The 115,343-nt window shown below is 60.1% G+C and carries 90 protein-coding genes, 1 pseudogene and 2 riboswitches (1 of these 93 running past the window's edge); of the genes and pseudogenes, 40 read left to right on the forward strand and 51 right to left on the reverse strand.

The window, feature by feature from the left end; genetic code table 11:
- The 9 genes and pseudogenes from TRL7639_RS23495 to TRL7639_RS13720 form a co-directional block, all read right to left on the reverse strand.
- A pseudogene (locus TRL7639_RS23495) lies at window positions 1-121 on the reverse strand (sulfopyruvate decarboxylase subunit alpha); the annotation flags it as partial.
- 32 nt (window positions 122-153) lie between these two features.
- A complete protein-coding gene (locus TRL7639_RS13685) occupies window positions 154-564 on the reverse strand; it encodes a universal stress protein (RefSeq protein WP_085796435.1) in 411 nt (136 codons plus the stop codon).
- A 19-nt stretch (window positions 565-583) separates the two neighbouring features.
- The gene (locus tag TRL7639_RS13690; RefSeq protein WP_085796436.1) at window positions 584-1,564 is read right to left on the reverse strand and encodes an alcohol dehydrogenase catalytic domain-containing protein; all 981 of its coding nucleotides are present in this window, start codon (window positions 1,562-1,564) and stop codon (window positions 584-586) included.
- Window positions 1,561-2,322 carry an SDR family NAD(P)-dependent oxidoreductase gene (locus TRL7639_RS13695; RefSeq protein ID WP_085796437.1) on the reverse strand — a complete coding sequence of 254 codons (762 nt, stop codon included), beginning with the start codon at window positions 2,320-2,322 and terminating at the stop codon, window positions 1,561-1,563. Before TRL7639_RS13695 ends, TRL7639_RS13690 begins: the two co-directional genes overlap by 4 nt.
- Window positions 2,315-3,622 (reverse strand): histidinol dehydrogenase, encoded by a 1,308-nt coding sequence (gene hisD, locus TRL7639_RS13700; RefSeq protein ID WP_085796438.1) that lies wholly within the window; start codon window positions 3,620-3,622, stop codon window positions 2,315-2,317. Before hisD ends, TRL7639_RS13695 begins: the two co-directional genes overlap by 8 nt.
- Window positions 3,623-3,634: 12 nt before the next feature.
- On the reverse strand, window positions 3,635-4,963 hold the full coding sequence (locus TRL7639_RS13705; RefSeq protein ID WP_085796439.1) for a TRAP transporter large permease: 1,329 nt from the start codon (window positions 4,961-4,963) through the stop codon (window positions 3,635-3,637).
- Between the two features lie 11 nt (window positions 4,964-4,974).
- A complete protein-coding gene (locus tag TRL7639_RS13710; RefSeq protein WP_085796440.1) occupies window positions 4,975-5,487 on the reverse strand; it encodes a TRAP transporter small permease in 513 nt (170 codons plus the stop codon).
- Between the two features lie 113 nt (window positions 5,488-5,600).
- A complete protein-coding gene (locus TRL7639_RS13715) occupies window positions 5,601-6,746 on the reverse strand; it encodes a TRAP transporter substrate-binding protein (protein WP_085796441.1) in 1,146 nt (381 codons plus the stop codon).
- Between the two features lie 22 nt (window positions 6,747-6,768).
- Entirely contained in the window at window positions 6,769-6,954 is a 186-nt protein-coding gene (locus TRL7639_RS13720; protein WP_085796442.1) for a hypothetical protein, read from the reverse strand.
- 130 nt (window positions 6,955-7,084) lie between these two features.
- Between TRL7639_RS13720 and TRL7639_RS13725 the strand changes: the two genes are divergently transcribed.
- Complete coding sequence (locus tag TRL7639_RS13725) at window positions 7,085-8,110, forward strand: LacI family DNA-binding transcriptional regulator (RefSeq protein WP_085796443.1); 1,026 nt, start codon at window positions 7,085-7,087, stop codon at window positions 8,108-8,110.
- Window positions 8,111-8,193: 83 nt separating this feature from the next.
- Here TRL7639_RS13725 and TRL7639_RS13730 read toward each other — a convergent pair whose 3' ends face one another.
- From TRL7639_RS13730 to TRL7639_RS13745, 4 genes are all read right to left on the reverse strand, one after another.
- Entirely contained in the window at window positions 8,194-10,272 is a 2,079-nt protein-coding gene (locus TRL7639_RS13730; RefSeq protein WP_085796444.1) for a dipeptide ABC transporter ATP-binding protein, read from the reverse strand.
- 12 nt (window positions 10,273-10,284) lie between these two features.
- Complete coding sequence (locus TRL7639_RS13735) at window positions 10,285-11,124, reverse strand: ABC transporter permease (RefSeq protein ID WP_085796445.1); 840 nt, start codon at window positions 11,122-11,124, stop codon at window positions 10,285-10,287.
- Between the two features lie 4 nt (window positions 11,125-11,128).
- A complete protein-coding gene (locus TRL7639_RS13740; RefSeq protein WP_085796446.1) occupies window positions 11,129-12,079 on the reverse strand; it encodes an ABC transporter permease in 951 nt (316 codons plus the stop codon).
- 82 nt (window positions 12,080-12,161) lie between these two features.
- The gene (locus TRL7639_RS13745; RefSeq protein ID WP_085796447.1) at window positions 12,162-13,658 is read right to left on the reverse strand and encodes an ABC transporter substrate-binding protein; all 1,497 of its coding nucleotides are present in this window, start codon (window positions 13,656-13,658) and stop codon (window positions 12,162-12,164) included.
- A gap of 282 nt (window positions 13,659-13,940) precedes the next feature.
- Between TRL7639_RS13745 and TRL7639_RS13750 the strand changes: the two genes are divergently transcribed.
- Window positions 13,941-14,831 (forward strand): LysR family transcriptional regulator, encoded by an 891-nt coding sequence (locus TRL7639_RS13750; RefSeq protein WP_165759817.1) that lies wholly within the window; start codon window positions 13,941-13,943, stop codon window positions 14,829-14,831.
- Window positions 14,832-14,885: 54 nt separating this feature from the next.
- Here the strand turns inward: TRL7639_RS13750 and TRL7639_RS13755 are convergent, their stop codons facing one another.
- Window positions 14,886-15,512: a TetR/AcrR family transcriptional regulator gene (locus tag TRL7639_RS13755; RefSeq protein WP_085796449.1), complete on the reverse strand. Its 627-nt coding sequence runs from the start codon at window positions 15,510-15,512 to the stop codon at window positions 14,886-14,888.
- Window positions 15,513-15,702: 190 nt separating this feature from the next.
- Here TRL7639_RS13755 and TRL7639_RS13760 point away from each other — a divergent pair, with 190 nt between their 5' ends.
- The 3 genes from TRL7639_RS13760 to TRL7639_RS13770 all read left to right on the forward strand — a co-directional run bounded on the left by TRL7639_RS13760 (window position 15,703) and on the right by TRL7639_RS13770 (window position 20,377).
- A complete protein-coding gene (locus tag TRL7639_RS13760) occupies window positions 15,703-16,458 on the forward strand; it encodes an NAD(P)-binding domain-containing protein (RefSeq protein ID WP_085796450.1) in 756 nt (251 codons plus the stop codon).
- Window positions 16,459-16,556: 98 nt separating this feature from the next.
- Window positions 16,557-19,790, forward strand: coding sequence for an acetyl-CoA carboxylase family protein (locus TRL7639_RS13765; RefSeq protein ID WP_085796451.1), 3,234 nt, complete (start codon window positions 16,557-16,559; stop codon window positions 19,788-19,790).
- A 74-nt stretch (window positions 19,791-19,864) separates the two neighbouring features.
- Window positions 19,865-20,377 carry a thioesterase family protein gene (locus TRL7639_RS13770; protein WP_085796452.1) on the forward strand — a complete coding sequence of 171 codons (513 nt, stop codon included), beginning with the start codon at window positions 19,865-19,867 and terminating at the stop codon, window positions 20,375-20,377.
- A 47-nt stretch (window positions 20,378-20,424) separates the two neighbouring features.
- On the opposite strand, the gene TRL7639_RS23500 is transcribed toward TRL7639_RS13770, so the two are convergent.
- On the reverse strand, window positions 20,425-22,212 hold the full coding sequence (locus TRL7639_RS23500; protein ID WP_085796453.1) for a hypothetical protein: 1,788 nt from the start codon (window positions 22,210-22,212) through the stop codon (window positions 20,425-20,427).
- Window positions 22,213-22,634: 422 nt separating this feature from the next.
- Between TRL7639_RS23500 and TRL7639_RS13780 the strand changes: the two genes are divergently transcribed.
- Together TRL7639_RS13780 and TRL7639_RS13785 are read left to right on the forward strand one after the other, a co-directional pair.
- Window positions 22,635-23,642 carry a hypothetical protein gene (locus TRL7639_RS13780; RefSeq protein WP_085796898.1) on the forward strand — a complete coding sequence of 336 codons (1,008 nt, stop codon included), beginning with the start codon at window positions 22,635-22,637 and terminating at the stop codon, window positions 23,640-23,642.
- Complete coding sequence (locus tag TRL7639_RS13785; protein WP_085796454.1) at window positions 23,642-24,877, forward strand: GNAT family N-acetyltransferase; 1,236 nt, start codon at window positions 23,642-23,644, stop codon at window positions 24,875-24,877. The genes TRL7639_RS13780 and TRL7639_RS13785 overlap by 1 nt, the downstream gene beginning before the upstream one ends.
- On the opposite strand, the gene TRL7639_RS13790 is transcribed toward TRL7639_RS13785, so the two are convergent.
- Together TRL7639_RS13790 and TRL7639_RS13795 are read right to left on the reverse strand one after the other, a co-directional pair.
- On the reverse strand, window positions 24,874-25,182 hold the full coding sequence (locus tag TRL7639_RS13790; protein ID WP_085796899.1) for an EthD family reductase: 309 nt from the start codon (window positions 25,180-25,182) through the stop codon (window positions 24,874-24,876). The genes TRL7639_RS13785 and TRL7639_RS13790 overlap by 4 nt on opposite strands.
- Before the next feature lie 76 nt (window positions 25,183-25,258).
- The gene (locus TRL7639_RS13795) at window positions 25,259-26,164 is read right to left on the reverse strand and encodes a LysR family transcriptional regulator (RefSeq protein ID WP_085796455.1); all 906 of its coding nucleotides are present in this window, start codon (window positions 26,162-26,164) and stop codon (window positions 25,259-25,261) included.
- Window positions 26,165-26,447: 283 nt separating this feature from the next.
- Here TRL7639_RS13795 and TRL7639_RS13800 point away from each other — a divergent pair, with 283 nt between their 5' ends.
- The 4 genes from TRL7639_RS13800 to TRL7639_RS13815 all read left to right on the forward strand — a co-directional run bounded on the left by TRL7639_RS13800 (window position 26,448) and on the right by TRL7639_RS13815 (window position 31,099).
- The gene (locus TRL7639_RS13800) at window positions 26,448-27,458 is read left to right on the forward strand and encodes an AraC family transcriptional regulator (RefSeq protein ID WP_165759818.1); all 1,011 of its coding nucleotides are present in this window, start codon (window positions 26,448-26,450) and stop codon (window positions 27,456-27,458) included.
- A gap of 493 nt (window positions 27,459-27,951) precedes the next feature.
- Window positions 27,952-28,710 (forward strand): sugar transferase, encoded by a 759-nt coding sequence (locus TRL7639_RS13805; RefSeq protein ID WP_085796457.1) that lies wholly within the window; start codon window positions 27,952-27,954, stop codon window positions 28,708-28,710.
- A gap of 56 nt (window positions 28,711-28,766) precedes the next feature.
- Window positions 28,767-29,693: a CpsD/CapB family tyrosine-protein kinase gene (locus TRL7639_RS13810; RefSeq protein ID WP_133057659.1), complete on the forward strand. Its 927-nt coding sequence runs from the start codon at window positions 28,767-28,769 to the stop codon at window positions 29,691-29,693.
- Between the two features lie 125 nt (window positions 29,694-29,818).
- Window positions 29,819-31,099: a GumC family protein gene (locus tag TRL7639_RS13815; RefSeq protein WP_085796459.1), complete on the forward strand. Its 1,281-nt coding sequence runs from the start codon at window positions 29,819-29,821 to the stop codon at window positions 31,097-31,099.
- Between the two features lie 3 nt (window positions 31,100-31,102).
- On the opposite strand, the gene TRL7639_RS13820 is transcribed toward TRL7639_RS13815, so the two are convergent.
- Entirely contained in the window at window positions 31,103-32,461 is a 1,359-nt protein-coding gene (locus tag TRL7639_RS13820; RefSeq protein WP_085796460.1) for an oligosaccharide flippase family protein, read from the reverse strand.
- A 148-nt stretch (window positions 32,462-32,609) separates the two neighbouring features.
- On the opposite strand from TRL7639_RS13820, the gene TRL7639_RS13825 reads away from it, so the two are divergent.
- Window positions 32,610-33,818: a glycosyltransferase family 4 protein gene (locus tag TRL7639_RS13825; RefSeq protein WP_085796461.1), complete on the forward strand. Its 1,209-nt coding sequence runs from the start codon at window positions 32,610-32,612 to the stop codon at window positions 33,816-33,818.
- Here the strand turns inward: TRL7639_RS13825 and TRL7639_RS13830 are convergent, their stop codons facing one another.
- The 8 genes from TRL7639_RS13830 to TRL7639_RS13865 form a co-directional block, all read right to left on the reverse strand.
- On the reverse strand, window positions 33,819-34,688 hold the full coding sequence (locus tag TRL7639_RS13830; RefSeq protein ID WP_235820381.1) for a glycosyltransferase family 2 protein: 870 nt from the start codon (window positions 34,686-34,688) through the stop codon (window positions 33,819-33,821).
- Complete coding sequence (locus TRL7639_RS13835; RefSeq protein WP_085796463.1) at window positions 34,661-37,228, reverse strand: hypothetical protein; 2,568 nt, start codon at window positions 37,226-37,228, stop codon at window positions 34,661-34,663. Before TRL7639_RS13835 ends, TRL7639_RS13830 begins: the two co-directional genes overlap by 28 nt.
- Window positions 37,225-38,172, reverse strand: a complete 948-nt coding sequence (locus TRL7639_RS13840) for a hypothetical protein (RefSeq protein WP_085796464.1) — start codon at window positions 38,170-38,172, stop codon at window positions 37,225-37,227. The genes TRL7639_RS13835 and TRL7639_RS13840 overlap by 4 nt, the downstream gene beginning before the upstream one ends.
- Window positions 38,173-38,233: 61 nt before the next feature.
- The gene (locus TRL7639_RS13845; protein ID WP_085796465.1) at window positions 38,234-38,905 is read right to left on the reverse strand and encodes a 4'-phosphopantetheinyl transferase family protein; all 672 of its coding nucleotides are present in this window, start codon (window positions 38,903-38,905) and stop codon (window positions 38,234-38,236) included.
- Entirely contained in the window at window positions 38,902-43,518 is a 4,617-nt protein-coding gene (locus TRL7639_RS13850) for a MupA/Atu3671 family FMN-dependent luciferase-like monooxygenase (RefSeq protein ID WP_085796466.1), read from the reverse strand. The genes TRL7639_RS13845 and TRL7639_RS13850 overlap by 4 nt, the downstream gene beginning before the upstream one ends.
- Window positions 43,515-44,525: a glycosyltransferase family 2 protein gene (locus TRL7639_RS13855; protein ID WP_085796467.1), complete on the reverse strand. Its 1,011-nt coding sequence runs from the start codon at window positions 44,523-44,525 to the stop codon at window positions 43,515-43,517. Before TRL7639_RS13855 ends, TRL7639_RS13850 begins: the two co-directional genes overlap by 4 nt.
- Window positions 44,526-44,530: 5 nt before the next feature.
- Entirely contained in the window at window positions 44,531-50,989 is a 6,459-nt protein-coding gene (locus tag TRL7639_RS13860; RefSeq protein WP_085796468.1) for a type I polyketide synthase, read from the reverse strand.
- Between the two features lie 265 nt (window positions 50,990-51,254).
- Window positions 51,255-52,718 carry a hypothetical protein gene (locus tag TRL7639_RS13865; RefSeq protein WP_085796469.1) on the reverse strand — a complete coding sequence of 488 codons (1,464 nt, stop codon included), beginning with the start codon at window positions 52,716-52,718 and terminating at the stop codon, window positions 51,255-51,257.
- Between the two features lie 199 nt (window positions 52,719-52,917).
- Here TRL7639_RS13865 and TRL7639_RS13870 point away from each other — a divergent pair, with 199 nt between their 5' ends.
- Window positions 52,918-53,673, forward strand: coding sequence for a WecB/TagA/CpsF family glycosyltransferase (locus TRL7639_RS13870; RefSeq protein WP_085796470.1), 756 nt, complete (start codon window positions 52,918-52,920; stop codon window positions 53,671-53,673).
- Here TRL7639_RS13870 and TRL7639_RS13875 read toward each other — a convergent pair.
- Genes TRL7639_RS13875 through TRL7639_RS13885 form a run of 3 tightly spaced genes read right to left on the reverse strand, consistent with a single transcriptional unit; the run spans window position 53,670 to window position 57,841 of the window.
- Window positions 53,670-55,778: an NAD-dependent epimerase/dehydratase family protein gene (locus TRL7639_RS13875; protein WP_085796471.1), complete on the reverse strand. Its 2,109-nt coding sequence runs from the start codon at window positions 55,776-55,778 to the stop codon at window positions 53,670-53,672. The genes TRL7639_RS13870 and TRL7639_RS13875 overlap by 4 nt on opposite strands.
- Before the next feature lie 9 nt (window positions 55,779-55,787).
- Window positions 55,788-56,756, reverse strand: coding sequence for a glycosyltransferase family 2 protein (locus TRL7639_RS13880; protein ID WP_085796472.1), 969 nt, complete (start codon window positions 56,754-56,756; stop codon window positions 55,788-55,790).
- The gene (locus TRL7639_RS13885) at window positions 56,753-57,841 is read right to left on the reverse strand and encodes a glycosyltransferase family 4 protein (protein WP_085796473.1); all 1,089 of its coding nucleotides are present in this window, start codon (window positions 57,839-57,841) and stop codon (window positions 56,753-56,755) included. Before TRL7639_RS13885 ends, TRL7639_RS13880 begins: the two co-directional genes overlap by 4 nt.
- A gap of 213 nt (window positions 57,842-58,054) precedes the next feature.
- On the opposite strand from TRL7639_RS13885, the gene xylB reads away from it, so the two are divergent.
- The 4 genes from xylB to TRL7639_RS13905 are packed head-to-tail and all read left to right on the forward strand — an operon-like array spanning window position 58,055 to window position 63,035.
- Window positions 58,055-59,503, forward strand: a complete 1,449-nt coding sequence (gene xylB, locus TRL7639_RS13890; protein WP_085796474.1) for a xylulokinase — start codon at window positions 58,055-58,057, stop codon at window positions 59,501-59,503.
- Window positions 59,500-60,804 carry a xylose isomerase gene (xylA, locus tag TRL7639_RS13895; protein ID WP_085796475.1) on the forward strand — a complete coding sequence of 435 codons (1,305 nt, stop codon included), beginning with the start codon at window positions 59,500-59,502 and terminating at the stop codon, window positions 60,802-60,804. Before xylB ends, xylA begins: the two co-directional genes overlap by 4 nt.
- Entirely contained in the window at window positions 60,805-61,743 is a 939-nt protein-coding gene (locus TRL7639_RS13900) for an aldose epimerase family protein (RefSeq protein ID WP_085796476.1), read from the forward strand.
- On the forward strand, window positions 61,740-63,035 hold the full coding sequence (locus tag TRL7639_RS13905) for a cytochrome-c peroxidase (protein WP_085796477.1): 1,296 nt from the start codon (window positions 61,740-61,742) through the stop codon (window positions 63,033-63,035). Before TRL7639_RS13900 ends, TRL7639_RS13905 begins: the two co-directional genes overlap by 4 nt.
- Before the next feature lie 2 nt (window positions 63,036-63,037).
- On the opposite strand, the gene TRL7639_RS13910 is transcribed toward TRL7639_RS13905, so the two are convergent.
- The gene (locus TRL7639_RS13910; protein WP_085796478.1) at window positions 63,038-64,585 is read right to left on the reverse strand and encodes a CRTAC1 family protein; all 1,548 of its coding nucleotides are present in this window, start codon (window positions 64,583-64,585) and stop codon (window positions 63,038-63,040) included.
- Window positions 64,575-65,741, reverse strand: a complete 1,167-nt coding sequence (locus TRL7639_RS13915) for an ROK family transcriptional regulator (protein WP_235820382.1) — start codon at window positions 65,739-65,741, stop codon at window positions 64,575-64,577. The genes TRL7639_RS13910 and TRL7639_RS13915 overlap by 11 nt, the downstream gene beginning before the upstream one ends.
- Window positions 65,742-65,984: 243 nt before the next feature.
- Between TRL7639_RS13915 and xylF the strand changes: the two genes are divergently transcribed.
- The 5 genes from xylF to TRL7639_RS13940 all read left to right on the forward strand — a co-directional run bounded on the left by xylF (window position 65,985) and on the right by TRL7639_RS13940 (window position 71,080).
- Window positions 65,985-67,013 carry a D-xylose ABC transporter substrate-binding protein gene (xylF, locus tag TRL7639_RS13920; RefSeq protein ID WP_085796479.1) on the forward strand — a complete coding sequence of 343 codons (1,029 nt, stop codon included), beginning with the start codon at window positions 65,985-65,987 and terminating at the stop codon, window positions 67,011-67,013.
- A gap of 71 nt (window positions 67,014-67,084) precedes the next feature.
- Complete coding sequence (locus TRL7639_RS13925; protein ID WP_085796480.1) at window positions 67,085-68,395, forward strand: sugar ABC transporter permease; 1,311 nt, start codon at window positions 67,085-67,087, stop codon at window positions 68,393-68,395.
- Complete coding sequence (locus TRL7639_RS13930) at window positions 68,395-69,174, forward strand: ATP-binding cassette domain-containing protein (RefSeq protein ID WP_085796481.1); 780 nt, start codon at window positions 68,395-68,397, stop codon at window positions 69,172-69,174. Before TRL7639_RS13925 ends, TRL7639_RS13930 begins: the two co-directional genes overlap by 1 nt.
- Before the next feature lie 10 nt (window positions 69,175-69,184).
- Entirely contained in the window at window positions 69,185-70,099 is a 915-nt protein-coding gene (locus TRL7639_RS13935) for a glucokinase (protein WP_085796482.1), read from the forward strand.
- A 3-nt stretch (window positions 70,100-70,102) separates the two neighbouring features.
- Entirely contained in the window at window positions 70,103-71,080 is a 978-nt protein-coding gene (locus tag TRL7639_RS13940) for a Gfo/Idh/MocA family protein (RefSeq protein WP_207559679.1), read from the forward strand.
- A 169-nt stretch (window positions 71,081-71,249) separates the two neighbouring features.
- Here the strand turns inward: TRL7639_RS13940 and TRL7639_RS13945 are convergent, their stop codons facing one another.
- From TRL7639_RS13945 to TRL7639_RS13960, 4 genes are all read right to left on the reverse strand, one after another.
- A complete protein-coding gene (locus tag TRL7639_RS13945) occupies window positions 71,250-73,040 on the reverse strand; it encodes a gamma-glutamyltransferase family protein (RefSeq protein WP_085796483.1) in 1,791 nt (596 codons plus the stop codon).
- A gap of 74 nt (window positions 73,041-73,114) precedes the next feature.
- Window positions 73,115-77,209 (reverse strand): translocation/assembly module TamB domain-containing protein, encoded by a 4,095-nt coding sequence (locus tag TRL7639_RS13950; protein WP_085796484.1) that lies wholly within the window; start codon window positions 77,207-77,209, stop codon window positions 73,115-73,117.
- Window positions 77,209-79,014 (reverse strand): autotransporter assembly complex protein TamA, encoded by a 1,806-nt coding sequence (locus tag TRL7639_RS13955; RefSeq protein ID WP_085796485.1) that lies wholly within the window; start codon window positions 79,012-79,014, stop codon window positions 77,209-77,211. Before TRL7639_RS13955 ends, TRL7639_RS13950 begins: the two co-directional genes overlap by 1 nt.
- Window positions 79,015-79,184: 170 nt before the next feature.
- Window positions 79,185-80,411 carry a urate hydroxylase PuuD gene (locus tag TRL7639_RS13960; RefSeq protein ID WP_085796486.1) on the reverse strand — a complete coding sequence of 409 codons (1,227 nt, stop codon included), beginning with the start codon at window positions 80,409-80,411 and terminating at the stop codon, window positions 79,185-79,187.
- Between the two features lie 96 nt (window positions 80,412-80,507).
- Between TRL7639_RS13960 and TRL7639_RS13965 the strand changes: the two genes are divergently transcribed.
- Window positions 80,508-81,431, forward strand: a complete 924-nt coding sequence (locus tag TRL7639_RS13965) for a LysR family transcriptional regulator (protein ID WP_085796487.1) — start codon at window positions 80,508-80,510, stop codon at window positions 81,429-81,431.
- 215 nt (window positions 81,432-81,646) lie between these two features.
- Here the strand turns inward: TRL7639_RS13965 and uraH are convergent, their stop codons facing one another.
- Window positions 81,647-82,003 carry a hydroxyisourate hydrolase gene (gene uraH, locus TRL7639_RS13970; protein ID WP_085796488.1) on the reverse strand — a complete coding sequence of 119 codons (357 nt, stop codon included), beginning with the start codon at window positions 82,001-82,003 and terminating at the stop codon, window positions 81,647-81,649.
- Window positions 82,004-82,227: 224 nt separating this feature from the next.
- Between uraH and puuE the strand changes: the two genes are divergently transcribed.
- The 3 genes from puuE (at window position 82,228) to TRL7639_RS13985 (ending at window position 85,675) form a co-directional block, all read left to right on the forward strand.
- On the forward strand, window positions 82,228-83,643 hold the full coding sequence (gene puuE, locus TRL7639_RS13975) for an allantoinase PuuE (RefSeq protein ID WP_085796489.1): 1,416 nt from the start codon (window positions 82,228-82,230) through the stop codon (window positions 83,641-83,643).
- Window positions 83,640-84,131, forward strand: a complete 492-nt coding sequence (locus TRL7639_RS13980; RefSeq protein WP_085796490.1) for an ureidoglycolate lyase — start codon at window positions 83,640-83,642, stop codon at window positions 84,129-84,131. The genes puuE and TRL7639_RS13980 overlap by 4 nt, the downstream gene beginning before the upstream one ends.
- Before the next feature lie 80 nt (window positions 84,132-84,211).
- Window positions 84,212-85,675: a uracil-xanthine permease family protein gene (locus tag TRL7639_RS13985; RefSeq protein ID WP_085796491.1), complete on the forward strand. Its 1,464-nt coding sequence runs from the start codon at window positions 84,212-84,214 to the stop codon at window positions 85,673-85,675.
- Window positions 85,676-85,796: 121 nt separating this feature from the next.
- On the opposite strand, the gene TRL7639_RS13990 is transcribed toward TRL7639_RS13985, so the two are convergent.
- From TRL7639_RS13990 to bhcA, 5 genes are all read right to left on the reverse strand, one after another.
- On the reverse strand, window positions 85,797-86,780 hold the full coding sequence (locus TRL7639_RS13990) for a type I glyceraldehyde-3-phosphate dehydrogenase (protein ID WP_085796492.1): 984 nt from the start codon (window positions 86,778-86,780) through the stop codon (window positions 85,797-85,799).
- 19 nt (window positions 86,781-86,799) lie between these two features.
- Window positions 86,800-87,765, reverse strand: coding sequence for an iminosuccinate reductase BhcD (gene bhcD / locus TRL7639_RS13995; protein WP_085796493.1), 966 nt, complete (start codon window positions 87,763-87,765; stop codon window positions 86,800-86,802).
- 67 nt (window positions 87,766-87,832) lie between these two features.
- Entirely contained in the window at window positions 87,833-88,996 is a 1,164-nt protein-coding gene (gene bhcC, locus TRL7639_RS14000; protein WP_085796494.1) for a 3-hydroxy-D-aspartate aldolase BhcC, read from the reverse strand.
- 11 nt (window positions 88,997-89,007) lie between these two features.
- Complete coding sequence (gene bhcB / locus TRL7639_RS14005) at window positions 89,008-89,973, reverse strand: beta-hydroxyaspartate dehydratase BhcB (RefSeq protein WP_085796495.1); 966 nt, start codon at window positions 89,971-89,973, stop codon at window positions 89,008-89,010.
- On the reverse strand, window positions 89,973-91,160 hold the full coding sequence (bhcA, locus tag TRL7639_RS14010) for an L-aspartate--glyoxylate aminotransferase BhcA (protein ID WP_085796902.1): 1,188 nt from the start codon (window positions 91,158-91,160) through the stop codon (window positions 89,973-89,975). The genes bhcB and bhcA overlap by 1 nt, the downstream gene beginning before the upstream one ends.
- Before the next feature lie 164 nt (window positions 91,161-91,324).
- Here bhcA and bhcR point away from each other — a divergent pair, with 164 nt between their 5' ends.
- On the forward strand, window positions 91,325-92,152 hold the full coding sequence (gene bhcR, locus TRL7639_RS14015) for an HTH-type transcriptional regulator BhcR (protein WP_085796496.1): 828 nt from the start codon (window positions 91,325-91,327) through the stop codon (window positions 92,150-92,152).
- On the opposite strand, the gene TRL7639_RS14020 is transcribed toward bhcR, so the two are convergent.
- A complete protein-coding gene (locus TRL7639_RS14020; RefSeq protein WP_085796497.1) occupies window positions 92,149-92,496 on the reverse strand; it encodes a hypothetical protein in 348 nt (115 codons plus the stop codon). The genes bhcR and TRL7639_RS14020 overlap by 4 nt on opposite strands.
- Window positions 92,497-92,575: 79 nt before the next feature.
- Complete coding sequence (locus TRL7639_RS14025; RefSeq protein ID WP_085796498.1) at window positions 92,576-93,406, reverse strand: bifunctional allantoicase/(S)-ureidoglycine aminohydrolase; 831 nt, start codon at window positions 93,404-93,406, stop codon at window positions 92,576-92,578.
- 214 nt (window positions 93,407-93,620) lie between these two features.
- Here TRL7639_RS14025 and TRL7639_RS14030 point away from each other — a divergent pair, with 214 nt between their 5' ends.
- The 3 genes from TRL7639_RS14030 (at window position 93,621) to TRL7639_RS14040 (ending at window position 95,541) form a co-directional block, all read left to right on the forward strand.
- Window positions 93,621-93,977 (forward strand): hypothetical protein, encoded by a 357-nt coding sequence (locus tag TRL7639_RS14030; protein WP_085796499.1) that lies wholly within the window; start codon window positions 93,621-93,623, stop codon window positions 93,975-93,977.
- Between the two features lie 159 nt (window positions 93,978-94,136).
- Window positions 94,137-94,225, forward strand: a riboswitch (glycine riboswitch).
- Window positions 94,226-94,299, forward strand: a riboswitch (glycine riboswitch).
- Window positions 94,300-94,382: 83 nt separating this feature from the next.
- On the forward strand, window positions 94,383-94,742 hold the full coding sequence (gene gcvH / locus TRL7639_RS14035; protein ID WP_085796500.1) for a glycine cleavage system protein GcvH: 360 nt from the start codon (window positions 94,383-94,385) through the stop codon (window positions 94,740-94,742).
- A 175-nt stretch (window positions 94,743-94,917) separates the two neighbouring features.
- A complete protein-coding gene (locus TRL7639_RS14040) occupies window positions 94,918-95,541 on the forward strand; it encodes an MliC family protein (RefSeq protein ID WP_085796501.1) in 624 nt (207 codons plus the stop codon).
- A 25-nt stretch (window positions 95,542-95,566) separates the two neighbouring features.
- Here the strand turns inward: TRL7639_RS14040 and TRL7639_RS14045 are convergent, their stop codons facing one another.
- Window positions 95,567-96,502 (reverse strand): 2-hydroxyacid dehydrogenase, encoded by a 936-nt coding sequence (locus TRL7639_RS14045; protein ID WP_085796502.1) that lies wholly within the window; start codon window positions 96,500-96,502, stop codon window positions 95,567-95,569.
- 157 nt (window positions 96,503-96,659) lie between these two features.
- Here TRL7639_RS14045 and TRL7639_RS14050 point away from each other — a divergent pair, with 157 nt between their 5' ends.
- Window positions 96,660-97,895: an acyl-CoA dehydrogenase family protein gene (locus TRL7639_RS14050; RefSeq protein ID WP_085796503.1), complete on the forward strand. Its 1,236-nt coding sequence runs from the start codon at window positions 96,660-96,662 to the stop codon at window positions 97,893-97,895.
- Window positions 97,896-97,901: 6 nt separating this feature from the next.
- The gene (locus TRL7639_RS14055; RefSeq protein ID WP_085796504.1) at window positions 97,902-98,693 is read left to right on the forward strand and encodes a thioesterase family protein; all 792 of its coding nucleotides are present in this window, start codon (window positions 97,902-97,904) and stop codon (window positions 98,691-98,693) included.
- Here the strand turns inward: TRL7639_RS14055 and truA are convergent.
- Window positions 98,683-99,453: a tRNA pseudouridine(38-40) synthase TruA gene (truA, locus tag TRL7639_RS14060; protein WP_085796505.1), complete on the reverse strand. Its 771-nt coding sequence runs from the start codon at window positions 99,451-99,453 to the stop codon at window positions 98,683-98,685. The two genes, TRL7639_RS14055 and truA, sit on opposite strands and share 11 nt — an antisense overlap.
- A 94-nt stretch (window positions 99,454-99,547) precedes the next feature.
- Between truA and TRL7639_RS14065 the strand changes: the two genes are divergently transcribed.
- From TRL7639_RS14065 to TRL7639_RS14075, 3 genes are read left to right on the forward strand one after another with little or no spacing between them, the layout of a single operon-like run.
- Window positions 99,548-100,963, forward strand: a complete 1,416-nt coding sequence (locus TRL7639_RS14065) for a YcjX family GTP-binding protein (protein ID WP_085796506.1) — start codon at window positions 99,548-99,550, stop codon at window positions 100,961-100,963.
- Window positions 100,960-101,415 (forward strand): GNAT family N-acetyltransferase, encoded by a 456-nt coding sequence (locus TRL7639_RS14070; protein WP_235820385.1) that lies wholly within the window; start codon window positions 100,960-100,962, stop codon window positions 101,413-101,415. Before TRL7639_RS14065 ends, TRL7639_RS14070 begins: the two co-directional genes overlap by 4 nt.
- Entirely contained in the window at window positions 101,412-102,404 is a 993-nt protein-coding gene (locus TRL7639_RS14075) for a YcjF family protein (protein WP_235820387.1), read from the forward strand. Before TRL7639_RS14070 ends, TRL7639_RS14075 begins: the two co-directional genes overlap by 4 nt.
- Before the next feature lie 36 nt (window positions 102,405-102,440).
- Here TRL7639_RS14075 and TRL7639_RS14080 read toward each other — a convergent pair whose 3' ends face one another.
- Window positions 102,441-102,830 (reverse strand): hypothetical protein, encoded by a 390-nt coding sequence (locus TRL7639_RS14080; protein ID WP_085796508.1) that lies wholly within the window; start codon window positions 102,828-102,830, stop codon window positions 102,441-102,443.
- Window positions 102,831-103,255: 425 nt separating this feature from the next.
- Between TRL7639_RS14080 and ileS the strand changes: the two genes are divergently transcribed.
- Both ileS and TRL7639_RS14095 read left to right on the forward strand, forming a co-directional pair.
- Window positions 103,256-106,177, forward strand: a complete 2,922-nt coding sequence (ileS, locus tag TRL7639_RS14090) for an isoleucine--tRNA ligase (protein ID WP_085796510.1) — start codon at window positions 103,256-103,258, stop codon at window positions 106,175-106,177.
- A 1-nt stretch (window position 106,178) separates the two neighbouring features.
- The gene (locus tag TRL7639_RS14095; RefSeq protein WP_085796511.1) at window positions 106,179-107,141 is read left to right on the forward strand and encodes a P1 family peptidase; all 963 of its coding nucleotides are present in this window, start codon (window positions 106,179-106,181) and stop codon (window positions 107,139-107,141) included.
- A 31-nt stretch (window positions 107,142-107,172) separates the two neighbouring features.
- On the opposite strand, the gene TRL7639_RS14100 is transcribed toward TRL7639_RS14095, so the two are convergent.
- The gene (locus tag TRL7639_RS14100; protein ID WP_085796512.1) at window positions 107,173-108,690 is read right to left on the reverse strand and encodes a di-heme oxidoredictase family protein; all 1,518 of its coding nucleotides are present in this window, start codon (window positions 108,688-108,690) and stop codon (window positions 107,173-107,175) included.
- 163 nt (window positions 108,691-108,853) lie between these two features.
- On the opposite strand from TRL7639_RS14100, the gene TRL7639_RS14105 reads away from it, so the two are divergent.
- Window positions 108,854-109,309: a methylated-DNA--[protein]-cysteine S-methyltransferase gene (locus TRL7639_RS14105; RefSeq protein ID WP_085796513.1), complete on the forward strand. Its 456-nt coding sequence runs from the start codon at window positions 108,854-108,856 to the stop codon at window positions 109,307-109,309.
- A gap of 69 nt (window positions 109,310-109,378) precedes the next feature.
- The gene (locus tag TRL7639_RS14110; RefSeq protein ID WP_085796904.1) at window positions 109,379-109,840 is read left to right on the forward strand and encodes a hypothetical protein; all 462 of its coding nucleotides are present in this window, start codon (window positions 109,379-109,381) and stop codon (window positions 109,838-109,840) included.
- Between the two features lie 3 nt (window positions 109,841-109,843).
- On the opposite strand, the gene TRL7639_RS14115 is transcribed toward TRL7639_RS14110, so the two are convergent.
- The 4 genes from TRL7639_RS14115 to fsa all read right to left on the reverse strand — a co-directional run bounded on the left by TRL7639_RS14115 (window position 109,844) and on the right by fsa (window position 113,249).
- A complete protein-coding gene (locus TRL7639_RS14115) occupies window positions 109,844-110,539 on the reverse strand; it encodes a CDP-alcohol phosphatidyltransferase family protein (protein WP_085796514.1) in 696 nt (231 codons plus the stop codon).
- A gap of 94 nt (window positions 110,540-110,633) precedes the next feature.
- The gene (locus TRL7639_RS14120) at window positions 110,634-111,554 is read right to left on the reverse strand and encodes a tyrosine recombinase XerC (RefSeq protein ID WP_085796515.1); all 921 of its coding nucleotides are present in this window, start codon (window positions 111,552-111,554) and stop codon (window positions 110,634-110,636) included.
- Window positions 111,551-112,258, reverse strand: a complete 708-nt coding sequence (locus tag TRL7639_RS14125; RefSeq protein WP_085796516.1) for a DUF484 family protein — start codon at window positions 112,256-112,258, stop codon at window positions 111,551-111,553. The genes TRL7639_RS14120 and TRL7639_RS14125 overlap by 4 nt, the downstream gene beginning before the upstream one ends.
- A 337-nt stretch (window positions 112,259-112,595) precedes the next feature.
- Window positions 112,596-113,249 carry a fructose-6-phosphate aldolase gene (fsa, locus tag TRL7639_RS14130; RefSeq protein ID WP_085796517.1) on the reverse strand — a complete coding sequence of 218 codons (654 nt, stop codon included), beginning with the start codon at window positions 113,247-113,249 and terminating at the stop codon, window positions 112,596-112,598.
- Window positions 113,250-113,341: 92 nt separating this feature from the next.
- Between fsa and TRL7639_RS14135 the strand changes: the two genes are divergently transcribed.
- A protein-coding gene (locus tag TRL7639_RS14135) for a primosomal protein N' (RefSeq protein ID WP_085796518.1) crosses the window boundary here: on the forward strand, window positions 113,342-115,343 show its 5' portion. Its footprint extends 194 nt past the window's final position; 2,002 of the gene's 2,196 nt are visible here — the first part of the coding sequence; its start codon is at window positions 113,342-113,344; its stop codon lies off the right edge, out of view.

Genomic DNA, 115,343 nt, shown 5'->3' on the forward strand with positions numbered 1-115,343 from the left:
GGATCTCGGGCCGTTTGTCGACCTCCTCGATCACTCCGGCCAGTTGTTTGCAGGGAACGGTCGTCACAAACTCGATCCCGTTGGCTATCAGATCATCCGCGATCCGGGCGTCAATACTCATCGGCGGTTTGCCTTTGCTTTGAAATGGAAACTTCAGGTTCTTCGGTAGACATGGACAGCACAGGGCGCATGGCGCACCACGCGAGCAGCCGTTGAACCCAGCAGATAGTCGCTGAATCCAGGTTTGTGTGATCCGATGACGATACAATCGACATCATGCGCCGCCGCATAATCAATGATCGAGCGATAGGTGTGGCCTTTGACAATCTCGGCCGTGACCCCGTCCAGTCCGTCGGTCTTTTCCTTCAGCACTTGCACGGCTCTTTCAAATCCCTCGCGTACGGCGTCCTTGTCCAAAAATGCGGCGACCGAACCTTGGGGGGCTTCGTGGACATGAAATGCCACGATGTTGCCACCGGGTGTACAAAGCGCCTTGGCCACTTTCAGCGTCTCGGGCGACAGGCCGTGATCAAGGGCCATGGGAACCAGTATCTTGTCATACATGGGCTGTTTCCTTTCGCTGTCAGTTCCAAGGATCGAGAACGATTTTGGGGGCCGCCACGATCCCGCGTCTCAGGTCGCGAAAGGCCTCGGCCCCCTGGGACAGGGGGCGTTCTTCGATCCAGTTCAGATCCCCAAGCTTACCATCGAAAATGGCCTGTGCGGTGTCTCGGAAATCTTGTGCGGTATAGGTGTAGGTCCCAACAAAGGTGATCTCTTGCAAAGTTAGTCGCCGAACATCAATGCCGCCTGTATCCTCCCCCAGACCCACATGGGCGATCACGCCGCCGGGTTCAGCCAAAGCCGAGGCGAGCTCGCGCGTTTTGGCATAGCCCACGGCGTCAATCACCAACGGGGCTGGGTGGCGCGTAGCAGTTTCGGCAGGTTGACCACATCGCTCACGCAAAAAGGCGCGGCGGCTGTCGTTGGGCTCTATGATGGTGATATCCTCGACCCCCATGGCTTGCAAGGCCAACGCGGCGGCCAGCCCGATGGCACCACCACCAATTACGATGGCACGTCGTTCCATCGACGGATGCAGCGCCTCAAGCGCAAGCCGTGCGGCGTGCCAACTCACCGCCAAGGGCTCTGCCAGGGCCGCCTTGTTCAGCGGCACGCTGTCGGGCACGGTCACCAGGTTGCTTTCCGGCATCGAGACATATTGCGCAAAGGCCCCCTCGCGCGGTGGCATCGAAATGATCTGCCGCTCGATGCACAGGTTCTCGCGGCCCGCAAGGCAGGCGGGGCAAGTGCCGCAGGTCACCAATGGGTTGATGGTCACGCGGCGCCCGCTCTGTGGCCCACCTTCGATCACTCCGGCCGCCTCGTGGCCAAGGATCAGCGGGGCGGGGCGACGGGCGTCGTGGCCCAGATAGGCGTGCATGTCCGAGCCGCAGATACCAACCGCCGCCACCCGAACCAGATGCTCGCCCACGTTCGAGATCGGGCCGATTGTGTCGCGATAGGCCAGCGTTTCAACGCCTTCATAGATCAGAGCCTTCATTTCGCTGTGAACCCTCCATCCACCATCAGTGTTTGTCCCGTCACGTAGCCCGACGCGTCCGAGCACAGGAACAGCAGCGGGCCGTCAAGGTCGCTGAGCAGTCCATTGCGCCCTATACAGGTTTGCGCTGCGTTGCGGGCAGCGCGGGCATCGTCGGCAAAAACGGCATGTGTCAGCTCGGTCGGAAAGAATCCGGGCCCGATGGCGTTGGCGGTGATGCCATGCGGCGACCAGGCCTCGGCCATGGCGCGGGTCAGCTGCGAGATGCCCCCCTTGCTGGCCCCATAGGCAATGCCGCCGGGAAAGGCACGGGTGCTTTGAAGCGAGGCGAAATTGACGATCCGACCCCAGCCTTTGGCCTTCATTTCGGGCACAAAGGTCTGGCTCAGGAAGAAGGGCGCGGACAGATTGAGCGTAAGCGTCATGTCCCACCCGTCATCTGTCACGTCATCCGCTGCCTGCCGCGTGTTGACGCCTGCAGCATGAACCAGGATGTCGGGTGCCCCAAAGGGCGCGCGAATGGCGTCGCTGATCGACGGCAATGCGTCCCGATCCGCGACATCGGCCACCACATAGGCCGAGGCGTCGCCGATCTCGCCACAGGTCTCGCGCAGCGCCTCTTCACGGCGTGCCACGACCACGACTTTGGCCCCCGCAGCGGCCAAGGTCATCGCGGCCTGCCGCCCCAGACCCGAGCTGGCGCCGGTGATGCAGGCAACCTTGCCGTTCAGGTCAAAGAGGTGTCTTGGGTCAGCCATTTGCAGTCAGATCAAAGGTTTCGTCCGGGAAATACTTGGCCAAGCGCACATCAGCGGCGCGGGCGTGCCCCTCCATCCCTTCGAGGCGCGAGATGCGCGCGGTGGCCTCGGCCACGGCCTTCGATCCTTCTCGGGTGGCGCGCTGCCAGGTGACGATTTTCATGTATTTGTGCACGCTGAGACCGCCGGTGTAGCTGGCCGCGCGCGAGGTGGGCAGCACGTGGTTGGTGCCGGTTGCCTTGTCGCCATAGGACACAGTCGTTTCTTCTCCAAGGAACAGCGAGCCATAGCAGGTGAGCCGGTCCAACCACCAATCCAGATCTTCGGCCTGTACGGTCAGATGCTCGGGCGCATATTCGTCGGAGCACGCGGCCATCGCCTCTCGGTCGGAACACAGGATCACCTCGGCATAGTCGCGCCAGGCCGCAGTGGCGTTTTCGCGGTTCACATCCGGAAGATCGGCGATCAGGCCGGGGACCAGTTCCATCACCTCTTCGGCCAGCTTGCGGTCATCGGTGACCAACCAGACAGGCGAGTTGTAGCCATGCTCGGCCTGGCTCACCAGATCGGTGGCGACGATGTGCGCGTCTGCCGTTGAATCGGCCAGGATCAGGCTATCGGTCGGGCCCGCGATCATGTCGATGCCGACACGGCCAAACAGGATGCGCTTGGCTTCGGCCACGAATTGATTGCCGGGGCCCACAAGGATGTTGGCCTTGGGCAGGCCAAACAGGCCGAAGGTCATCGCTGCAACGCCCTGCACACCGCCCATGGCCATGATCTTGTCCGCGCCGCAGATGTGGGCGGCGTAAACAATCGCAGGGGCAACACCCACGCCGGGACGAGGAGGGGAGCAAGCGGTGATATGCTTGCAGCCCGCGACCTTGGCCGTCGTTACGGTCATGATCGCACTGGCGATGTGGCTGTAACGGCCGCCGGGTACGTAACAACCGGCAGCATCAACCGGGATCGCTTTTTGACCCGTGATAAAGCCCGGCGCGATCTCGGTCTCAACATCGCTGACGGTGCTTTTCTGCAACTCAGCAAAGCGGCGCACGTTGTCATGGGCAAAGCGGATATCGGCCTTGAGCTTTTCCGGCACCAGGTCACAGGCGGCCTCGATCTCTTCGGGCGTGAGCAGAACGTTGCCTTCGTATTGGTCGAATTTGGCGGCGTATTTCATCGCCACCGCATCACCGCCTGCTTCGATCTCGTCCAGGATTCCCTTGACGATCAGGTGGGTTTCGGCGGCATTCGATTTGGGCGTCAACGTTGCCTGCTTGAGGTATTCGCGTGTCATTGCAGGGAAATCCTATTTGTAGATATCGGGGAGTAGGGTTGTCGAAATCGCGGGTACATATGCGATCAAGAGTACCACGATCAGCATGGTCAGAACAAAGGGCACAGCGCGCGCCGCGATCTTGAGGATCGATTCACCGGTGATGCCCGAGACCACAAAGAGGTTGAGGCCAAGGGGCGGCGTGATGAAACCCACACCCAGGGCGGTGATCATCATGATGCAGAACTGAATCTCGTTCATGCCGATGTTGTCCGCCAGCGGCTTCAGGATTGGTGCCAGGATCACGATGTTGGGCGTTGTTTCCATCACGCAGCCAGCGGCAATCAGGATGCCGATCATCAGCAGGATCAGCATGGCCGGATCGTCGGTCAAACCAGTCACGGCGGTCACGAACCCTTGCGGCACACCCATGATCGCCAGCGCTTCGGCCAGGGGGGCCGAGAAGGCGATGATTGGCAGGATGACGCCGTTGACCTTGGCCGAGCTCACCAGCATGGCCGGAAAGTCCGACAGCTTCAGGGTTTTCAGGATGAACCCCATGATGATGGTCACGACCACGGCGGTGGCACCGGCTTCGGTCGGGGTCAGGCGACCCGAAAAGATGCCGTAGAAGATGATGCCGGGCACGATAAAGGCGTACCAGCCGGATTTCAGCGATTTCAGCAGGTTGGCGGACCATTCGCTCATGCTCATGTTGCCGCCGCTTTCATAGCTGTAGAGGCGGTTCATGATGATGTTGGTCACGAGAATGGACACCAGAATGGCCAGACCGGGGATCAGTGCGGCCAAAAACAGCGTCGAGGCGGAAATACCCAGCACAAGCCCGATGATGATGTAAGCGATCGACGGCGGGATCAGGATGCCGGTACAGGCACCCGCCGCGACCAACGCGCAGGCATAGGGGCGGGGATAGCCGCTTTCGACCAGACGGTTGATGGTCATCCGACCCACGGCAGCAGCACCGGCTGCGTCCGAACCCGAGATGGCCGCGAACATGCCGCAGACCAGAACCGTGGCCGAGCCAAAGCCGCCCTTAGTCCAGCAGGTCAGCGCCTCGGCCACGTCCAGAAACTTGCGACTGAGGCCGGTGCGCACCAACACGTCGCCTGTCAGGATAAAGAGCGGCACGGCGGTCAGGGCAAAGGCGTCGATGCCGGTGAACAGGCTCTCGCCAACGGCACTAAGTGGCAGATCGCCCGACATGATGAGCATCGTGATCGCAGCAGCACCGATGGCGGCCCAGACAGGCACGGCCATGGCGATGAGACCCACGAACATGAGAACGGGCAGATAGAAATCCCAGCCAAGTTCAACGGTTTGATTGAGTTGTTGCCAAAGCATGTCTTATCCCCTCAATCAAACATCTTTTCGCCTTCGAACACGGGGCGGCCGGCTCGAAAGTCGTTGATATCACGCCACAAAGACTGCAGCAGACGCCAGGTCATCAGGGCAAAGCCAAGGGGAACTGCCATCAGGAACCAGACCATCGAGATGCGCAGGCCGTGGCTGACCGAGCCGAACTTGGCCGAGACATGCACCGTCTCATACGACCAGTAGAGCGCCACCAGAGCGACAACGAGCATCACCAGATCACCAAAGATGTAGAATGCCGCCTTCATCCGGGGGCCAAAGTAATGAAGGATCACGTCGATGCGGATGTGAGCGCGATCCTTGACCGCCGCTGCAGCGCCAATCCAGGCGAGGTAGATAAAGGAATAGCGCACGATCTCTTCGCCCCAAATCGAGGAATAGGCAAAAAGTTCGCGACGAATGACTTCGATTGCCATCGTGGCAACCAGCATCACGTAGAACGTCAGAAGCAGCCAGCGCTCTGCGTTTTGGTCGATTGATCGCAGGATACTCATTGTAATTCCTTGGCGTTCGACACGTCTTTAAATCCGCCATCCGGTGGCGTTCACAGGTCATGTCGTCAAAAGGGTAGCGCAGGCACCCATGGCGGATGCCTGCGGGCTTTGGATCAGGCGTCGTGCACGAAGTATTTGCCCTGCGTGCCGGCGGCCTCTTCCATCTTGGCAAAGTTGTCCATCGACCCTGCCAGTTCTTTTTTGAAGTCGTCCCATTCGGACCGCTGATATCCACCGGCCTCTTTCCATTCGCCAAGCTGATCGTCGCTGAGCGAGTGGAATTGAACACCTGCCTTGGTCAGTTCGGACATGGCATAGGCGCGGGCCGAGGGGACCTTGGACAGGTTCTGGTGTCCGGTCATCTCGGCACCCCACATAACGCCCTCTTGCACGTCCGACGGCAGCGCGCTGAACCATTCCAGGTTACAGGAATAGACCTGACTGTCCGGCACGGCCTGGGTAAAGGTCACATGGCTCAGGATGTCCTTGAAGCCAAAGACATAAAGCGCGCCGACCGACGGGTCGAGCGCATCGGCCACGCCCTGTTTGATCGCTGACGGTGTCTCGCCCCAGGCGACAGGCGTCGGGTTGGCGCCGACCATGCGATAATACTGCTGCAACATCTTCGAACCCGGAACGCGGAATTTGACACCGGACATGTCGCCGGGGCTCATCACCTTGTTGCCGCCCTTGCGGACCGCGACGACGCGGGGGTCGATGTTCACGTAAAACAGCGCTTTGAAGCCGTTGGATTCGACCTTGGGTTCCACTTCGGATTTCCAGAAACCGGACGTGACCAGATTGGTGAAACGCTGGTTCGAGCCACACAGATAAGGCATGTTGATCAGGTCAACGGTCGAGGCGAAGGGCGCAAAGTTCGACAGCGAATGCTGCGCCGCCTGGATAGTGCCGCCCTGAACCTTTTGCACAAGTGCGCCGCCCGCACCCAACTGCCCACCGGGGGCCAGTTTGACATAGACCTTGCCGTTGGTGGCGTTCTGGATGTTTTCCTTCAGGTCCAGTTGCATGATCGGATAGCTGCGCGATGCCCCCAGCACATAGGCCGTGGCGACAGTCATGACGTGCTCTGCCGCCTGCTCTCGCTCTTTCTCTTCCTTGGCGGTCTGGGCCACAGCCTCCGAGGACCACAATACGCCTCCGGCGCCAGCAACCATTGCCGCGGTGAAAGAGCCCGTTGAGGCCAGTTTCAGAAAATTTCGGCGCTCAGCAGATTTGAGGCCATCCTTACCATTTGTCATTGTCTTCCTCCCTAAAGATCGGTCAGCCGCCGGTGTTGTTTTTCTGGTCAGCTTCGCGTTTGAGAATGGCCGCCACGAACAGGATCGAGGCAACAAACAGAACCAGCATCTCTCCGACATCTCCAAGAAATCCACCGCTGCCAAAGGCGCCCAGGGCGACATTGGAAAAAAACGCGACAAATACGGCGATTGCAGCCCAAAGGAACATCGTAGAACTCCAGATTCTTATCTCAAATCCATTTGTAAGCGCTTACATTTGCAATGCAAGCGTTTACATTGATCAAGTGGCAAGCGACCGGTTTTGTGTTATGACAGGGGAAAGCAATGGCAGGCATGGCATGGGAAAAAACCGCTCAGCTCCGACACTTAACGACGTCGCCAGAGAGGCGGGAGTTTCAACGGCCACCGTGTCACGTTGCCTGAACTCTCCGGACCGGGTGATCGAAACAACTCGTCAGAGGGTCATGCAGGCCGTCGAATCACTCGGCTATACACCGAATTTTGCGGCTCGGGTCATGGCGGCAAATCGCAGTTACACCATCGGGGCCATCATCCCGACCATGGACAATGCCATCTTTGCCCGGGGGCTGCAGGAATTCCAGGATCAACTGCGCCAGAGAGGATATACGCTTTTGGTATCGAGCTCGGCTTATGACCCTGAAATGGAGCGGGAGCAGATCCGTACGTTGGTCGCGCGCGGGGCGGATGGGCTGTTGCTGATCGGGCACGCGCGCGACGCGAGCATCTATACGTTTCTCGAGCAGCATCAGGTTCCGTCACTTGTGGCTTGGTCATATACGCCAGAGGCGCAACAGCCCTCTGTCGGATTTAGCAATATCGAGGCCATGGGTGAGCTTGCGCAGCTTGTTATCGGGGCCGGTCATCGACGAATTGCCATGATCTCGGGGCAAACATCGGGCAATGACCGAGCACAGGGCCGCGTCGAAGGTGTAAAGCGTGCAATGGCGCAGAGCGGGCTCGACGCTGCAACACTGACGCTGATTGAGACGGATTACGAGATCGAAAAGGGTGCCGACGCCTTTGCACAGTTGATGACTCTTTCACCACGGCCGACAGTTGTGATGTGCGGCAATGATGTTCTGGCCGCAGGTGCCCTGAGCGAGGCACGACGGCTTGGGATCAAAGTACCGGAACAAGTCTCGGTAACAGGCTTCGATGACATAGAACTGGCCGAGATCGTCAGCCCTGGCCTGACCACTGTTCATGTTCCGCACCGGGAAATGGGGCGCGAGGCTGCGCGTGAACTGACGGCAATGGTCGAAGGCAAATCAGCTGGCCAGTCCGTTTGCATAAAGACAAGGTTGATGGCTCGCCATTCATTGGCAGAACCTCCGTGCCAATGAATGCGTCGAACGGACCGGCCTAGAGCGATCCGCTGACGACTGCGCGTGAACTGAAGGCCAGGTACTGTCAGTTTTCAAACGCGTCACGATGAGGAGACGACGCCGTCCAAGATTAGCTGATTGGTATTGGCCTCAGCTGAATGCTGGTGTTTGTCCTCTCCGATTGGCTCGTCGGCAAGCTCTTTCGCAGGGATATGGCAATGAATGATGTGTTCGCGGGTCAGCCCTTGAGCAGGTGGCGTTGCCGTGTCGCAGATCTTTCCGACGTGGCGAGTACAGCGCCGTTGAAATGGACATCCACTGGCGGGTGGTTCCTTTTCCGTCACATCGTCAGCCAATAGAACCGGGTGCGTGTCAGGGTCGGGTTCCAGAACGGCGCCCATGAGGGTCTTTGTGTAAGGGTGATAGGGGGGAGCATAGACGTGTTCGGCCGGGCCGATTTCGCAAATGCGGCCCTGGTACAATACCGCAACCCGATCCGAGACAGCTCGAACCACTGCCAAGTCGTGGCTGACAAAAATGTATGAGCTGCCGTTTGCCTTTTGCAGCCTGGTCAACAAGGCCAAGGCTGCGGCTTGAACCGACACATCCAATGCGCTTGTGACTTCGTCGCACAGGGTGATTTCCGGATTGGCAGCGAATGCCCGTGCGACACCGACACGTTGCTTCTCGCCGCCGGACAGCTGACTGGGGAAACGGTCGAGATAGCGTTCAGGAAGACGGACCGCCTCTAGAAGCTCCTTGGCCTTATCGCGGGAGGCCTGGCCCTTTAGGTCAAAATACAACTGCAAAGGCGCCGCCAGGATTTCGGCGACAGTGCGGCGTGGATTGAGCGAGGCATCCGCGTTCTGAAAGATCATTTGAACCTTACGCAATGTTTCGCGATCCCGGCGGCCAACCGGCGGGGCCAGATCCTGAGTGCCATCAAGAGTAATAGAGCCAGATTCAGTGCCGACCAATCCTGCTACAGCCCGCAATATGGTTGATTTTCCCGAACCGGATTCGCCAACGAGTCCCAGCGTTTCACCCTTTTTCAGATCAACGGACACATGGTCGACTGTTGGTGTCTTTTGGGGTCGTTTGAGCAGCCGGTCCAGCAGGCCAGGACGTCGATACGAGATTGCGACGTTGTTCAATGAAAGGGCTGCCTCGTGTCCGATGTCTGGGGTTCGTTCGTTCGCAGTATGTGTGTTTGTCGTGTCGAGAGCAAAGAGACACCGCGACCGGCCCAAGCCCCGGTCGACAAGATCGGGCATTCCGTTGCGGCAGGCTTCTTGAACCTGGTTGCATCGATTTGCGAATGCGCAGGACGTGAGCTCGGATCCAACCGCCGGGGGCACGCCGGGCATGGATGATGGAATACCGGGTTGGTTCAATCTGGGGATCGAAGCCAACAGGCCACGTGTGTATGGATGTTGCGGTCTTTTCAGCACATCGCGGGTTTGGCCTTCTTCAACAAGCTGGCCGGCGTACATGACGGCAACTCGGTCGGCCACACGCGCAATAACACCCAAGTCATGACTGACGTAGACCATCGCGACCCCAAGATCCTGGGCCAGATGACGCAGGAACTCAAGAATATGCGCTTGAGTAGTGACGTCCAAACCTGTCGTAGGTTCGTCCAACAACAGGGCTTTTGCATTCCCGGCAAGAGCCATGGCAACAGCCGCGCGTTGTTGTTGCCCCCCTGACAGTTCATGTGGATAGCGTGTGGCCATGTCTTCGGGGCTGGGCAGGCGCACTTTGCTCAGAAGCTCGACCACACGTGTTTCGCGTTCGGTACGGCCCAAATTCGTGTGCAACTGCAGGGCCTCGTCGATCTGTTGTCCAATTTTCAGTGTTGGCGTCAAAGCCTGACCTGCGTTCTGCGGGATCAATGCGATTGACGAACCGCGAAGCCGCGCCCGTTCCGGCTCGGGTAAAGCGAACATGTCGTTTCCATCGAACAGGGCATGCCCCGAGAACACAGACAATCCGGATTTCAGATATCCCATCATGGCCAGGGCAACAGTCGATTTTCCCGATCCGGATTCACCTACGATGCCAAGGGTTTCACCCGGCTTCAATTCAAGCGACACGCCGCGCAGAATGGGGGCCTGACGCTGGTCTTTTGCGGTGAACCCGATCGACAGATCGTGGATTTTGATCAGAGGAGTGGTCATGTGCGTTGCCCTTTACACGGCGATTGCGGTGGCGCGGTCGAGGCCAAGAGCCTTGCCAACTGCATCTGCAAGCAGGTTTATTCCGATGATCAGTGTGCTGAGCGCGAAACACGGCCAGAAAACTGCCCAGGGTGCGGTGCTGATCAGGCTGCGCTCTTGCGCGACCATAAGGCCCCAGTCCGGTGTCGGCGGGGTTGCGCCAAAACCCAGAAAGCTGAGCGACGAAAAGGCCAGCAGCATCCAGCTCCATCTCATGGCGCCTTCCACCAACAGAATGTCGCTCAGGTTCGGGAACATCTCGCGCGAAATGATCGGCCAGATTTTTTCACCCCGCGCACGCGCGGCTGTTACGTAGTCACGAGCGGCGATCTGCATGGCTGCGCCCCGAACGACCCGCAGGACGGCAACGCCATAGAAGAAGCCCAACGTTGGGATGATTGTTGCGGGACCGGCCCCGCCCACCGAGATGATGAGCAGCAAAAAGAGCAGCCACGGCATGGACAGGAATGCGTCCACGATGCGCATCGAATATTCGTCCACGCGCCCGCCGACGGCTCCGAAGAAGATCCCGGCAAAGCCGCCCCACAGGGTTGCGATGAGCGCGGCTGCGAAGGTCACGGAAATGGCCAGACGACCGCCATAAATGACACGTGAAAACACATCGCGCCCCAAGGAATCCGTGCCCAACCAATGCGTCAGGTCCGGGGCCAGCAGGATTGCGTCAGCGTTTTGCGTTGTTGGATCAAATGGGGCGATCATGGGGGCAAGCAGGGCCAAAAGCACGTGAAACAGGGTCAATCCCAGGCCAAGGGCTCCCGAAGGTTTTGAGGCGATGTTTTGCAGAAGGTTCATGATGTCAGTGCCCTTTGCGGCGTTGGCGCGGGTCGAGCGCCAGTGCAGCAAGATCCGCGATCAAATTCACGGCCACGTAAATGGCCGAAAAAATCAGTGCGATGGATTGAACCAAAGGTAGGTCGCGATCATGGATCGCTTCGATCATCAGGGTTCCAAGTCCCGGGTAATTGAACACCTTCTCGACCACCACAACACCGGCCAGCAGCCAAGCTATGGTCAAGGCAATGACGTTCAGGGCCGGGATCATTGCGTTGGGGACAGCATGTCGGCGGATGATCTGTCGTTCTGGAACCCCCTTCAGTCGGGCCATCTGCACATAGTCCGACGACATGGCATCAATGACCGAAGCGCGAACCATCCGCATGATGTGTGCGATCAGAACTGCACTTAGAACAAGCACAGGCAGCACGATGTTGGGCAGCATCTGGGCGAAGGACGCACCTGGCGGCACGATCGTTACAGCAGGGAACCATTGCAACGTGATTGCAAAAACATAGATCAGCGCGGTGGCAGTGACGAATTCGGGGATTGTCATGGCCAGCATCGCCGCCCCTGACAATGACAGGTCCAACGGCTTGTCCCGCCTGACCCCCGCAGCAATTCCAAGCAGGATCGCAAATGGAATGGCAAGCAGGGCCGCTATGCCGCCCAAGATCATCGTGTTGCGAAACCGGTCCCAGATCAGCTCGTTGATTGGTTTTCGCTTTTTCAGCGAGTATCCAAAATCGCCTTGCACTGCGGCCGATATCCAATCGCCGTAGCGGACCACTGCAGAGCGATCAAGACCTTGCTGTTCGATGCAGCGTTCAAGCCTGGGCCCTTGCGCAAATCGTTGCAGAAAAGAAGTGCAGACGTTTCCAGGTAGGGCTTCGACCGCCGCAAACATTACCATCGACACAAAGGCAATGGTGAAGGCGGCAAACCCCATACGGCGCAAGAACAATGACGTCATGGCGGGCTCCGTTGAAAATTATGTCGGCGCAACCCTCAAACAGGTTGCGCCGGGAGTTGTGGAACTGGCTGAGAAAGACGGGTTAGCCGCCAGAGCCCGCTTTGGTCACGTTTTCAAGACGCAACGAGAAGTCTTCGACCGGATCAATGCCTTTCAGGTTCGAGCTGAACGCACGGACGGTGTTCAGGTGAACTGGGATGAACGACCCGCCGTTTTCCCACAGGTCCTTTTGCAACTCGCCATAGAGCGCTTTACGCTTGTCGAATTCCAATTCTCCGCGCGCGCCGTCCAGGGCGGCGTCGAATTCTGCTGAATTCCAGGCACTTTCGTTCCAGGATGCGCCCGAGCGATAGGCCTCGTTCAGGATCTGATCAGCCGGGCGTTGGGACCAGCCAGTGGCAAAGAATGGTTCCTTCATCCAAACGTCGCCCCAATAACCGTCCGACGGGGCCATCACCAATTCGATTTCGATGCCCGCATCTTTGGCCTGGTTCTGAAGGACCTCTGCCATCTTCACGGCACCTTCCGAGATGTCAGAAACGAATAGCTCCAGCTTCAGGCCGTCGGCGTAACCGGCTTCGGCAAGCAGAGCCTTGGCGCCTTCGATGTCCCGAGCGCATTCGATGTCAGCACGGTACTGATCTCCGGACCAGACAGGGTGATCACACGTGGTGATAAAGCCGTCCTTGCCGTAAACCAATTTGCCCAAGGCCTCGCGATCCGCGCTCATGCGAACCGCTTTGCGCACACGGGGATCATCAAACGGGGCTTCTTGCGTGTTCATAACCATGCCCACCCAACGGCCGGTGGGAACGGACTGAACCGTGAAGGCCGGGTTGTTGGCAAAGAGAGGAACCTGTTCTGCGGACAGGGCATAGATGAAATCGATCTGACCAGCCTGCAGCGCTGCAACGCGCGCATCTTGGTCCGCAATCGCAATCAGCTCGATGTTTTCAACACCGGCAGGACCGTCATAGTAGTCTTCGAAACGCTTGAGCGACGTGGTGCCAAGCGGGTCATAGTCCACCAGCTCAAAGGGGCCGGTGCCAACACCACTCTCGCACAGGGCGTCCAGATCTCCGCCACAGGTTTCGGCATCCAGCATCTTGATCCGGTAATCCATCACCAGCAGCGGGAAGTCGGCATGGGTCTGTTTAAGAACGACCTTGGCTGTCAGCGGATCAACAATGTCTACCCGATCGATGATTTCCATTACATCCTTGGTGGGGCTGTCGATGGCCGGGGATTGCGTCCGCATCAGAGAAAATGCGACATCCTCGGCCGTGAATGGGTTGCCGTTGTGGAATGTAACGCCATCGCGCAACTTAAAGGTCCATTCCTTGGCATCCGGCGTTGCCTCCCAGCTGAGAGCAAGATCGGCACTGGGGCGCCCGTCATTGCCTTGGCGCACAAGACGCGAATACACGTTTTGGATCGCCTCGTAGAACCGCTGAGGCGAGATTGGATCAATGGATTCCGAGCCCCCATATCCAAGCTCGTGGGGAATGCGCAGCGTGTCCGCAACGGCGGCACTGGAGGCCGCGGCAATTGCGGCGGAAAGCAAAAGTGACTTTTTCATGTGTGTGTCCCTCGGGCATTTGCCCGGTCGCGAGTGAGGAGGCATCATTGCCGTCTTTGCGCGTCTGAGATTTTTGTAAAAGTTGGATGACGTGCTTGTTGGGTCTGAAGTGGGCCGGTCATGGCACGTCTGTGGTTTCCCTTGTTTTCAAGGCGCTAACTGGGGGCTTTGTGAAATTCCGGCTTGCATCGTTACAAAAATTTCACATCTCAGCATGATGTTTTTCTGCCCTGATTGGTGTATTTTTATCCTTAACACCCAAAAAATTAATTGGACGATGTTGTGCGACTTGATTCGACGATCAATCTAAGCTGGCTTTCCGCCTTTGATGCTGCAGCGCGGCATCTGAATTTCACCAAAGCGGCCGAGGAATTGGGGCTGTCGCAGGGGGCAGTGTCGATCCAGATTCAGAAACTGGAACGACATCTGAATGCCAGCCTGTTCGAGCGGCGCGGTCGACACATCGTGCTGACTGACGAGGGCTACGCCTATCACCCACATGTGAGTGATGCGCTCGAAGGGCTGTCTTCGGTGACGACCCGAATGTTCTCGCGTCATGGGCGCAACACAGTATCGATCGCCTGCTTTTCTCCGACGTTTGTGGACCATTGGCTGTGTCCTTTGATCCCCCAGATGACAAAAGACATTCCTGAGGTGGAACTGAATCTGATGGTCGATTATCAGGCCAACTATGCGCGTTCTCAGCGTGACGATCTGGTGATTTCGTACGAAGCCGGGGATGCGGCCACATTTGTCCCACTGGCTGAAGAGACCCTGATTGCCGTCTGTTCTCCGAGTTACCTCGAAATCCATAAGTCGGACTGGGGGCGGGGGATATTGATTGAAATCGCAGGCCCGCGTCCCAATTGGCCTTTGTGGCGAGCCACAACAGGCGTCCAGGCCCAGTTGGATGGGCGTGTCATGCAGGTCAACTCGCTCAGTGCGGCCATTCGATTGGCACGTTGCGGCGGAGGTGTCGCCTTGGCTGCGCGGTCTTTTGTGTCACAAGATCTGAGGTCGGAGGCTTTGGTCGAAACCTGTCCAGGGCGTTATATCAAAGGCAGGACACATGGGTTTGACGTGCGTCAGGTTGAAGGGGCTCGGCCTGTGGTGAAAAAGGTTGCTCGTTGGTTGATTGAACGAGCAGATCAATCGATCCCGGATTTTTTCTAACGGCTTGCGACTAGAGGGGCCTGACCCTAAGCATCAGAGCGCGCATATTTTGCGTCACCCTTGTTCGGTCAGATGCCGCGACATGAAACGTCCAACATCGCTTTCGTTGGGGCGTTGGCCTGTGAAAACCTCGACGTAATCCGGTACGCGGGCCAGGCGTTTCCAGTGACTTTCCTGCACCCGCATCGAAAGGTATCCGATCTGCGTGTATAGAACCGTCATGGTTCGCACTTCGGCTTCAGCTTCTGAATATCCGTGATAGATGAACATCGATTGGATTGCGTCCTGGCGCTGCACATCGGCGCGGTTCAGCCGCTCCTGAAGCCCTGGGTCCGTGCGGGCCCAATTCCGGATTGCAAGATCCAGGCGCGAGTCAAACAATGCGTCATCCAGCCAACAATCACATAAGTTGAACATCGCTTCGCAGATGTTGTCGGCAAAGGCTTCGGTGCGGGCCACCAAGTTGCCTGTGTTCTTGGCCTCCCAGCGTTGGATCAGCGCCTCCAGCAAGGCATCGCGGTCCCGGAAATGCCAATAAAACCCGGTCCGTGACAGCCCCAACAACTTGGCCAGTGGCATTACTTTTACCGCGTCGATACCAGCTTCGCACAAAAGCTGCGCGGCTGCATCCAGCCACACTGTCTCGGATCCGCGCAGACGGGGAGTTTGATCGTCAGTCATCAGGCAGCCTTAGCATCGTGTTTCACAGCTCACAACGCCGTTGACAGCCACGCTGAGGAAATTGGACAGTCGTGTCGGGACGCGCCTCTGGGCCCATCCCGCTCAAAGAAGCTCTGCTGCCAAATGTGTGGCCGATGTGAGAAGCGAGCTTTGACAACTGTGGTCACTGCACTTGAAAAAAGGATAATCAATGCGGATCGGGATTTTAGGAACCGGAACGATTGCGACGGCACTTGTGCGTGGGATCGCTGAGGATGGCCATCAAATCCTGGTTTCGGAACGTTCACAGTCCAATGCGCTTGCCCTTTCGCAAGAGTTTGCAAATGTGTCCATCGCGCCAAACCAGCAGGTATTGGACCACAGCGACGTCGTGATCTTGGGATTGATGCCTGACGTCGCAAGATCATTGTTGCCTGAAGTTCGGTTTCGCGAAGATCAGCCAGTTGTCTCTTTGATGGCCGAAGTCCCCAAGTCAGAGCTGGTGTCTTTGGTTGCGCCCGCACAGGTTGAAGGCATTGCCATTCCGTTTCCGGCCATAGCAAAGGGCGGGTCCCCTGTTCTGTGTTGTCCTGCTGGCCGGTTGATGCACGCATTGTTTGGGGGGCGAAATCACGTGATCTCGGTGCAAACCCCGAGCGATCTCGAGGCTTTTCTGGCAGCGCAGGCCATTTTGTCACCGGCTGTGAAGCAGTTGACTTTGGCGCGCGACTGGCTGACCGCGAAGACGGGCGAGGCAGGCGAGGCCGAAAGGTTTCTGCGTCTGCTGGTTGGCGGCGGGCTTCTGGCCGCTCCACTTGAGCACGAGGGCGCGTTGGATGATCTGCTCGCGGCGCTTGATACGCCGGGTGGGTTCAATGCCGAGCTTCGAGATTTTCTGCTAGAGCGCGGCATGAAGCAGCATATTGATGATGGATTGGAAAAGCTGTTCAGCCGCTTCGGAACTTGAGCCGTACTGGGTTACGACCCTGCGTCAACCATCAACGATTGGGTGGATTTGCCATCGCGCCCGCCCTTTGATGGAAGGCAAAATGAAGGGGAGCCCCGATGTTCAAGAAATTGCTGATCGCCAACCGGGGTGAGATTGCCATCCGCATCGCGCGAACCGCGGCCGAGATGGGGGTGTCTGTTGTCGCTGTCCATACCCCGGATGACGCACGTTGTTTGCACGTCAAACATGGCGATCAGGTGCGAGTACTGCCAGGTGCAGGTGCTGCCGGCTACATGGACGTCGACGCTTTGATCCGGATTGCAGCTGAGACGAATTGCGATGCGGTGCACCCAGGGTATGGCCTGCTAAGCGAAAGGGCGGATTTTGTTCGCGCCTGTCACGAGGCGGGTTTGATCTTTGTAGGGCCGGACGCTGCGACGATGGAAAGGCTGGGCGACAAATTGCAGGCTCGCGAGATGGCACAATCCTTGAACCTGCCAGTGCCGCTGGGGGACGGGCCGTTCGACACCGTCCAGGACGCCCAGGCCTTTCTCGATCAGATCCAGGGGCCGATTATGCTCAAGGCCGTGCAAGGTGGGGGCGGACGTGGAATGCGGCGGGTTGAAACCTCTCAGCAGCTCCGGGCACGCTTCGAGCAGGCGCGCATCGAGGCCGAGTCCGGATCCGGTGTGGCCGAGATCTATGCCGAGGAGTATTTGATCAACCAACGCCACATAGAGGTGCAGGTTTTGGGCGACGGGCAAGCTGTGACTCACTTGTGGGACCGGGATTGCACCCTGCAACGCCGCAATCAGAAAGTGATCGAATTTGCGCCTGCTCCGGGGCTGACGGATGAGCTGCGCGCGCAGATGATCCAAGCGTCGTTGACCCTTGCCCGCGCGTCCAATTTGCGTGGTTTGGCCACGATGGAGTTTATGGTTGATGTTCAGGCGGGCGTGTTTCGGTTCATTGAAACCAACCCCCGAATCCAGGTCGAACACACGATAACCGAAGCCATCACCGGCTATGACCTGGTCGAGCTGCAGCTGCGGCTGGCCGTTGGAGAGACCTTGGAGCAGATTGATCCGGAAATCCTGAACCCTGCCGCGCCGTTGGGCATGGCCGTTGAACTGCGCGTAAACACCGAGAACTTTCAACCAGACGGCACCTCGACACCGGTTAGCGGGGTTCTCGAGCGGTTTCAGATGCCCTGTGGGCGTGGTGTTCGGGTCGAGACGCATGGCTACACAGGTTACGCCGTCAATCCCGGTTTCGATCCAATGCTGGCCAAACTTATTCTGCACCATCGCAAGGACGATTTAGGTGGTTTGCTGCGACGCGCGGACCGAGCGCTGTCAGAGGCGGACATCCGGGGGATTGATACCAACCTTACCCATCTGCGCGGAATCTTGGCGACGCCCGAGGTGCTGGAATGGAATGTGTCGACCCAATTTCTCGACGGGTTTTCTGGGGAAGATAACCGGAAAGGCCGCGTTTTTGAGGCAGAGCAGATTGCGCCGGAGGTGCTGCAGCCAGAGAGCCACATACCGGACGGCTGTATCGGCGTGACTGCTCCGATCCAAGCCATTGTCAGCGATGTGCTGGTCTCTTCGGGGGACATCGTGCAAGCCGGGCAAGAGTTGTTCATCATCGAAGCGATGAAAATGCAGCACGCGGTTACGGCCCCCCAGTCTGGCCAGGTCAAAGTGATATCTGCTGCAAAAGGTGAAACTATCCGTGTTGACGCGGTGCTTTGTGCTTTGCGGCCTGACGGGGACGAGCAAAAGCTGCAGGAAATTGCAGATGACTTTGATCCAAACAACCCTCGCAGTGATTTGACCAGGCTGAACGACCGGTTGGAACTGACGCTGGACGCGGCTCGGCCAAAGGCCGTGGAACGACGGCGCACCCGGGGTCAGGCCACCACCCGCGAGAATGTGGCGCGCCTGTGCGAGGGCGGAGAGTTTCATGAATACGGGCAATTGGTCATCGCGGCACAACGCAAAAAGCTAGGTGTTGACGCGCTGATCAAATCCTCGCCTGCCGATGGGATCGTGACGGGCTTGGGCACGGTAAATGCAGGGCAGTTTGAGGACGCCAAAGGGCAGGTTGCCATACTTGCGTACGATTCGACGGTGATGGCGGGAACCCAGGGTGTGTTCGGTCATCGCAAAACCGACCGACTGCTGGAAAAAGCATCGGAACTGGGTCTGGCCAGTATCTTTTTGACCGAAGGCGGGGGTGGGCGGCCCAATGACGATGATTTTGCAGGTACCATGCATTGCGCCCTGGATGTCAAAACCTTCTCTGCCTTTGCCGGCTTGCGCGGCTGGGGGCCAAAGATCACTGTGAACTCGGGCTTTTGCTTTGCGGGCAACGCCGCGCTTTTTGGGGCAGGGGATATCCGTATCTCTGCGCGCAACAGTTGGATCGGCTTGGGTGGCCCGGCCATGATCGAGGCCGGAGGTTTAGGGCGCTTTGATCCGCGCAAAGTCGGCCCGGCGCCGATGCAGGCCGAAATTGGGCTGGTCGACATTCTGACCGAGGACGATACGCAGGCCGTGGACGCGGCGCGCCAGGTGTTGTCGTATTTTCAGGGCGCGACCAGCGACTGGACTGTCGCGGACGAGCGGTTGCTGCGCCATCTGGTACCCGAGAACCGGAAGCGTATTTATGATCCGCGCAAGGTTGTTCACGCGCTGGCCGACGCAGGTAGTTTTCTGGAACTGGGCGCACAGTTCGGGGTTGGATTGATTACCGGGTTTGTCAGGGTCGAAGGGCGCCCGATGGGTGTCATGCTCAACAATCCGCACCACCTGGGCGGCGCATTGGATGCACCTGCGTCGACCAAGGGCGCGCGGTTCATGCGGCTGTGCAACCGCTTTGGTCTGCCGGTCCTTTCCTTGTGCGATACGCCGGGCTTCATGGTCGGTCCTGACAGCGAGCGCCAAGGTGGCGTGGCCGCAGCCTGCGATTTCATCAGCGCCGGGGCGGACCTCGACGTGCCGCTCTTCTTTGTCGCTCTGCGCAAGGGGTACGGTATTGGGGCCCAGGCCATGGCGGGTGGCAGTTTTGCCAACCCAGTGTTCACCATATCGTGGCCCACCGGAGAGTTCGGCGCCATGGGGCTCGAAGGGGGAGTTCGCCTGGGTTACCGCAAGGAATTGGAAGCCCAACCAGATGCCGCTGCGCGCGAGGTCCTGTTCGACAAGTTGGTGGCACGTGCCTACGCCGAGGGGGGCGCGATCAACGTGGCCTCGTACAATGAAATCGACGCGGTGATCGACCCTGCGGATACGCGGTCTTGGATCTTGTGCGGGCTGAATACGGGTGAGGCAACGCGGGTGTGACGTCAGGACCTGTTTGTTCGCTGTCGGCTTTCAGGTCAAGTTGATCGTTAGATTGCGAACAAAGGGGCAAGTTCATGAACAACTCTGCTGTCAGTGGCCAAGATGGCCCATACCCCGCGCCGATCGTTGTCCGGGGCATGTCTGTCAAACCGGATTGGATCGACTACAACAAACACATGAACGTGGGCTACTACGGCGTGGCGTTCGATCAGGCATTGGAAGAGATGGTCGGCGACTATCTGGGGATCGGCGAAGACTATGTCCAAACCGCCGGAGCAGGTCCCTATATGATCCAATCCCACATTCACTTCCTGCGTGAGCTATTGGAAGACGACAAATTCTATTTCCACTTTCGTCTGATCAATCACGATCATAAGCGGCTGCACTATTTCGCACAGATGTTTGCGGAAAAGGACGATGTCCTGTGCGCCACGCAAGAGGGAATGATCATCAACGTCAGCCAAGAAACGGGACGCTCGGCCGACTATCCGGAGTGGGCTCAAAAGCGGTTGGCGCAGATGCTTGAAGATCACCGAGGCTTGCCACCCGAGCCACAGATCGGCGCCAAACTGGGCATCCGCAAATAGAAAAGGACCGGCATTGGCCGGTCCTTTTCGGTTTTTCAGGGTGTGGGTTACACCATGTCGTCGAGTTCTTCGTCATCCCATTTGTCGTCGGAATGGGTGTCGTCGATATCTTCGGTGCCCTTGTTCATGAGGGCCATGAAGTCGTTTGACTTGGCTCCACCCGAAGTGCCACCGGACGCGTAAACTACGGTGTCGTCATAGGCGTACCCGTCGTCTTCGTATTCATCCTTGTACTTCGGCAAGTCATAATCGGACCCCTTGGTTCCACCCGAACCGGACCCTTTGGTTCCGCCGGAGCCGGAGCCCTTGGTTCCACCCGAGCCGGACCCTTTGGTGCCGCTCGAGCCGGACCCTTTGGTGCCGCCGGAGCCGGACCCTTTGGTGCCGCCGGAGCCGGAGCCCTTGGTGCCGCCGGAGCCGGACCCTTTGGTGCCGCCGGAGCCGGACCCTTTGGTGCCGCCCGAACCGGAGCCCTTGGTTCCACCCGAGCCGGACCCTTTGGTGCCGCCCGAGCCGGAGCCCTTGGTGCCGCCGGAGCCGGAGCCCTTGGTGCCGCCCGAGCCGGACCCTTTGGTGCCGCCCGAACCGGAGCCCTTGGTTCCACCCGAACCGGACCCTTTGGTGCCACCCGAACCGGAACCTTTGGTATCCGAATACTTGTCACTCAGTGTCTTGTCGTACCAATCTTCCAGGCCGTCACCCTCGACGCCGCCATTGTGATAGGCGTCTGACGTGCTCGCACCCGAGTTTACAGCATCTGACGTAGTAAGCAGCTGTGCATCGGCTGAGTTGGTATCGATTGCGACTGCAATGCTGTCCAAATCAATGTCATCCAACGTCAGCGGGCCATTGTTGGACCAGAGTGTGAAGTTGATGTCATAGGTCTCTTCGCCGAACTCCTGCTCGCCGGGATCTTCGTCGGTGTCACCAAATTCAAACGCCGCATCAAAAGCGGTGCTTACAGTGAACCCATTGGCCAGGCCGGTCACGCCATTGGCGCTGGCTTGATGCCCGGTCACGCCGCGTTCCCCATCAGATGGGAAGAAGTTCAGAGCAGAGACTTCGCTGTCATCGCTCATGTTGAAGAAGAAGCCGTCGATGTCGCCTTCGGTGCCATCAAATTCGGTCGCTGACAGGCGGATGAACAATTCACCACTATCGAGCGCTGAGATTTCGACTGTCACCTGAGGGTCTTCGCCGACTTCGAATGTAACCTTGGTTTTATCTGGTTCGACTGGATCTGTACCCTTGGTGCCGGAGCCCTTGGTTCCACCCGAACCGGACCCTTTGGTGCCGCCCGAGCCGGACCCTTTGGTGCCGCCCGAGCCGGAACCCTTGGTGCCGCCGGAGCCGGAGCCCTTGGTTCCACCCGAGCCGGAGCCCTTGGTGCCGCCCGAGCCGGAGCCCTTGGTGCCGCCCGAGCCGGACCCCTTGGTTCCACCCGAGCCGGAGCCCTTGGTGCCGCCCGAGCCGGACCCCTTGGTTCCACCCGAGCCGGAGCCCTTGGTGCCGCCCGAGCCGGAGCCCTTGGTTCCACCCGAGCCAGACCCCTTGGTGCCACCCGAGCCGGACCCCTTGGTGCCACCCGAGCCGGAGCCCTTGGTTCCACCCGAACCGGACCCTTTGGTTCCGCCGGAGCCGGAGCCCTTGGTGCCGCCGGAGCCGGAGCCCTTGGTGCCGCCCGAACCGGACCCCTTGGTGTCACCGTAACCCCATCCGTACTTGTCATAGAGGTAGGCATCATACCAATCGGAGAAGCTGTCGCCCTCGACGCCTCCGTTGTGATACGACTTGCTGCCGCCGTACCCGTACCAATTCCAATAACTGTAACCCATGCGTATCACTCCCCCTATGGACGTGTGCATTTTCCCAGCCACCTGACCCGCAATTGGCCCCCCCATCGCGTCAGGCAGCTTGATTTCACCGAATGCCGCTCAGGGTATGGCCCGGCGTCAAATCCGGCAATTTTGTGTCAACTTTCTGACAAATCTGCCTTTGTATTAATTGGAGTTGGGAAACAATGACTGCGCCGTTCGGTCAATTGATTGCTCAAGGCCGCCAATCGCGGGTCACGCCGGGTCAACGTCACCGGCGAATCGCTACGATGTGCTATGCGGAGTTGACTTATTGCTTCCTCAGAATCGCCAAAGTCCCAAAGTATCCAGTTGGCCATTCGAGCAATCCAGATGCCGTTTCGCGCGTGACTGGAGTAAAAACGTGAGGTGTTATTGTGGCCAAGAACGACAACGACGATCGAATGAAGCGTATTGTGGAGACTGCCGAAGATCACTTTGGCCGCGCGGTTCTAAAGGTGACGGCGCCCGGTGGCGAAGGGCGATCAAGTTTTCGCCTGCACTTTGACGATATGGACGTGATCGCAACTTTTCGTCCGAATTTCCGCCGTACCCATCTGGAAGCTCATGTTCTGGAAGAGTTGCGCACCTATTGCGACGACACACCCGAGGTATTGGGCGTTGTGGGCGAGATCATGTTTCAAAGCGATGTTGGCCGTCGTCGTCTGAACCAGGAGATCATGCGCCACGACAGCGCCGGGCAACTGGATTTGGCCGCACAGGCGGTGTCGTCGATCTTTCGCTACCAAAGTGCCGCGCGTAAATCCGACCTGCACGAGATGATGCCGCATCTGGGCACCAACAAGAACTGGATCGACAATGTGGTGGGGGCGATTGACGCGCTGCAGCCCTATTCGATAGGCATTTCAGACAGCTTCGACGGTGCGGCCGCGCGCGAAGCAGTGGCCCATCCCGGGCGTCAGTTCGTCAAATGGGATTGCCGGTCGGGCAACGCCGCTATCGGCAAGGACGGCAAATTGCGCTGGTTCGATTTTGAATACGCAGGTCTGCGTCACGGCGCTGAAGATTTTGCCTGGCTGATCGGAGACGAGGCGTGGCCGATTGCACCGGATCAGATGGTGGATGTGATGATCGACTGCTTTGATCCGGACTGTGGTCACGACATCGCGGCCTATCTGGAATACCTGTCGATCTATCTGACCTTCCATTGTGTGCAACGGTTCAAGCTGATCGTGAAAGAGGCCAAAAAGCGCGGCTGGCTGTCCAAACAGCGCGTGCGCAAATATGATGACGCGGGGGTGCATCCAGAGTTTGCGGCTCAGATCTGTCAGGTCGGCGCGTATTTCTCGGCTCAGGCCAAAGTGACCGCACCCTTGACCCGCAATTTCGAAGGTGCGCGGGACAGCTTTCTTGAAATCCTCAAGGAAGGCCGCTCGCTGAAAAGCGCGTGATGACGGTTCATCGCGCAATTTCCGACCAAGGCACTGTCGCGGGTTTGCGAATCGAAACTGTCGACAGGCTGGACGACTTTCGTGCCTTGCGCTCTGACTGGGAAGCACTGGAGCAGAAGGACACCGAGGGAACAGTGTTTTTGTCCTGGGTCTGGTTGAGCCAGGCCTTTGAACGCACGACGGGTCGTTGGCGGGTGATCACCGCCTGGATGGGCCAGGATCTGGTGGCGGTTCTGCCGCTGAAGTACCGCGTTCATTGGAGCAAGACCCGAACCGAGTTCCAGACCGAGATCGAGGCGGGCGGGCGTCTTTTGTGGAGCGAATACACCGGGTTTCTGTGTCATCCTGCGTATGAAGAGGCCGCGATAAAGGCGATTGGTGAGCACCTTCAAGGTATCCCTTGGGTCAAGCTATCTTTGCGATATGTCCTGTCCAGGCGTCGAGCGGACTACTTCGCTAGCTCATTTTCGCAAGATGCTTTCCGTTTCCGATACAAACCCTATCGCATCAACCGTGGTGAAACAGACAACTTGCTGTGCCCACAGGTCGCGCTGCCAAACAGCTATGACCAATATCTGAGTGACTGCCTCAGCCGGAATTCAAGGCAAAAGATCAAGCGATTTGAACGAAAATTCTTGGATGGCGGAGCGTTGACGTTTGCCGCGACCACGGATCACGTGCGCGACATCGACGCTTTGCTTGCGCTATGGTGGGCCAAGTGGTCCCCTGTCAAAGGCGCGGAAACAGCGCGTCAGGTCGCCGCCAACTATCGACATGTCCTGATGGCTGCGCAGACCCTGGGGCTGCTCTATCTATCTGTCTTGCGCGATGGTGACCGGACGTTGGGGGCCTTGGGCCATGTCCTGGACCCGCTCCACAAGCGTGTGCATTTCATTGTTGCCGGACGAGACGAGCGCGCCAAAGGTCACCACATCGGGGCGTTGTTACACTCACAAAGCATTCGTTGGGCCATCGAAAATGGCTATCGCGTTTATGATTTTTGCCATGGCAACGAAAGCTACAAATACGGGTATGGAGCCAAGGACGTGCAGGCACTGTACCTGTCGATCCGGCCCCGAAACCTGCAAGAACCGGGGGGACATCTGGATGGGATGAGCCACAAAGAGGCTTTGGCGCGGGTTCTGTCCTTTGTCGAAGATGGGCAAAATGATCGCGCCGCCGCGGGCACGCGGCAGCTGCTGGAACAGCTTCACAAAAGAGACATCCGCCCTTAACCGATCACTTCGCCAATCAGCATGTTTGGCTGAACATTGGTAAAGTTGGGCACATCCGCAATCACGGGCCCCGCCGACCCCATCGCAGCCCCAAGCGCATCATTGTCGGCAAAGACGATTGTGGCGACCGCGTGATATCCTGCGGGAACATCCGGTCCGCCGGCAAGACCCTTTGTCACCAAAGTCGATTGGATATGCGCGCCCATATGTTCCGCGACCAGCGGCATGTGAGTGTTCGCATAATAGTCGTGATCAAAGGTCGATCCCTCTGCGACGGGATAAATGACTTGCAGGGAAACTGGCATTCGTTTGATCTCCTGAATGAAAGTAAGGTGCCCAAGCATTAGGGTCCTGACACTAAGCCCCGGTGCCTTGGTTGTGTCAAAGCTTGTTCTTGGGGGGCTGGCTCAGTTGATGCACCAGAAAATCGATGAAAGCGCGTACTTTCGGCTGCGTGAAGCGGCCTGGAGGATAGACTGCGTAAACTGGCTGCATCTGCTCCGGGAGCGAGGGCATGGCGTCCCGCAACAAGTCGAATTCGACCGCTTCGCGAAACAGGAATTCAGGGAGATAGGCGATCCCAAGACCTGCGACCGCGGCGTTGAGAAGCGATTGCCCGTCATTGACACTCAGCCCACCAGTCGCAGCGACTTGGCGCACGGCACCGGTGGTATCTGTCAGCCGCCAGATGTTGGCACCCGGTCGGGTCGATGCACTAAGGAGCTTGTGGGCCTCAAGGTCCACAGGCTTCTCGGGTGTGCCGTGAAGGCTCAAGTATTCAGGGCTGGCGACAAGGCGCATTGGAAATTCCAGCAATTTCCGTGCGCGCAGGCTGCTGTCCCGCAACTCGCCAACTCTAATGGCAAGGTCGAACCCTTCAGCGATCAGGTCCATGGTCTGATCACTAAGCTCAAGGTTCACGGTGATGTCCGGATATTCTGCAAGAAAGTCGCTGAGCAGAGGGGACAGTTCGTGAATGCCAAAATCGCTGGCGGCGGAGACTTGCAACAGGCCTGACGGTTGGGCGTGCAATGCCACAACCAGCGCGTCGGCTTCGCCCGCATCATTCAGGATGCGGCTGGCACGGTCGTAATAGGCCAAGCCGATCTCGGTCGGGTTGACGCGGCGTGTCGTGCGGCTGAGCAAACGAGCTCCAAGACGGGATTCGAGCGCTGAGATGTGTTTTGACACCGCAGACTTGGAAATCCCCATCTTGCGCGCCGCATCGGTAAAGCCCCCTTCTTCGACGACGGTGGCAAATGCTTCCATTTCAGTCAGGCGGCTCATTCAGACCCTCCAAAAATCCCGATTGTGCCGGCAACACCCAGGCAGCCCTGTTTTGGGCGCTGGATGTTGGCCTGCATTCTAATGTCATGGGACATTTGAGCATTGGGTACGAGCTGCGCTTAAGGATATTGGACAATTCATTCGGCGAGCCGGTCATTTTGCTGGGGATTTTTGGTCAGCAGGTGCTATGTTCTTAGAAACTCGGTTGAAACAACAAGGGTCTAGGCAGAATTGTTGCAGTCAGTTTGGCGTGAATTCATGCGGGCAAAGGGGGGAGCCTGACATGGTACAGCCAACCCCCATGCATGGTGCGGTCTTTGTGCAAACCTTGGCGCGGGACTTGCTGGCCCAAGGCTTCAGTGAACGGCAGGTGTTCAACGGAACCGGTATTGCGCCGGAAATGCTGGATCAGGAAAAGCCCTTTTTGCCTTTCGATCAGATCGCGGGTTTTTTTGAGCATGCCAGTGAGTTGACCGGCGATGATGTTCTGGGCTTCGTACGTGGCGCCAAACGTGAAATGCGTCGGACAGGGCTGATTTGTTACGTGGGCATGTCCTCGCCCACGGTAAAGGATTTCATCCGCAACGTGACCCGATATCGCCGGGTGTTCAGTGACGCGGTGGAGATCGACATCGATAGGTTGGACAGTGATGGCGTGTTGCGCTGGTACTTTGCTGTGCCGACCCACGTGAAGCGGCGTCATTATGTGGAGTTCGGAGCGTCGGGCCTGTTGTTCGCCATGCGGCAAGCTACCAACCGCGATTTCTGCCCGGAACTTGTAACCTTTCACCACGCACGCAAATCGAATGTAGACGTGTTCGAACGGTTTTTTGGATGCCCGGTCAAATTTGGCGAAAACGCCAACGAATACCACTTCAAACAGACCGACCTGGATTTGCCGCTGATGACGGCCGACAATGAGCTTTACAAGGTTTTGGTCGATTTGTGTGACCGCGTACTGAAAGACAAATCACGGAACCTGCCGCCCATTGTGGTCGAGGTGGAACGCGCTATCGCGGATCGGTTGTCATCCGGAGAGGTTGGACAGGAAACGGTGGCCCGCACTTTGGGGATGAGCGCGCGCACCTTGTCGCGGCGCCTCGCCGAGCAAAACACCACGTTCTTCAAAACGCTCGAGGATCTTCGCACGGCGTTGGCGATTAATTACCTCAAGGATAGCGATCTGTCGCTGGCCGAGATCTCTTTCCTGCTCGGGTACTCAGGCCTCAGCAGCTTTAACGATGCGTTCAAGCGATGGACCGGGAATACGCCGGGACAATATCGGACGGCCTAATCGGTCAGGTTGATGAGGTGTTGCGCCTTTGGCAGGACGCCGAGGCGCGGCGGTCAGAAACAAGGCATGCGCCATGTTTGCGCCACATTTGGTGGAATTCCCCTTTCTTGGGGTTGGAAGGCAGGGCAATTTGATTCTGGCCTTGGAACTATTGCTGCTCCGTGAACAATCGGGGTGGTTTTGGGGGGACTGGTTCCCGGCAAAATGAAGAAATCCCGCTTTTTCGTTGTGTTAGAGGTGGAAACAATCTGTTTACGCGGATTTTCTGAAAATTGAATCGGCGGGTGATACCTTCAATCGTGGCAGAACAAAGGCATAAATTGGCCGTGTTCTGGTCGTGAAGACAGTCGCGATGGGTGCGGGCGCGGCTTATATGAAACAATAACCCGCTCGGAGCAGCTGCTACGTTTCGGGCCAGAGTGAGAGTGTAGTTACGGCGTCGGTCGTTGGTGGTGTAGCCAGCGTTTTTTTTGACGCATACATGGGGGAAACGATGAAGGATTATGTCCAAGAAGCGGCCTTGGAAGCGTCTAGGCGGATAACGGTGACGCCGGGGGGGCGATCCGGGTCTGTTGTGACTGTTGCTGCGATTCCTGCAAATGTGAACGCGGGTATGGGCGCATTTGTCGAAGGCTTGGGGCAATCGACCTATGCCCAATTTGGCAAACGTGTTCTCGACATCAGCCTGATTGTCCTGACAGCGCCAATTTGGATGCTGGTCATTGGAATTTGCGCCATCGCGCTCATGATGGAAGGCGGCAATCCGTTCTATAGGCAGTCTCGCTTGGGGCGTGGGGGACGCACCTTTCAGATTCTGAAACTGCGGACCATGGTGATGGATGCGGACGCGCAGTTCGAGCGTTTGATGCAAACTGATCCGGAATTGCGGCACGAGTGGGAAACCACCCAAAAGCTGAAAAATGACCCTCGGATCACGCGCGTTGGCGGGTTTCTGCGGAAGACATCTCTGGATGAACTGCCGCAGCTTTGGAACGTGTTTATCGGAGACATGAGCTTGGTCGGCCCCCGTCCGATGTTGCCAGAGCAGCTGCCGCTATATGGTCCCAGTGGCTCATACTTTTCGTTGCGTCCGGGCATTACCGGGTTGTGGCAGGTGTCGGCCCGTAACGAGGAAGTCTTCAGCTTCCGCTCTCGCGTGGATGCAACCTATGCCCGCTCGGTGAGCTTCTGGCAGGATGTGGTTTTGCTGTTCAAGACGATCGGTGTTGTGGCAAGGCGAACCGGTTACTGACCGCCGCTTGCGCGTGAAATCGAATGTTCGGGAAAAAGTGGTTTGGGAGCAGCGACATGAGTTACTATGATAACAAGATGATGTCGGAAGTTGAAAGCGGCCGGAACCCATCCCCTTTGGACGATACGTCCGGCGGGGCAGAGGATACCTATCGGCCATTCCGCCGCAAGGCTGCCCTGCGCGACGAACCCGTTTTTGCGCAACGCCAACAGCCTGTCGCGCCCCATATCCTGACCGAAGAGGTGCGGGTTGAAACCCTTCCTGCCGTTCTTCCAAACACTTGGGAACAGTTGCAGATTGTTTCTTTTGGTATGCGCGATCATATTCGGTCGCGGGCGCCATTGGTGAACTTTTTCCGTGAAACACCCACGGCCCGAGCTTTTGACATTCTGCGCACCCGCTTGTTGCAGACCCTCAAGCACGAGGGGTGGCGGCGTGTGGCGATCGTTGCGCCGACATCGGGATGTGGTGCGACTTTTACTGCGGTCAACTTGGCGCTGAGTTTGGCACGCGTGCCGGACAGTCGCACTGTGTTGATGGACATGAACATGCGCGACCCAGGCGTAAAATCCACGTTGGACATCGCTGCCCCAGGGCGGCAACAAGATTTCCTGGACGGGCAGATTGCAATGAAGGACCATCTAGTGCGTTGCAGCGATACGTTGGCCGTTGGACTGGCCGATGAGGCAAGCTCAAACGCGTCGGAATTGTTGCAATCGCAAGCCTGCAGCGAAGCGTTGGACGCGATGATCGAGGACACGCAGCCGGATGTTGTCCTGTATGATCTTCCACCGGTTCTGGCGCATGACGATCTGACTGCCTTTATGAACCAGATAGATGGCGTTTTGCTGGTCTCGGATGGTGAGCAGACCACCTCGGATCAGATCAAGGCCTGCGAGAAAATCATTGGAGGTCACGTGCCGTTGCTGGGGGTGATTTTGAACCGTGGTCGCGGGTCCCGCCTTGAAGCTTACGCCTCCTGACACCAGCTTGGACTTGCTGATGCCATAGTTTCGCCTGTTTGCTATGGTTTATTGCGTGCGTCGACCCGATATTTGGGTGGCAGAGCAGCAAGAGAACAAAGCAGTTTGCAGGTTGGACAAGGCACATGGGGCCGATCTTTTCGCTAGATGATCTGATGGACATGTTCCGTCGCCGGGCACGAATGATCGTGGCCGTGATTGTGCTTGGGTGTGTGGCTTCCGTGTTGTTGGCACTCAGCCAGACGCACGAGTACGAATCCGCCGAAGTCATCCAGATCGCACAGCCAGTGATTGCCGATGATCTCGCGCGCACCACGGTCGAAGGTTCGTCGGCTCGGCGCTTGCAGTTGATCCAGCAGCGCCTGATGACCCGGGGTATCGTTCTGGAAATCATCGACAAGTTTGGCCTGTATCAGGACTTGCCCGACCTAAAAGACAGCGCCCGCATTGACCGGTTGCGCCGCTCGGTCCGGATCGAAGGGATCGCGGCCGCGCGCGAAGGATACGCCGACGATGGTACAATCTCGGTGCTGACCATCACGGCGCGAATGGAAACGCCCGAGCTGGCACAGTCTGTGGCGCATGAGTTTGGGCAGCGCACCATCGAGCTGAGCAATCAAAACCGCATCGAACAGGCCAGCAAGACGCTTGCATTCTTCGATGCGCAAGAGCAGGCGATTTCAGAAGAGATCGCCGCGCTGGAAAATGAAATCACCGAGTATCGCAACACCCACGACCTGTCGCTGCCCGGCAGTCTGGAGTTTCGTCGCGAAGAGGTGTCGACCATCAACGAGGGCCTATTGGATATCGCTCGCGACCGGATCGAAGTCGAGCGCGCGATGGAATTGGCCGACAAAAGCCAGCGACCTGCTACGGCGGAGCGTCTGCGAGCGGACTATCTGGAACAGCTCGCTACGCTGGACGCGCAACAACAGTTGTTGATGAACCGCAAGCAGGAACTTGAAGCGTTGATCGAAACCTCGCCTGAAGTGCAGCGCGAGATCGGCGCTTATGAGCGCCAGCTCGAGCAGTTGCGGGACGAACTGTCGAACATCGCGACGCGTCGCACTGACGCTGAATTGGGGTTCCGGCTGGAGGATCAGCGCCAGGCCGAGCGTCTGACAGTCATCGAAGAGGCCGCGCTGCCGGATTACCCTGTGACGGAAAGCCGGACCAAAAAGGCCATTTTGGGCGGAGCTGCGAGTGTCTTTCTGGCCTTTGCGCTGGCCTATCTGCTTGAGATGCGGAACCCGGTTTTGCGGTCGGCAGCGCAGATGGAGCGCGAGTTGGGACTGGCCCCTGTTGTCACCGTGCCGTTTTTGGACACGCGCGAACCACGCAGATCCATTTGGTCGCGTATCGGGTCTATGTTCTCAGGTAAAAAGGCCGGTGGCGGTACAGCTTGAGCTTTACATCTGCGACAGGGCGCTGATCTGCTCCCAGTGGACCCGCAACAACCATGCAACGGCCAAGCTGGAAACTGTCACTGCAAAGATATCGTGCACAGGGTCCCAAACGCGGTGCTTTACGCTCAGCCAGACAAGGGCAGGGTAGGTGAAAATCATCGACACCCCCAACCCGGCGATGGCACCCAACATGCCGAAATTCAGCACACCAAAGATGATGCACAACGTTTGGGATGTGGCCTTAACCAGGCTCAGCAGGAAAAAAGACCGACTGTCCCCAGCGGTGAGGGCCGCAGCGTCATAGGTCATTATGATCGCTTGCGGGATCAACGCGCAGGCAATCAGGGTGACGATGGGCCCCGACAGATGATAGCGATCATCGTAAAGCAGATCGACCAGCCCGGGACCAATGGCGGCCATCACAAGAAGCAGTCCCACAATTCCACAGGTCATGACGGCCCGTAGCATCCGCTGTTTGCGTCGACTGCCGGGATCTTCGTGCGCCGGGCGGTCGCGATAAACCGGGATCATGATCTTTTGGCTAACCGCATGGCCCAGCATCGACGGAAAGCTGCCTAGAAAAAAGCCAATGTTATATAGCCCCAAGGCTTCCAGCGTCAGGAAACGGCCCAAGATGGCCCGGTCACCCTGGCTGATCAGAAAGGCGAGGCCCGTGCTGAGGAAGATCCACTTGCCGAAATGGGCGATCTCGATGGCGGCGGCTTTTTCCCAGCGGAAGCGATTGCGCGGGCCGGGCAGGCCATAGTGTGTGAGCAGCAGTTTTGCGACCGACTGCACCACGCCGCCCAACACCAGGGCCAGAACAGACCCGGTCGCCATTGCAAACCAGACCATGAAGCCGATGCCGATGACTTGGCTTGCAAGGTCCAGCAAGGTCAACCGGCCCACCAGCAGGTGTCGATGTGCGGTCTCGATCCGGGTCGGGTTGAACCCCGCCACCAACAAGGCCACGGCCGCGATCGGTAGGTATTGCTTCAGTTCGGGTTCGCCATAGAACGCGGCCACCGGACTGGCCAAGGCCCAGGCCAAGCCAAACAGAAAAACACCCCGGATCACCTGAATTGTCCAGGCCGTGTCCAGAAAGTCGGGGTCGTCTCCACGTTTGTTCTGCGCGATCGATGGCCCCAAGCCCACGTCCGAGAACAGGTTAAGGCCAACGGTCACAACACTGACCAATGCCATCAGGCCAAAGGCTTCGGGGAACAGGATACGGGTCAGGACCAGGTTGGCCGCCAGCCGCAACGCCTGACTGCCGCCAAAACCGATGATCAGCCAAGAGGCACTGCGCAGCACGCGCGCCATCAGGCCGGATCCGGCAAAGGCTGATACCATCCTGTTCATCTTGTCCGGCTGTCCCTCAAGACTTGGTTCTGTGGGGATAGTGCCTGTAGGTATTGGGGTACACAACAAAAACCGTTTTGCTGGCCCGCTTTTCAGATTGCGGACAACAGGTTAGGACTTGAACGACCCAGATCTCCGGTGCTGCCCTGTGAAAATTGCTTATGTCCTGAACACCTATCCGCAACCCTCGCACAGCTTCATCCGCCGCGAGGTGCAGGCGCTCGAGCGCCAAGGGTTCGACATCACCCGCCTGGCCATGCGTCGAAGCGAGGCTGCGCTTGTGGACGCGCGCGATCAGGGGGAAGCAGCACAGACGACCTATGTGCTGGATCGCGGTGCATTTGGCTTGTTTGGCGACACTCTCAGGCAAGCGATCCGGGCGCCGATCAAAACGGCCAAAGGGTTTTTCTTGGCCTGGCGCATGGGGCGGGCCTCGCAAATCGGGGTTCTGCGGCATTTTATTTACTTGGCTGAGGCGGCCCATGTGGCGCGGCGATGCCGGGCGGACGAGATTGAGCACGTGCACGCGCATTTCGGTACGAATGCGGCTGCGGTGGCGATGCTGTCCCACGTTTTGGGTGGCCCGCGGTATTCGTTCACGGTCCACGGTCCCGAGGAGTTTGACGCGCCCCACACCCTGTCCCTTGGCGACAAGCTGGATCATGCGTCCTTTGCCGTCGGTGTCAGCGCGTTTGGGCGAAGCCAACTGTGCCGGTGGGCAAGTTTTGCGGCTTGGGACCGGTTGCACGTTGTTCATTGTGGGATCGAACCCGCTGCCTTTGAGCATTCGACCCCAGTGCCAGATGGGCCTTTGCGATTGGTCGCCATCGGGCGGTTCGTCGAACAGAAGGGGCAGATGGTTCTGATACGCGCGTTGGAGCACTTGAAGGAGGCGCACCCGGACACGCAACTGGCCTTGGTCGGTGATGGCGAAATGCGCAACGATCTGGAACATGCTGTGACGGATGCGGGTCTTGGCGACATGGTGCGTTTTACCGGTTGGTTGGATCAGGACGGTGTCCGGGCCGAAATTGAGCAAGCCCACGCGCTGGTGATGCCCAGCTTTGCCGAAGGCCTGCCCATGGTGATTATGGAAGCCATGGCCGCGGCACGTCCGGTGATTGCCACCTACATCGCCGGCACGCCCGAGCTGGTGGTCGAGGGGCAGACCGGGTGGCTGGTTCCAGCAGGCGATGATTTTGCATTTGCCAAGGCGATGGAAATGTTGGCAGCCGCACCAACCGAAGGGCTCGCGCGTATGGGGGAAACCGGCCGTGCGCGGGTATTGCAGCGCCACGATATCGACGATCAGGCCCGCAAGCTTGGTGATCTGTTTCGCGCGGCAGCAGACTGCTGATCAGCGCCCGCGCGCCCAATCTGAGGTGGATTTGTAAAGCGGAGACTTTACGGCCGAGGCGACAGTGGCGTAGACCAGAAACCCTATCGGATGCCTCAGCGTGCGGCGTATCAGACCGCTCAACCCGATCTCTGCCTTGTCGTCGTTGGTGGTTAGGGCGGGAAACAATTCGGCAATCTGTGCAACCCCGTCATTCTGGCGTCTGCGCACCCTGACGAGACTTCGAAACCCTTCGACCAAGGGCCAATGGTATTCAGCCGTGACCCGAACCCTTTCAGCAGAGGTAAAGTTCAGCCGGGCAAACGTGTCGTCCGAGATGATCTGCGGCCAGTCTCCCCACCGGTCACGTCCCGCACGATTCATGGCAAAAATCCCGAACCCCGGGCAGCCATCGGTCACAAACGGGAGCGTCACCCAAAAGCGGCCATAGGTTCGGGTGATCCAACTTTGCGCTGGTGACACATGCGGTGAACCACTGCCATAGGCGGCATCATCGCCAGACAACTGCTCGATCAATTGTGGCAACAGAGCCGAAGACACCGTCACATCTGCATCCAGATAAACCAGCACTTGGCCGGTCGCAGCAGCATCACCCGCGTTGAGCGCGCCAGGTTTGCTGCCTTGGTCCAAGTCGACAACCTGCCACCCCCATCCGCGCGCCTCAGCGGCGGTGGCATGCGAAATGGCGCGATCAGCCGTGTTGTCCGTGCAGCCATTGGCGACCACGATTACTTGAGCCTGCCACCCCTCTGGCAGGGCATCGCTGTTCAGCAAAGCCCGCGCGCAGGCGTCGATGTAGTCCGCCTCGTTATGTGCGGGCAGGATGATGCTGACGGTTTTGATCATCGGAACGCTGACACGGCTTGCCATCGGGGATTGTTGTCGCTCAGGTGCCGCAGGTGACCCCAACTGCCCCATTTGTTCGGTCGATAGACATCCGCGTAGGCGTTGAACAGTTTGCCGCCAAGTGCATGCCAACCCCGGATCAGCTCGGTGTAAAGCGCGCCCATTTCCGGCGAATAGTTGAAATGGGTGAAAAACGCGGTCAGCTCTTCATCGTCGACCATGGGGCCGATACCGACAACATGTGTGCCGCCCTCGTACATGATCAGGTCCAGAGCATATGTGTCCGCCACTTTCGCATGGTACGGCAGGCGCTCTGTCAAATTGTGGGCCAGCGTGTCTTCTGTCTGGCCGCTCACAAGCCCGTCTCGCAGTTCGGCCCAAGCCAGAGCCGAGGCCGCGTCGAACCGGTGTTGGCTGATATGGTCCTGCAAGGCCGTGCCAGTCAGCCCCTTGGCTGTGCCTTGTGCTGATGCTTGCGCACGACTTTCCGCCAACCAGCCCTGTACCATGTCGCGGCGATCTTCGAGGCCAAGAACACCGCCAAAATATCCCGTCACAGCGTAGGCATCAAAGTGGTCCGCGGGGCGTGTTCGGCCTGGTTTTTCGGCGACCCAAGGCGGTGCCTCAAGGATCAACTCTTCCAAACCGATCCAACCCGTTTGGGTGGAAATCACCCGAACCAGGCGGTCTGCTGCCTGATCGCCATAAACCTGCGTCCAGATCTGCGCCATTTCAGCGGCCCGACCGCCGTAAAAAGCAACCCAATGATCTTTTTTGTCCCAGGCCGCCAGCGCCTGTTCATCGGCCCAATGGGCCTGTTGAAATTGCCAGTTCCAGACCTCATTGGAATATTCGACATAGGCCTTTTGCTCGATCCACAGCGTATCGCGGACATACTCGGCAAAGGTGCGCATATAGGCATCGTCCGCCATATGGGGCATGTTGAACCATCCGTCCCCGCCCGTGCGGTTGAGCAGCTCGACCATCACCTCCAGCGGAACGCCATGATGTGCGTAGGTGTAGTCACTGGGGCGCGGGCGATCGGCCCAGGTGGTTTGGGTCGAGTTGTTGGTCTCCATCCAATCCATGAACCGCAACACTTGGAAGCCCTGAAGATGGTCCAGCCAAAGCGGATTGAAGATTGCGCCTGCGTCATAGGCCGCCTCATGCTCCAGCTTCACGACCGAGATGTTGCGGATGTAATCGCCACCCAAATGCGTGCGCTGAATGCGGATGTCGACGGGGCCGGGGCCGGGCTCAAAGTCGAACTCGATCCGGTTCTTGCCGTAACGCACGTTCTTGGCGCGGCCACGGACCTCGACAATGCCCTTGCCCTGATACCGCAACGCGTATCGCCCTTTGGTCGATACGGCTTCGGGTGGCAGATCTGTCAGAATCAAGGTCCCGATCGAGCCCAGCTCGGGCGGGATTTCCACCGGCCAGCCATAATCGTCCAGATAGCCCGCCGCATTCAGATCCTCATGAGTTGCACCGCCAAAACGCCGAGGCAAATGCCCGATCCAGGGGCGGGCGGTTTTCATCACGTCAAGGAACGGTTGCTGGACCGACCAGTCGTTGACCCCAGCCAGCCCAATGGCCAGTGGCACGCGGCCCTCCGGTTCGGGGGGGGCGGGAAACCCCTCGGGCAAGGGAATGGGATCGATGGTCGATTCGGATGCAACGGGCGCCTCCGGCGCAGTCGGTGCAGGCGGGGTGCCCGCCTGTGCCGGCTGCGCCGCCCCCGGCTTGGGTGGCGTTGGTTGGATGGCGTCGTAGGCGTTGACCACTTCAAACGCAATTTGTTGTAGCCGTTGAGCAAGGGCGGGGTTCGGGGCCTTGAACGGCCCGCCCCACTTGTCGCGCAACCGACGCGGCAGGCCTTCGGGGTTTTCACCGGTGATGGCGGCAAATTGCACCATGGTCAGAAAGTAGAACCCCAGATCGTTGGGGTGGATGGTGTCCGAAAACACATCGTCGATGCGATCCAGGCCGGGGACCGAGCCTGCGGTGATCTCATAGGCCAGCTGTGCCATCGCCTGACCGGCGGGGATCAGCTGCATGGGCGGTACATCCGGCCCGCGCTGCGCGTTCACCGAAGCGACAATCCCCTCCCACGCGGGCAGGTCTTGCTCGATCCGTTGTAGCCAGGGTGTGCCGTCGCCGTCGTCATATTCGATGTCGATTCCGCTGCCCGAGCGCAGGTCGTGCCAGGTTTCCTGTAAAAACACGCGCGTTTCCGGATTGGCGCCTGTGGCCAGATCGAAGTATTTTTGCGCATAGCCCGCGCTGTCGTTGAATTCGACCTGGTTGGCGAGCGGGATTGCTTCGGTCAGGATCACGACGTTGTAATCCCCACCAGCAAGTGCACGCCGCGCGTTCAACCCCTCAGCCCGGTCCGCGTCGGTCCAGTTGTAAGACAGCGGCGCACCGTTGATGATCTGAAAATCCACTTGCGCCTGCGGAGCGGCGCGTTCCAGAACTTGCGCCATCATCTGCGGGTTGGTCGGCCCGAACAGGCTGTGCCCCACAAAGAACACGCCAACCAATGTGGACAACCAGCTCATTGCGGCACCCCAGTCTTGGGATAAGAGGTGACGGTCTTCCACACCACCTCTTGCATCAGACGCGCAGCCTTGGCCGACGGGGCCTTGGCCCGGGTGCCATCAGCCTTGAGCAGCTCATGCGGCAGTCCAACGGGTGATTTCTGATAGAGCACAGCGTAATGCGTCAATGCCACCAGATAGTTGCCCAGATCGCCCATATGGATCGGATCGAGTTCGCCTTTCGGGTCGAGGCCAAACAGATCCTCAGGGCCAGTGATGCCCTCAACTCCACCAGCCTCTCGCACAGTTGTCATGAAGTTCAGCAACACCTGACCGGCGGGGATGACATGCACGGCGCGATCCGGCTTCCGCGCCAGATCCGCCAGCAGCAAGCGGTTTTCCCACAAATCCGTCAGATCCTGTTGCAGTCGGATCTCCCATCCCTTGGGATCGGTCAGCCAATGCCAGGTTTCATACAGATAGACCGGCGCATCGGGGTTGCCGGAATGCGCCAGATCAGCCCAGAGGCCCAGGTATTTCACACTGTCGTGGTATTTGATTGCATCGCTCAGCTCGACCATTTCGGTCAGCACCACAGCATCATAGTCGCCCGAACCGATGGCCTGTTTTGCATCCCGAAAAACCCCAGTCTGGGCATTGCTTTCATCGAACCCCAGGATCTCAACGTCTTCTTCCCAATGCGCGCGCATCGGTGTGCCCCAGCCCAATTGACTGTTATAGTCATGTCCCTCGGGCGCCAACTGCGCCAGCATTGCGGGCATGTCCTGATTGACCAGACTGTGACCCAGGAAAAAGACCCGCATCGGCCCCTGGGGCGCAGGCACCGGTTTTGCATAGGTCGTCGCGACTACCTCTGGCGCGGGCAGGCGGGGTTTGAACCAGACCCACCATGCGCCAGCCCCCAAGAGGAGGACAACGACAAGGATCAACAGAACCAAACGCATTTTCAGTGTCTTTCGCTCTTTGACGGGACCGCTGCCAACCTAACGCGCCCGTGGATCGGTTTCACGCACGAACTGCAACAGCAGTGACGATCAACCCGTCGCCGCGGGCAATTTTGCCCGGAATTTCATCCCCTTTCCCGAAGGGGGCAACCGGGTGGGCAAAGCGGGCGACAAAGGAACTCAGCGTCTCATCCATCGTCACCTCAAGCGTTTGAAAATCAAAAAGCGTCTGGCTGGCTGGATATTGTGCCTTATAGGCGCATTCCTTTGCGGAAAAGATCACTTTTGCCGCGCGACCGGGATCCGTTTGGCGGGCCAGCCAGGTCTGTTCGATTGGGGTGCAGACGGTCGCTGTCAGATCCTCTGGCAGCGCTGCGTCCTCCTCAATGTCGAGCGCCAGCATCCGAACTTCCCCAACCCAGGCCACAGCAGCCAGACAGGCGGTGTCCGTGTGCGAGATCGTTCCCAACAGCGGGTCGGGCCAGATCGGAGCGCGGTCCTGGCCCATGAGCACGGCGAGCGGCGGCGCGCCGAGCTCGGCCATCGCTTGTCGGGCAGCGACACGGCCGGCAGAGAACTCGCGCAGTCGTTTGGGAACTGCACCGGGCAGGGCGGCCAGTTCGTCGTCATAGGCCTGATGAGCTGCACGCGGGTCGGTGGCGGATACGGCAATCACCGGATCCAGCAGCGCCCCCGCCAGCATCAGAGCCGTGGTATGATCGCCCTGGGTCATTGCGTTTTCATCCGACGTCCGGCGCGCATGGCACGACGTTTCGAAATGGTGTCGGCGCGGGCTGCCGTATCCTCGGCCGGTTTTTCTTCGGTTGGCTTGTCCTGCTGGATGTGGGCGCTCAGGCCCGACAGGGTCGGAAAGCGGAAGATGTCGGTGATCGACAGGCGCGGCAGTTCCAGTGTCTCGCGTATCTCGCGATGCGCCTGCACCGCCAGCAGGGAATGCCCCCCAAGCGTGAAGAAGTTGTCATCGGCCCGGATGTCCGCCACCCCCAGGATGCGCGACCAGATGGCAGCGATCCGGGTTTGAACGTCGCCCGAGGCCGGGGCGCTGCTGGTCACAGGGGCGCTGCTGCGTTGTGGCACGGGGGCAGGCAGCGCCTTGCGGTCGATTTTCTTGTTGGGTGTCAGTGGCAAGGCATCCAGCGTCATGATGTGGGTGGGCACCATGACCTCGGGCAGGCGGTCGCTCAGATGGGCGCGCAGGGCCGCGTCCGACACCGGCGTATCCGTGGTGATATAGCCCACCAACTGCGTGTTGCCGCCTTGTTCGCGGGCAATGACCACGCCCGAGCGCACACCGGTGAAGGCCGCAAGCGCGGCTTCGATCTCGCCCAGTTCGATCCGCTGGCCCCGGATCTTGATCTGGTGATCGGCGCGGCCCAGGAAATCCAGACTGCCATCGGCGCGCCACCGCACCATATCGCCGGTGCGGTACATGCGTGGTGCTGCCGTCACCGTCAGCCCGGCCTCGGCGGCAAAGGGATCAACCACATAGCGCTCATCCGTCAGTTCGGGTCGCTGCCAATAGCCGCGCGTCACGCCTTCGCCGCCGATAAACAGCTCTCCCGGTACCCCGATGGGGCAGGGCGCCCCTGTCGCATCGAGTACATAGACCGAAGTGTTGGCAATCGGCGTTCCAATATCGACGATCCCGCTGTTCTGTTCAGGTACCGCTTGGCACGTCGACCAGATTGTCGTCTCGGTCGGTCCGTACATGTTTAGGATCTGTGCGTTTGTGCAGTGACGCAGGTCATCCACCAGATCCCCGGCCAGCGCCTCGCCGCCCAACAGCAGATGGTCAACCCGCCCAAGCGCCATCCGCGCCTCGTCATTCATCGCGATGATGCGGGCCATGGATGGGGTGCATTGCAAGTGGGTCACATCGTGGCGGATGATCTGAGCCGCCAGAGAATAGTCATCCTCAGCCAGCGTGCTTGGGGCATTGGAGCGCCGCAAGACTTCGGCCAGGGGTTTTAGCCCTTCGAGGACCAGACCAGGATCAATGCCATAGTCGATCAGGCAGGCAACCTCATCCACACCGATCCGCTTGAGGCTTTCAACCCGCGCCACGGCGTCTTCGACGGTGCCGAACAGACCTGAGTCCTCAAAATACCGCTCAAAAGCGAAATCCAGGATTGCTTCCAGCTCGTCCTCGGTCAGCTGACCCAGGTCCATCTCGAACGGGTTTGATACGCCCTTGGGTTTCTTGAATGCGGGAAAGGCCCAGGCGTATTGCTTGATCAGCGCGGCGGCCGAGCGCAGGTAGTCCTTCATCGGTTCTCGTGCGATGCGGGCGGCCTCTTCTCGTGTGTCGGCCAGATAGCTGTGCAGCATCAGAGTGACGCGGTGGTTGTCCGGGTCATGTCCAGCCTCGCGCAGCGCGCTGTGGTACAGGTGGATCTTCTCCGCCACCTCGTCGATGCTTTGGCCCAGCAAGTGGGTCAGAACATTTGCCCCGATGCGCCCGGCCTCGATCCAGGTTTCGGGGTTGCCTGCGGTGGTCACCCAAACCGGCAATTCGTCCGACACCGGACGAGGCTGCGTGACGACTTCATGCAAGGTTCCGTCCGCCTTGGGAAAGGCCACGCTTTCACCACGCCACAGTTTGCGCACCGTTTCGATGGCCTCGAACATCGCCGGTTTGTTCTGCGGTGGCGTGTTTTCGGGGCGCAGGATAAAGTCATCCGGCTGCCAGCCCGAGGCAAAGCCAATCGCCGCGCGCCCGCCGGTGAGGTTGTCGATCACCGCCCAATCCTCGGCAATGCGGGCGGGGTGGTGCAGGGGCGCGACGCAACTGCCCGCGCGGATTGAGAGGTTCTTGGTCACGGCAGCCACCGCCGCGCCGGTCACCGCCGGGTTGGGGTAGGGACCGCCAAAGGCGTGGAAATGCCGTTCGGGCGTCCAGACCGCGTTGAACCCATGGGCGTCGGCAAATTTGGCCCCTTCCAGTAGCAGCTCGTATTTCTTTGGTCCCGGACCATCGTCATTGCCCCAATACATCAGGTTAAAGTCGATGTGCCGGTCGCTGCTGGCGATGGGGCCGTTTGACACCACCGCGCGGTTTTCCGTGCCGGTCAGCACCACCTTGAACCCGCGCGCCAGCGTCCAGAACAGCTCCAGCACCGAGATATCGAAGTTCAGGCTGGTCACGGCCAGCCAAACCGCGCCTGTCGCATTGTCGATACGGTCATCCATCCCGGCAAAGAAGTTGGCGACGTTGCGGTGTTCGACCATGACCCCCTTGGGTGTCCCGGTCGAGCCTGAGGTGTAGATCAGATAGGCCAGATCGTCGGCTGTCGCGCCCCCATCCACGTCGCGTGCCTGTGGGTCGGTCTCAACCGCGTCGATGCACAGCACATCCGCCTCGGATGCGGGCAGGTTGTTCACAAGGTTGCTCTGGCTCAGCAACACGCTGGCCTGGCTGTCTGCGATGTAATGCGCGATGCGATCTGCGGGATAGGCCGGGTCCAGCGGCACATAGGCCCCCCCGGCCTTGAGGATCGCCATTGCACCCACCACCATGTCGAGCGACCGGTCGGTGTACAGGCCAACATGCGCGCCGGGACCAACACCCATAGCGCGCAACCGTTCGGCCACGCTGTTGGCGCGGGTGTTGAGGTCGCGGTAACTAAGCGACTGGTCGTCGATCACCAAGGCGGTGTCTTCCGGGGAGCGGGCCACCTGCGCCTCGAACGCCTGATGCAGGGTTTCGGTGCGATCATAATCGCGGGCCGAACTGTTCCAATCGGCCAGGATGCGCGCACGTTCGGCTGCCGAGAGGATCGAGATATCGGCCAGTCGGGCACTTGCTTCGGCGTCACGCAGTGCCTGCAGTGCGGTTTCCAGCCGCTGCGCCAAAAGTTCCACGCTTTGCGGATCAAAGGCCGCGGTGTCGACATGCAGCGTTGCCTGTCCTTGCGAGAGGGACACGGTTGCAAGAGCGCCGGAAACCGGGCCCGACCCGTCCAGAGAGAGCGCAACCTGCGGCACTGAAAAGCTCTGGACCTCGGGGTCCCGGGCGGGCAGGTCTGATGGGAATGCGCCAAGCCGGTTCACCATGTCCGCCACGTGCGTCAGCCGTTGGGTCGCATCTGCCACGCTGTCTTGCGTGGACAGGTGTACCGGCACCCAAGGTTCCAAAAAGTCCGGGGTCGCAAAGGCAGCAGCCTGTAGGGCCGAATGGGTGAGGGCGGCCGTGACTTCTTCGTTTCCGTCCCCCTGTTGCGCCCACCGAAGCACAGCAACACCGGCCTGTTCCACATCAATCCCATGGGGAACCGCGATGCGAACCGCGCTCCACTTGTCACTGATTCCACTGCCCGCGAGGGGCATTTGTACTGGCTGGATGGATTGCAGCTTGGGCCGCCAATGGCGTTCCGCAGCCAGGGATTGGGTGATGGCCGTCGCGCGCGCCTGCGCGGTTTCCGGCGAGAGCGCAGGCAGCATGTTGCCGACCGAGGCAATGTCGGATGGCTGCACCGGCACGCCGTGCGGGCTGCGCAGATGCTCCAGTCGAAGATCGCCATCGCCGGTTGCCACAAGCACGCCATTGGTGTCGAAATCCAGAACGGTGCCCGGGGTTTTACCACTGTTGGTGCCTGCAAGAATAGCGCGCCCGACCAGGACAGAGCCATTGGTCGTGTCGATGCGCGGGCTGAGGAGCGGGTTCCAATATTCACCAAAATCCAATGCGCGCACTTGCGCCGCCACCTGCGCGGCAGGTTGCGACAGATCCAGCGTCCCACCCGCCCCGGGCCGGGCGTCGCGGGCAAAATAGCGCCGTGCGCTGGCGTCTTGAACTGTGGGGGTCAGCTCTGTTTCCAGCTGGGTCAGCACATCAACAAAACTGTCCAGAGCTGCCGCATAGCATTTCGAATTCAGCGACAGAGCAGTTTCATCTTCGGCAATGTCGAATTCGGGCCGGGCCAGGATGTCGCCGGTGTCGATGCCGCTTTCGATCAGATGCCAGGTGATGCCATACCGGGTTTCGCCGTTGAGCAGGGCCCAAACCGGCGTGTTCAGACCGGCATAGCGCGGTAGCGGCCCATCGTGAAAGTTGACGGCCCCTTTGGCAGGTAGAGCGAGGATTTCGTCTGAAACGACTTGCAGGTTCGCAATCGACAAGAGCCAGTCGAAGTCACCGGGCTGAAATTGCTCAGTCAGCGCCCCCATCTGGTCCGCTTGCGGCAAACCTTTGGTTGCGGCCCAGGTCTTGATCGCGGGGTCCGTGGAAATGACCGCCTTGATCTGATGCCCGCGATCCAACAGCGCGTCGGCACAGCCGATCAGCAGAGATTCATTGCCGATGACAACGCAGGAAAATCCAGTCATTTGGGGTCCTCCAGAATGGAAACGGGGGCGGGCGGCACCTGAAAGGCGGGACCGCGAAATGGGGTGATCAAGGCGTGTATGATCAGATCGCGCAAGAACCAGTCGGGGTCGGCCTGTGGTTTGCGCTGCGCCAACCTGCGCAACCGCCAGAGTGTTCCGGCCGCAATCAGGCCAAGGGTAGACAGCGCAGTGTAGAACGCGCCGTGGCTTTTGCTGAGATAGCGAAGCCTGGAATCGAACCAATATTGCGGCGTGCGGGCCCAGGTCTTCATGCCTGTGCTGGCCGAGCCGATGTGAACCACATGGCTGTCGGGCTGGTAATGGGTCGTCCACCCGTGCGCCAAGGCCCGTCGGCTCAGGTCGGTTTCTTCGAAGTAGAGAAAGAACTTTTCGTCAAACCCACCGGTCGCCTCGATCACCTCTTGCTTGATCATCAGGCTGGCGCCAGCGGTCCAGTCGACGCGGGTAGGGCCCGAGGGTTGGGGCAGCGGCACGATCGAGTTCTTGAGCATCTGGCTGATCGCGCCGGTACGGGCGGCACCTTCGAACTCTCCGGCGATCGAGGGGAAGCGGAAGGCGGTTGTATGCGTGATGCCATCGGGGCCTTTGATGTGGCTGCCCACCAGGCCGGCCGTCGGGTTGGTTTGCAGGAAATCGCGTAACACCTCGATGGCGCCGGGTTCAGGCCAGGCGTCCGAGTTCAGCAGATAGTAATAATCCGGCGCAGCCCCTGACGACAGCCCGGCCCGCATGCCAAAATTCATGCCTGCCCCAAAGCCCCCGTTCCAGCCACTTTGAAGGACCCGCAATCGCCCCCCCTGTGTCCACCCCTTTTCCTGCGCGGCTTGGTACAATGCTTCGAACGAGCCATCTCCCGAGGCATTGTCGACGACCACAATCTCACCCTTCAGCCCGGCCATTTCACGCAGCGCGGCTTCGCAGGCCTGCAGCGTCAGCTCGGGCGTGCGATAGTTCAGGATGATTGTCAGGACCGTCTGTTCTGCCATGTGGGTTACTCGGCCGCCGTCGCGTTTGACCAGGCGCCGTCCTTGCCTGAATGGCGGGCATCGGCCTGATCCAGATAGCTGCGCAGTTTCTCGGCCAGGACCGAGACATTGGGCACCAGCACCATGCTGTCGTGATCACCTGTAACCTCGACAACCTCGATCTTGGGCGCCCATTTGCCCCAGTCGTTGTCGGCAAACACGTATTCCCGTTCAGAGCTCACCCATTTCCCTCCGCTGACCTTCCAATGCTTGTCCAGTGGCGGGCGGAACAAGGTTAGCGGGCCATCCCAGGGTTTGACTTGATAAATCTCGATGGCTGCGCGAAAAGCCAGTTCGACCTTCACGTTGTTGAACGCTGTGGCGACGTTTTCTTCGGGGCGCGGTGCATTGCGCTTGCGCAGTTCCCACTCCCACCGGTTTCGGGCCCATTCGCTGAAATAGCCGGGGCCCTTGCGCTTGAATTCATGGAGCTTGATCAGCGCCTTGTCGGGACGGCTCAGCGACGGGCGCACGGGAAGTGGCGAGTCCAGAAGTGCCAGAACCGATACCTCTTCGCCTGCCGCTTTGAGTTGTTGCGCCATCTCATAGGCGGTGATGCCGCCGCCCGAGAAACCGCTTAACATATAGGGGCCATGTGGCTGCACTTGCCGCAGTTCTTCGACATAGGCGCGGGCCGCGTCGACAAGATCGTGGTGCGGGTCTTCGTCGCCGATCAATCCGCGCGCCTGAAGGCCAAAGACCGGACGATCACGCCCCAGCATCAAGGCCAAGTGACGCAGGTTCAGCACATTGCCGCCCATGCCGGCCACCAGGAAGAAGGGCGTCGCAGTGGTCTGTTCACCCTGATGAAGGGGAACCAGATGTTTGAAATTGGGCTGATCGCTTGTCGTGCTTCCCTCGCCCGGTGTGCTTACATCGCCCACGCGCGCGGCAATTCGCTCGGCGATCCGGGCGACGCTTGGGGCCTCAAACAAGACCGAGATGGGGAACTCTACCTGATAGGTGCGGTTGATCTGCGCAAAGAGGCGCACCGCGATCAACGAGTGACCGCCCAAATCAAAGAAGCTGTCCTGTGTGCCGACCTGGCTGACCCCCAGAAGCGTTTCAAAGAAGCCTGCAAGCGTCTTTTCAATCTCGGTCTCAGGGGCAACATATTCGGTGTCGAGGTTGGGCCGCTCAAAGCTCTGCCCCTCGTCCGTCGGGCTTTCGGACACGGCGTCGGCCTGCTGGATCAACCCTTGCAGATCCAGCGAGCTGAGCACCACCTGCGGACACCCGGCCGCAATGGCCCGGCGCAGAGCTTCGGGGCCTTCTTCGGCGCGAATTCCCTGGGCAATCTGTCGATGCAGGCGCTGTTCTTCTGGTGAAAGCGGCGTGTCCATCCCACGCGCGATCAGACCCAGATAGGCCGCAGTGGCGTCAACGGTTTCCGGTGCCTCAAGGTTCAGAGCTTCGGTCAGGCGTTTCATCTGAAAGCCTTCGATTTCGACACAGACCGCGCCCTGCGCGTCAAATAATGTGACGTTGAAAGAGGCAAATCCGCCAATGGGCGTGACCTCGGGTGACAGGCGCACCCAGCTGCGCAGATCCGCGGGCAGCGCGGCATGGACGCGCAGGCTGCGATAGGACACGGGCACCCATAGCGCGTCGTTGTCATAGCCATCCACAAGAGAGATGGCCCATCCCGTAGCCAGATCCATCAAGCCCGGGTGCAGCTGATACCCCTGTACCAAATCACTACCAAAGACGTCCGGCAACACAAGGCGGGCGACGCCTTCGCCATCGCCAAAGGCGGTGCTGCGCACGACATGCCAGCGGGGACCAAAGTTCAGGTGCCGCTCTTGGGGAGACCGCAAGCGGCCCTCGGCCGGCGCGGTCTCGGTTTTGGGGCAGCGGGCGGCGATCTGGGACAAAACGACCGGCTCTGGTGCAATCTCGGGCAACAGGGTCAAGGTGGCTTGTGCATTCAACACATAGCCATCACCCGTTGAACTGTGCACGGTGAAGGCGATGGTGTCGGCCTTCTGCTCCAGCCTGACAAGAGTTTCGCGCGGCTGACCCGGCTTGACCTCCAGCGGACGGAAAAAGAACAGGTCGCGGACCTCATACGGGACGGTGATCCCGTGTGCCTTGAGCGCTTGGGCCGCCAGTTCGATATAGCCCGTGCCGGGCATCAGCGCGGTGCCATCGCGGGTGCGGTGTTCATCCAGAACCCAATGTTCATCAAGAGAGAACGCCGACACAAAGATGCGGTTGCCGTCGGCATCAAATCCCATCTCGTCCAGCAAGGGCAGTTCGATGACCTCGCGTTCGGTCGGTTGAGCTCCCCCGGTGCGAGCTGACATGGCATCGGCGGCCATGCCCACATCGGCCCAAACGCCCCAGTTCACCGCAACCACGCGGGTCGCCGCATTACGTCGCGAGCGCGCCCAAGCGTTGAGGTATTCGTTGGCGGCCACATAATCCACCTGACCCGCAGGACGGGTGGCGGTCGAGGATGAGGCAAAGAGCACCATCAGTTCCAGCATGCCATCGGGGAACAGGGTGTTCAGAACCTGTAACCCGTTGACCTTGGGGGCCAGCACTTGCTGGATTTCCGCTTCGCTCTTGGTCGCGATCAGACTGTCAGCGATATGGCCTGCTGCATGGATCACACCGTTCAGCGCGCCAAATCGTTCTTCGGCTTGGTGCGCGGCGGCGCGCATTTGGTCGATGTTGCAGACGTCCGCGGCCACGGCCATAACCTGGCCCGTCTTGATCCCTTGCAACTGTCGCAACGCGGCAATGCGGCGCGCGATGCGGTCGTTGGGGCTGTGGCTGCGCAGGTAGTTGTCCCACTCCTCTGTCGCGGGCAGAGCATCGCGCGAAAGCAGCACCACATTGGCGCCATTGTTGCGCATCAGATCCGCCGCCAGCGTCAGGCCAATGCCGCCAAACCCACCAGTGATCAGATAGGTGCCGCCATCAGTGAACACTGGCCGCTCGGGCGCATCCAACGGCAAACGCTTGTAACTCTGCCCGAACCGTTGGTTGCCCCGCAAGGCGGCGACGGTGTTGCCGGGTTCTGACAGCAGTTCTTCGAGGATTCGATTGGTCAGCCCATCATCGCCCAAAGGCGACGGTTTGCGTCCGCGAGACCAAAAGCCTGCCGCCTCAACCTCGGGCAGGTCGATGTCGATGGTGGCACAGGTGACACCGGGCATTTCGTGGGGAAGGACCCCGGCGGGGCCTGCGATGGTGGCTTTTTCCGGATAGGGGAGCGCCTCGCCGCGCACCTGCGCGGCACCGGTGGTGAAGACGGCGATGTGCAGGGTATCTGGCAGTTCGACGCTGGTCAGCGCCTGCGCCAATGAGGTCAGGCTCAGAAAACCCTGTTCCATGTTACGGTCGTAAAAGCTGTGACCAGGGCGGAAGGTTTCCGTGCGTGTCACCAACCAGAAGTGACCGATCCGATCGGGCAGACGGTCTGCCTCGGTCAGGTGATGCAGCAGGCTGTCATACCCGTGCCGCCCCTGTTCCGGTGGGACCTGATACAGATCTTCGCCTAGTTTGGCATAGGTGTCGCCCGCGCGCACCCGCGTGACGGAATGACCGGCAGACGTAAGGCGTTCAATGGCTGGTGCCGCGACGCCTGCATCGTCCTCAAAAATCAGCCAGTTGAGCGGGGTGGTCTCGTCCAGCTCGGTTTCGACGTCCACATCGCATTCTGCCAGACGCGGTCGCCATGCGGGACGCCAGCCCCAATCGTTCAGGTCCTCTGCGCGTTTCAGGGCCGGAACGGTGGCGCGCGCGGTTTGCGTGCCGGGTTCGATGAAATACCGGCTGCGCTGGAACGCATAGGTGGGCAGCGGCAGGCGGTGGCGCTTGGCTTCGCCCCAAATCTGGGCCCAATCGGCATTGACCCCGCAGGCCCAAAGCCGCCCGATCACTTGCAGGAAATAGGCGTCATCGGCGGTGTTCTGATCCGGGTGACGCAATGAGCTGAGCACCTGTCCCGGGGACACGGCATCTGCCATCTGCGCCAGCGAGCTCAGCGCTTTGCCGGGGCCGACCTCAAGGAACACCCGCGCAGGTGTGTCGGCCAGCGTGTCGATGCAATCGGCGAAATGCACGGTGTTGCGCAGCTGCCCGACCCAATAGTCGGGATCGGTGGCCTGCTCGGCGGTCAGAACCTGTCCGGTGCGGTTTGACAGCACTTGCATCTGTGGCGGGTTGAGCACGATGCTTTGCAAAAATGCACGATAATCGGCCAAAATCGGCTCCAGCATCCGCGAATGTGCTGCGATGTCGATGGCGATGCGCTGATGGTCAACATCTTGTGCTACCAAGGTCTCGGCCAACTGATCCAGGGCCTCTTGCGGGCCGCTCACAGCGGTCAGGCGCGGGGCGTTGACCGAGGCGATGTCCAGATCGTCGCCAATCAGCGCCTCGACCTTGGTCAAAGGAAGCGAGATCGACAGCATGCCGCCGGCAGGCACCGTATCGAACAGACGCCCCCGCAGCAGGATCAGGTCGATGCAATCCTCGAACGAGATGACGCCCGCCAGGCAGGCAGCGGTATTTTCGCCCATGGAATGACCCACCAAAGCGGCGGGTTTCACGCCCCAGTCGACCCAGAGCTGAGCCAGAGCATATTCGACGATCATGATCAGGGGCAGCTGAACCGAGGGTCGGGTCAGCTTGGCGTCAGCCTCGGCGGTATCGCCTTCGGGCAGCCAGATGGCGCGGATGTCATAGTCGAGCTGCTTTTGCAGATGCTCCAGCCCGCGATCCATCCAGTCGGCAAAGACCGGCTCTGTCTCATAAAGGTCACGCGCCATCCCCGCATATTGCGCGCCGCCGCCGGGGAACATGAACACCGTGTCGGGCGTGCCAGGCAGGGCGTCATGGGTGAACACCTGCTGAGGGTCATTGTTTGCCAGCATCTCCGCGGCATGCTCGGGCGTTTCGGCAACCAGCACGCGGCGTTTCTCAAACGCGCGGCGGCCCTCTTTCAGGGTAAAGGCCACATCCGCCAGATCCAGGTCTGGATTGGCGCGCAGGTGCTCGGCCAATTGCTGCGCGTTGGCATCCAGCGCCGCGCGGGAGCGGGCCGAGAGACAGAGCACGTGGAAGGGAAAATCACTTTCCTCGGATGCGCCCCGGTCGGGGGCCTGTTCCAGGATTGTGTGCGCATTGGTGCCGCCCACGCCAAGGGCGTTCACCGCTGCGCGGCGGGGGCCCCTGTGCGAGGTCCAGTCGCGCAAAGCGTCGTTCACCTTGAAGGGGGAGGTTTCAAAGTCGATCGCGGGGTTTGGTGCCTCATACCCCAGCGAAGGCGGGATCTGTTCGTGATGCAGCCCCAGTGTGGCTTTGGCCAGACCTGCGATGCCGGCCGCCGTATCCAAATGGCCGATGTTGGTTTTGACGGATCCGACGCGGCAGTACCCGATGTCGTCGGTCTGCGTCCGGTATGCCTCGGTCAGGGCCGAGATTTCGATGGGATCGCCCAGATAGGTGCCGGTGCCGTGGCATTCGACATAGTCGATGGTGTCTGGCGTGACCTTTGCGTCCTTCAATGCCGCCTGTACCGCCGCGGCCTGTCCGTCGACGCTTGGGGCCAGATAGCCCGCCTTGGCCGCACCGTCATTGTTGACCGCCGAGCCCTTGATCACCGCCCAGATATGATCGCCGTCGGCCACTGCATCCTCAAGTCGTCGCAGCGCCACAGCGCCCGAACCCGAGCCAAATACTGTTCCCTGCGCCCGGTGGTCGAAGGCATGGCAATGCCCACCCGGCGACAAGATTTCGTTTTCCTTGTACAGATACCCGCGCCCCTGCGGCAGTTCGATGGTCACGCCACCGGCAAGCGCCATGTCAACCTCGCCATCACGCAGCGCCTTGCAGCCATAGTGGATGGCCACGAGCGAGGTGGAACAGGCGGTCTGGATGTTGATCGACGGCCCTTTGAGGTCGAAGACATGGCTGACTCGGGTCGACAGGAAATCCTTGTCGTTACCGGTATGGCGCAACAGGAACATGCCCGTTTCATCCACCAGGCCGGGGTTCGAGCAGATGTTGAAATAGAAATAGCTGCCCATGCCGCAGCCCGCATAAACACCGATCGCTCCGGGGATGCTTTCGGGCGGATGACCAGCATCCTCCATCGCTTCCCAGGCAACTTCAAGGAACTTGCGGTGCTGAGGATCAAGGATCGCGGCCTCTTTTGGGCTGAAGCCAAAGAATTCGGCGTCAAAATCGGCGAACCTCTCGAGCAGGGCGGCCGAGGGCACATAATTGGGGTCGGCCAAAAGCGCGGGATCTTCGCCAGCGGCCAGCAGGGCCTCTTCGCTTAGGGGTTGAATGGATTCCACGCCATCGCGCAGATTGCGCCAAAACTCAGAGGTTGAGGCAGCTCCGGGCACGCACAAAGACATGCCTACAATGGCGATATCGCCGGAAAACTTATCTGTACCTGTTACCATAGCCTGACAAAACGATCCCAAGTTCGTTCACATCAGCCCGCTCACCCTTGGATCAAACTAACCAAAGCGTGTGCAGGCCGAAAGCATTCAATTTTATCTATCCTCCTGCCAGAAGCCTAACGCACTGATAACGTGTCACAAAGCGTTTCAATGGTGTCGGGTATCCCCTCATGGCAGCAGAACAATTCCTTTGATCAGTGAATATTGTGGCGATATTGCGAACAATATGTGATCAATAAAGACCTTCAGACAGGGGAAAATCCGGTCACAACAAACTGCGCTTTTCCGAGGCATTGACCGGTCGCCCGATAACCGGACCCTTGTCGAAAAATAGTTTATCCTCAGGCGTTTCAGCCGGAAACCGCAATCGCTCAGCATAGCCCAGAACCGCCCCTGCACACAGCCACGTAAAAGGCGTTAGGGTGGCATTCAAGAGCATGTCCATCATGGTTGCGGCCAATATTATCGCAATTGGTGCCACAAAGGGCGAAAACTCGGCCGTTGGAATGCGTCTGGTGTACACGAACAGCAGAAGGATCGGCCCTGCAAGCAGGCCCATCTGCGCGATGTATCCCACCCAACCAAAGGTCCCGAAGACGATGATCCAGCTGCCATCGGGAACGGTCAGGATTTCGGCCGTCTCAGTGTGACGCACCAGATTGCGGCCCCAACCGCCCCATCCGAACCACGGTTTTTCGTGGGCGCGATCCAGCATCTGCTCTTCGTTGTCAAAGCGATATTGCAGCGATTGTGCGCGTGCTGCGCTGACGTCTTCGGCCTGAGCTACGATGGCATCCAGTGGGATGACGCCAAAGTTGCGCAGCATAGGATAGGTGATCGCGATCGAGGCTAAAACCAAAGCCAGCAGGATCTTGGTCCGCACGCCAAAGAACAGCATCACCGGCGTCAGCACCAGACCATAGCTGAGAGAGGCCAGACTTTTGCAGGCATTCAGGACAAACAGCAGATAAAGCGTCGCCCCGCCCCAATAAAGCCGCGCCTCGTCTTTTGAGGCGCGGGCCAGAGCCGCCGCGGAAAGCAAGGCCGAGACAAAGAAAAACGCCAACCACAGCCCGTGAGGCAGAAACATGATCGGGCGGAACCCGCCTTCGCGGATCATCTGGCGGAAATCATGCTGAAAGAAGCCGTAGACGTAGATGTTGATGATCGGGCTGATGATCGTCTCAAGCAGAGCAGGCACAGAATAGACCAACCCCGCCACGGCAAGGGCCAGAATGATCTCGCGCAGGCCGGTGTCTGACGATAGATATGTCATCGCCAGAAAGAACGGCAGCAGCACGATGACCTGGTTGATCGTCACCGACAGCAGGTCGCGCACGCCCATGCCAGGCAGGTAATTCGTGATGAACCGGATCGGTTCGCTGCCTGCCAGCACCTCAAAGATCATCGGCTCGCGGTTGGTCAGTACCGTGGGGATCACCACCAGCATGAAAGTTGCCAGCAACATCTGCATGGACCAGGATTTTGGCCAGAACGACACCCGTTTGCGCGCAACGAAAACACAGCCCAACGTGGCACTGACGGCGGCGATGGAATCCTTGTTCATTGATGGGATCAGCGGCAAATCGAACTCGGCCACCGGGGGTAGGATCAGGTAACCGCCCAGAATGCTCCAGATGATCGCTCGTTCGATGGGCAAACGCCGAAACAGGGCCACGCAGACAAGCGGCCATGTCATCAGCATCAGATATGCGAACGCATTGGGCATTTGGTTTGTTTACCGTTTTTTCGTTGGCCTTCAGACAGCATAGCAGCCTGGGCCAGTCCTGTCGCGGATAGCGGGGGATTTGGGCAAGGTGATGGCGACAATGGCACGGTTTTGAAGTGAAACAGGAATTGCGGGTGTCGGAACTGGTGCTCTGTCCCCGGTCTCGCTAAGCATTTGCCAAAAGGACAGGAGCATCCAGGTGCAGTTCACCTTTTCAGATCAGGTCATTCACGTGAATTGTCCCGACCAAGACAGCCTGTTCACCGCCGTGACCAAGCGGTTTCAGGTGGGTCAGGGGTTTTCGCTGGCGACGATCAATCTGGATCACTTAGTGAAATTGGGCGAGGATGCCACGTTCGCACGTGTCTATGCGGCGCAGGATTTCATCGTGGCAGACGGCCGCCCGATTGTGTGGTTGTCGCGGCTTGCCGGGCGTCCCGTGCAGCTTTTGCCAGGGTCGGACATGGTGCGCCCGCTGGCTGGGCTGGCGGCGAAATGCGGTGTGAAGGTCGCATTGGTGGGCAGCACGGATCAGGCCCTGTCCGATGCCAAACGCGTGCTCGAGGCTGAGGTGCCGGGATTGCAGATCACCCTGTGTCGCTCGCCGCGATTGGGGTTTGACCCAGAGAGCGACGATGCCATAGCAATCTTGCAAGAGCTGGATGAGGCAGGCGTGCAGTTCTGTTTTCTGGCCCTTGGCGCCCCCAAACAGGAAACGCTTGCCTTGCGCGGGCGCAACTTGGCACCGCGGGTAGGGTTTGCCTCGGTCGGGGCGGGGCTGGATTTTTTGGGCGGGCATCAGACGCGGGCACCGCAGTGGGTGCGGAGCTTGGCCTTGGAATGGGTCTGGCGCGCTCTGTCCAACCCGGCGCGGCTGATCCCAAGATACGCGCGGTGCCTGGCCATTCTGCCGGGGCAGGCGCGTCAGGCCCGCAAGCTGCGCAAAAGCGGCTAGAACCCGAACAGCTTGGCCTGGGTGATGGCCTTGCGGATGAACTCGGCGCGGTTGCTCTCGGGGTGCCATCCCAGCACGCGACAGGCTTTGGCGTTGTCAAAGGGGCTGTAATGCGCGCGGGATTTCCAATCTGCCAGCGAGGGGCGGGTCAACCCGTGGCGTCGCAGAACGTGATGCTTCAACTGGTGCTTGATGTAATCGGCGGCAAACATGACTGATAGGTTACCAAAGCCCACGCGCAAGCGCGCGCCCATGGCATCTTCGATCGCGTCAAAGTAATCGCGCCCTGTCATCATCGGTGCGCCGACGATGTTGAAGCTTTCGCCCTCGATGTCCGGCGTTTCGGCCATACGCGCAAGCGCCTCGACCGTGTCGTCTATCAACACGAAAGGCAGCGTGTTGCGCCCGTTACCCCAAAGCTTGACGGCTCCCGCCCCGTGCCATCGGCCAATGCCCCAATGCTGCAACGGACCGCCGTGGCCCACCACGATGCCGGGCCGCGCGATCACCAGCGGCAGGCTCTTGGTGCGATGCATCGCCAACAGCCGTCGTTCGCACTCGGCCTTGGACCGGGCATAGAGATTGCGGTCGCTCATATCCTGGGCAAAGCCAGTGTCCTCGGTGATCCGAATCTGCGGGTCGGACATGTCATAAGACGCAATCGTACCAGTGTAGATCAGCCGTTTGACGCCTGCATCCAACGCAGCCTGGCCGATCCCTTCGGCCACAGCGACGTCGTGTTTCAGACAATCCTCCCACGAGGTATCGACAGAGCGGGCCAGGTTGTAGACCGTTTCGATCCCCTCCATTGCTTGCGTCAGGCCTTGGGTATCGGACAGCGACAACCCAACGGTTTCCACCTGATCTGGTAGATCGGCAAAGGGACCAGAGGTGCCCCGGCTGATCACGCGAACGTCCTTGCCCATGGCGACCAGGTGCCGAGTCAGGGCGCGCCCGATGAAGCCGGTGCCGCCGATCACCATGACGGTGGGTTCGGGGGCGCGATTGGCTTGTGGCGGAGCAGGCAGGTCTCGCTGCTCCGAGGACATCAGAGACAGCGCCTGATCCAGGGCGCCCATCACCTTGATTGCCGAGGCGCCCGAAAACCGCGTGTCCGCTGGGGCGTTGCGCGTCAGCGGGCCATAGACTCCATCCATCATGCCCCGAAAGCTCAGCCCGTAAGGCGATTTGGCATTGAACGAGGTCAACTGCCGAGCCGCGTTCACACATCCCGCTTTCAGGTGCTGGCCACTCACCGAAAGTTGCCGCCAGAGCGGATTGGCCACCAGATCAGCCGTATTCTCGGTATCCACGATCAACGTGTCCGCCGCCAGATCGAGCCGCGCCCGTCCGGTGGAACCGCGCAAAGTCACTGAGCGGTCATCGCTGGTCTCGACCAGAGAGATCATCAGACTCAGTTCGACATCCCTCACGTTGGCGCGCATGTGCCAGGTCTGCGGGCGCGTGCCGCTGCCGGGGATGGCAATCGGGTGAGAAAGACCCAAATCGCGAACTTCAGCTTGGCCAAACAGATCCTGAACGATCGCAAACAGATGCGGCCCGATCTCTAGCAGCAGGTTCTCGGGCTTGCGCATCAGCCACAGGCCAAAGGGACCTGACCGCAGGGGCGACAACGGAAAGCACCAACGCACTTCGGCCGAAGAAATCCGTCCCAGTTTGCCTGCATGCGCCATCGCCTTGAGCCGTTCATAGGACGGCAGACCCAAAAAGTTGTGGCCTGCGTGAAAGCGTCTGTCGGCCTGTTGCGCGGCCTCTTCGATGGCCTGCGTGTCCTGGGCGGACAGGGCCACGGGTTTTTCCACCAGCACATGCAGCCCTGCGTTCAGACATTGGATCGCCAGATCGCGGTGGCTGTCGGGGGGCGTCAGGATGTGAACCGCATCGCAGACCTCGGCGGCGATCAGATCCTCGACCGAGGCAAAACCCCGAACCCCATAGGCGTCGGCCAGCCCGTGGGCTGCATTTGCTGCGCGGTCACAGATTGCGCTCAGTTCGATATCTGGCGTGGCTTTGATCGCGTCAGCGTGCCAGCTGGCGATGTATCCAGCGCCAATCAGGCCGATACGGATGGGGGATTGGGTCATCTTGATGGCTCACTGATATTCGATGATTTCGGGCGTCCGGTTCCGTACCCGGTTCAGTTGATACTTGGCCATTCCCAGCAGGTTAGGGAATTTCGACAGGGTCAGGAACAGCGCGTGGACGCGCGCCTGAGGGGGAGGCAGGTTTTCGGCTCGCAACCCGGCAACCGTTCTCAGGTAAGAGGCAGCGTAAAGACCCAGAACCATCAGCAGCACCCATGGTGAAAACGCGGCGCCGACAATGGCCAGAAGCGGTAGGATAAGCCCAAAAAGCAGGACACGTCTAATTTCGCTGCGGAAATGGCCAGGGTGCAGCCCGTTTACTTGAGCAAACCCGTGGCCGGCCCGTACGGCTCGTTGCCACCACTGACCAAAGCGGGTCATGGCTGCGTCATGGCGCGTCATCTCAAGCGGCAGCCGTTCCAGCCGCCAGCCTGCCAACCCCAAGCGTAGGCAAAAATCGTCGTCTTCGGCTGCGATCACATGGTTCGAAAACCCGCCGACTTGCCGGAACGCTTCGGCCCGCACCAGCATGTCACCGCCGCAGGCGATGATCGGACCGGCAGGGCGGTGCCATTCGTGGTCGCACATCTGGTTGTATACGCTGGCGTCCCGGTGAACCTCGGACCGCCACCCTGTGACCACGGCCAGCTTTGAATCGGTCTCGATATGGGCTTGGGCGGCAGCGATCCAGCCGGGGACCAAGGCACAGTCGCCGTCGATGAACTGTACCAGGTCTGGCGGGTCGCCCTGTTCCAGCCGCGCAAAGCCCGCGTTGCGGGCGCGGGCTGCGCTGAAGGGGACGGACATGTCCAATTCGACCACTTCGGCCCCGGCTTTATGAGCCGCGGCGACGCTGTCGTCGGTCGAGCCGGAATCCACATAGACGATCCGGGATGCCTGCCCCTGTGCCGCGTCCAGCGCGCGTTTGAGCCGATCGCCTTCGTTGCGACCGATCAGGACCAGAGCGACGGGGGTCATGACGCCTCCCGCAAAGCGGTCTCGAGCCGGTCGCAGGCGTGCGCCCAGGTGTGGGCAGCAGCCACGTCGCGGCTGACTTGCGACATCGCTTGCCAGTCGGCGTTCGGTGCTTTGAGGATGCGCAAAGCGTGATCCGCAATTGCCGCTGCATCGCCCACATCGACAATGGCCCCGTTCACGCCGGGGGTGATCAGATCCTGCGCCGCACCCACGTCCGTTGACACGAGTGGACAGCCACAGGCCATCGCCTCGAGCAAGGGTAGGAAATACCCCTCGGACGTGCTGCCGCAGAGAAACAGATCGCAACCCGCATAAAGCGCGGGGATTTGCGCCTGTTCGGGACGGCAGAGGTAGTCTGATCCGGGCGGCAAGGGCAGGTCGTCCGACATCGGCTCGGCACCAAAGGCACGCACGCGCAGATCGGGCAGAGCCGCACGTATCTGTTCAATCGCTTGCAACAGCGTGCCGGTGCCTTTGATCGCATTGGTGCTGTAGAGCAGCCCGACAGTTGGATGATCCTGTTTGTCGCGAGGGGGGGCGCTGAAATGGCTCAAGTCCACGCCGTTGGGCACCAGCACCGCGTCGTTCTGACCATACTCCGAGGCCATGACCTGGCCCAGCCAGTTCGATACAACAAAGTGCTTTAAGGGCAGGTAGTAAGTGCTGCGCGAGATCTGCCAGGGCAGGAAATCATGCACCTCGTGGTGCTGGATCAGGTAGTAGGGGCGCCCTTTGGACGGAGGCATGGCTGCGGCGGAAAACGCGGTTTCCCACCAGGTGGCGATCAGGGCATCACCGTCGGGGATGTCGTCATGGGTGAACAGGAAATCATCGCGGCCGGCCTCGACGATCGGCACTGTGATCTGGTCGAAATGCCCACCCTCATCGGGCTCACGGTCGGGCAGACGCCCCCGGATCAGGGATTTCGCCCAGGTCTTGGCCTGGGTTTTGGCCCCGACTTGCCGTTTTGCCGGAACCACGATGCTTACCTCGTGTCCCCGGTCCTGCAACATCTGCGCATGGATCGCGATCACGCGCAGGCCGCCCGACAGGTTCGAGCGAGGGCTGAGAAACGTGATCCGCAAATTGGGTCTCCGAGGCTTTTGATCCTTGATGCGGTTTTAGCACCAATTGTCACGAGATGGACGGCTTTTCGGGCGTGCGCAGGGATTAACCCGACAAGCGGCATAAAATTGGGCCGGTCTGTGGTCAATCTGGGGCAGGTCGGGTTTGGGATTTTTTAATTTGACACTAGAATTAAATGTGAGGACAGTGAGGTAACAGCGCGGGGAGGGCGTATGTTCATCGGATTGGATCTGGGAACGTCGGGGGTTCGGGCCCTCTTGGTTGATGATGGGGGCATGGCTTTGGCCAGTGCCGATTGCGGTCTGGAAGTGTCGCATCCGCATCCGGGTTGGAGTGAACAAGACCCCGCAGATTGGGTCGCGGCCAGCCGTTCAGCCTTGCAAGCGTTGAATGCAAAGGCCCCGGCCCAGATGGCTCGCGTGCGTGGTTTGGGTCTCTCGGGCCAGATGCATGGCGCGACCGTGCTGGACGCAAAGGGCTCTGTGCTGCGCCCCTGTATCCTGTGGAATGACACCCGAAGCCACGCACAGGCTGCGGCGTTGGATGGGGCGGCAGACGTGCGCGCCTTGTCCGGCAACATCGTCTTTCCCGGGTTCGCCGCGCCAAAGCTGATGTGGATGGCCGCGCATGAACCCGATATCTTTGCACAAGTGGCCAAGGTGCTGTTGCCAAAGGATTACCTGAGCTTCTGGCTGACCGGTCGGGCAGTTTCGGACATGTCCGACAGTGCCGGGACAAGCTGGCTGGATGTGGGGGATCGAGGATGGTCGGATCGGCTGCTTGACGCGGGCAACATGCGCCGTGACCAGATGCCGGACGTGATCGAAGGGACCGAAGTTGTTGGCCCCATGCGTGCCGATGTGGCGCAAGATTTGGGACTGCCCAACGGCGTTCTGGTGGTGGCCGGGGGCGGTGATAATGCCGCTGCTGCCTGTGGTGTGGGCGCGTTGCGCGACGGGGATGGATTTGTCTCGCTTGGCACATCCGGCGTGATTTTGGCAGCGCGGGATGGGTTCCACCCCGATCCGGGCAGTGCGGTGCATACGTTTTGCCACGCGGTTCCGAACCGCTGGTATCAGATGGGGGTCATGCTGGCCGCAACCGACAGCCTGAACTGGCTGGCAAAGATCACCGGGACGCCCCCGGCGGTATTGACCGGCGCGCTGACCGATCTGCGCCCGCCAGCAAATGCACGTTTTCTTCCGTATCTGTCCGGAGAGCGTACGCCCCACAATGACAGCGCGGTGCGCGGGGCCTTTGTGGGGCTCGACATCGCGTCGGATCGGGCCGAGCTGACACAGGCCGTGATCGAAGGCGTCAGTTTCGGCCTGCGCGACAGCCTGGAGGCCCTGCGCGGCACCGGTGCCGATCTGTCATCCCTGCTGGCCATCGGTGGCGGCACCGGTTCGCGCTATTGGGTCGAGCTTTTGTCAACGGTCCTGGGACTGCCGCTGCAGCTGCCCGCACAGGGCGAATTCGGCGCGGCCCTGGGGGCGGCGCGCTTGGCAATCTGCGGTGTGACCGGAGCAGATCCCGCGCGGATCATGGCCAAGCCCGATATCGCCGAGACCATCGACCCGAACCCGAACCTCAAGTCCGCATTCGACGACGCTTATACCGACTTCCGCTCTTCTTATCCTGCTTTGAAAGCCATGCTATGACACAGTTTTTCGCCGACATCGCCCCGATCACCTATCAAGGTCCCGATACGGCCAATGCGCTGGCCTTTCGCCATTACAACCCGAACGAGGTTGTTCTGGGCAAACGGATGGAGGATCACCTGCGCTTTGCCGTAGCCTATTGGCATTCCTTCGCTTGGGAGGGCGGTGATCCCTTTGGCGCGCAGACGTTCGAACGCCCTTGGCACCCGCAGGATCAGATGGACCGGGCCAAGATCAAAGCGGACGCCGCGTTCGAGATGTTCGATATTCTTGGCCAGCCATATTTCTGCTGGCACGACGCAGACATCCGGCCTGAAGGTGCGGATTTCGCTGGATCTCTGCGCAATTTCGAAGAGATCATCGACTATTTCCTTGGCAAGATGGAGAGCCGCAAGACAAGGCTCCTGTGGGGCACGGCCAACATGTTCAGCCACCGCCGCTGGATGTCGGGCGCCTCGACCAACCCGGACCCGGATGTCTTTGCCTATTCCGCAGCGACGGTGAAGACCTGCATGGATGCGACCCACAAGATGGGCGGCGAGAACTATGTCCTCTGGGGGGGACGCGAGGGGTATGAGACGCTGTTGAACACCGATCTGACCCGCGAGCTGGACCACATGGGGCGGTTCCTGAGCATGGTGGTCGACTACAAGCACAAGATCGGCTTCAAGGGCACCATCCTGGTCGAACCCAAGCCGCAGGAGCCATCGAAGCACCAATATGATTTCGACGCGGCCACCTGTATCGGGTTCTTGCGGAAATACGGGCTTGAGGGCGAGGTGAAGCTGAACCTGGAGCAGGGGCACGCGATTTTGGCAGGCCATTCCTTCGAGCACGAGGTCGCCGTGGCGGCGGCAGAGGGGATGTTGGGATCCATCGACATGAACCGCAACGACTATCAATCGGGCTGGGATACCGATCAATTCCCCAACAACGTACCAGAGGTGGCGCTGACCTATTATCACATCCTGCGCGCAGGGGGGCTGGGTACAGGGGGCACCAATTTTGACGCCAAACTCCGGCGGCAATCGCTGGATGCCAAGGACCTGATCGCGGCGCATGTGGGTGCAATGGACATCTGCGCGCGGGGCCTCAAGGCGGCCGCCGCGATGATCGAAGACGGCGGCCTGGATGCGGCCCTGCGCGATCGCTATGCGGGTTGGGACAGCAACGATGCCCAAGAGATGCTGAACAGCGATTTCGACAGCATTTTTGCCAATGTGGTGAGCGGTAAGATCAATCCGCAACCCCGGTCCGGTCGGCAAGAGATCCTGGAAAATTACGTCAATCGGTTTGTCTGAATGGAGCAGATCCGGCGCCATGTCCTGAGCGATGGCGAGGTTTCGGTCGCGGTTCTGTCGCTTGGCTGCATCACGCAGGATTGGCAGGTGCCGATGGCGGGCAAGCGGATGCCCGTAGTGTTGGGGTATCGCGACCCGGCCGCCTATCTGTATAATCCCTGCTATCTGGGGGCGATCGTCGGTCGTGTGGCCAACCGTATCTCGGGCGCGGTGTTCGAATTGGATGGGGTGCGATACCCGTTGGACGCCAACGAGCCGCCCCACCACCTGCACGGTGGTGCCTATGGGCTGCACAGTCGGAACTGGACGTTGGAGGCAGATGGCGCGCGGGCCGTGCAGTTGCGATTGACCTCTGCGGATGGAGAGGGTGGCTATCCGGGCCGGTTGGACCTGTGTGTGACAATCACGCTAGAGGGGCATCGCCTGACCTACGAGATCGAGGCGCGCAGCAACCGACCTACGCCGGTCAACCTGGCACAGCATTCCTATTACGCGCTTGGGGACGCATCGGTACACATCCCGGCGCAGGTTTACACACCGACAGACGACCGCATGATCCCCACAGCAGCGCGCGACCCGATTGCGGGGCATTCGTTTGATTTCAAGACAACTAAGCCTGTTTCGCTGGCGGATCCGGATGGTGCGGGGCTGGACATGAATTTCATCCTTGATGGCACGCGGATCGAGGCGCGCGGCAGCGGGCTGCAAATGGTGATGGAGACAGATCAGCCCTGCCTGCAACTCTACACTGCGCAGCATCTTGTTCAGGTCGCCGAGCCCCTCAAAGGGCAGACGCACAAGCCGCGCTCGGCCCTGTGTCTGGAGCCGCAAGGTTATCCCAATGCGGTCAATACGCCCGGGTTCCCCTTGTCTCTGGCCACCCCCGAGGAACCCTATTGTCAGCGCCTGAGCGTCAGTATTCGCGAGGACACCACATGATCCGTTATTTGCTTGCTCTCAGCCTTGGCACCTCTGCGGCAGCCCAGGATCTGAGTATTGCTGAACCTGAGTTCCCGCCTGTGAACATGGTCGAGGTCGAATTGGGTCAGCTCTTGTTCTATGACCCCGTGCTCAGCGGCAGCCGCACAGTGTCTTGCGCGACGTGTCACCACCCGCGCTTTGCCACCTCGGACGGGGTGCCGCTGGGGATTGGGGATGGTGGCAGGGGTCTTGGGCCAGAGCGGGTGTTTGATCCGGAAAATCGCCCCGAACAGCGCATTCCCCGCAATTCGCCTGCTTTGTTCAATCTGGGTGCGGCTGAGTTCACGACGTTTTTTCACGATGGCCGGTTGGAACTGGACGAAACCCGCCCCTCGGGCATTCGGACGCCACTGGGAACCGAGATGGAGCAAGGGTTTGCGTCGGTCTTAAGCGCGCAAACGATGTTTCCGGTGCTCTCGGGTGATGAGATGGCGGGGCACTATTCCGAAAATGACGTGGCTCAGGCCGTGCGGCAGGGGTTTCTGACCGGTCCCGGTGGGGCCTGGGATATTCTGTCGAAACGGGTCGAGGCGTTGCCAGACTACCGAGCGCGCTTTGATCTGGTGATCGGAGAGAGACCTATAGCGTTCACTGACATATCGAACATGATTGCGGCCTTCATTGCGTTTGAATGGCGCGCTGACGACAGCCCGTTTGACCGGTATCTGCGTGGAGAAGAGACGTTGAATGCGGCCAAGCTGCGCGGGATGGCACTCTTCTATGGCGAGGCAGGCTGTGCTTCGTGCCACTCTGGTCGGTTTCAGACGGATCACGGGTTCCATGCCATCGCCATGCCGCAGATCGGTCCGGGCAAGGCGGCTCGGTTCGAACGGCACAACCGCGATGTCGGTCGGATGCGGGTGACTGGCAAAGCCGAGGATGCTTTCGCCTTTCGCACACCATCCTTGCGGAATGTAGCGGAGACCGCGCCTTATGGACATTCGGGGGCCTATGCCTCGTTAGAGGGGGTGATCCGACATCATTTGGACCCGGTCCAAAGCTTGCGTTCCTACAGGGCAGAGCTAGCGCCGCTGCCGGGGGAACAGTTCGAGACGGATTTTGCATTGATGACCATCGACCGAGAGGTGGACGACATTGCAAGCGCCAATGCTCTGCCTCCACAGCATCTGTCAGAGGAACAGGTCGCCGATCTGATAGCCTTTCTTGGGACCTTGACCGACCAGACGGCTTTGAAGGGGCGCCTGGGCGTGCCCGATCAAGTACCCAGCGGGCTGACCGTCGAGAGATAAGCCTAGTTCGAGACCAAGAGATCGTTGCCCGCTCGGTTGAATGTTAGGGATTGGTTGGGCATCACTTCGATGACATTACTGATTGTCCCGTCCGGCCAAGTCACGCGGACAAAGGCAGTGTTTGCCTTACCCAACCCAAAATGTTCGAATCCGGCGCTGCCGCCAGCATGTCCGCCCCCGCGTGTGATTTCGCGTGCCATCCAGAAACCAGAGGCAAGGTCGGTTGAAACCTCGATCCAGCTGCCCACGCCATTGCGATTTGGCCCGGGTTGGGTGATCGAAAGCGCCAGCCATGCGCCAGTGTTCTGGCTGGTGTTCTGCCAAACCTCTAACGGTGCCCGGCGATTGACAACGGCGATGTCCAACAAGCCGTCAGCGTTCAAATCCACCATTGCAGCGCCGCGCCCGCGGTGCAGACTGTCCAGCCCTGCAAGGTCTCCGGCTTCGCTGAATGTGCCATCCGAATTTTGAATCAACAAATTGTTTGGGTCATCCATGGCACTGCCGGGCATTTGTTCGACATTGCCCTTGGAGATGAAAACGTCATCCAATCCATCATTCTGCACGTCGCCAAATGCCACGTGCCAACCGGTTGAGGGCCGTCCGTCACCACCGCTGTAGGGACGATGCGCGGTGGTGCCCAGAGTGTAGGGGACATCCTCGAACCGGGGTCCGGGACCTGTCAGCCGTTGCAAGCGTTGATCGCCCATCGAGGTCAGGAAAACCTCTTGCTGTCCGTCGTGATCCAAGTCGCGCGCTGCGATCCCCATTCCCCAGAGCTTGTGATCCTGCCAACCATCGCTTTCATCATAAAGGCGCAAGTCAGGCGACAATCGCCAAAGCTGCTCGGCCCCACCGTCGACATAATAGTGCCGGTCGTTACTGATCCGCAGGTCGGTTTGTCCGGTGCGTCCCCAATCGCTGAACAACATGGACAAGGGGCAGTATCCTGGTTCCAGTACGGTGGGATGGGCGTAACGTGTCGCGTCGGGACGGTAGAGAAGATTGATGTCGCAAGCTCGAAACGGTCCGTCCGGGTCGGAGCGGTCCACATAGTTGCCAAAGGCAAGCGTCGGAAGGCTTTGCTCAATCTCCCATGTGGCAGAAAACGCGGTGGTCCAGCGCTCGTCACTGCGGAAATCCAGCTCGGTAAAAGGAGCAAAGCTGCAATCGGGGCCGCCTTTGAGCAACCTGTTCTGGCCAACCCGCAGCAGCACCAAGTCCATCTGGCCATCTGCATCGATGTCCAGTGGATAGGCACCGATCACGCCAGTCTGGCGCAAACTGTCGGGCGTGTCTGCGTCAAACTGGATCGCGCCACCAGCAGAGCTTGTGTTGCGCAAAAGCAGGGCAGGGGCCTGACCGCCGGCGGCAAACAGTTCGGGCAGATGATCGTCGTTGCAGTCGAAACTGGCCAGCCCGCCCCCCACAAAATGCTCCCAGCCCCCGGTGTATTGATGTTCGGGCATCTTCACCGGTGTGAAAGTAATGTCAGCGGTCGCGGTCGACGCGATCAGGGGCAGGAGCAGGGACAGTACCTCACGCGGCATGGTCGCTCATCTTTTCCAATGCAAGGTCCGAGACGCGATCAAGCGCATAGGCCGCCCCGCCTTTGGCCCACATCAAATCACCCCATTTGTGCACCACCACCTCGGGCGGGTCGCGGTCCACCCGGATGATGGACTTGCGCATCGCATCGATCACCGCTTCCTCGTACAAGTGGTCGAACTGCATCTGTTCGCCAGCCAAAATAATCAACGCCGGGTCAAAGATGTTGGCCAGATTGGCTAGCCCCATGGCAAAATACTGCCCGGCCCGGTCTACGACACTGCGTGCGGTCGGATCGTCGTTGCGGGCCGCGGTCAGAAGCGTTTCGATCCGCTGTGCGGGATCTGCTGAAACGTCCACGTCCGGTGTCAGCGTGGCTTCGCGCAGCAGGGCGTAATCGGCCACATAGGCTTCAAGACATCCACGCTGGCCACAGCGGCACAGGGCCCCGTTGAGATGGACCTTGGTGTGTCCAAACTCGGCCCCGCATCCACGTGTGCCGCGATAGAGTTCGCCGTCGATCATCAGGCCAAGACCCACGCCGCTTTCGATAGTTACCACCAGAAAGTCTGGCATCCCGCGGGCTAGGCCAAAGCTGTATTCGGCAAAGGCCACCAGATTGGCGTCGTTGTCGACAAAGGCGGGCAGGCCAAGGTGTTGACTGGCCAGTTTACCGAACTCGACGTTGCGCTCGTTCAGAGAGGGTGACCAATAGACAAAGCCGTTGCTGGCTTCGACGACACCGGCGATCCCGATGCCCACACCCGAGACCTGTTCCAAGGAATGGCCTGCAGCTTGTGCCAATTCACTGACGGTCTGCGCAATTAATGCGGCAAGGGCATCGGGCGATTGCACGCTTTGATCCATATCGTTTTCGATGCCGTGCAGCTGTCTCCCTTCGAAATCGATGAGCACCAGGGACAATTTCAAATGCGAGATTTTCACACCCGCCACCAAATGTGCCGAGCCGCGAATCTTTAGATCAACCCGAGGCCGCCCTCTCCGGGAATCTGTCCCGCCATCTTCACGGGTGACCTCTTCAATCAAGCCGCGCTGAAGCAACTCAGCCGTGATCGTCGTCACGGTTGCACGGCTGATGCCGGTCTTTTCGGACAGTTCGATCCGGGGGATCCGGCCCGCTTTACGGATCTCTGACAATAGGACGCGGCGGCCATATTTTCTTTGCAAAACAGCTATTTGTTCGTCTCCTTCCGGGTTTTGTTGAAGCGGTGTGTTCAAAAATTGTCGCTGATCCCCTCGTCTGATCGTGCCAGCCACCGAAGATTTTTCCCAGCCTATTCAATTTAATTTGATTTTCAAATTAAAATACATCACGATTGTTGAACAGGCCATGCACAACAAGCACAACAGCGCAGGGCCTATTTTGTTTGGGAGGACAACATGAAATTCTTTGCAACCGCGACGGCCGTCGTCGCCGGCGCAATCATGAGCACCGCAGCCTGGGCTGACGACATTGTCATCGGCGTCAGTTGGTCGAATTTCCAAGAAGAGCGTTGGAAGACCGACGAGGCGGCGATCAAGGCGGAATTGGATGCCAAGGGTGCTCAATATATCTCGGCAGACGCGCAAAGCTCGTCGGCCAAGCAACTGTCGGACGTGGAAAGCCTGATTGCGCAAGGTGCAACCGCGCTGATCATTTTGGCCCAGGACGCTCAGGCCATCGGCCCGGCGGTTCAGGCCGCAGCGGACGAGGGGATCCCGGTTATTGGCTATGACCGTCTGATCGAAGATCCGCGTGCCTTTTATCTGACTTTCGACAACGTCGAAGTCGGCCGTATGCAGGCCCGCGCCGTGTTCGAGGCGATGCCCAAGGGGCGCTATGTCATGATCAAGGGCTCGCCCACTGACCCCAACGCAGATTTCCTGCGGGGTGGTCAGCAGGAGGTGCTGCAAGATGCCATCGACAAGGGTGATATTACCATCGTGGCCGAGGCCTATACCGATGGTTGGCTGCCCGCCAATGCGCAGCGCAACATGGAACAGATCCTGACTGCGCAAGACAACGGCGTCGATGCGGTTGTGGCGTCGAACGACGGCACGGCCGGCGGGGTCGTGGCCGCACTGACCGCGCAAGGCATGGAGGGTATTCCGGTTTCAGGTCAGGATGGTGATCATGCCGCTTTGAACCGCGTGGCCAAGGGGACACAGACGGTTTCGGTGTGGAAAGACGCCCGCGAACTTGGCAAGGCAGCAGCGCGCATAGCTGTTTCACTGGCCGAAGGAACCAAGATGAATGCCATTGGTGGCGCAGATGACTGGACCTCGCCCGGGGGCACCAAGATGAGTGCCGTCTTCCTGGCGCCGCTTCCCGTGACCAAGCAGAACCTGTCAGATGTCGTCGATGCAGGCTGGATCACCAAAGAAGCACTGTGCCAGGGCGTGACCGCAGGTCCGACGCCGTGCAATTGAGCTGAGCCAAAGAAACGGCCGTCTTCCGGGGTTTTCGCCCTGGGAGATGGCAAATTAAGGCAGGATCTCTAATGACCCAATCCGAAGCGGAACTGTCACCCGCGCGCCCGCCAGCTGCTCCGAAGAAGAACATCGTACAAACGCTGGAACTGGATTTGCGGCTTTTGGGCATGATCGGCGCGTTTGCTGTGTTGTGCATCGGGTTTGACTTGGTCACCGGCGGGCGGTTTCTGACACCGCGAAATATCTTCAACCTGACGATCCAGACCGTATCCGTTGCGATCATGGCAACCGGAATGGTGTTTGTCATCGTCACCCGTCACATCGACTTGAGCGTGGGTGCGCTGCTGGCCACATGCTCGGCCGTGATGGCGATGACGCAGACACAGTTTCTGCCCAACGTTCTCGGGCTTGGCCTGGGTCATCCGCTGATCCCCTGGATTTCGATCGCTGTTGGCCTTCTGGTCGGCACGCTCATTGGCGCGTTTCACGGCTGGATGATCGGTTACCTGGCCATCCCGGCCTTTATCGTGACGCTTGGGGGGCTTTTGGTCTGGCGCAATGTGGGTTGGTATCTGACCAGCGGCAAGACCATCGGCCCGCTGGATCCGACCTTTCAAAAGTTCGGTGGCATCAATGGAACCTTGGGTGCAACCGGATCCTGGGTTCTGGGCCTGCTGGCTGTGGCGGGAGCCCTTTACGGCCTTTGGGCCAGCCGCCGGAACAAGATCAAGCATGGCTTTTCTGTCAAACCAATGTGGGCCGAAGGCATTCTGGCCTCCATCATCACCTCTGCCATCCTGGGTTTTGTTGCCATTCTGAACGCATATGAGGTGCCGACCCGCAAGCTGCAGCGCATGTTTGAAGCGCGTGGTGAGGTCATGCCAGAGGGGTTCACACAATCCTATGGCATCCCGATTTCGGTTTTGCTGCTGATCTTCATCGCGATCGCAATGACCATCCTTGCCAAGCGCACCCGACTGGGACGCTATATCTTTGCCACCGGGGGCAACCCGGACGCGGCAGAGCTGTCGGGGATCAACACGCGCTGGCTGACGGTCAAGATATTTGCCCTGATGGGCGCATTGTGCGCGGTTTCCGCAGTGGTGGCCTCGGCCCGGCTGACCAATCACTCCAATGACATCGGCACGCTGGACGAGTTGCGCGTGATCGCGGCAGCCGTTATCGGCGGTACGGCGCTGGCCGGTGGCTTGGGCACCATTCACGGCGCCATCCTGGGGGCGCTGATCATGCAGTCGCTGCAATCAGGTATGGCGATGGTTGGCGTCGATGCGCCGCTGCAGAACATCGTCGTGGGCGCGGTCCTGGTGCTGGCTGTTCTGATCGACATCATCTATCGCAAGAAGACGGGAGAGAGCTGATGGCCAAATCCGACATCAACCGCGATCAGACTCCGCTGGTCGAAATGCGCGACATCTGCATCTCATTCGGCGGTGTCCATGCCGTCGATCACGTCAGCGTCGACCTCTATCCGGGCGAGGTCGTGGGCCTCTTGGGTCACAACGGTGCGGGCAAATCCACGCTGATCAAAATCCTGTCGGGCGCGTATCAAGGCGACAGCGGCGAGATCCTGATCAATGGTGAAAAGGTTGAGATCAACAACCCCCGCGATGCCCGCGCTCACAAGATCGAGACGATCTATCAGACGCTGGCGCTGGCCGACAATCTGGATGCCGCCAGCAACCTGTTTCTGGGGCGTGAACTGGTCACCTCTCTCGGGTTGGTCGACGATGACGCGATGGAATCCGAATGTCGCAAGATCATGGGGCGGCTCAACCCGAACTTCAAAAAGTTCGCGGAACCCGTTTCGGCGCTTTCGGGCGGGCAGCGCCAATCGGTGGCGATCGCGCGTGCAGTCTATTTCGATGCGCGCATCCTGATCATGGATGAACCAACTGCTGCTCTGGGCCCGCATGAAACTCAGATGGTTTCCGAGTTGATTCAGCAGCTGAAAGCGGAAGGCATCGGCATCTTTCTGATCAGCCATGATATCCACGATGTGATGGATCTGTGCGACCGAGCCAGTGTGATGAAGAATGGAAAACTGGTTGGCACCGTCGATGTGGATGATGTCACCGATGACGACCTTTTGGGTATGATCATTCTGGGTAAGACCCCCGGTTCCAGCGAGGCGGAATGAGAGGCCAAGCATGACTGTTCTTGTGGCAGATGTGGGCGGCACAAACACGCGCATCGGTCTGGCCGATGGTGGTGCTGTGACGCGGATCAGCCGGTACGAAAATGACGTCTACCCATCGTTCGACGCAGTGCTCACAGAATATGTGTCACAGCTGGAAGACGTCTCTTTTTCTGGCGCGGTGATCGCGGTGGCCGGTCCTGTGACGTCGGACCGGGCCAGTTTGACAAACAGGAATTGGCGCTTTGACAGCGGACGGTTGGCCGCGCTGCTTCCGGGGACCGGCAAAGTGCATTTGCTTAACGATCTGGCTGCACTTGGTCACGCCTTGCCGGATCTGGCCGAACAGCAAATTGCCACTCTGTTGGCCGGCTCTGGACAACAGATCAATACCCAGCAGTTGGTGGTCGGGGTGGGCACAGGCTTTAACGTTTGCTTGTTGCGGGACGGCGTGGTGATGGCGGCCGAATTGGGCCATGCAAGCCTACCTTCCAATGTGCAAGCTGTCTTGGTTGCATCTTTGGGGCGACGTGCCGAGATGTTCCCAACCAACGAGGCGATCTTGTCAGGGCGTGGGTTGTCTCGATTGCACAAAGCGATGACGGATACGGATATGGATGGCCCGTCCATCATCAGTGCAACCGGGGTGAATGGGTGTGATGTCGCAACGGAGACCGTCAGTCTGTTTGCAAGAGTTTTGGGCTGTTTCACGCGTGAATTGGTGTTCCAGTACCTTCCGATGGGGGGCATCTACTTTGCCGGCGGAGCGGCCCGCGGCTTGCTTGGGTCGAATGCGCGACACGACTTTGCAGCGGCTTTCCTGCAGGAGGGAGCGTTTTACGAGCAAATGGCTCAGATCCCGGTTCATATGATTTCCGATGATCAGGCCGCCTTGACGGGCGCAGCCCGGTACTTGGGCGGGAGATAAAGGATGAGCAGGTTGTTTCGTTGGGGATGCCTTTCAACGGCCAAGATTGCACGCGAACAAGTCTTGCCTGCGATCCTTCGCTCAGAGACAGGTGTGTTGCATGCCATTTCAAGTCGGAATGCAGGCAAAGCCCAACTGTTTGCCGGCCGGTTCGGTGCTGCGCGCTGGTATGACAGCAATGAAGCGCTGCTGGCGGATCAGGATGTCGACGGCGTCTATATCCCACTTCCCACGTCACATCACACGGAATGGGCCATTCGCGCGGCTGAGGCCGGCAAGCATGTGCTGTGCGAAAAACCGATTGCGTTGAAGGCCCCGGACATTGACCGGATCGCTGCGGCGGGGCGAGACAACAATGTTCTGATCTCCGAGGCCTATATGGTCTGGTATCATCCTCAGTGGCACAAGGTTCGCGAGTTGATAGAGGACGGTGCAATTGGGCGGTTAAGGCAGGTGACAGGCGGGTTTTCGTTTCACAACGTTGATCCAGCCAACACCCGCAATCAGTTGGAAGCCGGGGGCGGAGCCTTGCCCGACATTGGCGTCTACCCGATTATCACGACATTGATGAGCACAGGCGCCGAACCCCTGGGTGTCGAGGCGCAAGTCGAATACTCGCCGGAGTTCAAGACGGACATCTATGCACAGGCGGTTGTCAGATTCGCGGAGTTCAACCTGAGCTTTCACGTTTCGACCCAAATGGCTTTGCATCAATCAATGCGGTTTCTGGGAGAATTTGGCTGGATCGACGTGCGTGCACCGTTCAATGCGGGTGCGTATGGCGCGGCCGAAGTGGTTTTGTACGATCAGCTCAACACCCGGCAGCAGATGTTTCGGTTCACCGGAGCCTGTCAGTACGAGTTGCAAGTGGAGGCATTTGCCCGCGCCTGTGCCGGGAACGGAACGGGTGTGGTGCCCTTGTCGCTGTCCCGTCAGGTGCAAGAGATCATCGATCAGATCTATGCAGCGGGTCAGTCCTAGCTACGGTAGGCACCCCCCAGACTCGAAGCGCTCCCGCCCGTCGTCAATGCCCCTTGCGGGACATCTCCTCCCGTTGGGCCAGGCTCATGCGGGCAAAGCCCGCATGAGCCTGGCCCGCCCCTTCTTCGTGCCGTCCGCAGGACGCAAGGCCGACAGGCCGCGCAGCAGGTTATCGACCCACCGCGTAGGCCTGCATCAGTCGCGGCGTGGCCGCAGCACGCAACATGCCATCCGGTGCTCGGCTGGCAGCCGTCAACCGGCCCACGGTCCAGGGCTCGGCCACCTCGATCGCATGCCCTTTGGCGCGCAGGGTTTCCATGATCTCTGTCCCAAAGCCGGGTTCGACCATCAGATGGCCGGGGCGCACTTCGCGCGGGTAGAATGAACTTTGGAAATGCCCGGTGTGGAACAGCGGTGCATCGATCCCTTCTTGCAGGTTCAGCTCGCCATGGACCAGGCGCAACAGATAGATGAGTTGCCACTGATCCTGCTGATCGCCCCCAGGCGTGCCAAAGGCAAGCTCGGTTCCGTCCGGCCTGCGCGCCATTGAAGGCGAAAGCGTCGTGCGGGGCCGACGCCCCGGAGCCAGCGAGGTTGGTAGGCCATCTTCAAGCCAAAACATCTGAGCTCTTGAGTTCAGCGGCATTCCCAACCCCGGCACCACCGGAGAGGATTGCAGCCACCCACCCGAAGGCGTGGCCGACACCATATTGCCCCAGCGGTCGATCACGTCCAGATGCACCGTGTCCCCGCGCTTTTCGGTCAGATGAGACATTGTCGGCTCGCCTGCGCCAATGGCGTGCCCCGGCTCATATGACAGGTTGGCATGGGCCAGCATCGCCTCGACCCAGGCGTCATGCCCCGGCAGACGCCCGGGGCGCTGCTCGGTCGAGGCCGTGGCGCCGATTAGAGTGCGCCGTTCAGCTGCGTAGCCGTCCGACAGCAGTTGATCCATCGGGATGTGCGTGAAGGTCGGATCGCCGTAATAGGCCTCGCGGTCGGCAAAGGCGAGTTTCATGGCTTCACTCACCTGGTGGACAAACTCCGCTCCGTTCAGGTCCATTTGATCCAGCGGCACCTCTTGCAGCAATTTGAGAGATTGCAACAGTGTCGGTCCTTGGGTCCATGCCCCGCCCTTCCATACCGTCCAGCCGTGGTAATCCACCTCTAGGGGCGCCTCATAACTGGCTTGCCACTTGGCCATGTCCTGACCGGTCAGCACGCCCTTGTGCGGCGTACCGCTGGCGTCCATCAGGTAAGCTTGGTCGACAAAGCTGTCGATGGCCTCGGCTATGAAACCGGAATAAAAGGCCTGCCGGGCTGCTTCGATCTGGGCCAAGCGGCCTTCGACTGCTTCGGCTTCGGTCAGCAGCCGCTCCCACGTGTCCGCCAATTGCGGGTTGCAGAACAGGGCACCGGCCTGAGGCGCAGAGCCACCGGGCACCCAGGTGGCGTGGGACGTGGGCCACTCTTGGGCAAAGAAATCGGCCAGACCGGCGATGGTGTTTGCGACCCGCGGCAGCAGGGGGTGGCCATACCGGGCATAGTGGATGGCTGGTTCCAGGATGTCGCGCAAAGGCAGGGAGCCGTGATCGCGCAATGTGATCATCCAGGCGTCAAAGGCGCCTGGCACCACCGTCGCCAAAAGACCGGATCCGGGGATCATCTCCAGCCCCTGATCCTTGAAATGCTCGATTGTGGCACCTGCGGGGGCCACGCCCTGACCGCAGACCATCGTCGGGTTGGTTTGGCCTGCAGGTTTGATCAGCATCGGCATGTCGCCGAGAGGGCCGTTCAGGTGCGGCTCGACCACATGCAGGACAAACCCCATTGCCGCTGCCGCATCAAAGGCATTGCCGCCCCGTTCCAGAAGCCGCATGCCAACAGCCGAAGCGATCCAGTGGGTCGAGGTCGCAACACCAAAAGTGCCCGCGATTTCGGGGCGGGTGGTGAATGTCATGTGTCGTCTCCGAATTGCGTGATCCGGATCAGGACACGGGCGCAGGCAGAGGTCAACTGCCTGTCAGTCACACGTCAGTAATCACGCTCAAAGAACACGCCCACAGATGTTTCGCCCTGATTGTCTACCGTTCCCTTCAAAGTGAAGTTGTCGGTCACATCCAAGTTCAGGTTCAACTCGGTCTCGCCTTTGGTGTTTACGGTGAAGTCCGTATACAGCCCATCTGCCAGATAGGCTCCAGCGCCAAATTGCCCGGCTCCGCTGTCGTCTGTGCCGACGTCGATGGTGTCGGCGCCGGTGGCCTCTCGGATGCCTTTGGTCGAATCCCCTCCGGCCCCGCTGAGTTGTGCAAGGGACGCCGCCATCTGCGCGATGACAATAGGCGACAGTTCAGAGAAACGATTGCCAAAGAGAAGCATTGCCAGAGCTTCTTCGCTGGGGCGTTCGGGATCTGCATAGACTTTGATTTCGGGGCCATCCAAGGGGCCGGAAATCTCAAGGGTCGCTGCACCATCCGACGTCGTCGTGGTTGAGGCAAACTCCAGATAGGGCGTCAGGTTACCTTGCAGGGTTACAAGGCCCTTGGTCAGTTTCAGACGGCGGCCCAGGATGTCGAAGTTGCCTCGGATCAATTCAATCTGACCTGATGGCGCAATGGCTGTTGTTGTGCCTCCTACATGGATGCGGCCGCCCAGTTCTGCCTGCAAGCCGCGACCACGCGCGAAGACTTTGTTCGGGGCCAGAAGGCTGACATCCAGTGAAATGACCGGTCCTGAACTGCCGCTTGCGGTTTGCACCAGCTTGGCGCGTTTGCGCGTCGTGAACTCGGCTCCGGCTTCACCTACGTGACGAATGTCAGGGATCGGGGCCGCACCAACTGCGCCTGATGCGGCTGCCAGGTTGATGTTGGTTTCACCAAAGGTGATTTGGCCGACGATGGAGCTGTTGCCCGCCAAGGGACCGGACATGGTGATCTGCCCGTTAGCGGAGGATTCGAAGAACACGTTGTCGGTCAGGATCAACTCGTTGAGGCTGACCGCGATGCGCCCGTTGAATGGTGGGGTCAATTCGACAGGGCCGCTGACGTTGAACGTCCCACCCGCCCGCAATCCACCAGTGATCCCGATGGTGGCGCTGCCGTTTGCCAAGGCGATGCGCCCGCCAATGTTGGTCAGCGTTTGACCTGCCGAAGGGATTGCAACGGTGGTGCCGGACGTGGTGATCGTGCCGCTGATCGCCTCGACGCTTGGGGCGCCTTTCAGGGTCAGGTCGTACTGAGCTGCGCCGTCGATGGAATTGGGCGAGATAAAGAGGTTTGCGATGCTCAGACCGATGGTGCCTGTGGCGGCGACATCCGCCTGGCCCGAGCTTTCGTCAAAGCTGCCTGCTACCTTGCTGGTCAGGCCTGCGGGGCCACTGGCGTCCGCATCGATCTGCCAAACACCATTATTGCGTTTGGCGTTGCCCTTGGCGGTCAGTGCGCCGACCAGCTCGGGCACCAGCCGCTCGAGCCGCTGCAAATTGGCGTCAAAGTTCAGGTCGGCCGTGCCGTCGGTTTCGACGTAGCCATCTAATGCCACGGTCGAGGATTCCGGTCCGTCAATCTCGACGTTGCCGGTCAAGCCATTGCCTTTGGGTTTGACATCCCCGGTCAGAGTCAGGGGGCCGGACAAGGTGGGGATCACCCGTTTGAGCTCGTCCAGCGCGGCCTTGAATTGGATTGTTCCGGCCGCGTCTTGCAGATTGCCGCTCGCTTCGGCGCTGATGGCCGAGCCCGTCAGATCAAAAGCGCGGATGTTCAAGCCTTGGTCATTGTTGGCAGCATCCACGGCCAATGTTGTGCGGCCTTGGATCAACGCGTCCACCTGCGGGATGCCACTGGTGACATCGCGGGCGGTTGCGTCCAGTTGCACATCGAAATGGCGATTGGCCAGATCACCGGAACCTGCGGCCTTGGCTTGCAGATGTCCGGTCAGGTCCTGCCCGGCGAGGCCCGAAAACAGCGACAGATCGGGCGCATCAACGGTGGCATTGCCACTGAGCGCATAAGCCCCTTCGGTGCCGGTCAGCTTGGCGACCGCCTCGGCGCTGACGGCTTTGCCGTTCAACGAAAACTGGCGCAGATCCAGGCCCGTATCATCCCGTTTTGCGTCCAGCACGATGGTCGTGCGCCCGGCGATCAGCGGATCAATCTCGGCCATGCCACTGCTCAAATCCTGCGCCTTGGCGTTCAACTTGATGTCGAAATGCTGGCTGGCCATGTCGCCTGTGCCGGTGACATCGGCCTGAACTGCGCCTGCCAATTCGCGCCCTGCGAGGCCGGAGAAGACCGACAAATCCTGCGCGTCAACTTTGGCTGAGCCATCCAGCGCAAAGGCTCCATCAGAGCCGGTCAGGGTTGCGGCGGCTTCAGCACGCAGGGTTTGCCCTTGGACTGTCAGATTGCGCACCTCAAGCCCTTGCTGATCGCGAACGGCGTCAAGCGCAATGGTGGTTCGCCCTGCAATGATGGGGTCAATCTCGGCCATGCCGGTTTTCAACCCGTCCCCCTCGACATCAAGCTGAAAGTCGAAACTGCCTCCCAAAGGGGCGCCTTTGCCGGTCAAGTCGGCTGTGACCTGTCCAGCCAGATCGCGCTGCGCCACACCTGAAAACCGCGACAGATCGCTGGCTTTGAGGTTCACGGTACCGTCCACCTCGAACCCGCTTTGCAGCCCGCTGATTTCAGCGTTTGCGGTGGCGGTATAGTCCGAGCCGCTTATGACCACGTCGCTGAGGTTCAGGTTGTTGCCGCTCACCAGGTCAAAGAACCCGTCCAGCGTGACCGCATTGCCAACCGCCTGGTTGAGTGCCGGATCGCTAAACCGCAGATCGTTCAACAGCGCCTGAACATCCCCGCGCAGGTCCATCGTCTCGCCCTGATCCAGAGTGCCTTGTCCGGTGATGCGGGCCTGTCTGACAACAACGTCCGGAGTTTCCAGAGCGTCTGCGGTCAGGCTGAGATCCCAATGGTTGCCCAGTTCGCGGTTCAACAGTGCAGAAAACTGCGCTGCTTCGAGCGTTATCCGCGGATCAGCGACCGGCAACACCACACGGTCGCCGGTTGGTGGTGTGATGCGGCCTTGTAGGGCCACCTTGTTCAGCATCCCGCCTGCTGCCATGTCCAGCTCACCCTTGAGCTTGAGCGCGTCCGATGAAATCTCAAGCTGCGAGATGGCCAGATGCCCGTCGGGATCACTGATGCCTTCGACTTGCAGCTGTGTGTCGGTGCCAAAGAAAGTGTCGAACTCTTCTTCCAAGAACGGCGTCACGTCGCCCCCCAGATCGGCGCTGAAGGCGATGCTGTTTTGCGCCTCATCTGCGCCAAAGGGCACTCCGCGCAGACGCACCTGACCGGCAACGCGCTCTGCGTCGTCACTGGCCAGCGACAGGTCGGCGGTGAAATCGGTGACAGGCCCTTCGCCCTTGGCGGTCAGCAACAGGGGGGGCTGGCCGGGCATCTGAAGTGCGGTTGAGATCAAGCCGCCTGCATCTTCGATCACTTGCAGATCCAGCGAGATCAGACTGGTTGCGTTCTGGAACCCAGCCTTGAGTTCTATGGCGTCGCCTGGCCGATCCAGCCGGGTGATGGCCAGATCGCTGTCCAGTGTCCCGTCGGCCAGGGTCATCGCCCCTTGTACCTTGAGCTCCGCCGCCAGTCCGATCAACGGCTCGCCAAGTCCAAGGGTATCGACCCTGATCTCACCAATCTCGATCGCGACGGGAAGCTCGGGCAATTGAAATGGTTGTGTCCCGGCGTCGGGCAGGGGCTCAGCCTGGGCCGTGGGCGCTGGAGCGCGGTCCACGCGGATCTCGCGTGCGGTCAGCTCGTTGACCGAGAACCGCCCACGGATCAGGGCCAGCCTGTTCCAATCGAGCACTGCGTCGTTGATCGTCAACCAGGGACCATCGTCGTCCGAGACAATGATCTGCTCGATGGTGGCCTTGGCGCTAAGCGCGCCTTCGATGCCGCGCACGTGAATCTGTCGACCTTCGCCGGAAAGGGTGTCCTCGAGGAAATCGACTAGGATACCACCGGATTCTTCGTCCTCTTGCGCCCAGGCGGGTGCTGCGACAGTCAAAGCAGTGCAGGTGCTCAGAACAAGGATTTGGTTGGGAAAACGTGTCATCAGAATGCCTGCCCGATACCAATATAGAACTGTAATCCATCGCCGGTGGATCCTTCGACCGGCAGGGCCAGATCCAGACGCAGCGGGCCGAATCCACCCAGATCATAACGCACACCCAAGCCTGCACCAGCATGCCGGGTCGAGGCTGAGGTCACAAAGGATTTCGAATCGATCAGACCGATGTCATAAAAGCCAACAAGCGAGATTTTCTCGGTTACGCGGCCGCGAATTTCGGCAGATGCGCCCAGGAATGCCCGACCACCTGCGATGCCCGTGCCAACCGGGGTCCCAAGGGACTCGTAGGGTTGGCCCCGAACGGTGCCAGCGCCCCCCGAATAGAACAGAAGTTCAGGCGATGTTCCGGCCTGAGATGAGCCAACCACAGAGCCCAATTGCAAACGCCCAGCCAGGATAACACCACCGTTGGAGGTTATGTCCCAGTATCCACGACCATCGACGTAGAACCGCGCACCGGATTCAGTTCCACCTAGGCCTGCGTAAGGGGTAAATCGGGCATCCAGGTAAAAGCCTTTGGTCGGGTTCACGGCATTGTCACGTTTGTCCCATTCAGACCGTGCCGGTATAATCAGATATCTGAACCGGCGATCCGTGCCAAAAGCATCGTCAGATGAGGCGTAATTGAAGCCCAGCCAGGCTTCTGCATAAAGCTCGTCCGAAAACGTGCGTCGGGCACCCACGCCCAATTGAGCACTCGTGACCTTATAGTGTGTCCGATTGCGGCGCTCGATATTGCCGATGTAGAAAATGCTGTCGTCGGGACCCAGTTTCTCGGGCTGATCCAGACGAAACCCGATGCGCCCGTCGATGTCTTCGGTCCCGCCGATGTTGCGGATGTTGGCCTCGAACCGGAATCGGTTGGCGTTGTTGAACACGTTGCGGTGCATCCAGGTCGCAGTCAGATCAAGACCCGCGGTGGATGATACCTCGACACCAAAGGTCAGGCGACGCTTGGGCAGGTCCTCGAACTCGGCATCGAAATCCAATGTGCCGTCCGGGTTGGGGTCTTTGCGTTCTCGCAGGGTGACCGAGTTGAACGTGCCCGTTCGGCGCAGGCGTGTGCCGACTTGTTGCACGTCGGCCGGGCTGTAAACCTCGCCAGTAGGGAAGCCCGCAATCCGCCGCAAAGCTTCGTGGCGCACATCTGTGCTTCCCGATATGTGCATCTTGCCGAATTTCAACTTGGGGCCGGGCACCAGATCGATGTCCGAATCAAGCTGTGCATCGCGATGGCGGGCGGTGATACGTTGATCGCCGACCTTGGCCTTGGCGTATCCTGCATCGCGCCAACCCACGATCCCCGCCGAGGCCGCGTCGCGGATCGCACCGGTCGTCGCCGTTTGCCCCGGAGCATACCCTTCGGGCAGTTCGGTTTCGGGTGTGATTGGCGTGACATTGGCCTGGCCAAACTTGAACTGCTGGCCGGTTTGAACGGTGATGTCGATCTTGTTGATCTGACTGGGGATGCGCAGCGGGTCGATGTTGGCTGCTTCGCGCCCGTCCAGCTTGATGCTTATGACGGGACTGAAAAATCCTTCGTCGTAAAGGACCTGTACAAGGGTACGGTAATCCGACAGCGCGGCAGACAGCACTTCGAGAGGTTCGGTCAGGCCGTGACGCTCGGCTGAGAGGGCAAGGGAACTGGTGGTCAGGCGCTCGGTCAGGTCGTCCGAGGCACCGGGGGCGACAAGAGCGGTTTCCAAGGCCAAAGCCGCCGAGGGCAGGCTCAGCCCGCACGCAAGTGTTATGCCGCGCAAAATAGCGCCGAAACGGCCCCGTGATCTCATCCCTGTGGCTCCAGACTGCCCGAACTCGCATCGGCACGCCGGTTTTACGACGTCGCCTTCAGCTTTTTGAATAGCACACAAGATGCAGGGTTAGGAGGGGGAAATTGCGCGACATATCCCCAATGGATTGTGGTTTGCCCAATTCCCGAGAATGTCGAAAATGCCAGGTTTCAGTTGACGCTCTTGAACCATTTCACGATGGCCAGGCGATCGTCGTCTTCCATGTAGGTGATGTTTGCCGGCGGCATCGCATGGGTGATACCGGCCTGCAGATAGATCGCCTGCGCGTTGCGGGCGACGTCAGCCTGGGTTTCCAGCAGTACACCCTTTGGCGCCCACAAGATGCCGTCCCAGAACGGCTCGCGGGCATGACACATCGAGCAGCGGCCCAGCACGATTTCATGGGCCTCTTCAAACCCGTCAGCCTCTGCGAACTTCTGCTCGTAGGGGGTCAGGGGTTTGGCTTCGGCCTCCTCGAGTGTTTGATGCATCGGGGCGGTCGACAGCCAGATGATGGCGATGAACAGAAGCGCCGTCACCATCCAGGTCCAGTTTGGCTTTCCCGTCCCAGCGTGCATCGAGTTGAAATAGTGCCGGATCGTCACGCCCATCAGGAACACCAGGCTGGCGATGATCCAATTGTATTCGGTCGCAAAAGCCAGCGGATAGTGGTTGCTGAGCATCAGGAATACGACCGGCAGCGTCAGATAGTTGTTGTGGGTCGAGCGCAGCTTGGCGATCTTACCGTACTTCGGATCGGGCGTTCGGCCGTTTTTCAGGTCATCCACCACGATGCGCTGGTTCGGCATGATGATGAAGAACACGTTGGCCGTCATGATGGTCGCCGTAAAGGCCCCCAGATGCAGCATCATCGCGCGGCCGGTGAAGATCTGATTGTACCCCCAACCCATGATCACCAGCAGGACAAACAGCAGGACCATCAACAGGGTGGGGCGCTCTCCCAGACCGGATTTGCAGAGGAAATCGTAGATCAGCCAACCGATGGTCAGCGACGCAGCCGAGATCGCGATGCCCTGCCACAGGGCCAGATCCGCCTTGTTGGCGTCGATCAGGTAAAGCTCACCGCCAACCCAATAAACGATCATCAAAAGCGCCGCGCCGCTCAGCCACGTCGTGTAGCTTTCCCATTTGAACCAGGTCAGATGCTCGGGCATCTGCTCGGGGGCCACCAGGTATTTGCGGATGTGATAAAACCCGCCACCATGCACCTGCCATTCCTCACCATGGGCGCCGGGCGGCAGGTCAGGCGCTTTGCGCAGGCCCAAGTCCAGCGCGATGAAGTAGAAGGACGAGCCAATCCAGGCCATCGCCGTGATCACGTGCAGCCAGCGCACCGCAAAGGCGGCCCAGTCCCAGAAGGCAGCAAAATCATACATGAAGGGTCACTCCGGTCTTTTTCAGACAGACTAGGCAAAGCGGCGTTTATTCGGTATTCCCATATAGTATCAAGCTGTATCAAAAAATCTGAGAAAATGTCCTATCTCGACAACATTCGCACGTTCGTCCGGGTCTATGAGCTGGGCAGCATGTCAGCTGCGGGGCGCGACCTGCGCATTTCGCCTGCGGTCACCTCGGCGCGCATCTCGCAGCTCGAGGATCACCTGAACGTTCGGCTGTTCCAGCGGACGACGCGAAACCTGACACCGACGGAACATGGCAAGGCGTTCTATTCCGGAGCCGTGACGGTGCTCGACAGCGTCGAGGCGGCCGAAGCAACGGTGATGAACCTGACGGACAATCCGCGGGGTTCGCTCTTTGTAGCCGCACCATTGGGGGTGGGGCGCAGGCTGTTGGCACCTGAGGTTCCTGAGTTTCTGCAAGGTTATCCTGAGATTGACGTGCGCCTGCGCTTGACGGATCGATCTGTTGATCTGACGACCGAAGGTTTGGATCTTGCGTTCTTCCTGGGCCAACCTGAAGACAGCAATCTACGAATTCGCAAGATTGCGGATTGCCAAAGGGTGCTGTGTGCCGCGCCCGAGTATGTCGAACGACGTGGTCATCCAGTGTCCGGCGAGGACCTGTTGTCTGACGGGCATGAGTGTCTGAATCTGCGCTTCCCCGGGGCGACAGAATTCCAATGGCTGCTGGAAACGCCCGAAGGGCCAAAGCGGTTCGCGGTGTCGGGCCGCTATGAATGCGATGACGGCGATGTGCTGATTGATTGGGCCTTGGCGGGCGAGGGGATCGCGATGAAACCGGTGTTCGAAGTGGCCGATCACCTGGTGTCGGGCCGGTTGGTTCGTGTTGGCGAGGAAACGCCACCAACACCGGTGCAGATGGCGTGCCTTTACACACATCGTCGCCACCAGGACCCCAAGACACGACTGTTCATGGATTTCATGACCGAACGCGTTGGCAAGGCGGTGCGCTCGGCCGAGGCCAAAGCGATCTAGAGAGACGGGGGCGCTCCCGCCCTCGCATCATGCCCTGACGGGCCCTTGCTCCGTTGGGCCGGGCGCCTCGCCTTCGGCTCGGCGCGGTCCCGCTTGGGGCAACAGGCTCGCCACAAGCGCGACCGCCGAGCGCAGCGAGGCCGGGCCCAACGGGAGGAGGTTTTTCTGCCAAGAAAAATTGCCGACAGGCGGGAGCGCCCCCGGGGCTTTTGGCGTCAACTGCCGCGATAGGTCGAGAAGCCGAATGGCGAAAGCAGCAGCGGCACGTGATAGTGCGCGTCTCCATCAGACATCCCAAAACGGATTGGCACTTGATCGAGGAACAAGGGCTCTTCCGCGGCTTGTCCGCTCGCGCGCAGGTAATCGCCCGCATGAAAGATCAGCTCATAGGTTCCGGTCTCAAAGGTTGCCGTTGGCAGGATCGGGCTGTCCGTGCGGCCATCGTCGTTGGTGACCATCTGTGCAAGCTCCTGTCGCGCCTCTCCGTCAATCCGGAATAGGGTGATCTTCAATCCGGCCGCAGGGCAGCCCTTGGCTGTATCCAGGACATGTGTTGTCAAGTAGCCGCTCATTGCTGTGTCTCCATTGTTCTGCCTTTGGGTGTGCCGCAGCCGCAAAGGCAATGCAAACGTCGCACCTGTGACAGTGTATTCGGGTTTCTTTGAAGGTTAGCTGGGAAAACCTTTTTGTGGGCGATGAAAATGCTGAAACACTATCAATCAGCATTTGATAAACGATCCCGGCTTTCTGCGCTATTCAGGGTTGAGCGCTTCAGAAACAACACCGGAATTCCCCCATGTCTGCCCCTCGTTACCCTCGAAACATGATTGGCTATGGCGCAACGCCCCCCAAGGCCCAGTGGCCGGGTGGGGCCAAGATCGCCGTTCAGATCGTCCTGAACTATGAGGAGGGCGGCGAGAACTGCCTGCTGCACGGGGATGAAGCGTCCGAGGCGTTCCTGTCCGAGATCGTGGGTGCGGCGCAGTGGCCGGGGCAGCGGCATTGGAACATGGAATCCATCTATGAATACGGCGCTCGGGCCGGGTTCTGGCGGTTGCATCGGTTGATGAAGGATCTGCCTGTCACCGTTTACGGCGTGGCCTCGGCTTTGGCGCGCTCTCCTGATCAGGTGGCGGCGATGAAGTCGGCGGGTTGGGAAATCGCCAGCCATGGTCTGAAATGGGTCGAGCACAAGGACATGCCCGAAGAAGACGAGCGCGCGCAGATCGCCGAGGCCGTCCGCCTGCACACCCAAGTGGTGGGGGAACCACCGCGCGGCTGGTATACAGGGCGCTGTTCGATGAACACCGTGCGTTTGGCGGCGGAAGCAGGGATGGACTACATCTCGGACACTTATGACGACGATGTGCCCTATTGGGCCGAGATTGACGGGCGTGATCAGTTGATCATCCCTTACACGCTTGATTGTAACGACATGCGTTTTGCCACGCCGCAGGGGTTCAACTCGGGCGATCAGTTCTTTGCCTATCTCAAGGACAGCTTTGACGCGCTCTATGCTGAGGGCGAAGCGGGCGCGCCCAAGATGATGTCGATCGGGTTGCATTGCCGTCTGATCGGGCGTCCCGGGCGGGTCGTGGCGCTGAAACGGTTCCTGGACTATGCGCAGGGGCATCAGGACGTGTGGTTTGCCACCCGCCTGCAGATTGCCGAACATTGGGCCGCCACGCATCCGCCTGTGAAACATCCGCGCCCGTCGCAGATGGCGCGCGCGGAGTTTGTCGACACTTATGGCGGCATCTTTGAACACTCGGCTTGGATCGCTGAGCGGGCCCATGATCTGGAGTTGGGGCCGGCGCATGATACGGCAGGCGGGCTGCACAACGCGCTGGCGCGGATGTTCCGCTCGGCCAGCGACGAAGAACGTCTGGGCGTGCTGACGGCGCACCCGGATCTGGCTGGGAAGCTGGCGCAGGCCAAACGGCTGACAGCGGAAAGCACGTCCGAGCAGGCCTCGGCTGGGCTTGATGCGCTGACGGATGACGAGCGCGCATTCTTCACTGAACTAAATCAAACTTACGTGGATAAGTTTGGCTTTCCCTTCATCATTGCAGTGCGCGATCACAACAAGACCTCGATCCTTGAGGCGTTCCAGCGCAGGATCGACCATGATCGCGACACCGAGTTTGCCGAGGCATGCCGACAGGTTGAACGCATTGCCGAATTCCGCCTGCGGGACATCCTGCCGTCATGAGCCAGCAGATAGCCATTCAGCCGATCTCGGCCCAAGCCTTTGCACCCTTTGGCGAGGTGATCGAGGTTGCGGGAGAGCCCGACAAGATCATCAACCAGGGACAATGCGGGCGCTATCACGACCGGGCCTCGCTGGACTTTATCGAAGGACGCGCCGGGGTGAGCCTGTTCAATGCTAACCCGCGGTCGCTGCCTTACACGCTGGAACTGGTCGAACGGCACCCCGAAGGCAGCCAGCTGTTCATCCCGATGACGGAACATCCCTTTCTGGTGATCGTCGCCAAGGATGAACTCGGCACGCCGGGGCGCCCGCTGGCCTTTGAGACAAAAGCAGGGCAGGCGATCAATTTTCACCGGGGCACATGGCACGGGGTTTTGACCCCGCTGCATGCGCCGGGACTGTTTGCGGTCGTCGACCGCATCGGGGAAGGGGCCAATCTAGAAGAGCATTGGTTCGACACCCCATTCGTGGTGGCACGGCTCGGATAAGGGCGGCCACCAAATCAGAAGCCGCCAGACAAAGAAGCGGCAAGACCCCCATGAGACCCACAAGGGAGGACAGTGAGATCATGGCCGACACTTCGATAGGAACCGCGGCACAGCTGCGCGATCCGAATTACACACCGGCGCTGCACAAGGCGGTACCGCTTGGCATTCAGCATGTGCTGGCAATGTTTGTGTCAAACATCACACCCGCCATCATCATCTCGGGCGCGGCCGGTTTTGGATTTGGCTCGGACGCAGGAGCGCAGGGTTTCCCTGACATGACCTATCTGATCCAGATGTCGATGCTCTTTGCAGGCGTCGCAACGCTGTTTCAGACCATCGGCATGGGTCCCGTGGGCGCGCGACTGCCCATCGTGCAAGGCACAAGTTTCGCTTTTATCCCGATCATGATCCCGCTGGTGGCGGGCAAAGGGGTCGAGGCGCTGCCTGCGCTCTTTGGCGGCGTTCTGATTGGTGGGCTGTTCCATACGCTGTTGGGGACCGTGATCGGCCGCATCCGATTTGCTCTGCCGCCTTTGGTAACCGGCCTCGTCGTGACGATGATTGGTCTGTACCTGGTGCGCGTGGGTATCGAATATGCTGCTGGCGGTGTACCTGCCAAGGCGTTCAACAACCCGGAGTACGGCAGCCTATTAAACTGGTCTGTGGCGCTGGTGGTGATCTTTGTCACGCTAGGGATGAAGTTCTTTGCGCGCGGGATGTTGTCTGTGTCCGCGGTGCTGATCGGGATCGTCGCGGGCTACATCTATTCGATGTTCTTTGGTCTGGTGAGTTTTGAAGGGATCAGCCAGAGCTGGAACCGCGCTGCTGCCTTTGGTCTGCCGATACCGTTCAAATACGGGATCGATTTTAGCCTGGCGGCGGTCATCGGCTTCTGTCTGATGTCGTTTGTCAGCGCGGTCGAAACCGTGGGTGACGTGAGCGGCATCACCAAAGGGGGCGCAGGGCGTGAGGCGACCGATAAGGAGATCCAGGGCGCGACCTTTGCCGACGGTATCGGTTCGGCGATCGCAGGTCTGTTTGGCGGTTTCCCCAACACATCGTTCAGCCAGAATGTGGGCCTGATCGCGATGACAGGCGTGATGAGCCGTCATGTGGTGACCATCGGCGCGATCTTCCTGATCGTTTGCGGGCTTATCCCCAAGGTGGGCGCGCTGATCCGCACAATCCCCATCGAGGTTCTGGGCGGCGGCGTTATCGTGATGTTCGGGATGGTTGTCTCGGCCGGTGTTTCGATGCTGTCGGACGTGAACTGGAACCGCCGCAACATGGTGATCTTTGCAATAGCCCTGTCGATTGGGTTTGGGTTGCAGCTGGAGGTGATGAACCTGAAACCGGGATCGCCGAACGCGTTGCAATACTTGCCGGACACGCTGCGCATTCTAGCGGCCTCGGGTATCCTGCCAGCGGCGTTGATCGCCATCGTGCTGAACCTGATCCTGCCCGAAGAACTGGCGGATGAGGCAACCGAGGAAGTGTCCGGCGGCATGTCCGGTCACGGATCGGGTAGTTTGCCTGGAGAGTAATCGGGAGCTCCCGCCCGGTCGGGACGCATCAAAGATGCGCCCGCCGACCGGTTGGGCCGGGCGCCACGCCGCACCAAGCTAAAGCTCGGTGCGGCGTGGCGCGGTTTCGAGATACTGAGAGTTAGGTGGCCATCCGCATTGCCACATCAAGCATCCGCGCAGAGAACCCCCATTCATTGTCATACCAACCGAAGACGCGCACTTGCCGTGCGCCGGTCATGCGGGTTTCCGGCTCGGCGATGATCAGCGACTCGGGTCTGTTGCGCAGGTCTGACGAGACCAGCGGCATATCGGTCCATCCCAGGACGGGAGAGGTCAAAACCTGCCGATGCAGTTGATCCCGGAACGTTGCCTCGTCCATATCTGTCGACAGTTGCGCCACCAGATCCACCGCCGATACGCTTGCCGTTGGCACCCGTACTGCTGCACCGCTGATCTTGCCCGCGAGATGGGGCAGCACCGTGTCGATCAGATGCGTGGCTGACGAAGTTGTGGGCACCATTGAAAGCGCTGCCGCCCGCGATCGGGCCAGATCGCCGCGCGGGGCATCCACCAGCGGTTGGCTGTTGGTGTAGCAGTGGATCGTCGTCATATGCGCGGTTTCAATGCCCGCGATGTCGTCGATCACCTTGACCAGCGGGGCCAGCCCGTTGGTCGTACACGACGCGTTCGACACGATCCGGGCGTTGCCCAGTTCATCTTCGTTCGCGCCCAGAACGATGGTCACTTCGGCCGCCGGTGAGGGCCCCGAGATCAGCACCTTGCCCGCGCCCGCCGTCAGACCGCGCGCCGCCACATCCGACGTGCGCGCGATCCCGGTGCAATCCAGCAGCACGTCAACGCCGCTCAAGTCGACGCGGGTCAGGTCAGGGCTGTGAGTGATCGGGATGGTGCGGCCATCGACCACCAGTGCCTCGTCCCCCGCCAGGACTGCGCCGGGATAGGGGCCGAATGTACTGTCGTATTTGAACAGATACGCGCAAGTGTCGAGCGGGGCGATGTCATTGATCTGCACCACCTCGACGTCGGAATCCTGCGGCAGGGCAAGCACCTGTCGCAGGATCGTGCGGCCGATGCGGCCGAATCCGTTGATCGCCAGTTTCATGGGCGAAGATATGGCAGGGCTAGAAATCGACCTCAATGGCTGTTCCACGTTGGATCGCAAGTTCCAGTGCGGCAGAGGCCACGGCGAGGTCCTGCAATCCGACGCCCGTGCCATCAAAGAGCGTGATGTCGTCGTCCGAGGTGCGACCGGGATGGGTGCCGTCGATGACAGCGCCCAACTCCGAGATCGCCTGCGCCGTGATCAGCCCGTCTTTGACGGCGTGCTGAGCCTCGCCCAAGATCACCGATTGCGCGATCTCGTCGGTAAAGACTTGCGCGCGCGCCAAAAGCCTAGGCTCGACCTCTTGTTTGCCAATGGTGTCGGTGCCCATGCAGGCGATATGGGTGCCCGGGCGCACCTGTGCGTCCATCAGGATCGGGTCAAAGCTGGAAGTGATCGAGATGATGACATCCGCTTGAGCACCCAACTGATCCAGATCGACCGCCTCAAACGGCAGGCCAAGTTCTGACGCCGTGTCGGCAAGGCGCGACAGCATCTCGGGGTGCAGGTTCCAACCGATCACTTTTTCGAAGTCTCGCTGTTTTACCGCTGCCCGCATCTGAAAGGCCGACTGATGCCCGGCCCCGATCATGCCCAGAACCTTGACATCCGGCCTTGCCAGATGGCGGATCGATACGGCGCTGGCCGCAGCCGTACGCAGAGCGGTCAACAGGTTGCCCCCCACCACAGCGCGGCATTGGCCGGTGTCGGCGTCAAACAGAAAGACCGACGACTGGTGATTGGTGAGCCCCTTGTCCATGTTGCCCGGCCAATAGCCGCCGGATTTCAGACCCAGATTCAGGCCAGCCCGGTCAAACCCTGATTTGAACCCATAGAGCGCGTCCGCATGGCCAATGGCCTCGCGGATCACAGGGAAGTTTACCGCATCCCCACGCGACATGGCGGCAAAGACGGACTCGACGGCGGCAAAACTGGCCTCTTCGGTCATGAGATCGGCAATCGCTGCCTCAGGTACGATCCACATGGGCCGCTCCTTGTGTATGCGGGGCAGTGGATAAAGCCACGCCCCTGTGTTGTTGTGTTTGGGGGGATCAGAACGCCTTGCCGCGCGCCGAGATCGGCCAGACCACCTCGACCTTGCCGCCGCGCACGCCCACGTACCAATCGTGCACGTTGCAGGTGGGGTCACAGTGACCGGGCACCAGCCGCAACTTGTCGTTGACCTTGAGCACCGCTTGGGGGTCCGAGATCACGCCGTGTTCGTCCGAGCATTTGGCATAGGTTACATCATCGCGGCCAAAGACCACGGGCAGCCCGCTGTCCACTGACTGTGCTTTCAAGCCCGCGTCCACGACCGCCAGATCGGCTTTGGCGTGGCTCATGACCGAGGTCAGGATGAACAGCGCGTTTTCCCACTCGCCGTCGTCAATCCGCTTGCCGTCCTTATCAAGGATGCGGCCATAGTCGGCGTCCATGAATGCGTAAGAGCCGCACTGAAGCTCGTTGTAGACACCCGAGGCGCCTTCAAAATAATAGCTGCCGGTGCCGCCACCGCCGACGATATCGCAGTCCAGCCCAAGCGCCTTGAGCGCGTCCACAGCGTCGCGGACCATGGCCACGGCGATGTCGATCTTGGCGCGGCGATCGTCATAGCTGTCCATGTGCTGCATAGCGCCCTGGTAGGCCTGGATGCCGGAAAACTTCAGCCCCGACGCTGCGTTGATGGCCTGGGCGATCTCGACAACCTCGGGCGTGGTGGTCACACCGCAGCGACCCGCGCCGCAGTCGATTTCCACCAGGCATTCGATCTCGGTGCCATGGCGCGTCGCAGCCTCGCTGAGATCGGCAACATTGGCCAGATCATCGACACACACAAGGGTCCGCGCGCCCAGTTTGGGCAGCCGCGCCAGGCGGTCGATCTTGGCCGGGTCACGAACCTGGTTGGACACCAGCACATCCTTGATGCCACCGCGGGCAAAAACCTCGGCCTCGCTCACCTTTTGGCAGCAGACACCGCAAGAATTTCCCAGCTTTTCCTGCAGCAGCGCCACGTCGACAGATTTGTGCATCTTGCCGTGAACCCGGTGGCGTACGCCCATCTTTGCAGCCAGCTCTCCCATCTTGGTGATGTTGCGCTCCAACGCATCCAAATCGAGGACCAGCGCAGGAGTCTGAATGTCGGCCTCGGCCATGCCGGGCAGGGCGGGGATGTCATAGCCCACTTCAAGGCCGTCGAATTTTGCAGGTGCGTTCATTGTATCAGTCCTCATTGCGTCCAGGGGAGGCGATCCATGTCGACGTTGCCGCCGGTGATGATCACGCCCACGCGTTTGCCGGCAAAGACGCCGGGGTTTTTCAGGATGGTGGCCAGCGGCACGGCGCTGGAGGGTTCCAGCACGATCTTCATCCGCTGCCACGCGAGTTTCATGGCCGCGACGATCTCGTCTTCGCTGGCGGTCAGGATGTCGCTCACGTGGTTCTGGACGAAATGCCAGGTGTTTTCTTTCAGCGGCACTTTCAGACCATCAGCCACGGTTTGCGGCGCATCGTCCGCGATGATGTGGCCCGCCTTGAAGCTGCGATACGCGTCGTCGGCCTGCTCGGGCTCAGCCGCAAAGATCGCGGTTTCGGGGGCGGCGTGGCTCATCCACAGACAGGTGCCGGAGACCATGCCGCCGCCGCCGATCGGCGCGATCACGGCATCCAACCCGTCGGTCTGCTCCATCAGCTCTCGCGAGCAGGTGCCTTGCCCAGCGATCACGCGCGGGTCGTTGTAGGGGTGGACGAAATCGGCACCGGTTTCGGCGTGGACGCGGGCAAACACCTCTTCGCGGCTGCTGGTCGAGGGTTCACATTCGGTAATCACCCCGCCATAACCGCGCACGGCGGCCTTTTTGGCGTCGGGTGCAGTGCGCGGCATGACCACGTGGCAGGGGATGCCGCGTCGCCCGGCCGCATAAGACAGCGAAAGCGCATGGTTGCCCGAACTGTGCGTGGCAACACCACGTTTCGCGGCCTCGTCATCCAGGCCAAACACCGCGTTCGACGCACCCCGCACCTTGAAGGCACCCGCTTTTTGCAGGTTCTCGCATTTAAAAAACAGTTGCGCACCGGTCAGGTCGTCAAAGTAGCTGGATGTCAGGACAGGTGTGCGGTGGATGTGGGGCGCGATGCGGTCATGCGCTTCGATCACGTCCTGGTAGGTGGGCAAAGTCATGGTCAGGTCCTTCATCACGCGGCGTCCTGCTGTGGGTGGGCGTGCGACTGGCGATAGAACTCTTGCGCCGCCGCCACGCCGGACCCGAGTCGGATGTTCATCCCCAGATCAGCCATGCACATCTCGGCCGTGGCGATCCCCGAAAGCGCCATGACGTCGGTCATCGAGCCAAGGTGCCCGATACGGAACAGCTTGCCCGCGACCTCACCCAGCCCTACGCCAAAGGCGGTGCCATAGGATTCGGCCGCATGAGCGACGATATCGGTGCCATTGATGCCCGGTGTCAGAACCGCGCTCACGGTGTCGGATGCAACGTCGGGCGAGGCGGCGCACAGCTCCAGCCCCCAAGCGCGGATGGCACGGCGCACACCTTCGGCGATACGATGATGGCGGGCAAAGACATTCTCCAACCCCTCGTCCAGCAGCATCTGCGTGGTCAGTTTCAACCCGTTCATCAGCCCCACAGCAGGGGTATAGGGATAGGCGTTGTTGGCGTAACCGGCGGCCATGTCGCGCACGTCAAAGAAGGTGCGCGGCAGTTTTGCTGTCTCGGTCGCGGCCAGGGCCTTGGCGCTGAAGCCCACGATGGCCAGACCAGCGGGCAGCATGAACCCTTTTTGCGACCCGGTCACGGCGACATCGACACCCCAGTCGTCAAACCGGAAGTCCATCGACCCGATGGAACTGACCCCATCCACAAAGAACAGCGCCGGGTGGCCTGCACTGTCGATGGCGCGGCGGATGGCGCTGATGTCCGAGCGGACGCCGGTTGCGGTCTCGTTGTGCGTCGCCAGAACTGCCTTGATCCTATGCGCAGTGTCAGAGGTCAGGATTTCTTCGTAGCGGGCCGCATCAATGCCGTCCCCCCAGCGGGTTTCGACGATCTGCACGTCCAGCCCGTGACGCTGGCACATGTCGAACCAGCGGTGCGAAAACATACCATTGCGCGCGACCAGAACCGCGTCACCGGGAGACAGCGTGTTGCAGATCGCCGTCTCCCAGCCGCCGGTGCCCGAGGCTGGGAAGAGAAACACCTCGGCCGAATTGCTTTTCAAAACCTGACGTACACCCTCGCGGGCGGGATGCAGGATGTCACCAAACAGCGACGACCGGTGGTCGATGCTGGGCATGTCACAGGCCTTGCGCACCACTTCGGGGATGTTGGTGGGGCCAGGAATGAACAGAGGATTTTGATGGCTCATGGCCGTCTCCTTGGTTGCTTGGGGACAAGCGTAGGAGAGGGCGTTTGCGTCAGCAATTTTTTTGAAAAAATATTTCAAAATCATCAGGGGAGAAAAAATTGTTTCTTGTCAGATGGTTGAATTTTTCACATTATGAAATTGATTTTCGTTCTTGAGGTGGCGTGATGAATGACCCAGTGGAATCGACCGAGAAACGCTCGCGTGGGCGCCCGCGCGGATGGCATGACAAGACCGAACAGAACACGATCAAGTCGCTGGATCGCGCCATCGTCGTGTTGCAGCGGTTGGGGGAGCTTGGGGCGGTCACCCTGACTGACCTGGCGTCGGACCTTGGACAATCCCCGGCCACGGTCTATCGCGTGTTGGTGACGTTCCAGAACCGCGAACTTGTGGATTTCGACGACCGTGCGCAACTGTGGAGTGTTGGACCGGGTGCCTTCCTGATCGGCGCCACCTTTTTGCGCCGCACCAGCCTTGTGGAACGGGCGCGGCCCATCCTGCGCGCCTTGATGCAAGAGACCGGAGAGACCGCCAACCTTGGCATCGAACGCAACGGTGAGGTGCTGTTTGTCAGCCAGGTCGAGACACATTCCAACATACGGGCCTTTTTCCCGCCCGGTACGGTGTCAGAAATGCATGCCTCGGGCATTGGCAAGGCGCTTCTGGCCTTTATGGCTGAGGAGCGGCGCGACGCGATCTTGTCGGCGCAGCCGCTGACACCCTACACGGCACAGACTCTGATCCAACCCGAGGCACTGATCGAAGACTTGGAAATCAGCCGGGATCGCGGTTATGCCTTTGACGCAGATGAGAAAACAGACGGTATGCGCTGCATCGCCGCCCCCGTGTTCGACGCCTTTGGCGAGCCGGTCGCGGGCATATCGGTCTCAGGCCCGACCGTTCGGGTCACGGATGAAGACATCGACGGCTTGGCGCAGGCGGTCAAAACCGCTGCGCGGACCCTGTCGATTGCGATGGGGGCGTCTGTTTAACTGCCCGAGGCGACGCTCGGCGGGCAGCTGACCTGAGAATAGAACTGGCCCGAGATGTTTTCATACATGCTCGACCAGATCACCCGGCACCCGGTGGCCTGCTGAATGGCCGTTGCCGCTTGCACGCTGCGGCGGCGCGGCGGCGGGCCATAGGGGTTGAGGTTGTTCCAATCGCGGGTCGCCCGATAGGTGACCGGGGTGTCCGCGACCTGAACCACTTCCCACGTGCGGCTTAGCACACCAACAGATTTGGTGGGATATTCCGGCTTGGTCAAAGTGGTGGCCTCGCAGCCCGCGACAGCAAGGGCTGCCAGCAGAACAGGAACTGTTGCGCGGATTTTCATCGACCAATCTCCGTCATTTCTAATGCAATGACTCTGTTTGACCAAATTTCGCGCGGCCTGTGAACCCCTGACACCCGGATTAGCGCGGTGGTGACAAGGGCATGTGGCGATTGACGTCTTTGTACAACAGATAGCGGAACGGACCAGGGCCGCCCGCATAGCAGGCCTGTGGGCAAAAGGCGCGCAGCCACATGTAATCACCGGCCTCGACCTCGACCCAGTCCTGATTCAGCCGATAGACCGCCTTGCCCTCGAGCACGTAGAGCCCGTGTTCCATCACATGGGTTTCGGCAAATGGAATGACCCCGCCTGGCAGGAAGTTCACGATATTGACGTGCATGTCGTGGCGCAGGTCTTCAGGTTCCACAAAACGAGTGGTGGACCAGCGCCCCTCGGTTCCCGGCATCTCGTTTGGGGCAACGTCCTGTTCACGGGTGACAAAAGGCTCTGGCAAGTCAATTCCGTCAACCGCTTGGTACGCTTTGCGGATCCAGTGAAACCGCGCTGCCGGTCCGGCGTGGTTCTTCAAACGCCAGGCGCATCCTGCGGGCAGATAGGCATAGCCGCCCGGTTCGAGCACATGATCGCTGCCTTCGATGGTTAGAGTCACTGCTCCCTCGACCACGAACAACACACCTTCGGCGTTTGGGTCGGTTTCCGGGCGTTCGCTGCCGCCACCGGGCTGAACTTCCATGATGTAATGCGAAAAGGTCTCGGCAAAGCCGCTCATCGGGCGAGCCAGAACCCAAACGCGCGTTTCGTCCCAGAAGGGCAGAAAGCTGGTGACGATGTCGCGCATCGTGCCTTTGGGAATGACGGCATAGGCCGTGGTGAACATGGCGCGGTCGGTCAACAGCTGTTCTTGTCCGGGGTGACCGCCGGTTGGGGAGTAATAGGTGGGGTGTGCCATGCAAGCCTCGTGTGTGAGAGTTGCTCTCACTATGCGGGGATTGGCAATTGGCTGGAAAGGCGCGTTAATCGGATAGCTTTCTTCGGGATATTTTGAAGATTTGCACCTTGAGGGTTTGGACAAGCCGACACGGGCAGTGTAACGATGGGAACACGGACTGTGTTCGATACGCGTTTTGGTTGTGATCGGACCATCAGGAACATTTGAGGCAGCAATGAAGCATTTGATTTCGGTCGTTTTTTTGTCGACGATGTTGGGGTTGGCAGGGCAAGCCATGCAAGCCAAACCACTGTCGCGGATCATCAGCGAGATTGGCCTCTCGCCAGATGACTACAAAGTCATGCAAGCGACAGTGAATCAGCTCTTTGCCAATGGGATCCCGGCCGTTGGTCGGCAGTTGTCCTGGAACAACCCCGAAACGGCGTCCAAAGGCACCGTCAAACTTCGGGCACGTCAGGGCAGCTGTGTCTATCTGCAGCATTTCGTGTTTCCCAAAGGTGCCCCGCAATCTCGTGAAATCCGGACGCGGTGGTGCCAGGATGCCAACGGCACCTGGTTGTTGACGCCCTAGGGGCAGGACCCCATGCGTTTTGCGGCAGGCACATGCGGGCTTGCCCAGCATGTGCCCGGCCCAACGAGAGGAGGTGACCCGCAAGGGGCATCGACGACGGGCGGGAGCCCCCCGTGCCGGTAAGGACTTGTCGGTGCGAATGGGCCTTAGTACGGTGGCCTCATGCACGCGGGAGAACTGGCGCAAAGCTGGTGCCGAAGGAGCAACCGCCCCGGAAACTCTCAGGCCAAAAGGACCGTGTGCCAAAGAAAACTCTGGAGAGAGGCGCAACAGTGCCCGCCGAAGGGATAACGTTCTCAGGCGAAGGGACAGAGGGGGCATTGGGTCCGGTGCGCATGGTGCTCATGGCGTGTGGCTCATGGGGTGTTACCCCTCAGTGAATGACCAACTGGGAAGACAAGAGACATGAAATTTACTGAAGAACATGAATGGCTGCTGCCCGAGGGTGATCTGATCGTGGTGGGCATCACGGCCCATGCGGCCGAGCAATTGGGTGATGTGGTGTTCATCGAATTGCCCGAGGCAGGCACCGAAGTGTCCAAGGACGACGAGATCGTGGTCATCGAAAGCGTCAAGGCGGCCTCGGACATCCTGGCCCCGCTGGATGGCGAGATCGTCGAGGTCAACGAAGCGCTTGTCGACGCGCCCGGCCGGGTGAACGAAGACCCGATGGGCGAGGCGTGGTTCTTCAAGATGAAACCGTCCGATCTGTCGCCCATGGACGATTACATGGACGAAGCCGGGTACAACGATTTCATCGGTTGATTCGGTTTGGCGGGGGGGCTCCCGCCCATCGTCAATTTTTCTGACGAAAAACATCCTCTCGTTGGGCCGGGCAGCGCCGCGCAGTGCGCGGCGCTGCGGTTGCGCCAAAGGCCACCGGTACGCTTTGACTCGCAGCCCATGCCGCCTAGGTTTGGGATCGAAAGGGTGGTGTCTCATGAAGCACTGGTTTGTGGCAGTTCTGCTTGTGTCCGTCTCATCTGTTGTACACGCAGCTGATCCGTCGTTCGATTGTGCCAGGGCCCAAAGCGACGCCGAAGTCGCGGTCTGTACCTCAGAGGCGTTGGCCGAGCTGGATGTGGAAACGGCGCGCTTGTACCAATTGGCGGTCGCAGGCGTGTCTGGTGCGCGGCTTGATGAATTGAAGGCCATGCAAAGGGGGTGGATCAAGGGGCGCGACGAGTGTTGGAAGTCGTCCTTGGATCTGAGCACCTGTGTTGCCAACGAATACGCATTTCGCATCATGGATCTTCGTACAGGCTATTCCGATGCTCGCAGCGATGATGCTTCGGGCATCAGCCTTGGGCCCAAAGTTCTGGATTGTGACGGGTTCGACGCCGCGATCGGCGTGGTTTTCGTAAACGGGCAGACCCCGATGGCGGTGCTGAGGTGGCGGGACAATGCTGTTGCCTTGTCTCGCGTGCCTTCGGGATCAGGGGGCAAGTATCAGAGCAGCGCAGGTCTGGATGGCGTTGCTTCGTTGTTCACAAAGGGCAGCGAGGCGATGTTCACGCCGCCCGGTGGGGCGCAGTTGACTTGCCGCGTTGAAGAGGTTGGGTAGAAGCCAACTCCCCCTTCGTGGAGGCTCAGTACCCGCGATCCCGGTCCACCTCATGGAGCAGCGGCTCACCCGCACTCAGGCGGCGATAGTTTTCCGCCACATCCTTCAACGCGTCGCCTAGGTGCCAGCCAGAGACATGGGGTGTGATCACCACTTTTGGGTGCGACCAAAGCGGGTTGTCCGAGGGGAGGGGTTCTTCGCTGACCACATCCAACACCGCTCGGTCGAATTGACCCGCATCAAGGGCAGTCATCAGCGCGGGTTCATCAATCAAATCCCCGCGTCCTGCGTTCAGCAGTTGAGCGCCGGATTTCATGGCTGACAGAAGCTTTGCATCAAACAGGCCCACGGTTTCGGCCGTCGACGGTAGGATGCAGCAGACGAAATCGCATTCACCCAGCAATTCGGGCAGGGCGTCATAACCATGGCGGCAATCCACGCCTTCGATCTGTTTTGGCGACCGGCTCCAGCCTTTGACCTGAAAGCCCACGTCGCGCAGCATGCCCGCAGATCGGCTGCCGATGTGACCCAATCCTAGGACACCGACCACCGTATCGGGGGTGTAGCGCGGTTCGACCGGGGACCATGTGCTGATTGCCTGATCGGCATCGTGCTTGTCCATGTTGCGTTGAGCCCGCAGGATGTAGGCGAGGAACCATTCGGCAATCTCGCGCGCCGGGGCGTCGGGCTTCAGGCGCGTCACACGGACATGGTCGGGCAGGCCGGGGTGTTTGACGATGGTTTCAACACCTGCGCCCAGCTTTTGCACCAGCTGCAGGTTTACAAACTCGCTCGGGCGATCGCCTTGCAGGCTGACCACGGCCATCATGGTGATGTCTTCGGGGTTGCCTATGTTGGTGCTTATCCGAACATCGGCCTCAGGCATGGCGGCGCGCACCTGATCTGCCAGATCCTGTTCGGACATCCATCCGCTCATGCCAATTTCGATTAACAGGGCCATTGCGCTCTCTCTTTCCGACAAACTTTTCGATGACGTGCCGTCACACTGCTGGACTTACCCGGCGCAGCTAAGCCACACTTTGACCAGAGGTAAAGACCGGAATTTCAGCGCATGCGCCAGCCCGGTGGTTGGCATCGGAGCGCAAGGGGAGGATTTCATGGATATGAGTTTCACGATGCGGGACGAGAACCGCGCACTACTGGATCGCGTCACAGCGATGATCCGGGACGAGATCATGCCGCTCGAGCAGGAATACCATGACGAGATCGCCAAGGAAGACCGCTGGAAGTACACCGCGCGCCAGACCGAGATCCTCGAAGGGCTCAAGGCCAAGGCCAAGGCCGAGGGGCTGTGGAACTTCTGGTTGACCGACAGCGACAAGGGCTTTGGCTTGTCGACCGTCGAATATGCCTATTTCGCCGAGCAGATGGGCAAAACGCCCCTGGGCGCCGAGGTGTTCAACTGTTCCGCGCCCGATACCGGCAACATGGAAGTGTTCGAACGCTACGGCAACGATGCCATGAAAGAGCAATGGCTCAAGCCGCTGCTCGCGGGTGAAATTCGCTCGGCTTACCTGATGACCGAACCTGACGTGGCCAGCTCGGACGCGACAAATATTTCGATGTCCTGCGTGCGGGACGGTGATGACTATGTCTTGAACGGCGAAAAATGGTGGTCCTCGGGGGCAGGCGATCCGCGCTGCAAGGTCTATATCGTCATGGTCAAGACCGGTGGGGACGAACTGCCCAAGCACAAGCGCCAGTCGATGATCGTGGTGCCAGCCGATGCGCCGGGTATCGAGATCCTGCGCCCGATGGAGGTCTATGGCCACGACGACGCGCCGCACGGGCACATGCACATCCGCTTTACCAACGTTCGCGTGCCCGCCGACAGCATCCTGCTGGGCGAGGGGCGCGGGTTCGAGATTGCCCAAGGCCGCCTTGGGCCGGGCCGTATCCACCACTGCATGCGCGCCATCGGTCAGGCCGAGATCGCGCTGGAGCGTATGTGCAAACGCTCGCTGCAGCGCGAGGCGTTTGGCAAGAAACTGGCCCAGCTTGGCGCCAACTATGACATCATCGCCGAATGCCGGATGGAGATCGAAATGGCCCGCCTGCTGTGCCTCAAGGCGGCGTGGTACATGGATCAGGGCGACGCACGTGCAGCTGCACCGTGGATCAGCCAGATCAAGGTTGTGGCACCCCGCGTGGCGCTCAAGGTGATCGACGAAGCGGTGCAGATGTTCGGCGGTCAGGGCGTAAGTCAGGACACCCCGCTGGCCATCGCATGGACCCACGTGCGGACGCTCCGTCTGGCCGATGGCCCGGATGCGGTGCACCGCCGTCAGGTGGCCCGGACCGAACTGCGCCAGTACACGCAGGAGAAAGTCTGACCCCAGATGCGGGACCTCTCGTATTTCAAGGTGGCTGCGGATGGCTCGTTTCACGGAAACGACCCCGCCCGCGGCCCATGGTCGCCTGATCATTGTCATGCCGGTCCCGTCACGGGGCTGGTGTGCCGCGCGGCCGAGGCGGCGGCGGGGCCTGCCAAGATGCTTACCCGCCTGACCATTGACGTGCTGCGCCCGGTGCCCTTGCAGGGGCTGAGGATCAATACGGACGTGCTTCGGAACTCGCGGACGTTGACCACCACACGGATCGAAGTTGTGGCCGAAGATGGCACCATATGTGCCATCGCCAGTACAATGCATCTGGTGCGCAAAGAGCTGTCGGATGTGCCAACGGCGCGGGTTCAAAGCCCTCGGTTCGAGGATGCCGAGCAAGGTGAACCGATCCTGATCGCGGGTATTCACGACAAGCCGATGTTCGGCAACTTCACAGAAATGGCTTTCCCGAAAGGGCAATCTCGCGAACCTGGCCCAAAAATCGTTTGGGCCCGAGTGCCCAATCTGATTGAGGGCGAAAACCAGTCCCCTATTCAATCAATTTGTGCGCTGGCTGATTGCGGGAACGGTCTGTCGATGAATGAAGTGCCGAAGCAGATTGGTTTCATGAACACAGATTTGACTCTGCAAATTCACCGTGAACCGGAAAGCGACTGGTTGGCATCAGACTCGGTGTCTCATTGGCACGACACCGGGGTAGGGATGTCCCACGCCACCCTTTATGACACCAAAGGACCGGTGGGCGTTGCGCTACAAACGCTGGTTTTGCATCCGATCAAGACGTGAACGGATCGTCCGGGTAGCCCACGCGCGCCAGATAGAGGCCTTGCGGTGGGCAGACCGGGCCGCAGGCGGCGCGGTCGCAGGCCTCCAAAGCTGTTCTTACATCGTCAGGCAACCAACTCCCGGAGCCGACGCGTTCCAACGTGCCCACGAAACTGCGCACCTGATTGTGCAGGAACGACCGCGCGCGTACGTGAAAGTGAATCTCGGGACCTGAGAAGCCCTGAACCTCTTCGATCCGCAGCTCGTCCAGCGTTTTGACCGGACTTGCCGCCTGGCAGATGGACGATCGAAAGGTGGTGAAGTCATGCAACCCGATCAGATGGGCTGCCCCTTCGCGCATGGCGTCCACATCAAGCCGGTGATTCACACGCCAGACCTGCCCCTTGTCATGGGTCGCAGGGGCGCGGCGTTGCAGGATACGGAACAGATACTGCCGTTCCACTGCCGAAAACCGCGCGTGCCAGTCATCATCCACGCGCGCGGCAGCCACGATTGCGACGGGCGCGGGCTTCAGGTGGTGGTTAAGCGCCTCGGACAAACGGAACGGATCCCAGTCCTTGGTCAGGTCACAATGCGCCACCTGTCCCAGCCCATGCACGCCCGCATCGGTGCGCCCTGCGGCAGCAATCGTGTGGGGGCCCGGTTCCAGACAGGCAAGCGCCGCTTCGATCGCGCCCTGGACCGAAGGTTGATCCTTTTGCCGCTGCCATCCGGCAAACGGCGCGCCCTGGTATTCGACTTTCAATGCGTAACGTGACATGGCGTCGGGCAGTAGCGCGCCTTGTGCGACAAGTCTAGTCAGGGCGGGGGCGGCTCCCTATCTTGGGGCAAAGCAATTTGGGCAGGACATAAGTTTGGTCATCTCATCTCTGGCTGATCGCGTGGTGCGCAGCGTTGAAACCGTCGGCGATACCGTGTCCGAGGCCTTGTTCGAGCCGGTCATTCGGCTGGGCGTCACAGGCCTCGCGCGTTCGGGCAAGACGGTTTTCATCACCTCGCTGGTTGCCAACCTGCTGGATCGGGGTCGGATGCCAGGATTGGTCGCCGCGCAAGAGGGCCGGATCGAAGCCGCCTATCTGCAACCCCAACCCGATGACACCGTGCCGCGGTTCGACTACGAAACCCATCTGGGTGCATTGACCGGCCCGTCGCCCCATTGGCCGGACAGCACCCGCGCAATCTCGGAACTGCGCCTGTCGCTTAGGGTGAGACCCACTGGCTTGCTGTCGGGCTTGCAAGGGCCGCGTACGGTGCATCTGGATATCGTGGACTATCCCGGTGAATGGCTGCTGGATCTGGCTTTGCTGGATCGCAGCTTTGACGATTGGTCGCGCGAGACATTGGAGCGGATTGCGGATCGACGCTGTGCCGCGGATTACATGAGCGCGCTGGCGGGGATCGATCCCGAAGCGGCGCATGACGAGCCCTTGGCGCAAACCCTGGCGCAGAGCTTTGCAACCTATCTGAATGCCGCCCGTGACACTGGGTACTATGATTGCACGCCGGGTCGTTTTCTGTTGCCCGGGGATCTGGCGGGCTCGCCGGTGTTGACCTTCGCGCCGCTGCCTGTGACCGTGTCTTCTGCGCGCCGCAGCTTGCACCGCGAAATGGAACGTCGGTTCGAGGCGTATAAAGCGCGTGTGGTCAAACCCTTTTTCCGCGATCATTTCTCGCGCATCGACCGGCAGGTCGTGCTGGTTGATACTTTGGGCGCGATCAGCAAGGGCCCAAAGGCGGTCGAGGATATGCGTCACGCACTGGCTGATATCCTCACCAGCTTTCGCCCTGGTCGCAACGCCTGGCTCGCCAGCCTGCTGATGGGCAAGCGGGTGGAAAAGATCCTGTTTGCGGCCACCAAGGCAGATCATCTGCACCACCTGCAGCACCCACAGTTGACCAGCATCATGGAGGCGCTGACCCGTGACGCCCGCGACCGGGCACAGTTTGCGGGGGCCGAGACGGCAGCACTGTCGTTGGCTTCGCTGCGGGCCACAACCGAAGAGATGCACAGCCACAACGGGCAAGAGCTGCCTTGCGTCCGGGGCACTCTGCTGGACAGCGGAAAGCAGGCTGCGCTGTACCCCGGTGCCTTGCCCGACGACCCCTCGCACCTGCTGCAGCCCGCACGCGATGGGGCCGAGGCCTGGCTGGACGGGGATTATCAAGCCATGGGGTTCGCCCCGGCGCCGCTGACGCTCAAGCCAGGCGACGGACCACCGCATATCCGCCTGGATCGTGCGGTACAATTCCTGATCGGGGATCGGCTGTGATCATCCGCGCCGCCCATGGGGCGGATGCCGGTGCGATTGGGGCCATCTTGTCGGCTTTCATCGACGACACGCCTTGGATGCCGCGGATCCACACCCGGGCCGAGGATCTTTCGTTCGCCGGTCTGATGGTGGATCGCGGTTGGGTGCGTGTCGCCGAGCGCGACCGCGTGGTTGTTGGATTTCTGGCTTTGAATGAGGGTTTTGTACATTCGCTTTACATGCAGTCCGACGTTCAGGGGCAGGGGGGTGGCAAGGCGCTTCTGGACGACGCCAAGGCGAGCAGTGAACGACTGGCATTGAACGTTTTTCAGGCCAACACCGACGCACAACGATTCTATCAACGCGAAGGCTTCGTCGAAACTGGTCGCGGCGATGGAACCGGAAACGATGAAAACCTGCCCGACATCACTTACGTATGGACGAGGACAGCCAAGGAAGAGCCGCAAACATGAGCAAAGGTCCCGTTGTAATCGACCTGGAAGAAGAGCCGACAACGTCGGTCGCGGACGCCCCACCTGTGCCCGATGTGGCCGCGCCTACAGGGCAGGCCATGCAGATGGCTGCCAAGGTGGCCGCGCGCAAACCCTCGCGTTTGGCGAAATGGTTCTGGGCCTTGGCGCTGTCGGTGCTGGGCGCGGTTGTCTCGGTCGCAGCGTGGGATTTCGTGGCCTCTCTGAACACGCGAATGCCCATGCTGGGTTACGCCGTGACCGGCCTGATCGGGGCTTTGGCTCTGGTAACGCTGGTGATCGTCATCAAGGAACTGGCCGCCATTGGCCGTCTGTCTCGCGTTGATGGCCTGCGCCGCGCCGCGGATGAGGCGCTGGCCAGTGGCGAGTTGAGGCAGGCCAAAGATGTGTCGAAACGCATGCTTGCCTTCTACCGGGGGCGGGACGACGTCCGCTGGGGCCGCGACCGCGTGATAGAGCGGATGGACGAGCAATTCGATGCGTCGGGGCTGTTGGCCTTGGTTGAGGACGAGATGCTTGCAACTTTGGATGCCGCCGCCCGGGCCGAAGTCGAGGCGGCCGCACGCCAAGTGGCCACGGTGACAGCTTTGGTGCCGCTGGCGCTTGCGGATGTGCTGACGGCGCTGGCCGCCTCCCTGCGCATGATCCGCCGCGTGGCCGAGATCTATGGCGGGCAGGCCGGGTTCTTTGGCAGTTGGCGGCTGACCCGCGCCGTGTTCTCGCATCTGGTGGCGACCGGTGCGGTGGCTGTTGGCGATGACCTGCTGGAGCCTGTTCTGGGCGGCTCGATCCTGAGCAAACTGTCGCGTCGATTTGGCGAGGGGCTGGTCAACGGCGCCCTCAGCGCCCGTGTCGGCGTCGCCGCGATGGAGGTTTGCCGCCCGCTGCCCTTCTCCGAGCGCCACCACCCGTCGGTGCGGGGCATCGTCAAGGGGGCGTTGAGTGGGTTGTTTTCTAAGGGCGAGAGGTAAGTGTGTGCAGGCCGGGTTGGCCTGCACATGCGATAATCAATATTCGAGGTTGACCACCTGAGGATAGCCCCAAAGGTCATTGGATTTGTCGCGGTTGGAGGCGGCTGCGCCAGTGGCTGCGACACCGACCAAGCCAAAGCCGATCAACATGTGGCCTGCTGCCTGATTGCGATAGGCCTCGGCCGTCCAGTTTACGGGTTCGATCGTTTTCTTCAGCGTCTTGCCGTTGGCGGTGCATGTCAAGGTCAGGTCAGGCGATGTCTGGCCATAGGTTGGCAGCGTCAGCTTTTCAGGCAACTCGATTTCCGCAGTGAAGGCGACGCTGTTCAAAGTGCAGGCTGCGTTTTTCGGCGGTAGACTGCCGCTGGCGGCATTTTCCTGGTTTTTGAATTGCACTTGGCTGGGAAGGAAGGCAAGGGGTTTCATCCCTTTGCCCTGCGCGGTGAATTGCAAGGCCGATGAGGGGCTGTCGAGCCCCTTGGTGGAATTAGACGTATTCGTTTTGGTCGGAGTTTCGCAGCCGCTCAAAGCAATGGTGGTCGCGAACAAAACCGCGATATTGAAATTTTTTTTTCATGGGTGTCTCAGTTGCCTTTTTTCTTCTGACTATAATTAGCGTCACTCTGCTTCAAGTTGAAACGAAGGTACCTGTGACGATAGTTCACAGGTCCAAGCTTTACGCCGCTCGGTCGCCGTCCTATAAGGCGCGCATGAGCCATCTGAGCCTCATCATTATTCGAATTATATCCCCGGCGCTCTGACCCCTTGAGACGCCGGGCAAAGGTGCTTGAGACTTCGCACTGACCGCTTCGATCCTTACACGCCACGACGATACCCAAAGGACGCCACACATGTGCTCCGACAAAACAACCGATACGCCCGAATACAAAGACACGTTGAACCTGCCCAAGACCGATTTCCCCATGCGCGCAGGCCTGCCCAAGCGCGAGCCCGCATGGCTGGAACGTTGGGAAAAGATCGGCGTTTATGACCGCCTGCGCGAAAAACAGGGCCGCAAGCCCTTTATCCTGCACGATGGCCCTCCTTACGCGAACGGCCACCTGCACATCGGCCACGCGCTGAACAAGACCATCAAGGACATGATCGTGCGCAGCCATCAGATGATGGGCCACGACGCGCGCTATGTGCCGGGCTGGGATTGCCACGGTCTGCCGATCGAATGGAAGATCGAGGAACAGTACCGCAAGAAGGGCAAGAACAAGGACGAAGTGAACGTGGTGGACTTCCGCCGCGAATGCCGCGCCTTTGCCGATGAGTGGGTGGGCATCCAGCGCGAAGAATTCAAACGTCTGGGCATCACCGGCAACTGGGCCGATCCGTACCTGACCATGGCGTACGACGCCGAGGCGGTGATCGCGGATGAGTTCATGAAGTTCCTGATGAACGGGACTTTGTACCAGGGTTCCAAGCCCGTCATGTGGTCGCCCATCGAAAAGACTGCCCTGGCGGAGGCCGAGGTGGAATACCACGACAAGGAAAGCTTCACCATCTGGGTGAAGTTCAAGGTTGCCGAACCCGCTGACCACAAGCTGGCGGGCGCGCATGTCGTGATCTGGACCACGACGCCCTGGACCATCCCGTCGAACAAGGCGGTCGTCTATGGGGACGAGATCGCCTACGGCCTCTACGAAGTGACCGGCACGCCGGACGAATGCTGGGCCAATGTGGGCGACAAATACATCTTGGCCGACAATCTGGCCGCGGATGTGTTCCGCCGCGCGCGTCTGGATGATGATCAGTGGACCCGAGTGGCAGATGTTCCTGCCTCGGACCTCGAAGGGATCGGTCTGGCGCATCCGCTGGCCGGGGCCGAAGGTGGCAATGGCGAGTGGGATGACATCCGTGATTTCCGTGCGGCTGACTTCGTGACTGACACCGAAGGCACAGGTTTCGTACACTGTGCGCCCTCCCACGGTATGGAAGAATTCGAGCTCTACCGTGATCTGGGCATGCTGGAACAGGTCATCACCTACAACGTGATGGACGACGGCTCTTTCCGGGCAGATCTGCCGTTCTTTGGGGGCAAGTTCATCCTGTCTCGCAAGGGCGGTGAGGGCGACGCCAACAAGACCGTCATCGACAAGCTAGTCGAGGTCGGCGGGTTGCTGGCGCGTGGCAAGATCAAGCACAGTTACCCGCACTCGTGGCGGTCCAAAGCGCCGATCATCTATCGCAACACGCCGCAGTGGTTTGCGTCTGTTGACCGCAAGCTGGACGACGGTATGGGTGAGATGGGCGACAGCATCCGCGAACGGGCGCTGCGTTCGATCGACGAGCTGGTGAAATGGACCCCGCAGCGGGGCCGCAACCGCCTGTTCTCGATGATCGAGGATCGCCCCGATTGGGTTCTGTCGCGTCAACGCGCCTGGGGCGTGCCGCTGACCTGCTTTACCAAGAAGGGCGCGCTGCCCACGGATGCCGATTACCTGCTGCGCAACGCTGATCTGAACGCCCGCATCAAGGCCGAGTTCAAAGAGCACGGCGCTGATGTCTGGTATGAGGATGGGTTCAAGGCCAAGGTTCTGGACGGCATCGCTGACCCGGAGGCCTATGATCAGGTATTCGACGTGCTTGATGTGTGGTTCGACTCCGGCTCGACCCACGCATTCGTTCTGCGCGACCGCGAAGACGGGACCGAGGACGGTATCGCCGACGTGTACATGGAGGGCACTGACCAGCACCGCGGGTGGTTCCATAGCTCGCTGTTGCAGGCCTGTGGCACCAAGGGCCGCGCGCCCTATCGCAATGTGGTGACGCACGGCTTCACGCTGGACGAGAAGGGCATGAAGATGTCCAAATCGCTCGGCAACACAATCGTGCCCGAGGCGGTGATCAAGCAATATGGCGCCGACATCCTGCGCCTGTGGGTGGCCCAGACCGATTACACCGCCGACCAGCGGATCGGGCCGGAAATCCTGAAAGGCACCGCCGACAGCTATCGTCGCCTGCGCAACACCATGCGTTATATGCTGGGCTCGCTGGCCGACTTTACTGAGGCCGACCGGGTGGACCCCGCCGAAATGCCGCGTCTGGAGCGTTGGGTGCTGGGCCGTCTGGCCGAGCTGGATGCGCAAGTGCGCGAGGGCTATGCCAAGTTCGACTTCCAAGGCGTGTTCAGCGCGATCTTCAACTTTGCCACCGTGGACCTGTCGGCCTTCTACTTCGACATCCGCAAGGACGCGTTGTACTGCGACGGTGACACCCTGCGCCGCCGCTCGGCGCGTACGGTTCTGGACATCCTGTTCCACCGCCTGACCACCTGGCTGGCCCCGGTTCTGGTCTTCACAATGGAAGAGGTCTGGTTGGAGCGCTTCCCGGGCGATGACAGTTCGGTGCATCTGGTCGATTTCCCTGAAACACCCGCCGACTGGCGCAACGCCGAGTTGGAAGAGGCCATGGCCAAGGTACGCCGCGTGCGTCGTGCCGTGACCGCCTCGCTGGAACTCCAGCGCCGGGAGAAGGTCATCGGCTCCAGCCTTGAGGCAGCACCCGTGGTGCATATCGATGACAAGGACACCCGTGAACTGCTGGCGACCTTTGATGTCGATGACCTGTGCATCACATCCGGCTTGTCCGTGACGGGCGATCCGTCCCCGGCCGAGGCTTTCCGCGTGCCGGAAATCAACGGTGTGTCGGTGGTGTTCGAAAAGGCAGAAGGCGCCAAATGTCAGCGCTGCTGGAAGATCCTGCCGGACGTCGGGGCGCACAGCCACGCAGGCGTCTGTGGCCGTTGCAACGAGGCGCTGAGCTGAGATGCCGCGCGCCCGTGACGTCGGGATCAAGATCGGGCGATTTGCGCCCGGTCCACTGAACGCGATCACGGATGTGGGGCAGGTGGCTGTTGGACATGTCACCCTGAACGAAGGCGCGCGCACCCGCACCGGTGCGACCGCCATCCTGCCGCATCCCGGCAATGTGTTCGCGGATCGCCCTCGCGCTGGGCTCTCGGTCTTGAACGGCTTCGGCAAGTTTGCAGGTGCCACGCAGGTGCAGGAGTTGGGTGAGCTGGAAACACCCATTCTGCTCAGCAACACCCTGGCCGTTGGTCGCGGGGTTGAGGCATTGGTGCGGCACACATTGGCGCAGCCCGGCAACGAACTGGTCACTTCGATCAATTCGGTTGTGGGCGAAACCAACGATGGCCGCCTGAACGACATCCGGGCTGCGCGGCCCACCATAGCCGAGATGCGGCAAGCGCTCGACACTGCAAAAGGTGGTCCCGTGGCCGAAGGCTGTGTCGGGGCCGGGACCGGGACGATCTCGTTTGGCTTGAAAGGCGGGATCGGCACGTCATCGCGCCTTGTGGGCGATCACTGCGTGGGTGTTCTGGTGCAGTCGAACTTTGGTGGCACCCTGCGCGTGGATGGTCGCGATTTGTCTGAAACCTCCGAGGCTGATGCCGACGGTTCCATCGTTCTGATCATCGCCACGGATGCGCCTTTGTGCGCGCGCAATCTGACTCGGCTGGCGACCCGCAGCTTTGCAGGGCTGGCCCGCATCGGCTCGGCCCTGTCGAGCGGATCGGGCGACTACGCCTTGGCGTTTTCGTTGACCAAGGACGAATCCCTGGCCAACGACGCCTGCTCGCCCCTGTTCGAGGCGGTGATCGAGGCGGCAGAAGAAGCCATCCTGAACGCGCTGGTGATGGCCGAAGACACCACCGGCTATGACGCGCTTTTGGATCGCCCCAACATGGTAAAAGCCCTGCGGCTGTAACCTGGCCCCGGTTGAACGGGGCCAAGCCGTGTCAGTGCTCCTCCTCTTCGGGATCAAGGTTCACGATCACCAGGTTTTCAAGAAAGGCGATTAACTCGCCCTGCGCGGGCTCTTCCATCGCCAGAAAAGCCTGCTTGCTGGCCATTGCCTCTCCCCCATGCGCTAGGATCGCATCGCGCAATGTCGTAGCGTGCCCGTTGTGCAGCCAGGGCCCGGTGGACCCAACTCCGGCCAGCGACCGGGTGGGCCAGACCGATGCGCCAAAGCCAAAGGCATCCACAGGATCGGCCAGTCCCGGCCCCATGTCGTGGCGTCGGAAGTCGGAATACCAGGTCAGCTCTGCGCCATTGTCACCCCGTTTGGGAAAGCTGCCCAGTTGCAGGATGCTGCCGTCCGCCTGTTCAATCCGGTTGTTTGGCTGATCGCCGGTCAGATCGAACCAGACGGGCGCTTGGGCATAAAGCCCCTGTGCCATTGCGTCCGATCCATCAGGCAAAGTGTCTTCGGCAAATCCGGGCACTGCGCTTGGCTCGGAAAAGCGGGCGTTTTCTATTGGCAGGCTGGGCACGTGGCACGAGGTGCATTTGGCCTGCACCAGGCGGGTTTGCCCTCGCTCGATCCGGGCGCGCTCTTTCTGGGTCAGCTCGTGCAGGCCAAGATCGGCAAGTTCCAGCAACGAGGTCGGGCGCTCCAGGGCGGCCATATAGATCGTGACCGCCGTTACGTCGCCGACGCTCAACTCGCCGGTGACGCCATCATAATCACCGTCTTTCTCGCCCACCAGTTCCACGGCCTGCAAACCCATCTCATTATGCGCGGCGTTGCGAGCAAAAGCGCGCAAGGTGGCGTGGTTGCCTTTCCACCCGAACATGCGCACGACCAGATCGGGGTCGACGCCTTCGACCGCTGATCGGTCCAGCGTTGCGGTGCACTCTGCGCCTGCGTCATCGGGCTGCGCAGTGATCTTGCCAAAGGAAACGCCCTTGGTTTCCAGATCCAGGGTTACTGCGGACTGATCCGAGCAGGCGCGATCCGCTGCTTGCAGCGCAATGGCGTGCAGGTCCATCGTCATCTCTTCGGCCACGCGCTGAACCGCGCCAAGGCCAAAGAGATGCAGCGTGTTTCGCTCCAGAAACTGCGCCGGATCGCCAGTGTGGAGCGGATCAACCGCCACATTCACTGCCATTGGCCCCGCACCATTGGCCAGCGGTGCAGCATGGCAGGCGATGCAGGATTGCGCCTGTGGGCCCCCTTCGCGGGTTGGAAAGTGCATGGCCCATTCGCCCGCGCCGGTTCGATCTGCACGTGGCAAACGGGTGAAGCTTTGCCCCGGTGCCACCGCAGCCCCGGCGCCATCTTCCAGTGTATAAGTGGCCTCGGTGATCTCATCGCCGACCTCGAACGCCTGTTCAAAGGCGGCCAGTCGGTCTTTGGCTAACAGTTGGTTCAACGCCGCCTGATCGACCTGTGGCGGGGCTTCGGCCCAAACTGTGCTGTTGAAAAATGCAAAACAAACCGCGCCAAGGCGGAGTGTGTTCAAGTACGTCATGTTTTTGCGACCCTTCTCGTTGGTTCAGTGAGGTCGCCTGTTCCCACCCCATAGGTAGGTACGCTCGACGCGGTTCGCAAACCAAAATTTCCCCGTCGGCCAATTTCCACTTTTCCGGTGAATGTGACTTGTGTCCTGTCCTGGCTTCTGGAACCGTGGCTTCATGCCAATGATCGCAGTTGATACACAATTCGGAACACTCGGGATCGTCGAAGAGGACGGGGCCATCACCAAGCTGGTTTGGGATGGTGAAAATCAGGGCGTGGTCACGCCGCTGCTGACCAAGGCGGCGGTCCAGATGGCGGCTTATGACGCTGGTGAGTTGGAAGGGTTCGATCTGCCGCTCAGGGTCGAAGGGTCGCAAATGCAGCGTGATGTCTGCGCAGCCATGTTGGCGATACCCTTTGGCTATACCCGCACCTATGGCGAACTGGCCCGAGAGCTGGGGTATTCGGCGCAATCCGTGGGTCAGGGCTGTGGCGGCAATCCGATCCCTGTGATCATTCCCTGCCACCGCGTGATGGGGGCCAAGGGGCTGACCGGATTTTCGGGTAAAGGTGGGGTCGAAATGAAAGTCGCTCTGCTCAGGCACGAGGGCGCCGCAGGCTTGCTCATCTGACTTGGATCAAGGCACAGTGGGCTTGGACCAAAGCACATTATGTCCGAAACAGATTGCAAGGAGACCGCCATGACCACAGATCGCGCGGCGTTGAAACAGGCCGTTCACGACAAGCTCTTATCGATGGAAGAGGCCGAACTGGCCACGGCAATCGCCCATTACGAGGCGTTCTTGCAAGACAGCCAGATGGACGATCGCGAAACCCACGACAAGGACGACATGGTCGCCGCGCGCGAGAACGCGGATCTGGCGGCGGCGTTTGATACCCCGGTGCAGACCCATCATGCCAAGATCGACGTGATCGAGAACATGGATTTCTCGCTGACGGACACTGTGGGGCCGGGCTCTGTGGTGTCGTTCAATAACCGCAATTTCATCGTTGCGGTCTCGACTACACGGTTCGATGTGGACGGTGTGACCTATATGGGGATCTCGCCACAAAGCCCGATTTACAAGGCGATGGCTGGGGCCAAGGCGGGCGAAAGTTTTGAGCACAACGGCCGCAGCTTTGTCATTGAGGACGTGCTATAACGATCAGGCATTGCGCTCAGGTATCAGCTGCTGCGCAATGCCTGCCACCAGCAGATAAGAGCTAGTGATGATCAGACCCCAGTGCGCCCAGCTTTCCGGGTGAAAATCGACCCAGGCTGCCCAACCGGCAAAAAAGGTCCAGGCCAATGCCATCGACAGGCTGAGCGGTCGCCAGCGTTCGGTGCGTACGGGGTGGATGAACTTGAGCGGCAGAAACATCGCGATTGCCAGCGCCGTCACAAGGCCTAGGCTGACCCAGAAGTTGGGCTCCAGCGCAAAGATCACCAGCACCAGCATGTTCCAGCACCCGGGGAAGCCGGAAAAGGAGTTGTCCTTTGTTTTCATACGGGTGTCGGCAAAATACATCGCACTGGCAAAGGTGATCACGATGATCGCGAACCAGCCTGTCCAGCCGTCCATGAGCCCTGATTTGAACAGCGCAAAGGCCGGGATGAAGACATAGGTCAGATAGTCGATGATCAGGTCAAGCAGCACGCCATCGAATTCAGGTGCATAGGTTTTGACATTGTATTTCCGCGCCATTGGGCCGTCGATGCCGTCCACGAAAAAGGCCACGACAAGCCACAGGAACATCAGGTCCCATTTGGCGTCGACAGCGGCCAGCATTGCCAGCATCGCAAAAACGGCGCCGGTGGCTGTCAACAGGTGAACGGAGAGAGCTTTGAACTGCGGTGTCATTTGCCTGTCATGACGGAAAACGCGCGGGACTGCAAACGATTGGTCCCTGAGAATGGCTGCAAGGGAAGGAATCCCTGACCATCGGTAAAACGTGTCACGCCTTGGGGTGTGTGCGGTTGTAGATGTCCATCAGATGCTTCGTATCCACGGCGGTATAGGCTTGCGTGGTGGACAGTGAAGCATGCCCCAACAGCTCTTGGATTGCGCGCAGGTCACCGCCTGCTTCCAGCAGATGGGTGGCAAAGCTGTGGCGCATGGCGTGGGGTGTTGCCGTTGCAGGCAGGCCCAACTGCATCCGCGCCTTGGCCATGGCGCCTTGAATGGCGCGCGGCGACAGCGCCCCACCCCGCGCGCCGCGAAACAAAGGTGCGTCCGGATCCTTGGCGTGCGGACATAAGCGCAGATAGGTCTCGACCGCGTCGCGGGCGGCATCGATCACCGGCACCACACGTTCCTTGTTGCCCTTGCCGAAGATGCGCAAGCTCCTAGGCAGGGGGGCGTCCTTGCCCTTCAGCGAGAGAGCCTCGGAAATCCGCAGGCCGCAGCCATAAAGCAGCGTGACCACGGCGACATCGCGCGCGGCGACCCAATCAGACAGCGATTGCAGCTCGACCGTTTCGATCATCGCCTTGGCGGCATCCTGCGGCAGGGGGCGGGGCAGCTTGCGCTGGAACTTGGGCGCGCGGGTGGACAGAACCGCAGTGGGTTCAAACCCCTCACGCTCGGCCAGCCACTTGTAGAAGCTTTTGACCGCCGAAAGCTTGCGCGCCAGTGACCGGGCGCCGACACCATCACCCCGCACATGCGCCATCCAAGACCGCATGTCGCTGACGGTGATTTTTTCCAGCGGCTTCAGCCCGTGTGGTTCGCCGTGGTGCAAGGTCATGAACGACAGAAAGTCGGTGACGTCACCCTGATAAGCGATGATCGTGTTCTCGGACCGGCCCATCAGCGATTTCTGCGCCTCTAGCCAGGACTGGAGCGCATCGCGGCAGGCCGGAGAGATCAGGCTCATGACAGCCAGTGGCGCATCGACCGTTCAAACACGCCGGCAAAGAACGAGAGCAGGTCGGTGCCTTGCTGTGGGGTAAACTGATGCGGGTCCTCGGCCCCCATGGCCAGCATGCCGGGCAGGCGGCCATTGCCGAAGTCGAGCTTCAGACAGGCTTCGGACCGGATCCAGTCGGCGCGCGGGCCATAGATCTGGGTCGAGGCCGTTTGCATCTGCCGCAAAGTGACCTGCCGTGCGCCGGTGTTGCGGCCATTGGTCAGGTAGCTTTCGATAAAGCCGGGTTCGGCAATGGACAGCACGTCGCCCAAGCGTTGTACAGCCGGGTCATTGTCGTTCTGGACAGATTCCAGAACCAGGGTGATGGCGTCGACGCGCAGGATTTCGGCAACCTCGCCGCCCAGATCCTTGAGGAAGGTTTCAAAATCCGTGGGGTCCATCATCCGCAGGATGGCACGGTGCACCTGGTTGGTGCCGGCCAGGTTTTCATAGGCAGCGGCAATGACCGAGCGATGGGTGTCCTCGAGCCGGTCCAGGCGTGCCTCAAGCCGCTCCATGGCGATGCCGCGCAAGTCGACGATATTGCCACCCATCGCACGCTCGTTGGCGGCGACGAGGGCATGCATCAGGTCCTTGTCGTCAAGCACGGTGTCGGGCTTGGCGATGATCGCCTCACGCAATGCGTTTTCCAGTTTCGGGCTGCTGCTCATTCTAGCCTCGTTTTTGTATTGGGCCGGTTCATAGCATGGGAATGCGCTTTGGGGTCGGAAAAATCAACCGGCCCGTCGAATTGTCGTCAGATGTGCGCGGATTGCCACCGGAAGCGCACGGCAGGGAGAGCTCCCGCCCGTCGGCACCAGATCAAAGATCTGGCCCCTCCCGTTGGGCCCAGCGCCGCGCTACGCGCGGCGCGGTCGGTGCTTTGTTCGAACGGGTGGCGGCTGGACGCAAACGCAGCGCGCCGCAGGCGCGCTGCCCGGCCCAACCGGCGGCGCTCGATCTTTGATCGAGCAACAGAGGGCGGGAGCCTCCCCCCGCCGCGCAAGATCAGAGGATCTTGATGTCGGCGGCTTTGATGTCTGCCAGGAAAGCGTCGAGGCCTTTGTCGGTCAGCGGGTGGTTGACCATCGCCTTGATCACGGCAGGTGGCGCGGTGATCACGTCGGCGCCGATGCGGGCGCTGTCCAGGATGTGGTTCACCGAGCGGATCGAGGCGGCCAGGATTTCCGTCTCGAACCCGAAGTTATCATAGATTGTGCGGATGTCTTCGATCAGTTCCATGCCGTCGAGGTTGATGTCATCCAGACGACCGATGAAGGGCGAGATAAAGCTCGCGCCTGCCTTGGCCGCCAGCAGCGCCTGGTTGGCCGAGAAGCAGAGCGTCACGTTCACCATGTGACCATCATCGGTCAGGGTCTTGCAGGCCTTTAGGCCATCCCAGGTCAGCGGCACTTTGACGGCGATGTTTTCGGCGATCTCAACCAGTTTGCGGCCTTCGGCAATCATCGTCTCGGCATCTGTCGCGGTCACCTCGGCGGACACCGGGCCGTCGACGAGATCACAGATCTCTTTCGTGACCTCGATAATGTCGCGACCGGATTTCTTGATCAGCGAGGGGTTGGTGGTCACACCGTCCACCATGCCCAGGTCGTTCAGCTCGGCAATGGCGTCGATTTCGGCGGTATCAACGAAGAATTTCATGGGGGCAGTCCTTTGATGGGTTGGCCTCTGTCCCGGATGCCTTTACCTCATGAAGGGACCCACTGAAACCCCTGGCCCACGAAAGGTGATCCGTGCCCGATCCAGAGTTTTTCGACCAAGGTGATCTGGTTGCTGTCCTGACCACGCAACCCCTTGATCGGCTTCTGGATTACAAAGCGCCCGAAGGCGGTTGCTTTCGGGGTGCCTTTGTCGAGGTCCCGCTTGGCCCCCGCAAGGTGATGGGCGTCGTCTGGGGGCCGGGGCAAGGAGATTTCGACCGGTCCAGGATTCGCTCGGTCATCCGGGTGCTGGATGTGGCCCCGATGCGCGACGAGATGCGTACGTTTCTGGGCCGCGCCGCTGACTACACGCTGACACCCATGTCGATGATGCTGCGGCTTGCGACCCGCGCGCCGGGCCTGGGCGATCCGCAATCCATGCGCAAGGTATATCGCTTGGGCGAAGGGGTGCCGGATCGTCAAACCGACGCGCGACGCCGTGTGCTCGAAGTGCTGCGCGAATACGGCGGGTTGTCGTTCACGCTCAAGGAACTGGCAGAAATGGCCGGGGTGACTCCGACGGTCGTCAAGGGGTTGGTAAAACAGGATGTCGTCCGAGAGGAGGACAGTCCCCGTGATCTGCCTTATCCACATCTGGACCCCGACCTGCCAAGCAAGGACTTGAGCGACGACCAAGCGACCGCCGCCGAAACCCTGCGCGCTGGGCTACAATCACAGAAATACGGCACGACGCTGCTCAAGGGTGTGACCGGTTCCGGCAAGACAGAGGTCTATCTGGAGGCCGTCGCCGAATGTCTGCGCCTAGGTAAACAAGCTCTCGTGCTGCTGCCCGAGATTGCACTGACCGCTGAATTCCTGACCCGGATCGAGGCTCGGTTTGGCGCACGGCCCGCCGAATGGCACTCGGGCGTCACGATGACGGAACGGCGCCGGGTTTGGCGCATGGTGGGTCAGGGGGACGCGCAGGTGGTGGTCGGTGCGCGCTCGTCGCTGTTTCTGCCGTTCCGCCACCTTGGCCTGATCATTGTGGATGAGGAACACGACACCTCTTACAAGCAAGAGGATGGCGTGACCTACAACGCCCGCGACATGGCGGTGCTGCGGTCGGCCATTTGCGGCGCCCGTGTCGTGCTGGCCAGCGCCACGCCCTCGCTGGAAAGCTGGGCCAATGCGGACGCGGGAAAATACGAAAAGATCGAGCTGACCTCGCGGTTTGGCGCGTCCGTGATGCCGGAAATGCGGGCCATCGACATGCGCGTCGAAAGCATGCCGGCCAGCACCTGGATCTCGCCCACCCTGCGCCAGGCGGTCGAAGATCGGCGGGCCAAGGGCGAACAGTCGCTCCTTTTCATCAACCGTCGCGGCTATGCGCCGGTCACGATCTGCCGGGCTTGCGGGCATCAGATCGGCTGTGACAATTGCGACGCCCGTATGGTCGAGCACCGCTTCCTCAAACGCCTGATGTGCCACCAATGCGGTGAGACCAAACCGATGCCTGACGCTTGCCCATCCTGCGAAGTCGAAGGCAAACTAGCCCCGGTTGGACCAGGTATCGAACGGCTGGCCGAAGAGGCGCTGGAGACCTTTCCCGATGCCAACATCGCCACGCTGAGTTCCGACATGTTCGGCTCAGCCCGCGCGCTTAAGGCCAAGATCGAAGAGATCGCCGAGGGCGAGGCCGATATCATCATCGGCACACAGTTGGTGGCCAAGGGGCACAACTTCCCGAACTTGACCTTGGTGGGGGTGATCGACGCCGATCTGGGCCTGCAGGGCTCGGATCTGCGTGCGGCTGAACGCACGTTCCAACTGATGCGGCAGGTGGCCGGGCGCGCCGGGCGGGCCGAAAAGCCGGGGCAGGCGCTGTTGCAGACGTTTCAGCCCGAGCATCCGGTGATCCGCGCGATCCTGTCGGGGGATGAAAACGGGTTTTGGTCGGCCGAGGCCGCCGAACGGCAGGCCGCTGGTGTGCCGCCTTATGGCCGAATGGCGGGGATTGTGCTGTCGGGGCCTGACGTGGCGGCGGTGTTTGATCTGGGCAACGCGATGGCGCGCAATGATGGCCCCCTCCGTC

Origin of the sequence: Falsiruegeria litorea R37, from assembly GCF_900172225.1 — a bacterium.
GTDB classification, from domain to species: domain Bacteria; phylum Pseudomonadota; class Alphaproteobacteria; order Rhodobacterales; family Rhodobacteraceae; genus Falsiruegeria; species Falsiruegeria litorea.

Excerpts from the sequence above, each read along its gene's own strand:
- TRL7639_RS13780 (WP_085796898.1), top strand. The coding sequence starts at position 22,635 with ATGAAGCGTATTGTGGAGACTGCCGAAGATCACTTTGGCCGCGCGGTT.
- TRL7639_RS13800 (WP_165759818.1), top strand. The coding sequence starts at position 26,448 with ATGGTACAGCCAACCCCCATGCATGGTGCGGTCTTTGTGCAAACCTTG.
- TRL7639_RS14115 (WP_085796514.1), bottom strand. The coding sequence starts at position 110,539 with ATGACACCGCAGTTCAAAGCTCTCTCCGTTCACCTGTTGACAGCCACC.
- TRL7639_RS13980 (WP_085796490.1), top strand. The coding sequence starts at position 83,640 with ATGAGCCAGCAGATAGCCATTCAGCCGATCTCGGCCCAAGCCTTTGCA.
- TRL7639_RS13815 (WP_085796459.1), top strand. The coding sequence starts at position 29,819 with ATGGGGCCGATCTTTTCGCTAGATGATCTGATGGACATGTTCCGTCGC.
- truA (WP_085796505.1), bottom strand. The coding sequence starts at position 99,453 with ATGTCACGTTACGCATTGAAAGTCGAATACCAGGGCGCGCCGTTTGCC.
- TRL7639_RS13785 (WP_085796454.1), top strand. The coding sequence starts at position 23,642 with ATGACGGTTCATCGCGCAATTTCCGACCAAGGCACTGTCGCGGGTTTG.
- TRL7639_RS13790 (WP_085796899.1), bottom strand. The coding sequence starts at position 25,182 with ATGCCAGTTTCCCTGCAAGTCATTTATCCCGTCGCAGAGGGATCGACC.
- TRL7639_RS13955 (WP_085796485.1), bottom strand. The coding sequence starts at position 79,014 with ATGAGATCACGGGGCCGTTTCGGCGCTATTTTGCGCGGCATAACACTT.
- TRL7639_RS13745 (WP_085796447.1), bottom strand. The coding sequence starts at position 13,658 with ATGAAAAAGTCACTTTTGCTTTCCGCCGCAATTGCCGCGGCCTCCAGT.
- hisD (WP_085796438.1), bottom strand. The coding sequence starts at position 3,622 with ATGACACGCGAATACCTCAAGCAGGCAACGTTGACGCCCAAATCGAAT.
- TRL7639_RS13990 (WP_085796492.1), bottom strand. The coding sequence starts at position 86,780 with ATGAAACTGGCGATCAACGGATTCGGCCGCATCGGCCGCACGATCCTG.
- bhcR (WP_085796496.1), top strand. The coding sequence starts at position 91,325 with ATGAATGACCCAGTGGAATCGACCGAGAAACGCTCGCGTGGGCGCCCG.
- bhcD (WP_085796493.1), bottom strand. The coding sequence starts at position 87,765 with ATGTGGATCGTACCTGAGGCAGCGATTGCCGATCTCATGACCGAAGAG.
- TRL7639_RS13810 (WP_133057659.1), top strand. The coding sequence starts at position 28,767 with ATGAGTTACTATGATAACAAGATGATGTCGGAAGTTGAAAGCGGCCGG.
- TRL7639_RS13960 (WP_085796486.1), bottom strand. The coding sequence starts at position 80,411 with ATGTATGATTTTGCTGCCTTCTGGGACTGGGCCGCCTTTGCGGTGCGC.
- fsa (WP_085796517.1), bottom strand. The coding sequence starts at position 113,249 with ATGAAATTCTTCGTTGATACCGCCGAAATCGACGCCATTGCCGAGCTG.
- bhcC (WP_085796494.1), bottom strand. The coding sequence starts at position 88,996 with ATGAACGCACCTGCAAAATTCGACGGCCTTGAAGTGGGCTATGACATC.
- TRL7639_RS13830 (WP_235820381.1), bottom strand. The coding sequence starts at position 34,688 with ATGGCAAGCCGTGTCAGCGTTCCGATGATCAAAACCGTCAGCATCATC.
- TRL7639_RS13720 (WP_085796442.1), bottom strand. The coding sequence starts at position 6,954 with ATGTTCCTTTGGGCTGCAATCGCCGTATTTGTCGCGTTTTTTTCCAAT.
- TRL7639_RS13865 (WP_085796469.1), bottom strand. The coding sequence starts at position 52,718 with ATGCCCAATGCGTTCGCATATCTGATGCTGATGACATGGCCGCTTGTC.
- TRL7639_RS14080 (WP_085796508.1), bottom strand. The coding sequence starts at position 102,830 with ATGAAACCCCTTGCCTTCCTTCCCAGCCAAGTGCAATTCAAAAACCAG.
- TRL7639_RS14075 (WP_235820387.1), top strand. The coding sequence starts at position 101,412 with ATGAGCAAAGGTCCCGTTGTAATCGACCTGGAAGAAGAGCCGACAACG.
- TRL7639_RS13710 (WP_085796440.1), bottom strand. The coding sequence starts at position 5,487 with ATGAGTATCCTGCGATCAATCGACCAAAACGCAGAGCGCTGGCTGCTT.
- uraH (WP_085796488.1), bottom strand. The coding sequence starts at position 82,003 with ATGAGCGGCTACTTGACAACACATGTCCTGGATACAGCCAAGGGCTGC.
- TRL7639_RS13770 (WP_085796452.1), top strand. The coding sequence starts at position 19,865 with ATGAACAACTCTGCTGTCAGTGGCCAAGATGGCCCATACCCCGCGCCG.
- TRL7639_RS13805 (WP_085796457.1), top strand. The coding sequence starts at position 27,952 with ATGAAGGATTATGTCCAAGAAGCGGCCTTGGAAGCGTCTAGGCGGATA.
- TRL7639_RS14050 (WP_085796503.1), top strand. The coding sequence starts at position 96,660 with ATGGATATGAGTTTCACGATGCGGGACGAGAACCGCGCACTACTGGAT.
- TRL7639_RS13850 (WP_085796466.1), bottom strand. The coding sequence starts at position 43,518 with ATGACTGGATTTTCCTGCGTTGTCATCGGCAATGAATCTCTGCTGATC.
- TRL7639_RS13855 (WP_085796467.1), bottom strand. The coding sequence starts at position 44,525 with ATGGCAGAACAGACGGTCCTGACAATCATCCTGAACTATCGCACGCCC.
- TRL7639_RS13910 (WP_085796478.1), bottom strand. The coding sequence starts at position 64,585 with ATGCCGCGTGAGGTACTGTCCCTGCTCCTGCCCCTGATCGCGTCGACC.
- TRL7639_RS14100 (WP_085796512.1), bottom strand. The coding sequence starts at position 108,690 with ATGACGTACTTGAACACACTCCGCCTTGGCGCGGTTTGTTTTGCATTT.
- TRL7639_RS13845 (WP_085796465.1), bottom strand. The coding sequence starts at position 38,905 with ATGACCCAGGGCGATCATACCACGGCTCTGATGCTGGCGGGGGCGCTG.
- TRL7639_RS14055 (WP_085796504.1), top strand. The coding sequence starts at position 97,902 with ATGCGGGACCTCTCGTATTTCAAGGTGGCTGCGGATGGCTCGTTTCAC.
- TRL7639_RS14040 (WP_085796501.1), top strand. The coding sequence starts at position 94,918 with ATGAAGCACTGGTTTGTGGCAGTTCTGCTTGTGTCCGTCTCATCTGTT.
- xylF (WP_085796479.1), top strand. The coding sequence starts at position 65,985 with ATGAAATTCTTTGCAACCGCGACGGCCGTCGTCGCCGGCGCAATCATG.
- TRL7639_RS13705 (WP_085796439.1), bottom strand. The coding sequence starts at position 4,963 with ATGCTTTGGCAACAACTCAATCAAACCGTTGAACTTGGCTGGGATTTC.
- TRL7639_RS13940 (WP_207559679.1), top strand. The coding sequence starts at position 70,103 with ATGAGCAGGTTGTTTCGTTGGGGATGCCTTTCAACGGCCAAGATTGCA.
- bhcA (WP_085796902.1), bottom strand. The coding sequence starts at position 91,160 with ATGAGCCATCAAAATCCTCTGTTCATTCCTGGCCCCACCAACATCCCC.
- TRL7639_RS13725 (WP_085796443.1), top strand. The coding sequence starts at position 7,085 with ATGGGAAAAAACCGCTCAGCTCCGACACTTAACGACGTCGCCAGAGAG.
- TRL7639_RS13690 (WP_085796436.1), bottom strand. The coding sequence starts at position 1,564 with ATGAAGGCTCTGATCTATGAAGGCGTTGAAACGCTGGCCTATCGCGAC.
- TRL7639_RS13840 (WP_085796464.1), bottom strand. The coding sequence starts at position 38,172 with ATGCGTTTGGTTCTGTTGATCCTTGTCGTTGTCCTCCTCTTGGGGGCT.
- TRL7639_RS14025 (WP_085796498.1), bottom strand. The coding sequence starts at position 93,406 with ATGGCACACCCCACCTATTACTCCCCAACCGGCGGTCACCCCGGACAA.
- TRL7639_RS13945 (WP_085796483.1), bottom strand. The coding sequence starts at position 73,040 with ATGACATTCACCACCCGCCCCGAAATCGCGGGCACTTTTGGTGTTGCG.
- TRL7639_RS13930 (WP_085796481.1), top strand. The coding sequence starts at position 68,395 with ATGGCCAAATCCGACATCAACCGCGATCAGACTCCGCTGGTCGAAATG.
- TRL7639_RS13820 (WP_085796460.1), bottom strand. The coding sequence starts at position 32,461 with ATGAACAGGATGGTATCAGCCTTTGCCGGATCCGGCCTGATGGCGCGC.
- TRL7639_RS13695 (WP_085796437.1), bottom strand. The coding sequence starts at position 2,322 with ATGGCTGACCCAAGACACCTCTTTGACCTGAACGGCAAGGTTGCCTGC.
- TRL7639_RS13715 (WP_085796441.1), bottom strand. The coding sequence starts at position 6,746 with ATGACAAATGGTAAGGATGGCCTCAAATCTGCTGAGCGCCGAAATTTT.
- xylB (WP_085796474.1), top strand. The coding sequence starts at position 58,055 with ATGTTCATCGGATTGGATCTGGGAACGTCGGGGGTTCGGGCCCTCTTG.
- puuE (WP_085796489.1), top strand. The coding sequence starts at position 82,228 with ATGTCTGCCCCTCGTTACCCTCGAAACATGATTGGCTATGGCGCAACG.
- TRL7639_RS13905 (WP_085796477.1), top strand. The coding sequence starts at position 61,740 with ATGATCCGTTATTTGCTTGCTCTCAGCCTTGGCACCTCTGCGGCAGCC.
- TRL7639_RS14095 (WP_085796511.1), top strand. The coding sequence starts at position 106,179 with ATGCCGCGCGCCCGTGACGTCGGGATCAAGATCGGGCGATTTGCGCCC.
- TRL7639_RS13685 (WP_085796435.1), bottom strand. The coding sequence starts at position 564 with ATGTATGACAAGATACTGGTTCCCATGGCCCTTGATCACGGCCTGTCG.
- TRL7639_RS13795 (WP_085796455.1), bottom strand. The coding sequence starts at position 26,164 with ATGAGCCGCCTGACTGAAATGGAAGCATTTGCCACCGTCGTCGAAGAA.
- TRL7639_RS23500 (WP_085796453.1), bottom strand. The coding sequence starts at position 22,212 with ATGGGTTACAGTTATTGGAATTGGTACGGGTACGGCGGCAGCAAGTCG.
- xylA (WP_085796475.1), top strand. The coding sequence starts at position 59,500 with ATGACACAGTTTTTCGCCGACATCGCCCCGATCACCTATCAAGGTCCC.
- TRL7639_RS13860 (WP_085796468.1), bottom strand. The coding sequence starts at position 50,989 with ATGGTAACAGGTACAGATAAGTTTTCCGGCGATATCGCCATTGTAGGC.
- TRL7639_RS13760 (WP_085796450.1), top strand. The coding sequence starts at position 15,703 with ATGCGGATCGGGATTTTAGGAACCGGAACGATTGCGACGGCACTTGTG.
- TRL7639_RS14125 (WP_085796516.1), bottom strand. The coding sequence starts at position 112,258 with ATGAGCAGCAGCCCGAAACTGGAAAACGCATTGCGTGAGGCGATCATC.
- TRL7639_RS13900 (WP_085796476.1), top strand. The coding sequence starts at position 60,805 with ATGGAGCAGATCCGGCGCCATGTCCTGAGCGATGGCGAGGTTTCGGTC.
- TRL7639_RS14110 (WP_085796904.1), top strand. The coding sequence starts at position 109,379 with ATGACCACAGATCGCGCGGCGTTGAAACAGGCCGTTCACGACAAGCTC.
- ileS (WP_085796510.1), top strand. The coding sequence starts at position 103,256 with ATGTGCTCCGACAAAACAACCGATACGCCCGAATACAAAGACACGTTG.
- TRL7639_RS13730 (WP_085796444.1), bottom strand. The coding sequence starts at position 10,272 with ATGACCACTCCTCTGATCAAAATCCACGATCTGTCGATCGGGTTCACC.
- TRL7639_RS14020 (WP_085796497.1), bottom strand. The coding sequence starts at position 92,496 with ATGAAAATCCGCGCAACAGTTCCTGTTCTGCTGGCAGCCCTTGCTGTC.
- bhcB (WP_085796495.1), bottom strand. The coding sequence starts at position 89,973 with ATGAAGGACCTGACCATGACTTTGCCCACCTACCAGGACGTGATCGAA.
- TRL7639_RS13935 (WP_085796482.1), top strand. The coding sequence starts at position 69,185 with ATGACTGTTCTTGTGGCAGATGTGGGCGGCACAAACACGCGCATCGGT.
- TRL7639_RS13765 (WP_085796451.1), top strand. The coding sequence starts at position 16,557 with ATGTTCAAGAAATTGCTGATCGCCAACCGGGGTGAGATTGCCATCCGC.
- TRL7639_RS13755 (WP_085796449.1), bottom strand. The coding sequence starts at position 15,512 with ATGACTGACGATCAAACTCCCCGTCTGCGCGGATCCGAGACAGTGTGG.
- TRL7639_RS13740 (WP_085796446.1), bottom strand. The coding sequence starts at position 12,079 with ATGACGTCATTGTTCTTGCGCCGTATGGGGTTTGCCGCCTTCACCATT.
- TRL7639_RS13925 (WP_085796480.1), top strand. The coding sequence starts at position 67,085 with ATGACCCAATCCGAAGCGGAACTGTCACCCGCGCGCCCGCCAGCTGCT.
- TRL7639_RS13985 (WP_085796491.1), top strand. The coding sequence starts at position 84,212 with ATGGCCGACACTTCGATAGGAACCGCGGCACAGCTGCGCGATCCGAAT.
- TRL7639_RS13835 (WP_085796463.1), bottom strand. The coding sequence starts at position 37,228 with ATGAGCTGGTTGTCCACATTGGTTGGCGTGTTCTTTGTGGGGCACAGC.
- TRL7639_RS13875 (WP_085796471.1), bottom strand. The coding sequence starts at position 55,778 with ATGACCCAATCCCCCATCCGTATCGGCCTGATTGGCGCTGGATACATC.
- TRL7639_RS14045 (WP_085796502.1), bottom strand. The coding sequence starts at position 96,502 with ATGGCCCTGTTAATCGAAATTGGCATGAGCGGATGGATGTCCGAACAG.
- TRL7639_RS13735 (WP_085796445.1), bottom strand. The coding sequence starts at position 11,124 with ATGAACCTTCTGCAAAACATCGCCTCAAAACCTTCGGGAGCCCTTGGC.
- gcvH (WP_085796500.1), top strand. The coding sequence starts at position 94,383 with ATGAAATTTACTGAAGAACATGAATGGCTGCTGCCCGAGGGTGATCTG.
- TRL7639_RS14120 (WP_085796515.1), bottom strand. The coding sequence starts at position 111,554 with ATGAGCCTGATCTCTCCGGCCTGCCGCGATGCGCTCCAGTCCTGGCTA.
- TRL7639_RS14030 (WP_085796499.1), top strand. The coding sequence starts at position 93,621 with ATGAAGCATTTGATTTCGGTCGTTTTTTTGTCGACGATGTTGGGGTTG.
- TRL7639_RS14105 (WP_085796513.1), top strand. The coding sequence starts at position 108,854 with ATGCCAATGATCGCAGTTGATACACAATTCGGAACACTCGGGATCGTC.
- TRL7639_RS13965 (WP_085796487.1), top strand. The coding sequence starts at position 80,508 with ATGTCCTATCTCGACAACATTCGCACGTTCGTCCGGGTCTATGAGCTG.
- TRL7639_RS13950 (WP_085796484.1), bottom strand. The coding sequence starts at position 77,209 with ATGACACGTTTTCCCAACCAAATCCTTGTTCTGAGCACCTGCACTGCT.
- TRL7639_RS13880 (WP_085796472.1), bottom strand. The coding sequence starts at position 56,756 with ATGACCCCCGTCGCTCTGGTCCTGATCGGTCGCAACGAAGGCGATCGG.